Source organism: Paenibacillus sp. MABNR03, assembly GCF_050455445.1.
Lineage (GTDB): Bacteria > Bacillota > Bacilli > Paenibacillales > Paenibacillaceae > Paenibacillus > Paenibacillus xylanilyticus.
In genome coordinates this window covers 288,357-403,699 of sequence record NZ_JBCIYR010000001.1, presented here as the reverse complement: position 1 = coordinate 403,699, position 115,343 = coordinate 288,357, and the positions used below count along the sequence as shown (strand labels likewise).

Sequence of the window (115,343 nt, the reverse complement as noted above, 5' to 3'; positions counted from 1 at the left end):
TAAAGAGAAGGCCTTGTATTGGTAAGACGCTGATAGCGTCCGGCAAGCATGAAATGCCCGGCATGTCCCACTTCATGAGCAAGCGTAAACGCTCCGCGCATATTGTTTGCCCATGAAATGAGGATATACGAATGTGATCCATAAATGGATGAACAGAAAGCACCTGTTGATTTCCCGGCGTTATCCGCGTAATCCACCCAGCGGTCACTGAATGCCCGTTCCACAATCTCTCCGTATTCCGGTCCAAGTACAGCAAGAGCTTCACGAATGAGCGTGCAGGCTTCCTCATATGTAATCGCAGGACTGAATTCAGGGTCAAGTGGGGCTTTCAAATCGCAGAACATCAGCTTGTCCAGACCCAGCTCACGTTTCTTGAGAGCCGCAAGTCTGCGCATATGAGGTGCGAGTTCCTGCTGAATAATATCCAGGATATTGTTATACATCTCTTTGCTTACTTGCTGCGGGCTGAGCAGCATATCGGTAACATCGTTATAACCGCGAAGCCGGGACAAGACAACCTGTTTTTTCACTTCGGTTGCATAACCTTCGGCAAACGTGTTTTTGTAATCGTTCAATTTGGAACTGAAGGCTGCGTAGGCGGAACGGCGCAGCTTTGTATCGGAAGACATTTCGTAGTTATTTTCATAGAAAGACCAGGACAGTGGACGGTTATTGTCCTCTCCATCCAGTGCATCGTCGAACGTCATGTCTGCCAGTTTACCTCGGAGGTAGATCCGGTATGGTGAATCCAATACCTCTCCTAGAGATGCCAGCACTTTCTCCGTTTCTGGCGAGAGACGATGTGCTTTTTCCTGAAGCAGAAGATTCAAGCTCCGAGAATAGGGCTCCAGTCCGGGAAGTTCGGCAATATAACGTTCCACCGTACCCTCGGGAAGATCCGTAATCTCAGAATTGACAAAAGACAAGGAAGACGACAGAGACGATAGGATATCTCCCGCTTTGGCCGAATTCTCAATGTTCACCGGATTGGTGCTGTCTTCCGATTGTTTAAGTCGCGCATAGGATGCGGTCTTGGCGATTCGTTCCTGAAGTGCTTCACGAGCGTCGAGACATGCCAGTAACTGTTCAGCACTTTCGCCAAGACGCCCTTTGAACGTTTCAATATGGGCTGCTTCTTCAGGGAGTGACTTGAGTTCCTGTTCCCACTCTGCATCGGTTCCAAACAAGTCTGCCAGGTTCCAGGTCGTTTCCTGGCTCACTTCGTCGCGTGTATGTATTTTTTCCATCTGTATATGTCCTCCTCCTTGCGTTTCCAATATCTCTCATCGTATCATATTCCGACCGTTTATACCTGACATCTCCCAAATTGAGACTTTTGATTCAAGTTCAATGGTACATCAAAAAAACCGCCGGGTTATGGAAATGTTCCATGCCACCCTGCGGTTCCTTCGGCTCTGATTTATTCTGATTTCCAGATTACATTTTCTCCGTAATTTTTGCCCCAATCGTACATTGCGCGCAGCACTGGCATCAGACTATGCCCATGATCGGTCAAACTGTACTCTACCCGAGGCGGCACTTCCGCATAAACCTTTCGCTCGATCAGCCGGTCTTCCTCCAGCTCCCGAAGCTGGTTGGTCAACATTTTTTGGGTAATATGAGGGATTAATCGCTTCAATTCACTGAAACGCTTCGTTCCTTCCAGGCCCAGATGCCACAATATAATGAGTTTCCATTTGCCGCCAATAACAGCAAGGGTCAATTCTTTCTCACAGTTGATTTCCTTCAGATTAATCCGTTCCTTGACTTCGGCTGCCATGGCTCCGAGCCCCCTTAGCTTACATTCTTATATCAACATGTACGTTATTCGATATAGCTTACTCTCAATTCTACTACAGCATGGCCCGAATGCATAGAAGACGCAAACCTGATAACTGCATCCATTACAGAAAGGACCGGATTCACCTTTTTTATCAAAGGGATCCCGGTCCTATCTATATGTTCTTAAAGTATACAGCGATGTCTATTCCAGATTCGCATGAAGGCCAAACATGTCTGCTCCAGTCAAGCTTTTCATTTCCATTAAAGTGAGAACCAGAGCATCCATGCCAAGCAGCAATCCCTGTTCAAAAAGTGAACCCATCGGCTGAATGGTAACTGCTGATCCCGCCGCTGCCGTGTCCTCTTTCGCAGATGCAGGAAGGCGAACGATGATATTTGCCAGTTGACCGATTGTGGACTCCGGCTTGATCGTGATCAGACCTACAGGAGCACCGGCTTTACTGGCCTTTTGAGCCATCGCTGCCAGACTGCCTGTCTCTCCCGAGCCGGAGCATAATAAGAGGAAGTCCTTCGGACTGATGCCCGGTGTAACGGTCTCGCCAACGACATATACCCGGAGTCCCATCTGCATCAATCTCATGGCGAACGCCTTTCCCATTAAACCTGAACGGCCAGCACCTGCCACAAAAACCTGTTCGGCAGCCAGAATATGTTCTGCCATGGCCTGCATCTCCGAATCGTCAATCTGGCTTAGCGTACGTTCCAGCTCCTTCAGAATGTCAGCTGCGTATTGTCTGCTGCTCATCCATTTACCCTTGTTGAACGAGACGCTGCATTTCAGCCGCAACTTTGGCTTTGTCTGCCTGACCAGTGATTCCACCGCCTACAATAACCAGATCGGGTTGTGCTTTGATCACTTCAGGCAATGTTTCCAATTTGATACCACCCGCAACAGCGGTTTTGGCATTTTTCACAGCAGCTTTGATCGTTTGCAGATCTTCGAACGGACTTTGTCCTTCAGCTTGCAGGTCATAACCTGTGTGTACACAGATGTAATCTACGCCAAGCGAATCAACTTCACGAGCACGTTGTTCAAGGTTAGGCACGTTGATCATGTCCACAAGAACTTGTTTGTTTTGTTTCTTCGCTTCTGCTACTGCACCTTTGATCGTACTGTCATTGGTTGCCCCAAGCACAGTGATCAGATCCGCACCAGCTTCAGCTGCTTTCATGATTTCATAACCACCAGCGTCCATAATTTTGAGGTCTGCAAGAACTTGCAAATTAGGGAATGCTTCTTTCATCGCTTTTACCGCGTGCAAACCTTCATTAATAACGATTGGTGTACCAATCTCAACGATATCAATATATTGTTCCACTTCTTTAACGAGAGCGATACCTTCAGGGATGTTTACCAGGTCGAGTGCGAGCTGCAGTTTCATGATTTATTTCTCCTTTGTTGTTCAGATATGAGTATTCCTATAGAGGATTTCTAATTGTTTAGCCTGCACCAATCTGCCTGTTCAGATGCATGCATGTTTATCTTCGCTACTCATTCATTGTAGAGCCTGACTTTCCATCCAGGAAGTACGCACTTTGAAGTCAGGTAGTTACCTACACGATACTAATGATCCACTTTTGTTGTTATACGAATCCAAATAATGAAAAATTAATTTTGACTAACCTGCATTGAAAGATCAACGAATAAAATTCCATCCTCACATTATCAGAAAAACCCTGCCAGATGGCAGGGTCTTGTTTCATTTATTTAGGGTATGCTCAACTGAACATTGCGATTTAGAAGTAAACGGGTTTCACACATACCGGCTTGGATACACCAGTACTATGACCTGTGTATTTCAAACGTCCGCTCTCCTGATCCACCGTAAATGTAACCATGTTGTTGGTGTCGCGGTTGGCAGCGATAAGCAGTTTACCATTCGGTGTCAATGCAAAATGACGTGGATGCTCACCTTCGGCCGAGACATGCTCAACGAGTTTCAGGTGACCTGTTTCAGCGTCTGCTGCAAAAACAACGATGCTATCATGTCCACGGTTTGAACCGTAAACGAAACGACCGTCATTGGATACTGTAATTTCAGCCGTTGTATTTTCAGTGCCATCATAACCATCCGGCAATGTCGACACGGTGGATATTTCAGTCAACGTGCCTGCAGCTGCATCGTAACGGAAAGACGTAATGGAAGAATCCACTTCGTTGATAACATAAGCGAATTGACCATTCGGATGGAACGCCAGGTGACGCGGACCTGCTCCTGGATGGGTTTTCGTTTCGCTGTGCAGTACGAGCTCATTCTTGTCTGCATCAATGGAGTAGATGGCAATCTTGTCCGCACCCAGATCCTGTACCATCATGTATTTGCCATCCGGGCTGAAGAATGCGGAGTGAACATGAGGCTTGTCCTGACGCTCCGGATGAGCTCCTTTACCTTCATGTTTCTTCTCATCCAGAAGAGCTCCGACTTCACCGTTGTCTGTCAACGATTGCAGACCGACCAGTCCACCGTGGTAGCTGGAAAGGATCAGGTAACGTCCGGAAGGATCACGCTGGATATGACATGGTGGAGCCGAGATGGAATTGCTGCGATTCAGCATGGACAGTTTTCCAGTGGAAGGATCAATGTTCAGAGCAACCGCCTCGGACATTTTGTTTCCCTCTGGAGATACGGCTTCCCCAATTGCATACAGTTTGTTGCTATCGGCATTCACGTTGACAAACGTTGGGTTTTTCACGCCCGAGATGCCATCCAGCTTACTGAGGCTGCCTGTATCCTCATTCAATTCATATGCGTAAATGCCCTCATTTTCCGCTTCGGCATAAGAGCCGACCAATACGAGCAAGCGTTTCGATTCACTCATTACAGTTTCCTCCTCTATGTGTATGTAGTCTAGTTGCACCTCTTCTATAATAAATCTGCCATATCAAAATAGCAATCCGCCGTCTGTTTACGTGACCTGCATTAACCTGTTTGTTGTGCAATTATTCTGGGATATCATCCCAATATCCATTCACGACAGGGGACAACTTCTGCTATGATTAGAAAGGTTTTTCATCATGAAAGGACTGAATTCGGTTGCTTCAATCATTTTTGCTTACGTTATATCATGTTTTTCTGCCCATATCGCTGCCCGTCATTGGAGGCATACTGCTAAAGCGGTTCAGAAATTGGGATACTCGCTCACTCTCCACCTTCTCCCTTTATATTCTGAGCCCTGCCCTTATCTTTGATACACTGCTGCATGCCGAAATTACCTGGACGGACGTCACAGGCACCTTTTGGTTTTCCATCATTAATCTGATCGCCCTATGGGCGCTTGCCGAGCTGTTGAGCCGAATTTTCCACTTGGGCGCAAGCGAAAAAGCGGGACTTACCCTTGTCTCCACCTTTACCAACTGTGTGAATTACGGACTCCCGCTTGTATTGCTTGCCTTTGGACAACTTGGATTGGACAAGGCCTCGGTCTATGTGATCGGGCAGATGATTATTGTGAATACCGTAGGAATTTTCTTTGCGGCCCGATCGGAATTCACGGTCAAACATGCCATTCTGTCCGTTTTCCGCATGCCTTCCATCTATGCTGCAGCCATTGCCATTGTTCTGCGTTCAACTGGCATAAGTCTGCCTGATGCACTGGATGGAGGTATTGCCATGCTGGCTGCAGGTTACTCCCCCGTTGTTCTGGCCATTCTGGGTGCACAGATGCTAAGACCTCGCGGTTCCGCGGATCCTTGGCAGCCCAATGTGCGCCGTGCCTTCTGGACTGGACTTGTGGTTCGTCTCGCCGCTGCGCCGGTCCTATCTTACCTGATTCTGACCGCACTTCAGGTTGAAGGCATCCTATTCAGTGTTCTGCTGATCCTGGCATCCATGCCAACAGCAGTAAACGCCGTTATTTTGGCTGAACAATTCAATGCATCTCCGCAATTTGTGTCCCGCTGCATTCTATGGACCACCGCTGCTTCCATGATCATTCTGCCGGTTATGATTGTGATGTCTTCCTGATCAGTACGGATGTCGGTCCAGGGGACATCGCCGCCAGACGGCGTTTCTCCAGCCGGCGTTCATAACGGCGTTGAATTGCTCTTACATAGAAGAATTTGACCACAAAGTAAGAAATCACACCCAGGATCACGCCAAAGACAGACATGCCTGCCAGGATATCAAGCCCACCCAGCAAAAGTTCACTCAAGGCGGACCAGTTGCCACGAAACAGTTCCATGAATGCACTTTCGTGGACAGGTCCCTGTCCCATGCTGTGTGCTGGCAAAATCCATGATCCAATCTGCTTGGCTAGGGGCATCAGCAGGATCGGAAGAAACGTCAATTTCCCGATCACATTGCCCACAATGGCTGCCGGCAGCGAGCCGCCAGACAAACGGACAATGGGGTAAAACACGAGATAGATCAGCGATGCCGTGGAGATCACGATTAACTCCAGACCAAAACCGATCGCAAATCCGGTGGATACTTTGTGCGCCCCTCCGGGGGCACGTAACAATTTGAGAAAATTCAGCTTCATCGCACGTGTTAAACGCGCAAATCGGTTGGGTTTGCTTTTCTGTGAATTCATACCGAACTTCCCCTTATTTTAAACAAATGACGGCTTAAGCCGCCTCTTCTTCATATTAGACTGCGTTAATGTCAGCTGTTACAATGACAGGCTGAGTTTCAATCTTCACATTCCCTGCGACCGCTCTCGAGATCATACAGGATTCTTCAGCCTTATGTGCAAGTCGATCCGCCTTGGCGAATTCGGCTTCCGTTGCATCCGCCTGGAGCACAATACGAGGTCTATGCACAATTCGTTCGTACGTAAATATGTTATTGGTCACATCCACCGTTGCTTCCGACTCCAGTGTCAGTTCATTCGGTGTAATATCCGAACGTTCCAGCATGGCTGCCAGTGTGATCAGGTAACAGGTGGATGCGGCACCGAGCAGCATTTCATCAGGATTCGTGCCTGTACCTGGGCCGCCCATCTCCTGCGGTATGGATATAACCGATTTTAATCCTCCGGCATCGATTGTTCCCTCACTGTTACGTCCACCATTCCATACGGCTTTCAGATGAAAAGGATGTTTCATTTCACTCATTCCTTTCTATAACTACACTCGTTTACAAGGTATGGATTGTTCGCTCAGTTCGCTAACGAGTTCTTCGTTCAGCCCCAGATCAGTGATGACTTTGGCCACACTGCTGAGTTCTGCGACTCTTGTAAAAGCCTGTATATTGAACTTGCTCGAATCCGCGAGCAAAATAACTTCATCCGCAATGCTGATCATCTTCTGTTTCACCAAAGCTTGTGATTCGTTCGATTCACTAATGCCTCTGGTCAAGTGCACACCTTTGCAGGACAAAAATACCTTGTCCACATGGTAAGCATCGAGAGAACGTTCAGCGAGCGGGCCCACAAAAGACAAAGACTTGGAAGCAAGCTGTCCACCCGTAGCAATAACCCTGATCTGTTCCTTGCTGCTCAGCTCGGCCGCTACTTTGATGGAGTTGGTCAGTACAGTAAGCTGAATATTCGGCAGTCCTGCCGCCATATACCATGCTGTTGTGCTCGCATCCAGTGCGATCCGGTCGCCTGGCTCTACCAGCTTGATCGCCTCTTCAGCAATTCTGCGTTTCTCTTCAGCATGAGTTACCGCACGTTCGGGATAGGGGATTTCCGGCTGTCCCTCATCCTTGTATTTTACACTGACTGCGCCTCCGTGCGACCTTCTAAGCCTGCCGGCCTGCTCCAACTTGTCCAGATCACGGCGAATCGTCTCTTCCGTTACCCCGCAACGCTCACTAAGCTCGGTTACACGCATGCTTCCCTGCGCATCCACCCATTCCACAATTTTCTCATAACGTTCAGCCACGAGCATTATTCATTCACTCCAAACCGTTGATATCCCAAGATGAATCCTGTATATCCCATCATACCACAGTGCTACCTCAAGGAGAATTTTATCGGGACGGAGAATGTGCAAAAAGAGGGAGCTTATGCTCCCTCCATTCCATGCTTGAGAAGTATTATTTATCGTCTGCCAAAGGGAACCAGCCCGGCGTGTGGATAATCGCATTCCACAGCCCGTCAGGGATGACCAGACGCTCCTGATCCGCTTTGGTCAAAACGGTTTCGATATCCTCTTCGCGTCCGCTTTCGATTTTCTCCACCCAGTCCGGTTCGATAATCAGCTCACGTCCGATGGCAAGCAATGGCACACCGCTTTGAAGAGCTTCCGCTGCCTCGTCCGCCGTATGGATTGAACCTACACCGATCACTGGCAACTTGCCGCCTACACGGTCAAGGATGAATTCCATTCTGGAGCGATTGCCAGCCTCGCCGCGACGCGGCTTGGACCAGAACTCGTTAAGGGACACGTGCAAGTAATCCAGATTTTTTTCTTTCAGCGCGTCAATGAGGGCGTAGGTCTCTTCCATGGTCAACCCCGGTGTTTCCGGTTCTTCAGGAGAGAAACGGTACCCGACAATAAACGGAAGTTTGGTATGTTTTGCTACAACCTTCTGCACTTCATCCACAACGGCCAGCGGGAATGTCAGGCGTTTCTCAATGCTGCCACCCCAGCGGTCTTCACGGCGATTGGAATGCGGGGAGAAGAACTGCTGGATCAAGTACCCATTCGCACCATGGATCTCAACACCGTCGAATCCGGCTTCGATGGCGCGACGTGTCGCTTCACCGAAATCGTTGATGATGGACGTAATTTCTTCGTCAGACAGCTCTCTCGGTACAGGAGAACCTGGACGCTCACTGGCAACAGCGCTTGGTGCCACCACTTGACCAGCTGGTACAGCTTGTTCCGGAGTGAGACGTCCGGCATGGAAGATTTGAAGGACTGCTTTGGAACCTTGCTGCTTGATTGTTTCAGCCAGGCGTTTCAGGCCGGGAACGAAGCTATCGTCATAAGCGGCAAATTGCGCCGGAAATCCGATACCGTTTGGTGTAACATACGTTACTGCAGTCACGGACATACCTGCACCACCGGTGCGACGTGCGTAATATGCCAGTTCTGCATCCGATACGGTACCGTCAGGATTGGAGGACATATGGGTCATAGGAGCGAGTACGATCCGGTTCTTGAGACTGATGCCGCTCGGTAGTGAAACTTGTTCAAACATCGGGCTGTATTTTGGATTCATTCGTGGTTTCCTCCTGATTATAATATCTCTTTAAATAGATATATGAATACGTATTTCGATTACTGTAACCATTATAGTTACTATTACTCCATATTTCAACTTTTCATTTCAATCTGTTTTTAAACGATCTTATTCTTCATTTATTAAACACATTCACCCTCCACCAAGTTCAAAACAAAAAGGGCGAAGTGTCTCACTACACTCCACCCTATGGAAACCCATCTCCAGCATACGATTAGAAATTGCGCACATATGCGAGCTTCAGGTCCATCTCTTCCACACATTCATAACAATCATGTTCATCGTTGGCTACCATCGGTGTCACCGGATACAGATTCATATCGGTCGTGTTGTACGATTTCAGAAGAGGCAGTAACTGAGTCACTCTTGTATTGGCCGGATCCAGCCATGTGTTAATTTCTTCTTCCGACAGGATCGCCGGCATTTTGCTGCCGAATTCGCGAGTTACCATGTTTGCCCCTGTCATCAGCATCGTGCAGGTGCGCAGCGGCTGCTTGCGAGTGTCTTTCCATATTTCATATAATCCCGCAATGCCGAACAATCCACGGTCAGGCATCACGACGCGCACTGCATAACTTTTTTTGCCTTCCTGGCGCCAGTAGTACAATCCATTGCACGGAATAACGCAGCGTTTCGTTTCCACCAGCTTGTAGTAGGACGGATTCTCATGCACTGTCATAAGATTGGCGTTCACGGCATCGCGGCCCCAGAACGGGATAAACCCCCACCGAAACTCGTCCAGTACCCGCTCCCCATCTTGATGCAAAATAATAGGTGTATGCTGGGTTGGACTGATATTGTAACGGTTCTTATAGTAATACATCACGCGTTCAATCTTGAAATGATCCCTCACCTCATCCAAATCAGCTGCCAATGAAAAACGGTTGCACATGCTCAGGCACTTCCCTTCCCTGTGTGAATTTGAATGTATTGTTTGTTATTACAGGGAAATTATGCATAGAAACATTCAATTTAAAAATATGCAACCAGAACGTACCACCCGGCAGATGCAAGATAGCATGCTGAATCATGTACTTTATATAAATAGCAAAATCGTGCTAAATCATTGCAACATGATGTTATATTCTGCTGAAAATATCCATTATACAATGAGTTTGATACACATCACATTTATAAGATTATGATGATGTGCATGTTTAAGGCATATGACACATGTTCAGTATGCTATTTCACTGATAAAGGAGCTCATTCATATGAAATTAAGTCGTCCCGTTCAGATGGGCGTTGATTATTATCCCGAACATTGGGACCCTGCGTTATGGGAACAGGATGCCCGTTTGATGGCTGATAGTGGAGTACGAATTGTACGTGTGGGTGAATTCGCTTGGAGCCGCATGGAGCCTGCTGATGGTCAGTTTGACTGGGAATGGCTTGATCATGCCCTGGATACGCTCCACAGGAATGGATTAGAGATTATAATCGGAACACCTACCATGACACCGCCGCGCTGGCTCACCGAAAAATGTCCAGACATCCTGCCTGTACTTCCAAGTGGTCAACGATATCATGAAGGTGTCCGAGGACACCGCTGTTATAATAGTCCCAGTATGAGAACGTACAGCGCGCGTATTGTACAGAAACTGTCTGAACGTTATGCCAAACATCCTGGCGTCATTGGCTGGCAAACGGATAATGAATTCAGCTTCACCGATTGCCAGTGTGCTGCCTGTGAAGAAGCTTTTCGAGAATGGGTTCGCACGCGCTATTCCACGCTGGAACAGGTTAACCAGTTATGGGGCACTGTTGTGTGGAGTGGGGAGTACAGTGACTGGGAACAGATTACGCCACCTTATGGAGGTTCCACATTCCAGAACCCTTCTTATCTGCTGGACTATTCCCGTTTTCAGTCCGATTCCATCGTTGCATTTCAGCAGATTCAAGTGGAGATCATTCGCAGCAATTGTCCTGACCATGTGATCACCCATAATTTCCATAGCTACCCGCAAAAGGCAGATCAATATAAGATTGCAAAAGAACTGGACTTCGCTTCCTTCGATTATTATCCGAATCCATCACCAAACAAAACCGATACGTCACCTTACAGCGGCGCCCTGTCTCTGGATCTGACCCGTGGCATCAAACGTCGCAATTTCTGGATTATGGAACAGCTAAGCGGTCCACCGGGGTGCTGGTTTCCAATGTGGCGCACTCCGCGTCCAGGTTTTCTGCGGGCCCACTCATGGCAGACCATAGCTCGCGGAGCGGATGCGGTTGTGCATTTCCGCTGGCGGAGTGCAACGGTAGGGGCGGAACAATTTTGGCATGGCCTAATAGACCACAGCAACGTTCCAGGCCGTCGGTTTAAGGAATTCCAGCAGCTGTGCAATGAGGTGAACAGACTTGGCGAGCGCCTTCAAGGATCTACATTACGCAATGAAGTCGCTATCTTGCATTCGCATGAGCAGTTATACGCCCTGCATATTCAACCGCAGTCAGAGGGATTGGACTACTACGAAAACATAAAGGTTTGGCATCGTGCTTTGACCAAATCAGGAATCAGTTCGGATGTCATCCACTCTTCCGAAGCTCTCAATGGATACAAAATCATTATTGCCCCTCATCTGTACCTCCTGGACGAGGACACAGCAGAACGGCTGCAGGCTTTTGCAGCTGCAGGAGGAACCCTGATTCTAACACATCGTTCCGGTGTTAAGGATGATCATAATGTCTGTGTGATGGCTCCGCTTCCGGGTTTGTTGTCCGCTTGTTCCGGTGTTAGAGTGACCGAATATGATCCAGTGGGCGGCGACACCATTATGATTCGGGATGATCAGGGCAATTCATATGCCGCATCCCAGTGGGCAGATGTACTTGAACTGGACACTGCACAACCTGTCGCTGTGTATGCGGATCAATTTTATGCGGAAAGTGCAGCTGTTACGCGAAATCATTGGGGTGAGGGTGAAGTCTATTACATTGGCACCCAGCCGGAAGAGGCTTATCTGCGCAAGCTGGTGCGAACCATCGGGGACCAACTTCAACTTGCGGGAATTGAAGCTTTGCCTGACGGAGTACAGATTACCACCCGGACCGGTTCGAATGGATCATTTCGTTTTATTCTGAACTTGAGTCCTGAACCTGTCTCCATTCAGTTGAACGCCTCATATACAAGTGCGCTGGACGGGACAGCAAGAGGTCCACATTTGCAACTCGATGGCTACGATGTTGAGATTGTCGAGATCAAAGCGTAAGAAGCATCCCGTTTTCCGAAAAACGTGATCAAAAAAAGGCCCGCTGTGCATGTGAAAGGCACTCGGGCCTTTAATCGTGGGGTTACAACCACTAGCTCACATATCAATTCTCCCTTCATTTGGATGTGGTATTCAGCTCAATGATCCAGTCAGCCAGGTCCTGTGTCTGCTTGAGCAAAGCGATCGGATCACGGAACCAGGATTCTTCCTCCGTCCATATGTATACCTTATTGTTCTTGATCGCAGGCAATGAACCCCATACCGGGTCAGCCTGAAGCTCTTCCAGCTGTGCAGAGCTGGTCAAAACCATATAATCTCCGGCGTACTTGGATAGCAGTTCTATGGAGAATTCATGATACGCCCCCTGCATCAACTCGGAAGGGACAGTTTTTGGAGCTTGTAGTCCAAGCAGCTCGTAGAGGTTACGTCCTCCTCGTCCAGACTGTTCTCCAAAAATGAAGACCTGACGATCATATGCATGACCGAGAAGGTAGCATCGGCTGGAACTACGTCATGCACATCCTGTCTGATTTTCGCAATCTCTTCATCGAAATCAGACAGCCACTTTTTGGCTTCGGCTTCTTTGCCAAGCACGTTAGCGAAGTAATTCACCTCATCTTTTAGTGTTGGAAAGGTGATGGATGCGATCGAAACTGTCGGTGCAATCTTGCTGTATTTTTCATAAGCCGCCTTGTCCGGATTTAATGTAATAATAAGATCGGGTTCCAGTGCCATTAATTGTTCAATCGAATCGCCAATTGTTTCAACCCCGTCCAATTTTCCTTCCAGATAAGGACTATTCATCAGAAATTGCCCTCCACCAATCGGCCTCACACCTAGAGCAAGAACGGTTCCCAAATAATCCATTGCCGCTACTCGCTGCGGGTGCGTGGGAATCTCGACATCGCCAAATGCAGTTGTTACGATTTTTGTTTCTGCAGCAGCCGTTTGTTCAGGTTCAGCCACGGCATCGGATGACACTGCGTTCTGCCCTGCTGTTCCACATGCACTCATTGTGAAAACCAACACAAGCGAGATTAATGCTGCTTTTAGATTGTTAAACATTTTTAATTCCTCTTCTCCCGTATATTGATAATGATTATCATCATCAATTACAGGATACCTCCCAGACGGTCCCGTTACAATGGATTCCTTTGTTTCCTTTCCTGTACTTTTTGAAACTTTCTTCAATGAATTACGATGTTTCAAGCGAAATTGTCCTGGCGTTGTCCCCAGTTCTTTCTTAAATACCCTGTTGAAATAAAAGGGATCGGGATAACCCACATAAGCAGCAATTTCATTCAAAGTCGCTTCTGACGTAGTGAGCAGCAGACGAGCTTCATTCATTCGCATGCGAATCATATATTCTGTCGGTGTAACTCCCGTCTGTTCTTTGAATTTGCGTGAAAGATACTGTGGACTATAATTCAAAGACTCCGCCAGCGACTCTAGGGAAATGGGTTCCCGAAAATGGTTTGTAAGATATCGCAGGACATATTCGCTAAGTGAAGGCAATTGTTCTGTACCCTGCATCTGCACTCGCTGCCGTAACACCAGTTGTACCAGTTGAAAAAAGCGTGCTTTTACCTGGAGTTTATTCAGAGAACCCTGTTCGGTCCAGCAATGATGAATTTCGAGAACGAGCTCACGCAATTCAAGCGGATTGTCCGGCTCGGCTGCCCAGCTTTGCTCAAAAGGATTGCTATCTATCAGCATTATCCGATACTCTCGCAATACGTTTGCAGGTAACGTTGATTTGTAGAAAATCAGATACGCTTCCATGGCTCCGTTGCCACTGGCTTCAACCGTCAAACAGCAACCTTTCCCTCCATGCAATAAAAGAAACCTGCTCGTTGTCCAAACTTCCTGATCCAGCCACAGTTGTCCCCGACCCGTTACAAACACAAACGCACTGGTAGGTAAAACATAGTTCCTCAATTCCTCGCTATCCTGAATATTCATAAACCGAACATCCAAAACTCGTACCTGAACTTGATCCCATAACTGAATATGATCATGAATACTCATGTTGATTTCCTCTCCCGTTTATATGTGTTAGCCAATAAACAATCTAGTGAGCCCTCACAAATGATAATGATTATCAATTATAGCGAATCTGTCCGATTCTTAGAAGCACAAGTCTTTTAAACATGAAAAAATAAAAAAACCGCTGTCTCCCTACAAAGGGAGAATCAACGGTTTGAATATAAAATGACTCTCTTTTAACCTGATAATCGGAATTATAATTTGATAAAATCAGCCATCGAACGAACCTGAATTGCACCCGTTTCCGAAGCTGCGCCAGCATTCTGCAATCCTTCTCTGGATGTGAACTGGACCTTCACCGGAATGCCTGGAATGAGATCGAAGAAGTTATCCGAGAACACGCCTTCTGCCTCTGACGAAATCCATACCTGTTTAGCAAGAACATCGCTTTCGAGCACCAGATATACGCCATCATTCTCCTGGACCTCAGTCACCTGGATTGCAGCCTTCTTCAAGCCAATATCCTTCGACGGTGCAAAATAGTGCTCCTGCACGATGTCTGCATGCCCATCCTGCTTCAGATCCAATCGCAACAGCGTTGTTGCTGCATCATGACCTTGCAACCAGTCGGACGATTTCAAGGACAGAACCAGTTTACCGGAATTGGATTCCAGTGCGACTGCATGCTCTTCCTCTCGATATACCGTACCATCGAATCCGATCAGGCGTACCTGCAATCGGCCCTCAACGGGTTGCAACTGATCCGAGATCAGATAAATATCTGTCGCATCTTCCTTCGTACCATCTACAGAGATCAGCACATCACTAAAACTGCGTTTGGCGTAATATTGCAATGCCTTCCAGTTACCGAAGTAGTCCATGCCTGCCCAGGAAGCGACCGGCCAGCAATCATTCATCTGCCAGTAGAGCGTCCCCATACAGAACGGTTTGCGGCGGCGATGTGCCTCAATGGCTGTTTTCATGGCTTCTGCCTGAAGTACCTGACTCATGTACAGGAAGGATGGGAAATCCTTCGGTTCATGCATGTACATATCCATGTACTGCTTGATCAGGCGGTTACCTGCTCCATTCTTTTGGTGTGCCAGCATAACTTCGGATTCCAGTGCCAAATCTTCTTCCTCGGCGTACTTGCGAACGGATTTGTATTCAGGGAAAGACTGAAAGCCGTATTCACTCATGAACCGTCCAACGTGAACGTTGTAGTTTTCAAAAGGTTCGACGCTGTGCCACACGCCCCAGTAGTGAATATCCCCTTCTGCTGTCGATGGGTGAGCATGCTGCTTCTCATCACCTGTCAGCGATACCAGAGGCGAAGAAGGCCAGTAATCCACACCTGGCGCATAAGCTTCAACCACTTCCGGAAGCAGCTCGTGGAAAATGGCTTCATAATCTGCCCAGATCTTCTCGCGTTGTTCAGCGTTATAATCTTTTTTCCAGCCCCAACCGCCATCCTCGATGTAATGGGCCCATGCAGAATCGATTTCGTTGTTTCCGCACCACAGTACGATACTCGGATGATTGCGCAGTCGTTTAACATTATCAATGGCTTCATGTTTCACACTGTTCAGGAACGCTTCATCGCCCGGATACATGCTGCAGGCAAACATAAAGTCCTGCCATACCAGCAAGCCATACTCATCGCACAATTCATAGAATACGTCTTCTTCATAGATCCCGCCGCCCCATACACGCAGCATGTTCATGTTGGACTCGGCTGCGGAAACAATCTCATGCCGATAACGCTCAGCTGTAATTTCGGTGATAAAGCTGTCGTTCGGAATATGATTGGCGCCTTTCGCAAAGACAGCTACCCCGTTTAATTCGAAATAGAAGGAAGCTCCAGCTTCATCTTTGTCCCGAACCAGACGTATGGATCTAAGTCCTGTTTTTACCGTTGAATCAGCTACAACCTGCTCCCCTTGCAGAACTTCTGTTACGAAAGAGTACATGTGCGGATCACCAAGTCCCCGGCTCCACCACAGCTTCGGTGCGTCGATGGCAATGGGGATCTCTATCGTTTGTACACCTGATTGCAAGGCTGCAGTCTGCTCCCATGTCTGACCGTCCGTACCGATCCGAATCACCGTTTCAATCGGGCTCGCCGTCTCTACTTCTACGATCGCTGTCAGTGAAGCCACGGAAGCGGTTACTTCATTTTGCCGGATAAATACATCATTGATTTTCACTTCAGACCAGCCTTCCAGACGTGCTTCACGCCAGATGCCGCTTGTCACGAAGCGAGGACCCCAATCCCAACCATAGTGATATGGTGCTTTTCGGGCAAAAATACTTACTCTTTTGTCGCCAAGTCCACCAACGTCAGATTGATCATTGGATGCAGGCAGTGCATAGCCGAGCTTCTCCAGCTTAGGCAGATCTTCCTGAATCGGGGACCGAAAACGGATTCGCAGTACGTTATCATTGCTCTTCACAATCGACTTTACATCCACGCTCCACACTCTGAACATATTGTCAGCAGATAAAACATGCTGTTCATTCACATAAACATCTGCATACGTATCGAGACCTTCAAAAACTATCTGCAAATGTTCCTGGGACAGCAAATCCTCGTTCACATCAAATTCTGTACGGTATTCCCAATCCTTCTTATCAATCCACTGAACCTCTTTTTCGTTAGTTCCATAAAACGGGTCCGGAATCTTGTCCAGTTTCAGCAGATCCGTATGAACACAGCCGGGTACCTGAGCCGGCATCCATTCCTGATCCTCACAAGCCTTGAATGTCCAGTTCTGAAAAATCTGTGATTGTATTTTACTCATAACAGCCTCCGTTTATCGATGAAGTGATTTTGAAGTGAAACGACATTTGTTAGGTTTTGTTATTATAAAATTGAATAACTCACAAAACAAAATTAACATGATAAGCCTGTATCAGTCAATCTGTTTTGCAAAATAAAAAGCAAATAACAAAACAAAAAAAAGGACATGAGCTTCACTACACTCATGTCTCTTCCATTCCTCGATATATTATTCACCTTCAAGCTGCTCCCGCACAGCATTATATTCATCACGAACAACCAGTTCAGAGTAGATCAACTTGCGTTCATAAGGTTCATCTGGATGATCCATACGCCATAATAATTGATCTACCGCCCTTATGCCGAGGTTCTCCTTATTAATATGAACCGTGGCAAGAATGGGCTCGTCCATACTGGTGTTATCAAACCCGGTTACCGCACAGCGTTCAGGCACCGAAACGCCCCTGTTTTGCAATGCGCGCAGTACATTAACAGCTGTGTGATCATTGGCACAGACAATGACTTCAGGAATATCGGCTATCGGCATCTCAATAATGGCCTTCTGAATAAGCCGCAGATCCGGGCCCAACAATTCCGCTTGTTGTGTCCCCAGCAGCTGCATTTCTTCAAGTACCGACCGGTACCCCAGCCATCGCTCCCTGAAGCTCGCAGCATCAGGTAATTGGCCGGCAAACTGGAACCGTCTGTACCCCTTGCCTACGAGCATCAGCACCAGTTCTTTCATACACTTCATGTTGTCTGTAAAAACGGTATCCCCGTGAATGGCCGGGTCTTCGTGATCGACCATCACAAGCGGAATTTGAAGCCTGTAAATCTCAAGCAAAATGGGCGTTGAGATGGAGCCCACTGTTATAATTCCACTAATCGCTTCAGGATTGAGGACAGAGAACATCCGGTCCGAAGACGGCTCGGTCAACGTTAATATATCCATGCCCTGTTCATTAAGTCGTGCAGAAATGCCATCAAATACTGGCCCCCAATACAGCGAAGAGCGATTCTGGGACCGAATGTTGGGAAACAAAATCAAAATCGTGCCTGTATGTGATTGTTTATTGACACGTTCAGGCTGCGGCTCCACAGAATAACGTTTCGGTTCAGCCTTGAAATACCCAAGTTGTCCGGCCGTTCTCACAATCATATCCCGGGTTTGTTCACTCACTCCCGGTTTTCCCGTCAAAGCACGGGAGACTGCGAATTTCGACACGCCCGCAGCATCAGCGATTTGCTGCATGGTTACTTTTTTGCCCATACGACTCACCCGTTCTCCCTTAAATTACATCCAGTGTAGCATAAAAAACAGAAATCAACAAAACAAGTTGTCATTTTTGTTTTGTTTGTTAGCCCACTTTGATGGTTATTTACACATAATGTGCTATAAAAAAGAGTTTGGCCCCTCTTCAAGAAAGAGAGGTCCAAACTCTTTTGATTTCCGCTGATTTATACCCCGGTAGCCCCTTGTTCTCCAAGCTCTGTGGATAACGTTGCCCGCTTTCTGCGCCAAAACCTGACGTCCCATGATTTGATCTCCGTAATTAATACGCCTATCAACATCAACGCGGCTCCAGTGTATCCTTGCAGCGTTAGTGATTCGCCCTGGAAGCTGAATGCGAATGCAGCCGCGAACAAAGGTTCCAGAGAGAAAATAAGACTGGTCCGGGTTGGCGACGCATGCCGCTGAGCCAGCGTCTGCAGGATGTAGCCAAGGCCACTGCACAACACGCCCAGTCCAAGAATAGCGACCCAGGATTCAGGGCTATTCGGCATGCGAGGGCTTTCGAACAGGAATGTAGCTCCGATCCCCCAGAGGGCTGCCACACCAAGCTGGATGGTACCAAGCGTTAAGGGATCATGTTTGGGAATGTATTTTCCAGCGATTAGAATATAAATGGCATACGTTAGAGCCGCCAAAATACACAGTACATCCCCGGTATGCAGGCTTAGTTCATGCTGAAGCGTAAGCAGGCCAAGTCCAGCAACGGCCACAATAATGCTAATCATCAACCGGGTATCCGGCATACGTCTATGTAAGATTGTACTCAGAATTGGGACAAAGATTACAGCCAAACTAATCAGGAACCCTGCCTGCGAAGTTGTCGTCCGCTGTACTCCATAGGTGATCAACACAAAAGCTGCAAATAATGCCGTTCCCATAATCGTGCCCGCTCCGAGTGCCTTCAGGTCCATCCGGAACAGTCTGCGATGGAAAATGACCGCTGCCGCAATAAAAGCAATACTGAAGCGGAAAGCGACCAGATTGAGTTCCTGCAAGGATTCCAGACCCGACTTCATAAACAAATAGGAGGAGCCCCAAATAACCGTTGCGAGCAGCATCTGCAGATCTGCTCTTCTTGTAACATTCACTTGTTTTCCACTTGCTTTACCCACGCTACTTCAACCTTCATTCTATGTAATGTTCTCTGCTGAGTCCGTACAAACCAACTCGCCTTGGCAAGTATAAACGATCTCTTTGCATTATAAAAATGAATATTTATAATAGTTAATATGAAATAAATTCATGTATTTATCGTCGGAAGGAACGGATTGAAATATGTCATTAGTCAAGTATGAGATTTTGAACGCAGTCGTGGAATATGGGAGTCTCACCAAGGCAGCTGAAGCACTGAATATTACTCAGTCTGCTGTCAGTCACGCTATTGCCAGTCTGGAGACGGATTGTGGATTCTCATTGTTGAATCGAGGTCGCTCAGGCGTACATGTTACCGCTGAGGGGGAGCGAATTCTGGGCTACACCCGAGAAATTTTGCGCTGGAACGAACTTATGAATCAGGAAATATCCTTAATTCGGGGAGCTGAGGTGGGAACAGTACGAATAGGAACCTTTGCCAGTGTCTCGACCCAATGGCTGCCTGGGATACTGAAGCAGTTTCGCCTGCGCCATCCTGGAATTGAGATCAAACTGTGGGAAGGCGACTACGCTGAAATTGAAGCCTGGCTGGCAGGAGGAGCCATTGATCTCGGTTTTTTATCCCTTGGCGATGCTTCGCCTTTTGAAAATATCCCTTTGCAAAAAGACAGGATGATGTGCATCCTGCCCCAAGATCATCCGCTTGCAGAAGAGACGTCTGTAACGTTTGAAGTCCTGCTGGAACAGCCTTTTATTCTTCCCCGTTGGGGCGGTGATAATGAAATTGAACGTTTGATTCGCCAGCATGCTGCCAAGCTGAATGTGGTTTATGAGGTTGCTGAGGATCAGGCCATTATGGCCATGGTCCGGAACGGACTCGGTATTAGCCTCCTGCCGGAGATGGTTCTACAAGGCCATACAGCTGAGCTTGCTCTTGTTCCGCTCCATGGAGATCCTTATCGCACCATAGGCCTGGCCTGTCCTTCCCTTGCCAATCTGTCTCCAGCCACCCGCCGGTTTATTGAAGCCGTTCAGGAATGGCTGGCTCCTACCCGTTAGTCTGCGAAAAGATGTTTTAAATAACGCTCAGGATTATTCAACAAAGTCTCGCGTAATTTGTACATGTGACGTATCTTCAACCTTTACTTTGCTTATATGTTCTTCTGTAAAATGATAGATGGTCTCACCCGGATATGCCATTAGAATAGGGAAGTGAACCTCCCCCAAACTTTAACTGCCGTTACTTACAAATTGTACAACGCCAATGCATATCATGAGTATAAAAAGGACTGCCAACACAACACCAAAGCCAATCAGAAACCGAGCTGCAGGTGAGCGTCGATCGCCCTGCAGACTGCCTGCCAACAGATCCAGCTTCTGTTCAAGCCGTTCAACCCTTTCCTTCACCTGTTCCAGTTCATTATTGGAGTTCATGATATCATCCTCTCATCCTAATTTGAGGCACCCGTCTCAAAACGATATGTCTAGTTCCACACCCGATCCAATTGATCCGAATAAAAGCGGATCGCCCTGCTGTATTCGTTGATTCCCTCATCACCTGATGTATCTGCCAGCTGTACGAGCAACCGTTTCATGGCTTCCGCATGCTCTCCCAAATTGTAGAGTACCATTGCATAGAACACTTCCAATTCCCGATGCTCCGGAAATTCTTTAATCCCCTTTTCTAACCATATCTTTGCCTGCTCATACTGCCCCAGAGTCCGGTACGTGCTGCCGAGTCCAAGTATGGCACCCGCTCTGTCTTCCCCAGTCAATCCTTGACGGAGAGCTGCCTCGTAGTATGGCACTGCTTCCCTTTCCAATCCAAGTGAATCGTGTGTCCAGGCCAGCTGGTACGAGACAAGCGCATTATCCGGCTCGTTCTCAGCCATTTCCTGCAATAACACAATAGCTTCCTGCATTTTCCCTTCTTGTCTCAGGAGGATCGCCTGCTCCAGATGACTCATTAATCTGCACCCTCTTCCGGTATCTTTTCCATTAATAGAAAACATCTGTTAAGTATAGCAAAAAAACACCTCAGGTCCTATACGGGTGACATTCAGCTTGTCCACACGCCGTTCCATAAGATGTTTGTTTTGATATGCCATAATGACGATTTAATGTTTGCTTGCACGGTCAGCACAAGACCGTATTATGCCCAGGTCGTATTTGCAACCATTAGGATAAATATAAGCATTAGATAATTAACCGAGATCAAAAAGTTGACTTTGGCCCATTTCTCGTCATCCGTTGCTTTGAGTCCACTGAGCGTATGGATGAACCAAATCAGCCCACCAGTCAGCGACACCAGTAAAAAGACAAGTCCAACATAGTCATAGTAGTACAACAGCCAAACAGCAGGGAGCAGTAAGAAAACATAAGGCACCATCTGATACTTGGTCCGTTTAATCCCTTTTACCACAGGCAAAAGCGGAAAACCGGCTGCACGATATTCCTCTACCCGGCGGATGCCAAGTGACCAGAAGTGAGGTGGCTGCCATAAAAATAACAGCGCGAACAGCAACCATGCACCCATATCGATCTGATTCGTGACCGCACAGTAACCGATGACGGGCGGCATCGCACCTGCTATTCCTCCGAGAGAGGTACTCCACGTGGAACTGCGCTTCAGCCACATCGTGTAAATGACGATATAAGCAAACCACCCGAGAAGTGAAAGCCAGCCTGAGAGGGGATTCACCCAAACGTATAACACGATAAACCCGGCAACCCCCAGAATGATACCATACCAGAGAACAAAGCCAGGACGAAGATGGTTAATGTACTCAATCCGTTTTTTGGTCCGTTCCATCTTCTGATCCAATTCACGATCCCAGTAATTGTTGATGACACAAGCGGATGCAATGACCAGAGTTGACCCGATAATGACCAGCAGCAGGGATAACCACGAGATATCCCATTTTGAAGCAACCCAGAATCCTACTGCAACCGCAAACACATTAAGCCGCAGAAGTCTAGGCTTCGTTAATGCAATCATGTCTTTAAGCATGAGGAGCCTCCTGAACTATGTAAAAACACCATTCCAATAATGATACATGTACCTACAATGAATTACAATCTTCTTTCACATTTTGTCATAATCAAAAAGCATTCCCCACCGTTCTGACGAACAGGAAGAATGCTTGAGAATCTATGTTTAAGGTATATATTGCTGCACGATTTTTGTGATTTTTCCGTCTTGCACAGTAAGGTGATAAGGAAAAACCGACAGATCCAAAATGGCTTTGTTCTCATATAACGATTCAAATTTGCTGAGAGCAATCCGCTCATTCCATTGGATGGTTGTACCTTGTACCGTTCCATCTCGATCATATAGCTGCATCAGCACTTCGGCATCTGCGCTAACTTCAACCTTTTCCTGCTCCTTGCTATCATTGATAATATAGTAACCATCCGGAGCACCATCTATACCTGAATCAGGGTTACGCTGCTCGAATACTTTATCCGCTTCTTCTCCCTGATACCATCCGATCTTGTCCAAAACCAAATACAGTTTGCCATTCTCCTGCTGCAGCTCATCCACGTAGGCTGTATACATTTCTGAATTGACTGCCTGAGTTTCTTTGGCTGAAACTTGTGAGGAACTGCTACTTTCCTCGGCATTCGCCGGTGTAAGCAAATATGTAGTAAGCACAATGATACCCAACAATAGCGTAACGGTACCCAGCATCTTTAATTTCCATTGTTTCGCCGCGTTCTTCATAGGCAGCATCTCTCCTTATATGAACGTTACTATTCCTTAACCGGAAGGGTTTTGCTTTAAACGTTCATTTGAATATTCGTTTCAACTTTTACTATATACATCATATCTCTTTACATTCCATTAAAAGTATCAGCCAGATGAAAAATAGTTACAATTCACGTTACTAATATCTCAGAAAATGCCACCATCAAAAAGGGAACCTCAAATGCAGTGCATTTAAGGTCCCCTACAGATTTAATCTCAATGCGTGTGTTGGGCAAGACGTACCAGCATATGGGCCAGCATGTGTCGTTCTTCTTCCTTCCCCACATTCCAAAGCTCCTGCAGCAACTTCTCTTCACGGTTGCGAGGCTCTTCTTTGGCAGCCAGATAATCAGCTACCTTCTCGGCAATCTTGGCCATTTGTTCCTCACCTAGGCCAATGGATTCACCCATAGCAATACGTTTTCCGAGATATTCCTTGAAGGCATCAAAATTTTGCAAAATTTGTTCCCGCTCTTCCGGTGCGATTTTGTCTATGGCGTTCTCTACCTTCTCCGTTGCTACTTGACCATCCTTATGGATCACATGATTGTTTTCATTCATTATAAATTCCTCCTTTAGCGTTATGATTTGACTCTTCATCTATAATATAAACTTCTCGCCGAAGATTAATCAGTCCATTTCTATCCTTCACCTATGATCCTTGACCGGCAGTTGAATGGACCTCCACACAGCCAAGCTTCCCCACACATACAGCACGGCGCTCAAATAAAATAAAACATCAATCGTCAACCAGTCGATCAGCAGCCCCCCGATGATGACAGCGAAACCCGAAGCAGCAGACGTCCAGAAATGATAATTGCCAATCGCCTTGCCTCGCTTCCCTGGTTCAGTGAAATCTGCAAGCAGTACCCGTTCACTCATCCGCTGCATCGCATTGCACAACCCCATAATCATCTGCAGCAGCAATACCCATATGTATGTAGTAATCCAAGGGAAAGCAATCATCGTTCCGGCCATACCCAGTGAGCTCAAAATAAGCCACTGCCGTGCATAGCTGTCCATCCTGGGGGCCAGCCACTGTGAAGCTGCTGCAGAACTGATTGTAAAAACGGCAAAGGCAAGACCATATTTGGAGAAACTGTTACCGAGATTTTTGAGAAACAACAAATAATAGGGATAAATCATGCCTGAAGCTAAGGTGACCATGCTTTGTGAGCGGACCAACCATTTCATATTCATTTACCGTCCCCCCCGTATTGCTCCATAAAGTAATTCATAAATACATGTTCGGGATCATAATGCTCTTTTGCTGCAAAAAATTCGTTCTTACGAGCGTAAGCTTGCTCAAACTGTTCTGCCGTGGCATATCCCTCATAGGGCAAATAATAGGTACCGTTCAAGCGGATAACCGTATCTATAATCCTTTGCAAACTCGCCTTGAATTTCTTTTGTTCTTCGTCCGACAGTGAAGCATGGAACAGACATACCAGTCCGAACATGTCCTGTGTCGCATATGAAAGTACAGCTTCTTCATCTTTTTTCACATAACGCACCGTAATATTTAACAGATCCAGCTTCTCTTGTGAGACGATCTCTTCCATCTCCTCAACAAATGCAGGAAACGCATCAACAGGGATAAAATATTCCTGCAGCAAATCATTGGCACCCGGCTGGTGGTATTCCATAAATGCGGATGGAGACGCCATGGCATTATTCCGGCTAATTCTCGTACCAGCCTGAGAATCGAAATATCGCTGCTGCAGCTCCCAAAACCACTCTCTACCCCACCCCGTTCCGCGATTAAGGTTAAACAAGATCTTGGCAGGCAGCACGCCCTGCTCACGTAAAGCCAGATCATTATAATCCTGGAGAGAGGCGTCCGAATCGATGGCATAATTCAGCGCATACATGTCGCTAAAATATCCTTTTCCAGGTTGAAGTGAAAGACGAGCTAGGTGCATCCGTACATTGGGATTGCGAAGCACATCCTTTTGAAAATACGTTGGATAATCCTTCGCTTCCATTCGTTCTACTTCAAGTCGGTACAATTCATCTTCCGTTAACGAAAGCGTAACATCCAGAATCAGGCCAAAGAGACCATATCCACCTAAAACCAAAGGAAAAAGTTCTGAATTGGACGTACGACTCACTTCCCGAATCTGTCCATCTGCGGTCAAAAGACGAAAAGATTCCACACTCTGAATCAGCGATCCGTTGCGAAGCTCCCTCCCGTGGGCATTTACACTAATAGATCCCCCGACGGTAAAAATATTTTGAGACTGTATATTTTTGAGGGACAGCCCATAAGGGTTTATTGCACGTTGCACGTCAGCCCAGGTAGCCCCTGCCTGAACAGTTATCTTTTTTGCTTCCGGTTGGACATCCAGTATTTGGTTATAGGAAGTCATATCAATTACGATACCATCTCGGTAATAGGTATGGCCGCCCTGACTGTGACGTTGTCCCGCAATGGACACGGTCAAATGATGGTCTTTGGCATCCTTCAGCAGTTCCTCGAGTTGCTGTTCCTGATGTCCCTGCACGACTCGTTCCACTTTTACCGGGTGTAGACGGCTGTAGTCTGTAATTAGATATGGATTCTGATCTTCCCCTCCCGTTCTCCAATAGGTCCAGATACACAAGACGAGGAGCAGCAGGAGTACACTTGTTTTTTTGACCACCCAGCTTCCCCCTTTAGTTCAGCGTTTCAAAATGGTTTCAGCGGTTAATCGTTTACATATACATTACAACGTTTGGAGATGTTAAGGAACACTATAAATAGGAATGAATAAGGAGGCATTACTGATGAGTGATCCCAAAAACCAAAAGGCAAATAAGGAACTGGAGCCTGGTGTCAATACCGTGCTGCATCCGGACTCCAACAATCCTGGCCCTACAGATATGATTGAAGATGCCGTTGGAGAAATCATTGACAACATCACAGGACATTCCAAAAACAAAACGGCTACAAACAGTGAGAATAAACCCAACAAGTAATATTCAATCGACTTGCAAACAGTTCAAAAAGTCCTCCAGCCCCATACTGGGTCGGAGGACTTTCTGTATATCTATACGAAGGCGATCTGCTGGATCTACGTTTGTGTCTTAAAGCTGCTCCACTTCATTCTTCTTCTTCATCTTTTGCAAAGCCTTATGAATCCAGATGGCTGCGATTGAACCTTCACCCATGGCAACTGTTGCCTGCTCCGCATGGAGTCCCAAATCCCCCGCAATCCACACATTTGGGGCTGCCTGCAAACTGCGATGGTCGGCTTCCACATGTTTATTATCCGCAATGACGGCTCCAAGCTGCTCTGCGAGTTCGAAATGTACCCGATTTCCGCCAAAGGCTATGAATCCACGCTCCGACTCATAGATCTGTCCGTCTTCGGTCAGAACCCCTGTAATATGGCCATCCGCTGTTTGCTGAACTTCTTGTACCGCAGCTTCCAGATAACGCACACCGGCCTCCTTCATGCTCCGATGAAGCTCAGCCGAGATTGGTCTCTGTTCATGGTTGATGTACAAAAGATTTTTTGTACGCTCAATCAGGATCATCGCCATGTTGGCACCTGCTTCGCCTGACCCCAGCAGTATGGTACGACGATCCTGAATCTCATATCCATCACAGTCCGGGCAAACATAAACCGTTCTGCCCAACGTTGGCCTCAAGCCCGGAATTGCAGGAAAACGATCGCTAAGCCCAGTTGCCAGCAATACAGTCCGTGCCATATATTGAGCGCCAGAAGAACCAGTTAAACGAATTTGTTCTCCAAGCCGTTCTGCTTTAACAATACGGTCCTTTTCAAATAAAACTCCGGTTTTTTCGGCCTGCAATCTGCCGTTGGAACGCAATTCTTCACCTGATACGCCACCCGGAAATCCCAGAATATTATGATAGGTTCGGCACAGGGTTGACCTGCCTTCTCCAGCATCCACCACCAGCACCTGATGCGAACTGTAACGTCCCAGCTGAATGGCAGCCTGAAGTCCTGCGAGCCCGCCTCCTACGATAATGCAATCAAACTCTCGCATGTTCCTTCTCCTCCAGTCCATTCTTTTTGTCTCTGTCAGATCGGTTCCGATCCTTCTATACATTAAACCGCTCAATCAGACTCAAACGTCCTATATCTAGCTTGTACAAAAAATAAATAACCCAAACCGTCCGTCAGATTCACGGCCCGGTTTGGGTCTCTTATATCATTAAATTGATTAAAATAGGTATGATTCAAAACGGGAGGCATTGGAGATGGCATTCCATACATCTGCTGTTTCCCCGCCCATGTACCAATAAGCCAAACCTGCGATCTTCCTGTCTGTACTCATCCTCACTTTGGCAGTTAAGGAGCGGCTGTCCTCTGCCCAAATATATCTTGGCATTCCGTTACTCAAATACCCAATTACATATTGCCTCAGACTTGCATTCCATTGCCTCACGGAGCCCGCAGCTCGTGCCCGTGTTCCCTGTTCTGCCAGTGTGATATCCCAAGAGTCCGTTGCCGGACTAGCCGATGACCAGTCCCTTGTGTAGAGCGGAAGTGCCAAAATGACTTTGGCACGAACCACGTCAGAGAGCATTGTATCCAGAGCATTTTCTACCCAAGGAAGTGAAGCGACCGAACCGGCTATAGGGTCTCCGTTCCAATGTTCTTCATACCCCATCAGAACCATGTAATCGGACACTGCGCCAAGTTTGGCGTAATCGAAGGCTTCCGTCCAATCTGTGCCCAGATCAGGAGATACATCAACTGAAACAACCGTGCCAAGTGAATGGAGAGATGCAGTCAGTGAAGTTACAAATGCGGTCATGCCTTCTCGGTCTGCTGACTGCACGTTCTCAAAATCCACATTAATGCCATCCAATTTGTATTTCTTCACATATGCAGTAACCTGAGCTACGACGGAGGCTCTGTTGGCTGAACTCGATAACATCTGATGCGTCATCGCAGGATCGGAACGATTTCCCAGCAGTGGCCATACCTCTCGGTCGGTAGCTGATGCCCATGATAAGAGGGTGGCGTCCGTATGGTCCGTCACCTGCATGCTGCTGTTCAGAAAAAACCACCGGGGCACAAGTGTATTTACCTCAGATTGTTCAACCTGCTTTTTGAACTCGGCAGTGGTAGAGTCATATTGCCATCCCAGCTGTATTCCCAACGAATCAGGATTCTCAAGCTGCTCCGACCACTCTTTCTTTTGCAAAATGGCATCAAGCATCACCGCAGCTTCCTCGCGGGTTACCTGATCCTGTGGTCGGAACAAGCCATCACTTCCGCGCATCAGTCCAAGCTGATATACCTTCTGCACATAGGGCCGAGCCCATACAGAAATATCAGAAGCGTCATTATAAGTTGTAGACAGCAGCCCTGTGGATACGGAAGATTGTTTCAGCATTCTCACCAGCAGAGCAGCCGCCTCTTCCCTGGTAATCGATGCGTTCGGTTGAAATGTTCCCTGTCCTTTCCCCTCAAGAATGGAAAGATTGGTCATGGCGGCAATATTGCCATAATACCAGGCTGTTGTGCTGGTATCGTTATAGGGGCTAATATTATTTTTAACAGGCTTTAAGCCTAGCAATCTAACTGCAAAAGTTGCAAATTCGGCGCGTGTCACTGCTTTTTTCGGTTCAAACCTGGTCTCAGACGTTCCTGCAGCAATTCCTTTGTTCACCAGATGCGTTATCGCATCTTTTGCATAGCTGGAGTTAATGTCCTGGAATGGCTGTTTCACCACAGCTGCCTCCACCGGAACTGAATATCCTGCCACCAATCCAAGTGTTAATAAAGCCGCTAATAAGGTGATTCCCACCTTTAGACCAGCATGTTTCTTTATTCTATTGTTCACATCAAAAGGCCTCGCTTCATTGGAGTACGATCTACATCATCGTATCAAATTGAAGCGAGGCCGTATGTGCTTAAATGTTGGAAATCTGTTCGATGCTTTATCCTTATTTGTGTACTTTTACGCGCTCTTCAATGGACTGGAATTCTTTCTCGCCCGGCGTAGCCGTAGGTTTACCGAATGGCATCTGAGCGATCAATCTCCAGTGTTCCGGAATATTCCATTCTTGCTTCACTTTCTCGTCGATCAGCGGGTTGTAGTGCTGCAGGGAAGCTCCAAGACCTTCCTGTTCCAATGCAGTCCAGATCACGAGCTGCAGCATGCCGTTGGATTGATTGGCCCAGATTGGGAAGTTATCTGCGTAACTCGCAAAATTTTGTTGAAGCTGTGCGATGACATTGTTGTCTTCGAAGAACAGTACTGTACCATAACCGCTCCGGAATCCTGCCATTTTCTCAGCTGTGGATTTGAAAGCTTCTGCATCCCCAACCACTTCACGCAAAATTTCTTCTGTATGATTCCACAGTTTATCATGTTGTTCACCAAGCAAAACAACTGCCCGAGATGTTTGTGAGTTGAAAGAAGTTGGCGTATATTTTACGGCTTCCTCAACGATTTCCTGAATTTTAGCATCCGAAATTGTGGATTCCTTGCTGATTCCATAATAGGATCTTCTGTTTTTCAACGCTTCAAAAAACGATGTAGACATTATGATTCGCCTCCCAAATTGGTTTTATATCGTAACTCCTTCTTGCTAACATAGTAACTATAATATAGTAACATACATTAGTCAACAAACTATTTTATTTTCACCGAATATACATTTATTCTGAATCGGACTCCCGAAAATCGGCACGGTACTTCTCTTCGGTAGAAGAATTGCTCTTGGTCTGATCTTTATTCTTCTCTTCTTGCTGTTCCATATTCAGATCTTCCAAGGGAATGGGATCGACTGTCTGCTCTTCTTCAAACTGGTCAAGCAAACTTTCCTTCTCCGTCGGAAATTGCTCCGGATTATCGCGAGGATGTTCCTTATTCGATTCTTTATTATGACCCGAGATTTGATTTTTCATTCTTAAACGCCTCCTCTGGTTTCATTACCCTTTCTTTACCTTTTCTGCATGTCTTCTAAACACAGCAAAAAGACCAACCCGAATATTCGGGCTGGTCTTCACACTCTCTTATTAGGAAATGACATTCTCAAAACTAAGCTTGGCTTCAAAAATAATACTTTGCTCCTCTGCTCCAGATCGTCCGCGGATCCAGATGACCCCATCCACCGCTTTCGTACGTTCAACAACCAATTCTTCCTGCATCCGCATCTCCCGGTGATACGATATCTGCATGCGGGTTAGACGGTTATTAAGTTCTTCCGATGAGAGTGCATCACAACAAACGTCGGCGTATCTGGCATTATTCATATGCCCGTTACTGTCCGTGCTGCTATACCGAACCATTAGTCGATATTCTTCCTTTGTTTCCAGTGTTGGAGGAAAAGCCACTTTTTCCGGTGGTGCTCCCAACGATAAATCGGGATGCGACTTCACTTCCAAAGGTAGTGCCGAAGGTCTGAGGATCTTTCGTTTCTCCAGATCGACCAAGGCCCAGGAGGTCCGTGCCTCAGCTATTGGATTCCCTTTTGCATCGGTGAGAACATAGTCCCGGAGCCACATGACTCCTTTGTTTCCTTTATGCCAGGTTTGCAGACTCACGTCCTCTTCCAACCGAGCTTGGCGCAATATCGTCAAATCGGTTGTAATCAGCATCCAGCCCATTCCCTGATCCAGCATTTCCGATACGGTAATGCCCATACTGGCCAGATCACGGTCTGCTGCAAGCTGCATATGTTCGAGCAATGCCGAGGGTCGGTATAGAGACTTATAGTCTGCTTCGGATGATCCGATTCGGTAATTAAACGTATAGGGTAGTTCAGTTTCCATCAATTATACCTCCCTTGAGTCTGTGCCGATTGGAGATCGTTGTACGGGATTTTCAGTGCCGGGAATATTTACTGTGTTTGGTGCAAACGACTGCGATAAAGATCAGGTGCACAGCCCACGTTTTGTTTGAACATCCGACTGAAATGTGATAATCGCTTGAAGCCCGACAACCGACTTGCCTCGGTAACCGTGATTTCAGGTTGGAACTGAAATAGCAGTTTGGCCTGATTGATACGGCGGTCGTACAGATATTTAAATATGGTACTGCCTGTCATCTCTTTAAACAACCCGGCCAAATAAGGCTTGGACAAATGAAGCTCACTTGCCAGATCATCCAGTCCAATATCCTGCATATAGTGGGTATCCACATAACCCATGATGTGCTGCACATGCCTCTCCTTTTCCGAAGAAGGACGATGCTCCACCACAATGCCTCGGCAGATGCCGGCCACAAAATATAACAGATCACACAAACGAACGATCAGCCGTTCCTGTCTGAACTCGCCTGAATTCGCCGAAAGCTGATCCAAGTTCAGCAGCAGAGCTTCAAATTCCGAACGGGTGTCTCCCTTTAGATTGATTCGGCAGTTTCTCAACTCATCGAACGGCATAAGCAATTCACTGATTCGATCCGGATGAAGGCTTCTGCGGATGAGTGATGGATCAAAGTGCAGTGTCGTTCGTTCATACAATGCGTCAGGTATCGGATGTGCACGATGAAGGGTCATCCCATGCATGAGAATCAAATCACCCGGCTCGAGACTATAAACACGGTCTCCTATAATATAGGTACACTCACCTTCATGAAAATAATATACCTCGTAATGTGGATGAGAATGAAATCCGTCAGACAATCCGTTATTGTAAATACGTGTGGAACGATAACTGTATTCCAGCGGTGCATTAAAGTGCATGATGCGTGTCATATTTCGGCACCTCCTTTGGGAGAGGTTTTTCTTATTTAGAATAGAAGCCATGAACGTTACCGTACTTTACGGTGATGTCATGGCCCCTGCGAATGCTATGATTTACAAAAGTTGTTCGATGCTCGCCTCGACTGCATCCATCGAATCCACTGGTTCGAAGCGTTTGACCACTTGCCCTTCGGCATTAATCAGAAACTTCGTAAAATTCCACTTAATCGCATCCCCGTGCAACCATTCCGGAGCTTTATCCGCAACCATCAGTTTCAGCAGTTTGGCTTGCACATCCGATTCGTCAAACCCGGCAAATGGTCCTGATTTTTTCAGGTAGTCATACAGCGGGTGTGCCGTGTCGCCATTCACATCCATTTTGGAGAACATGGGGAATTTCACACCATAATTAATCTGGCAGAAGGAGGCTGCTTCTTCACTGCTCCCCGGCTCCTGCTCAGCAAATTGGTTACAAGGAAATCCGATCACCTGAAGACCCTGATCCTTATACTTATCGTACAGCTTCTGGATATCATCGAACTGGTGCGTATATTTGCATTTGCTTGCCGTATTCACAATCAGCACAGGCTTTCCTTCATATTGATAGAGCGGAAATCGTTCTCCGCTAGTTTTGGTAACCGTGAAGTCATAAATCGTTGCCATAAGTTTGGTGCACCTCGTTGTTATGTAGTATGTAGAAATAGAATGTTACGTGTTCTCTATTATATACGAAATAGAATCTGCTGTAATGAAAAACTAACGCAATGGATATACCAACTGGATTGGCTCTGTGTTCAGCCCCTCTTTGAACAAATAATTATGATCTGCCCCCACGACACAAAGAATTCTCTTCCCGGGATTGGAGTGACATGTATTTTTGACTCGCTGAATCATAATTTGATTACGAACGACCCAGCGGAAATTTTGAGCATCTGGGTTGACCTGGTTTAACCATTCGTACTTTCGTTTGGTCATTTCATCAAATTCAACCGAATTAAACGGTATGTTTCCCGCGTCATATGTATTCATTTGTTTCAAAAACCATTCATCATCTGTCTTCTCTAGTTCTTCACGCTGTACTTCGGAATATCCGATGAAGGGATCAAAGTTATTCCATACATCCAATTCAAACCAATCTATGGGCACGAATTCAATGTTGTATTCCTCGCATAATGGAAATATGAGCTCCCAGTATTCGCTTGCTGGCTCTCCCCAATACCCTTTATCTTCTTTATCCTGAATGTATTTCTTCCAGCTTAATGGATGTACTTCCCCACAGATGATATCCGGGTTAAATTCGGTAATTAGCGCTTCATACAGGGCTAGCGAACAATGATATTGTTCTCTCAATTCCGGATTATGAATGGTTCCCAAAAGACCAACGACAGTCATTTCCTTTACCCTCCCCAATAAAATAAGCTGCCCGTAAAGGCAGCCGTTTTTTTAGTTCACCAGGATTATGCAAAATGCTCAGTTATAAGACTTTTCCCTACCGGATTGAATGAATTTCTTCAAATCTCCCAGATAGTATAACAAAGAATTTTAACAGGAACAATGACGCAAAACGAGAACTCGTTCCCCTTGTCATAAGAAAAGAAGTTAAAATTGCCCGGTAGCCAACATACGTTCTCTGGTTATAAGAATAAGAGATAACACAACTTCTTGTGCTGCTCCGTAATCATTGTTTGATAAAGCATGCAAGGTATCCCGATTGATTCCGATTGCACTGTAATGTTTGATATGTGGTGTCTGCTTGAAGCGGACGATGGAATGCATATAAAGTTTATCCCGGAAAGAGTCGAATGTACTTAGCATCACCCCATTGTTCAAGGATTCAACGATCTCTCGCATGAAGAGAAATTGATGCTCGGTGTATAAGGGATAGTCATTCTTTTTCTCTGCTGTTCGCTGAACTTCAACATGAGCTGCAAGCGACTCAAGGTTCAGGTGGATCTCCCGGTTCGGGTTTTTCATCATTTCAAAGCAATAGAAGAGCATGGACTGAAGTTGTTCAATCAAATCAAGAAATTCCTTTCCGCGAACCTCCTTGACCAACACACCACGATTTTTGAGTGAGGTCACATAACCTTCTGATTCGAGGCGGGCGATCGCATGACGGATCGGTGTACGGCTCATTTGATACTCCTCAGCCAATTCGTTCTCTGAAAGCAGAGTTTCTGGCATCAGTTCTCCGCAAACCATTCGCTCACGCAGCATCATGTATGCTGTATCGACAAGCGATATTTTGTTCATATGATAATCCCTTTCTCCCATTGATAAGGTCTTTAATTGGACTTCTAACGTTCTCTACATATCACCCTATATTACCAGTCTTAGAAGAAGTTACGCAACCAAGCCGAGGGAAAGAAAGAGTCCAACACTGTATCCCAGCGTCCGGACTCCCTTTTCTAAATCAGATATTTGTTTTGAAGTGCTGTACGTTGCTCTTCGTTAATGCCAAGCCCCTCTGTAAGGTACAACTCGAATGATCCATAGTTTTCGTCGATTGCTTCAAGTGCAGCCTGTATAAAGGCAGCTTTCATCATTTCCGGAATCGCTCCCTGTATATCCGGCATTTGGTCCATGTATGCTTTGTAATCTTTATTGCTGCCTGAGAGGAAACGCTGCATGAGTCCGTCTACCGCGAGATTCGTCAGCTCGTAATCCTCAACGACCACATCCCGTGGCACGCCCAAGGTGAGCAGGATCAATGCACATACAACTCCGGTCCGATCTTTACCTGCGGCGCAGTGGAATAGTGAAGTGTCCCGGTCTTCTTTTAATAGTTCATGCAGAATGAGTGCACATTTGTCGGTATTTAAGATCATGGCTTTGTAGCCTGCATGCAGATCATGTCCAATCTTTTGCATCTCCTCCGGATTTGCTTCCGCCATAAATGGGATATTTGTGTTGATCGCTTTACCGATGGCAGGGCTTGGACGGCTGGCTACTTCAAACTCGCTGCGCAAATCACAAATCCAGTCAATGCCGAGGGCATCGGCCGTTAGCAGGTCCTGCTCACTGAGCTCATGGAGATCAGCCGATCGCAGCAGCATCCCCCAGCGGGTCGTCCGGCCATCTTCTGTGAGGTAACCGCCCATATCCCGGAAATTGATTACGCCATCTGTGTAAATCATACGATCGTTAATGGTAGATACCGAACCATCCTTAAATTTCACGTGATAAAAGTTGCGGCCAGGAGACAGCGTTCTCGTAAACGCTGACCCTATAGGATCGATTCGTACCTCCAGCAGCGTGCTGCTGATTTCATCGAATTCTGGCAGGATGGAATGATAGATGGCCTCTGCTTCTATGTCCTCTGTCATATTCCAGGCAAGCGTAATCCCGTTATTTTCACTGTATTTCGCCTGTACTAGTGGTCCTTGCTTCAAAAGTGGCTTAGATGTTGACATGATAACTCCTCCTCAAAATGGTCCTACTTCTGTATGGATGTTCGATTATTTAGTTCTGACGTGTTTTTAGCTTCATTTTGTATCGGTTTGCCACAAACTCAACGCTGAATACCATGATGAAAACGACCAATCCGACAAACAAAGCGGCTGCAAAGTTGTATGATTTCATTGCATGGGTCAATTCAAATCCAATACCCCCCGCGCCAACCGCGCCAAGAATGGTAGATTCAGCGATACCGCCTTCCAGCTGCAGCACGCACCAGGCAATAAAGGCTGTTTTTACTGTTGGCAAAATGCCCTGCATGACAATCTGCAGCCAGCTGGCACCGGTAGACCGCATCGCTTCAAGTACACCTTTGTCGATCTCTTCAAGCGACTGCGCGAATACTTTGACGAGCATGCCTGCCGCAGAAACGGCAATCGCGAGCACACCAGGGAGCGGCCCAAGTCCGACGGACACGATGAAGATGAGGGCCCATACAATGGTAGGAATCGCACGAAGCAAGGAAGCAGCACTTTGGATGATCCAGGCGACAAATGGATGAGGTGTCAAATTACTTGCTGCCAGAAAGGAAAGAAAGAACGCCACCACAATACCCAGTACCGATCCGAGAATAGCAACTTGCAGCGACTCAACGGCAGCCAGCAGAACATGCTGCCAGTCCGAGAAATCAGGAGGAAACATGGCCCCCATGTAGCCGCCAAGCTTGGTAAAGCCTTGCATAATCTTGGCATAGTCAAACTGAAGCTGAACGAGACTGAACACAAACAGCACGGCAATAAGCGGCAGACCGACAATCAGCAGCTTGCTCTTTTTCGGTTTAGGTGGCTCTGGCATGGAAGTATACAACGTCAAGGACGGTTTCGCTTCGTTCACCGGCATACTCATATGATTCGCTCCCTTACGCGATTGGTAATCGTTTCTACAATGAGAACGATAACGAGCACAAGCAGAACGGCCATGCTGGCTTCCTGATACTGAAACAGCTTCAATTTCGATTGCAAAATAAATCCGAGGCCTCCGCCTCCAACCATCCCCACAATCGTGGAGGCGCGTACGTTAATTTCAAAGTTGTACAAGCTCCAGCCGATAAACCCGGGTAAGAATTGTGGAAAAACGGCTTGGGACAACACTTGCAGATAACTCCCGCCAGCAGCACGCACGGCTTCTACCTGCCCCATGTCAATCTCTTCTAATACCTCGGCAAAGGAACGTGTAAGCATACCGATCGAAATCAAGATCAGCGACATCGTACCGACTACAGCCCCCAGTCCGAACGCTGCAACCAGGAGAATGGTCCAGATGATAACGGGAATGTTCCGAAACAGTGAAGTCGCAGCCCGGACAAATACTTGCAGGTAAGGATGCGGACTTGTGGTGGCCGCGGCCAGAAAGGATAGCAGCCCGGCTATCACTGACCCGATTACCATTGCTACCACACTCATATAAAGCGTCTGTAAGGCAGGTTCAATAAGTTGAGAAAGCGTTGAAAAATCAGGCGGAAGGAAGTCAACAAAGATAAACCGGAAGCTTTCGCCTACCCCAGTGAACAAAGCTCCAAATGAAAATTCCGCCCCGATCGAAGACCAGATGATGAGAGCAACCAGCACGATAAAGAACAATATCGTCTGCGCCCGTTTCATTTTTCGGGCAGACTGCAACTGTGCCGCATTCATGTCAGGCCGTCTCCTTCACTTTGGGATTAACCTGGTTGTAGATTAGCCGGATCATGTCGTCCGTAAGCTCTTCAGGTGTTCCGTCAAATACCTTGGATCCTTTATGGATGCCGATGATACGGGTCGCATATTTCTTCGCGATATCTACCTGATGCAGATTGCACAGGCAGGCAATGCCTTCCTCTTTACAGATCGTATACAAATAATGCATGATCGTCTCCGAGGAAGCAGGGTCCAGACTCGCGATGGGTTCATCCGCCAAAATCAAATCCGGCTTTTGGGAGAGCGCTCGCGCAATACCTACCCTCTGCTGCTGGCCTCCGCTGAGTTCATCTGCCCGCTTGTACATTTGCTCATGCAAACCAACACGATGCAGCATTCCCTTTGCAGCTTCCGTATCTTCCTTGGAGTAGAGGCCCAGGGCTCCCTTAAATGCATTCATGTAACCTAACCGGCCGTGAAGCACGTTGTGAAGTACAGACACGCGGGTGACCAGATTATATCCCTGAAAGATCATTCCCATATGGCGGCGCAATTCGCGGAGCTTTTTGCCTTTGATGCCCATGGTTTCGCTGCCTTTAAACCGAATCTTTCCGTTTGTAGGCTCGATCATGCGGTTCAGGCTGCGCAGCAGGGTGCTCTTCCCCGCGCCACTCGGTCCAATGACAACAACAAACTCTCCCGGATTGATCTGCAAATCCAAGTTATCCAGCGCCTTGGTCCCATCCGGATATACCTTGGATAATCCTTCCACTTGCAATAGTGTCATATTAAAATCCTCCTCATCTTTGTTGCTTAACCTTATTTGCTCAGCAGCTCCTCAGGAGACATGTCCAGATCCTTGGCGACTTGACGAATAGGATCGAAGTCACTGTCACTGCCTTCTACAAAACGGGCTGCACCGACACTTTCCAGAAACTTGGGATTTTTCGTATCGTACTCCAGCATCAGTTCACGCAGTTGTGTGACCAGTTCCTCTGGCAAGTCTTGACGATAGAGCAATGGGGCTCCGCCAACGATAGGATCCGATTCGGCAATAACACGGAAATCTTCCTCTTTTACAAGTCCTGATTCTGCCATCATCGGCACCATGAGGCTTGACGTTCCGATCGCATCCGCATTGCCGTTTGCCAGCGCAAGCAGCGATTTGTCATGTCCACCGGAGAACGCTACGCTGCCGAAAAAGGAATCCAGTTCCTCATTTGTAAGGCCAAGCTCTTTCATCAATGTGGCACGCGGATACAGGTTTCCTGATGTGGATGCCGGATCGGCAAACAAAAAGTCTTTTCCTTTCAGATCTTCTACACTTTGATAAGGAGAGTCATTACGGACAAGGATTACGGTATTCGATTGCTGATCACTTTCAGAACGGACAAGCAGTTTTGCATCTGCTCGTTCGGTAGCGATGATGTATCCAAAGGGACCGATAAGTCCAATTTCAATTTTGCCTGCACGCAGGGCCTCGATAACCATGTTATAATCTTCGGCTACAAAAATTTCAGCAGGGATGCCAGTTGCTTCTGTAATGTCTGCTGCAAGCTGTTCCTGAGAACGGTTCATCTCGCCCTCTTCACTTGGCATAATACCGATTCGGATTACTTCCGGCATTCCGCCTTCACTGGAGCTAGAACTTGCAGAGGCTCCGCATCCGGATAGGATGACAAGCATAATTACAAGCGAAAAGATCAAGCTTTGATAACTTTTGCGTCTACTATTTTTCACAATGTATACCCTCCTGAAATTTGGTCGAGTCCATACCAGACTCTCTGGTACACAAGTAGGATACAAGTTGAATGTAAGAAGAATGATTTGGAAGATCACCAATTTTGTAAAACATTTAAGGGAATTAGTAACCATAAACATGTATAAATATACCAAAATGTAGGTTGTATTATATTTTTTTGGGAGGATAACACTTGTTCAAGTACTGAGGAAAATCACTGAGCTTCTTTCTTATGGGGGAGAGTTTTATAGCCGTAGCCTATGCCAATTTTCAAAAAAGGAAGCAGAAAATGTACTTTAAAAGATTTATAGTATTCATTTTCTGCTTGTTCAAATGGATTAAGGTTTACCATAACGTTGGCTTTTGGTTTGTAGGTTTGATGCTGAGGAAAGTTGATTTTTCGCATTATCATGAAGTTTATATTTTGTTTTTGAATACCTTTTATCTTTTTACAATTCCATAATAGACTAAATCTTCGTAGTGACTCTCTTTCTTCACATGGTCCCTTAAAATACCTTCCTGTATCATGCCTATTTTTCGAAGAACTTGTCCAGATGCCGGATTCGAGGATGCTGCTGAATCCAGGACAAGGCACAATCCACCGAGTATGGATAAGGCAGGGTAAGTGTGCTTTTATAAATATTGTAGTTGTTGCACAGCTCAGTGACGGTGGCAGCATCGGACTCATCAAACAATCTCAGGCATAGCCTTTCCGTAGTCAACGTTTGTTGAATGTCATCATACTGCATGGTATTCCCGCCCTTTTCGATAATTTCGTTCCGTTTGATCTTTATGATAATCAAGACAGGAGTACTTCAATTTTTTTATTATCCGTTAAGATCATAAGTTTCTGATCATAAGTTTCTGATCATAGTGTTGTAACCTTTTTTCAAAATCCACTCGATTTCTCTCGAAATCCCGTGTCCACGCATACATCATTTTTAACATTTGCCAGTCTGATTTGTAATGACTCTTTTCCAGCCCCAAATTTTGTTTGATAAATCGCAGAAAAATTCGGATTTTCCGTTTTCGCAAAGGTATATCCAGGAAGATGATCGTATCTGCCATATCCCATAAGCATCGGTAAGATTCTCGATCTGTCCCTTCAAATATCCATGGGCCCGAACGGTCAATGTCCTTAATCACCGCAACTTGTTCATCTGGTGTGCGTTTATTTCTTCCATGAGGTGTGTCGTGATGAACTATAGTATCCAGCTCATACCACGGTATGTTTAATTTTTGAGATAATTCCCTGGCCAATGTCGTTTTGCCGCTTGCCACAATACCAAGGATTAAGATCTTTTTCAATGATATCTCTCCTAAAAACTACGCTCTCTGAACCGTTCCGAATGAAATCTTCATACCGGGTGCATAAGATAACCAGGATTCACGGTTAAATTTCTTGGAGAACATGAGTTCAGCTTCATACTGCTCTCTTGCTTCTTCTGGCTGTAATTCTCTCGTTAATAAGCTGTCCATTATCTCTTCTTGATCACCTGGCTCCTGACCGATCCCTTCTTCTCTCAGTGAATCATATAAAGCGTTCTTGCTTTCCATATCCATGTTTTGATCAAAAAAGTTAACTTTATCACTCATTCGGCATTCCACATTGGTTAATCCCAATTGGCTCATGAGGATAGGCAGCCGCATGCCAATGTTTCCATCCTTCCCCGTACGTCTGTAGTCGTTCTCAAATAATTTTTGCAGAACTCCTAACTTAATCAATTCACTTTGTTCCGTACCTTCCAAATGACAGTTCGCCATATTACCAATCCAATGAGGTTCAAAACAGATCACTTTTCCTTGATCCTTAACACTTTCCATCATTTTCTGCAGGATGGTCACCGAGTTATCCATATGTAATAAAAAAGCATGACTCACGGCAATGTCATACTTCTGTTCTATATACGTATTTTCAATATCACATGATATAAATTCAGTCTGAAAGGGAAGATTAGCGAAAGTCTCCATTGCTTCTTTTATCAATTCATCTCCCTTGTCCAATCCCGTATAGCTCGAACCTGGAGGCAGCAACGGAAGGAGTTTAAGACCGAGATAACCGAACCCACAACCATAGTCAAGAACGCTTACAGGTTTGGTGATTTTCCATACACTCTTTACAAGAAATTGAAGATAATCATCATTATAATACAGCCCGCGCGTATTCCTCAGATATTCGATTTTGTTGTCCCAGTAGTATTCAGACATGATCTCATAACTCCTTAGGTTTGTTAATTTTTAAGATTAGCCCGGATAATTAGGAAGTCTTATCATGAATCGATCACTGTTTCTATTAAATTGGTACTGTTCGTATAATTCATGTGCATCTAACGTCCCGAGTAGCCCCATTAAATCTCTGAAACGATCCGATTACGTAATTACTTCAATTAGTTTCTTGCCAAGTCCCTGCCCCCTGTACTCCTCATGAATAAAAACATCACAAAGCCAATACATCGTCGCATCATCTGTAACAACCCTCGCAAATCCAACTTGAATGTCTGCTTGATAACTCCCATAACACGTTGAAGAGACGATAGACTTCTCAATGGTTTCATCAGATCTTTTATTCGCCCAATAGCTCCTAGCAAGAAAGCCCTTTATCGTAGGGATATCCAGCATTTCTTTGTTATCACTAATCAGATATTCTCCATATACAAAATCCATTGACCCAGCCCCTTCATGATACCGGTTTAGTTTCTTACGTTACTTTTTTTCCTAAAAATAAAGCAACTCTGTGATCTTTACTAATAGATCCACCCGATTTATCAATGGATTGTTTAATCCTGTTTAATAAAATATCCTTTTGTACTTCAGGAAGTTGTCTGTGCTTTGAATTCGTATTAAGCAATGATATATAATCTCTGCTTGAATATGTAAGGATTCGACTGTACTCCTTAACAATTATATCTGTAAAGATGCCCGTCTCTTCCGTAATTAGTCTTCTTTCATTTATGGTTTCTTCAGGTGTTTGAAACTTGGAATCGTCTAAGTGTGGTGCAAGCTCTCTGTAATGAGATCGAATTTCATTGTGGACTTCGTTGAACATCGGAACGTGTATGGTCCAAAAAAAGGCAATCGAGCCCGAATCCTCTAGAAGATCCCAAACCTTGCGATACCCAAACTTAGGTTCAATAAAATGAAATGCTGTACCTGAAACTGCCAACTTAAATGGAGCACCTTCACCATTCCACTCTTCAAAAGAGGTATTTATCACCTCAATTGAATCATAGGATTTGAATTTTTCTGAAGTGAACTGAGCTAATCTATCGCCATATTCAATACATGTAATATTTTTATAATTTCGATCAACTAAACCACCCGTTGCTTGACCAGTTCCACAACCGATCTCAAGAATTTTATCTTCTTTGACAACATTTGAATAATCAAATATATCGTTATACATTTCTTCCGGGTAGGTAGGTCTATATTTTTCATATTCGTTTGCAATTAAATTAAACGTCTCTTTGTTCTCCAATTGAAATCCCTCCCATTTCACCTCAATAAATTAGCTCACAATCGTGGTGTTCCCAAATATCGAATAAGTTACCGTCCATATCTTCAAATACAAAGAACTTTCCATACTTTCCTTCATCACTGATATTCCCGACTGTGACATCTTCTGATTTCAAATAGTTATGTAAGGATCGTATGTCATTCGTGAAAAATGTGATCACCCATCTTTTGGTGTTGCGAACTTCGAACACGGCTCTTGTATGATTCTCGCTTTGAATCAGATCTAAGATGGGCCTGTTATCCCTAAACAGACTTAGATAACCTTCTCTTTGATTTCTAATATTGAATCCAAAATGTGTAACAAACCAGACTGCGGATTTTTCTAAATCTGCAACTGGAATCACATTGTAGGCAATGCCTAGAATTTTTCCAACTTCCATTAAAGAAGCCTCCGATCCGTTTTAACTTTCTAGATCAATCCCTTTTAATTTAAAATATATTTTTCAACTGAAAGTGCTGCTTACCTTTTATTTTTTGATTTTTATAATATTCTAATGAAATAGCTATCTCATGATATATAACACAGCTTTCGATCTTGTCTTTCTTCAGTACTTTTCAAGTTCATGTAAGTGAAGTGTGATATTTCCTCCCGGTCTCAAATCTTTTATTTTACATCCCATTCTTCTCTCAATATTCCCATGCGAATCGAGTCATAGTATTGATCATTGTATAGGCGGCATTTTCGAAGTCTTCCTTCCACCTGCATGCCTAATTTCTCTCCAACCTTCATCATTCTTTCATTTCCTGACCATGTCGTTAATCCTATTCGGACAAGTGGAATCTTGTTGAACAAATATTCGATCCACAACTTTAATGCTGCTGTTCCATATCCACCATTCCAATAGGGGGGCTTGTATATTACAATCCCAATCTCCAGCCAATTGGACGGTTTATGTTCCCAATAATAATTCACTGTTCCAATCATTTCGTCATTCACTTCAATGATCATTCTGCTAGGTGGCTCATCGTCTCCTCTCATGTGTTTGCTCATATGTTCTTCAAATAAAGTAAAACTCACATGCTCTAATGGAAAGTATGGAGCGTCCCACTTCTTCCATTCCGGTTGTTTTTCACCGTATATCAACTCATATAATACAGGTAAATCTCTATCCTCTATTTCTCTGATTTGAACCTTATTATTTAGTACATTTGTTTCACTAATGATCATACAGCGTTAACTCCTCTTCTCAGTTCTGAAATATCTATGCAACAATTCAGGTCATTTCCCTACCTTTGCTTTCTGCTGATACTCCCCGGAAATCCGGAAACCAGCAGTATAAATCCTACAAAAAATAAGAAGTATACGAGCAATCCCGGACCGTTGTCATTCAGGGAAACCATTTCTCTTGCGTTCCCACCTGAAGCATATCCCGCTTCCACAATGGCTGCGGATATTCTTACTGAAATTCTCTCCATGGTTGCAATACATACACTTCCCAGCATCAAAGCTGAACCCAAAATCTTATTCGCATTATTCATGGGCATTCTCCTATTCCGAAAATTCATTTAAGAAGGGATGCATCTTGGCATTCATAAGTAAAATTTCATTGGACTCATTAAGAACGATCACACTAGCAGAACCGATAAACTTCATTTAAATCCCCCCTATAGCGGTTTATTAACGAATCTTCTATCTTAAAAATAAACACCCAATCTATGTAAATTCATTTCCACATATTAATTTTAACAGCACATCAACTTCATCCATAATAACCCATATAATGCCATTTGCGAAGAGATTCAACGGAAAAAGGCAACCCGCTCACAGGTCGCCTCTCCCTCAACATCCTACATGTCTAACACTCTATCATTTTATTTAAAATACCGCTTTACTTCGCGCCGCTGCTCCAGACCACTCTTTCGCTCATGGCTTTATGCTGTGCAATCAGACAAAGTTCGGCCGCCTTGAAGGCATGCTCCTGTGTCATTGCTTTTTCCGTCCGCTCCAGACAATCACGAATGAGGTCCCCGAAAAACGGATAACCAACCTTTCCTTTTACGCTGTAACGGTATTCGCCTTCATGGTTGACCAGATAGACCTGATCTCCTACAGGCTCTCTCGCCACATCAATATATTTCCGCAATTCAATGTATCCATCGGTTCCCAAAATTACAGTACGCCCATCTCCCCATGTCCCTAGACCATCCGGTGTGAACCAATCCACCCGGAAGTAGCCGGAGGCACCATTGTTGCCAATGAGGGATGCTTCGCCAAAGTCCTCGAGTTCAGGAAACTGTGGATGATGGAAGTTATGTACCCGACTGAACGCCACCTCCGCATCCGTGCACGAAGCAAACGTGAGAAACTGTTCGATCTGATGACTTCCGATATCGCAGAGAATGCCGCCATATTTTTCATGCTGGAAAAACCATTCTGGTCGTCCTGGTGCATTCAAACGATGCGGTCCTGTGCCCATGACCTGTACAACCTTACCAATGGCTCCCTGCTCAATCAACTGACCGGCATAGATCGCACTTTCCACATGCAGACGCTCACTATAATAGACCATGTATTTCTTCCCGGTCCGTTTAACCTCTTCCCTGGCACGTGTTAATTGATCCAGTGTGGTAAATGGGGCTTTGTCCGTAAAATAATCCTTTCCCGAGGCCAAAACTCTCATGCCAAGCGGCGCGCGTTCCGACGTAATGGCTGCTCCGGCCACCAGCTGCACCTGATCATCTGCCAGCACCTGTGCTTCTGAAGCTGCGGCCTGTGCCTGAGGAAACTGTTTGCGGAACGCCTCTACCTTGGCGGGATCCGGATCATATACCCATTTGAGGGTTGCTCCTGCCTCCACCAATCCCCCAACCATGCCATAGATGTGCCCATGATCCAGCGCTACAGCAGCAATGGTGAACTCACCAGGACCGCATACCACCTCTTTTTTAACACTCTTGGGTGCGTAAAACATGCCATCTTTAGCCACCTTATCTCCACCTTCCTTTTTCTATCGTAAATTGGTGAAACATGCCTACTTAAATGTTTGTGTCAGATCCGCAGGCCGGCTGCTGGTGTAATCCTTGTCTTTCTTCGTGTTTGAAGCGGCAATCCGTTCCTGTAAATGTTCATAAAACAGCTCTTCATCAATGGGAAGATCCACCCAGTTGTCCGTCCAGGTCGAGAGCAGCATCGCATTGGACAACGTTAAGCCATGTATGCCTTCTTCTCCTGGTGCGATGAGCGTGGCACCGGTTCGAATCGCATCAATCCAGTTACGAATGAGCCCCGGATGCCCGGATTCTGTCCCTGTAATGGGAACTTCACACTTCCAGCATTCCGGCTGTCCAAAACCTCCGGTAAACCTCTGATTGAACTCAGGCTCGGATTCCCGAAGCCGCCAGAACGTCAACTTACCATCTTCAATGACAATTTTGCCGCGATCTCCGTTGACCTCGAAACGGTTGGTGCCCGGAGCTTCACCCGTTGTGGTTACAAATACGCCTGTTGCCCCGTTTTCGTATTCCACATAAGCTGTGACATCGTCTTCCACTTCGATATTCCGGTACTTGCCAAACGAACAGAACGCACGCATCCGCACAGGCATCATACCGATGGTCCACTGCCACAGGTCCAGTTGGTGAGGGTCCTGGTTAATCAGCACACCGCCTCCTTCACCTGCCCAGGTCGCCCGCCAGCCGCCTGAATCGTAATAGCTTTGGGATCGGTACCAATTCGTAATAATCCAGTTTGTGCGGCGTACTTCGCCGAGTTCACCCGAAGCAATGAGATCTTTCAATTTGATATACAGAGGATTGGTCCGCTGATTGTACATCATGGAAAATACTTTGCCGCTGGCTGCAGCAGCTTCATTCATCTTGCGCACCTGTTTGGTATATACGCCGGCAGGTTTCTCAATCATGACATGCAGACCGTGCTGAAAAGCCTGAATGGCCTGTTCCGGATGGTCATAATGCGGAGTTGCAATAATGACCGCATCAATTGTTCCGGATGCCATCATCTGCTCGGCATCCTGCCAATAGATGACTGAAGCAGGAAGGTTGCCGGCTACCCAGCTCTCCATTTCCTTTCTGACATCACATACGGCGATTAGCTCTGCTCCCGGTACTTCTCCGGCAACAAGGGTTCTGGCATGTGCAGCGCCCATGTTACCAATCCCGATTACGGCAACTCGAATCAAACTCATACCCGTACCTCCTCTTCCAGACGACGCTCTATTTCGCCAAACACATCCGCAAAGTGCTGTAACATCGCTTTCGAATCATACTCTCCACTAAAGTCTTCTATACCGTAATATCCGTCATAGCCCACTGATTTCAGATCACGGAATACTTGCATCCAATCCACGATGCCTTCTGTCAGCGGTGACCAATGACATCTCCACTTCGCTGATACCGAATTTCCCGTATTCCCTCCGTTCTGCTCCTCCTTGGACCAAGCTGCATTCTTCACATGTACATGGGCAAGGTAAGGACCCAATAGCTCCAGCCCCATACGATAATTTTCATATCCTTCATGTACCATGTTGCCCGGATCATACAACACACCTACGTGCTGGGCATCCAGCGACTGCACCAGACGGTAGGCCAGTGAAGCAGTCGGTGCAATTGTGAGATGATGCGTCTCTACAACGGCTTTGACGTTGTACTGTTTGGCCATATCCTGAACTTCGGTCAAATATTTCACAGCTTGGCTGTACAGCTCCGGATAACTCGTTTTGCGGTCATAGCCGGGCACGCCTACACGCATCATGGAAGCGCCCAAATCAGCCGCTGCCATGAACGCCTGCTCTGTCGATTGAAGATCTCCGCAGTTCAAATACGGTACCAATGCAATGGAACGTCTTCCATGGTTCGCAGCCGCTTCACGAAAAACAGGGACCTGTTCTTCCCAGTTTGCCGGATCGATAGAACTGCGATTATGCCTCCAGAAGGATGGCTCTTCCGACAGGGCGTCTTCTGGGTTTCCACGGAATCTCCACTCCACTCCTTCAATTCCTGCCGATGCTGCCGCAGCAGCCAGTTCTTCTGCCGTCAGGTCCGGTGTTGCCACGGTGAATACAGACAGTTTCAATCGAATCATCTCCTTATGTAAACGTATTCAAATCTAATGGATAAACGAATTGTACCACTCCTGTGAATGCACAAATAGGGTTCAACTCCAACACCTGAATAAGAGATAAACGTGGGGCTATATTCCCCATTCAGGGATAAATGTTTATGCCAGCTCAGTAAGATGTCATGGTGCCTTTTTTCGTAAACAGCATAAACAAAAAAACACCCCTGATCAGATTATCATTCTGATTAGGGATGCTATATAGAAGTACCACCGTTTTTATTTTCGATCGAAAAATACATGCTCAGCATGCAATTTCCCAAGGTGGGTCGTCATGATTCCAAACGAATATTGCGGCTGACGTCGCCGATCTGTGGGCGATCCCGGATTGAATACCAACACATCATTGACGGTATGCATCAACGGAATGTGCGAGTGACCGAATATAATCGCGTCTACCTGCTGGCCGGCAAATGTGTGAATGGCATTCTGTTCGGTCGATTTCGATCCCTGGTGACCATGCACCAGCCCCAGACGTAATCCGTCTGCCTCCACGATGCGGGAGAACCCGAGTTTTTTTCCGACCTCCGGCGGATCCGTATTACCTGCTACTCCTGCAACTGGTGCATACTCGCTCAGCAGCTTGTACACACTCCAATCCGACCAGTCACCTGCATGCAGAATAAGGTCGGCTTCCGGCAGTACTTGAAGCAGAGGTTCTGGCAGCTGCTTTGCTCTTTTGGGCAAATGGGTATCCGATATCACGATTATTTTCATATCAATACACACCTTCCTGTTTTAAACCATTACATTACTCAGCAGATGAAGGCACAACCTCGATCTGTGAGCAGGAACGCTCCATATCTTCGAGTGTAATGGATGCAAAAAATTGTTCCACTTTCGCCTCAGCTACCTGGTACAGATTCGTTAGAAGACTGTCTATGCGAAGACCGACGTCACAATTGGGGTTGCAATTGCCATGAATCGGAAATAGCGGTCCTTCATCCTTGGCAGCCTGATAGATCATGGCTAAAGTAATTTCACTAGCCGGCTTCGCCAGATAGAAACCTCTGGTTCCCGGAGACGAGTCGACGAGACCTGCCTTTTTTAGCCCACCCAGAATACGTCTGACAACGACAGGGTTGGTATTAACGCTTCCTGCAATCATTGCAGAAGTGATTCGTTCAGGCGCGCTGGAGGACAACAACAACAAACAATGCACACTGACCGAAAAATGAGTACTCATGATTAACCACCTTTATTTTATATAATCCTGGTGCCTCGATCTATTCAGGAAAAAGTCCCTGTTCGGGACGTGCCTTGATTTTCAGCTGCCGCACACTGTATTCCAGCTGCTTCACAATATCATCGAGTTGTTTGCGATCGATTTTTGTGGGGTCATCCACCGGCTTAGCCGTCGACTTGAGATCCCGAATGGTGAGCTGCTGCTCTTGCCATTTGTCCATTAGATCCGCAATATTGGCATAGAAGCGTTCGTAATCCTTGATGACCAAGTCAAGATATGCATCGACCTCATCAGGGTCATACCCGCGAAGTTTATAATTGAATTGTTTCTCATGAATTGATAAGGCATCGAGCTGTACGCCCAGTTGTTTAAACAATTGTCTCTGTTTATCCAATCTTCGTTTCATATGTTCATCCATCTTGACAACCTCCATTATAAGAAAAACGTCTATCGACGTATGTTAAAAGCAGCCGGGACCGCCTCCAAAACGGAGCGGTTCTATACGACATCGCGAGGAAATCGCGGCATTTTCTCCCTCTATTTTTTATAACACATTATCGGCCAGATATAAAATCGAACGCTACTCAATTCACCAAAATGATTGTTTCCCGCCAAAATCGGGTAAGGACTGACTACACACCCCAATGCGGGAAAGGAGCATGTCGTTATGAGTACATTAACCAAAGATCAACTTCAGGAGCTCAAGAGCGCCCTTTTGGAGCAACGTGATAATCTGCAGCGCCATTTTGAATCCAACATGGAAGACGGAGCTCCTGCCGAGTCCCTCAAAGACTCCACTGGTGAGCTGTCATCTTATGATAATCATCCGGCTGATGCGGGCACGGAGACGTTCGAACGCAGCCGTGACCTGGCTGTCGACGATACTTTAACAGACGAGTTTAACCAGGTGAACGACGCCTTGGAGCGAATGAAACAAGGAACCTACGGGACATGTGTTACTTGTGGAGAGGATATCCCGTTTGAGAGACTTCAGGCTATTCCCTACACGGCATACTGTATCGATGATACACCTAACCGGGACCTCAGCAACGATCGCCCTGTTGAAGAAGAGGTCATGACGATGCCGCCAAGCGGTGCCGGTGAAGTCAGACAGCGGAACGCAGGAAAGTTCGATCATGCTGAAGCCTGGGAAGCCGTCGAAGATTATGGGACATCCAACTCGCCAGCTACCGCAGCCAAACGCGAAGTTAGAGATTATGATGAAAACATGTAGATTAGTACGCTGTTCGTTACCTTTCTCCCAATAGGAAAGTCATGATCACCACTACAGCGTGATACCAACACTCAATCCACATCAAAAAGCCGCCTTCAGGCGGCCTTTTCTTTTTGCTGCACGTGTCTGCCTCGTTCCAATTGCCTTAGCATAGTCACCTGTAAAGAAACACTATTCTTTCTGCTGCTGTGGTGGAGTTTTATTTTTCTTGGGTTTAGATGTTTCATCCACATGTTGGGACAATGTCGAGAACAGTTGAAAAACCTCCTGATCTCCCTTCTGTTCATTCCGTTTCGTATATGGCTCACACATTTTCGTAATATCCCTATACAGCTGTTCGACTTCCTCACGGCTCGCGTATAACGTCATGTCCGAGATTTGTCCAAACATGTTGTCACTACGCTCTGCCTGTTTCATAAACATCTGCCGGCTCTGCTCATACATTTCATTCAATAGTTTAAGTGTCTCTGAACGGAATACATGCTTCAGTGGAGAGTGGTCCTCTTCTTCATGACGAAGATGAATTTCCCCCTGAAAGGGTTCGTAATATTTGGCAATGATTCCATTGATCTCTCGGGTGGATACGAGTGTAAGCAAACCGATCTTCTCGAGTTTTTTCACGTGATAATGTACTTTCGCGGGTACTTCACCAAGTTTGTCGGCTATCTCTTTCACAGTAGAAGGTCTACCCTGTTTATTAAACATATTCAGAATCTGGATCCGATACGGGTCGGAGTAGATCTTGATCTCTTCGATCGTTGACAATACTTTCTGCTGCATACCTGTATCCTCATTTCCGGGGTACCTGTTGCCCTTATATATGCATATTATACCGTTCAGTCCCGCCCCCGGTCAAAACAGGTCTTAAAAGGATAAAAGGATTTGATTAGATACTGCGCCGGAATGTTTTGCTCAGAAGAAGGAATATTGCAGACATTGCTAGCAATATGCCACAGCCAATAAATAACAACGGTGTAGACACCCATTCTGCAGCCGCACCTGAAACCAGACTTCCAAGCGGTATAGCGCTAACACACAGCATGCTTTGCAGGGCAGAAACCCGGCCAAGCATGCCAGAAGGTGTAACCTCCATCATATAGGAGGCGAGTGGTGTTGTGGCAAGTGGTATACCTAGCCCCATCATCAAACAAAAAATCGCTGCCAGTGTTAACTGGTTCGTTGACATATACGCAGGAAGCGCGGTCATTGCATAACTAAGTCCCAGCAGGATAATTCCACTAATAATCAATACACTTTTAGGGTAGCTGCTGCCTCTGTGAGTCATCCACAGCCCACTCAGCACCATGCCCCCCACCATCAACCCGCTGAGCAGACTTAATCCGCCTGCACCGGCATGCAGAATGTCGATCACGTATGGTGTACGGAGAACGTTGAAGGGCATCAGACAGAAATTAACGAAGGCGAATAGAATCGAGGTAATAAGCAGCAAGGCATGTTTGCGTATAAAGCAAAAGGCTTCAATCATGTCTGTAAGCAAGCCTTGGGGAGCACTGAGGGAAGAATCCTTCTCCGGTGACACGTCCTCCGTCTTCGGTGATGAAGGATATACAACGCGACTCATGAGCACAGCACTCCATGCAAACAGACCCGCATCAATCAAAATCGTCCATGTAATTCCAACAGTTGCAATGAGTGCACCTGCTACAGCAAGCCCGCCAAGTTCTGCCAACCGGGTTGCCGAAGATGACATGGCATTGCCGGAAAGAAGCAACGATTGAGGCAGCAGTCTCGGCACACTGGACATTTCGGCTGGTGACGAGAAGCATTCAAGCAATGAATTCAGAATGGTAACAACGAACAAATGCCATACTTGCAGTTCTCCCATACCAAACAGCAGTGCCGTAATTCCAACGAGCAGTCCCCGACCTGAATTCGTCAGCACGATGACCTTCTTCGGCGACATTCGATCCACGATCGCACCGGCAAAAAGACCCAACAGAATATTCGGCAAGAAGTTGACCGCGAGCAGCGTCCCCATTAGCAGTTTCGAACCTGTCAGCATATACACCATCCAGCTATAGGCAATCGAATCAATGGAATCACCAAACCTGGCTACCATCTTCCCGAGCATAAACTGCATATAAGGTTTGACCTGTATTAACTCACCAATTCCTTGCTTGCTTACTGCTGTACCCTCGCTCATTAGGAGTCCGCCCTTCAACGTTAAAATATTTTTCATGTTAATATTATTTTAACGTAAGAATTTACGAAATCAATCCCTTCGTGAAAATTTTTTTAACGAATTGCCCATATGACTAAAAACGACAAAAAGACCCCATCGAGATGGATGGAGTCGGATCTTAATACATATTTAAATTAAGGATACCCGCTGACGAGTCCGTGCGGATTGCAAGCAGGCATCAATGACACGCATGTTTGCTATCGTATTTTCCGGAGTAAATGGCAGTGGTGTTCCTTCCAGCACCGCTGCTGCAAAGGTTTCCGCCTGCAAAACATAAGAATTGGATACCGATACACGTTCTTCCCGGCTGACCGAATCCGTATGAATAATGATCTGTGGTGGAATGTCACTATTCTCCCAGCCAAACACTTTCGGCAATTCAATTCGTCCGTCGGTACCGAGAATTTCCATCTCGGCTCTTCCGGAAGCCCACATGCCGCAGTCAAATGTTAACGCCACAGAACCGGGAAATTCCACAAGGCCTGATGCCATCATATCTACCCCGTCATGTTCTTCGGAGAACAAAGCATGAACTGTAACTGCTTCGGGCTCTTGTCCCAGATACATACGCGCTGCTGAAATGGGATATACCCCAAGGTCGAACAACGACCCGCCGCCCATGTCCCGTTTAAACCTGACATTGTCCTTATCATCCGCAGTGTTGCAAGTAAAATTGCCATGGATCGCGCGAACAGCACCAATCTCTCCACTCGCAATGATCTCCTGAACACGTCGATGCTTGGGATGATAACGATACATGATGGCTTCTGCGAAAAGAACGCCGTACTCCTTGCATGCCTGAATCATTTCGGCAGACTCGTCCGCATTCAATGCGGCAGGCTTCTCACATAATACATGCTTTCCAGCCTGAGCAGCTTTGATCGTCCATTCCTTGTGCATGTGGTTCGGCAACGGAATATATACAGCCTCGATATCGGGATCAGCAATGAGCTCTTCATAACTGCCATAGCTTCTGGCAATGTCCAACTCTTCGGCGAGAGCTTCGGCTTTTTCCTTGCTGCGACTGGCAATTGCGAGCACTTCTCCCCGTTCGGATTGCTGGATTGCCGGAATTACCGCATTTCTTGCAATTGTGGATGTACCAAGTACTCCCCACTGTAGCTGCCTATTCATGCTCATCTTCCTTTCGTCCCGTAATTGTCCTCTTCTGCCTTGTGCAGCATGCCGAGACATCGGTCAAGATCCGCCTTGACCTGCTTTTTGTACAATTCGGCTTTCTCCGCTCCATCATCCGTAAAGTGATATAAAACGATCTCCTGAAAGTCCACTTTGGGATCGTTGCCCTTCAGTTTCTTCGTCCGATAAAAAACACCCTGCTGTACCAATTCATGCAAAGCCCGATATACCTCGCTCTGAGGCGGCACATAACCGTAAGCTTTGAACTCCTCCTTCATCGCCTCCAGCATTTCGTAACCATATCCTCTGTGCTGTTCAACCATTGTGATAAGATACAGCTTGATAAACGCCCGCTGGGCAATCATAAAAGCCACGTGTGTTCCCCCCATCCTCTACTGCTCTACTTCGTATTATAAAACTTGTGTTCGGTTTCTGCCATCATTCTCCGTTTTTCCTGAGTAAACAGCAGGCGAGAATGATAGAGGAACGGCGAAGCAGAAATGATCGACAGAACGAATTGCGGGGTTTATTATTATGAATTTTTCATATGTTGATTTTTTAAAATAATAACCAAAGCGAAGGGTCACATCGGCAATTAAGATTTTTAAAACGTAATGCCCTAGTGAAACAAGTGTAATAACTGGTCAAGTGGCGATTCTATTTAGAATTTTTCATACGTTGTAACTTTCACTTCTTGAGGTTGCCTTTCGGTACAGAACCTACGATCCATTTTCCCCAGCTCACACGAGAGATGCACCATGTAAGTCCGCAGGATAAAGTCAAAGCAAGCAGCCAGGTCAGGATCATTCGTATTGTCGGATTGAATCCCCAGGCAACGTACAACTGTTCATCCGGAATATAACTGTAACGCAGCATGAGCATATGCATCAGGTAACCACCATAAGAAACACTGCCAATCCATCCAAGCCATCCCACTGCCATATGGTTGTGCAATTTGCCTGCCAACTGATACATGACCATAATGGACGCAATCAGAAAGATTGCCATATCTGGTCTGATCAGGCTGACGGTATAAAACGTGATCTGTATTCCTTCCGGCTTTTGAAATTCCAGCATTAATAAATATGTAAACCGAAGACCCAGGGTTATAAACACCATCCAGTATACCCAGCGCAATCGATGAACCCACAGATTCCATTTCCCGACCGATAATCCGGCAGCAGCTCCAAGTACAAAGTAGAAAAAGAAATACAGGAAATTGCGGTCCGCATAGGTTGTAAATGCATCTGTCAGAACCGGAATGTTCAAACGCTCCATAAACCGCGCTATATTTCCCAGTTGATCCGCTAGCACGAGGTATACTGCTCCAGCAATCAGGACAGCCACCAGGCGTCCTCGGGATTCATAACGGTTGTATACATGTCGTATGGCTCTTAAAAACAACGGGAACAGCAAGTAAAATTGAATCAGCATAATGATGTACCAAAAATGAGAGGTCGTTTTGCCGGTAATTAACTTCAAACCTAGCTCGGGAAGATCCTGCCAGCCAAAACCGCCCCACCCTTGGGGAGTAAGTGTGAAATAAACAAGCGACCATACTACATACGGGGCGATAACATCCGTTAATCTTTTCTGCATAAACCGGCCGTAATTCAGCTGCTCTCCCGTGTTATAGAACAAAACCATGCCCGTTATGAAAATAAACAAGGGGACCGCAAATTTGGAAACCATCAACAAAATAGCGAGTAATACTCCATCTTCCAGGCCCGCCTCAGGAACCAAAGAAAAATGGGCGATGGAATGCTGGAGTACAACGGCCGCAAAGGCAATCCCTCTCAGACTTTCAATTTCAACAATTCGTTCTTTCCGTGGCATAACGTCCAGCCGCCTTTCTTGGTTTTCCCGTGAAAAATAAGTACAATTAAAATTAGGATATTAGAAGAACGGAGGGATTCAAATCGTTGCTTCAGATCTAGAAACCACCACGATCGACTCCAAATATGTACAGCAGCATCTGGCGAATGAACGAACGTTTCTGGCCTGGGTACGCACGGGAATAGCCCTGGTCGGTGTCGGATTCCTTGCTGCCGGGTTGGGCTTCAATTCTTCTTCTTATGATCAGATTGCACACATTGCCGCGATTATAACAGGTGTTACCTCTCTGGTCAGCGGCGTTACCATTATCCTGTGTTCTGCGGCTTCGTATCACCGTAAACGCAGGCAAATTAATCAGCAAACGTTTCAAGCATCCACCCGATTGATTCGATTCCTGACTTTTATGCTGTTGGTCATTGGCCTGGCACTTGCTGTTCTGTTGTATGTATTATTATTCCCCGCCTAATTATTACACACCTGTCAATCATGTAATCCCAAGAAGGCATTACAGGGCAAAAGCCGGCTTCCCCTAGGGAAACCGGCTGATGACCGCCTGACGGCTCGTACATTAAGCCAAGCAACTACAACCCATACTTCTTCCTGTCCGTTGGGTTATGACTCCAGCGTGAAGTATACTGAAAATCAGGTTTACAAAAATGTGTTGTTGCCCATCCGTGTCGCTTTGTTCTGCGTATCCAGTCTTCGTTCTTCCAGATCGAGATCCGAACGCTCTGCAGGCACATCCGTACCATGGGCAGTATATCTGTCCCGATTCAGATAGCTGGTACTGCTAAATACATCATATACGTCAGAATCCCGATCTGTGGAATCAACCAGCAGGAGGATTTTGCCGTTTTGCACATATTCCTCATACTGTCTGGCGTCCTCTTCCGGAATCCCTAAACCTACAAGTCCACCAACAAGTCCGCCAGCACCTGCGCCAACGGCGGCTCCCGTAAATGCTGCTGCAATTGGACCGGCTGCCAAAATGGGTCCGATCCCCGGAATCGCCAATGCTCCGATACCTGCCAGTAATCCGGCAACACCACCAAGTACTCCGCCTGTGGCTGCACCTGCTGCCACACCTTCTGGCGCCTTGGTTCCTGTTTCTTCACGAATAGCCTTCAGTTCATCCCGATCCTGCGTAACTACCGAAATTTCGTCTGAAGTGAATCCTTGCGCCTTCAAGCCCTCTATGGCCTGCGATGCCTCACGTTCTGTATCAAAAACACCTACGATTTTCTTCTGCATAGTGAATCCCTCCTCAGTGATTTGGGTGGTTCGCTTCGCTATGTTATTACCCGCACCGTTTTCTTTTAAACGTTTCCATCGCAACATAAAGGATATAAATTTTATATTTTCAGCTTCATTTCATGAATATGACATCGTTTCATAGAGTTATTATCCTCATATGGAACGTCTAGTGAAATGCAAGAATAGAAAACCTTTACAACATACAACAAGGGGAAATTCGTTAACTTCTAAGGGCGCGGCTTCGTCCGATTGGTTGCCATTGCCTCCAACGGGTTGTCCGGCCAGTAATGCTTCGGATACCGGCCCTTCAGATCCTTTTTCACCTCGAAATAGGTCTCCCGCCAGAAGTTCGCCAAATCCCGGGTTACCTGGACAGGCCGCTGTGCAGGCGATAATAGATGCAGCGTTAGCGGTACACGGCCTCCTCCAATTCGCGGCGTCTCCTGCTGCCCAAACATCTCCTGCAGACGTACCGCCAGGGTGGGGTCTTCAGGACGACTATAATCCACGGGGATGCGTGATCCACTGGGCACCTGAATATGGGTTGGAGCTTCCCGGTCCAATTGCTGCCGCTGTTCCCAGCTCAAACCTCCCAACAGTACATCCTGCATGGATAATTTTTTGAGATCGGCAGCAGAACGCATCCCAGGCAAAAAGGGTCTAAGTAGCTCTTCAAGCTCTTCTGACACATGATCAGCTGCAAGATCTGGCCAGTCCGGCAAGTGGCGGTGCAGAAAACGCAGCCTGTCAGCAAGCTGCCTCGATGATTTGGTCCATGGCAGACAGTCCTGTCCTTCTGTACGGATCCCTGTAATCAATGCTTCCAGCACCTGATCTTCGGGCGGCTGAGAGATACTGCTTTCCTTCACCAGGATGGCTCCAATCCGCAGCCTCCGGTGGGCACGGACGCTTCTAGTGCTGCGATCCCATGCAATCTGTACCTCTTCCTGCAGCAGATGTGCACCGTAATCCAGCAGAAGCTGCTCCTGCACCGGCGCAGCCAGCAGGATGCGTGCATCCACGCCCTGGTCGTCCGCCTCGGCAGCGACCAGGTAGGTTGAACGGCTCAGCGATTCTGTCGCTGCGAGCCGTACTCCGCGGCCGCTGCTCAGCAGGTAGCGGCCATCCTCCCGGCGCTGCCCGATCCGGTCCGGATAGGCGAAGGACAGCAGCAATCCGCAGCTGTCCTCGTCCGGTCGTACCGGATCGGCCGCCGGGCCGAGCGCCGCGCGCAGCTGGCGGCTCTCCTGGCACATGCGCCGCACGGCAGCGACGTCTGCGACAGCCGCTGCCGCTTGCGGCATATCGCTGCTGTCCGCAGTCAGCAGCGCTTCCACGCGCGGGCACAGATCCGTGCCCGCGCCTGCACTGCCACTGCTGCGGAGGCCAGCAGGCTCCTGCAGCAGTGCCGCCAGCATGCTGGCGTAGCTGGCCAGCCCAAGCTCCGCCGCGCGGAGCAGCATGCTGGCCAGTCGCGGATGCACGCCAAGCGCGTTCATCCGCCGCCCGAAGGGCGTGATGCGGCCTGTGTCATCCAGGCCGCCCAGCTGGCGCAGCAGCGCCTGTGCCTGGCCGTAGGCTGCGGCAGGCGGAGTGTCCAGCCACTGCAGCTCTGCTGGGGACTGGACACCCCAGGCGGCAAGCTCCAGCGCCAGCGGTGCGAGGTCCGCAGAAGCAATCTCCGGCCTCGCTGCCTCCGGCAGGCCATCGTGTACTTCTTCACTCCACAGCCTGTAACACACCCCGGGAGCAATTCGCCCTGCACGGCCCCGCCGCTGGTCAGCTGACGCCTTGGACACTGGCTGGGTAACAAGCCGGCTCATGCCGGTACGCGGCGAGAACACCGAAGCACGGCTCAGCCCGGAATCTACAACGACTCTGACACCCGGCAGCGTAAGACTCGACTCCGCAATGGATGTGGACAATACCACCTTGCGGCTCCCCGCCGAAGCCGGGCGCACAGCCTCATCCTGCCGTTCAACCGGCATACTGCCGTACAGGGAATGCACCTGCACATGTGATGGAAGGTTAAGCTTCGATAGCTCCCGTTCTGTCCGATGAATCTCTCTGGCTCCTGGAAGAAAGACCAGTACATCCCCTTCCCGCTCAGCCATCGCTTTAACAACCGTATGAGCCGTGAACTCTTCGAGAACTGCAGAAGCAGGTTTATGTACATACCGGGTTTCCACCGGAAACGTGCGTCCGGGACAGCGAACCCCGCGAGTCTCTTCACCAAGCAATGCACAGATCGGCTCGGGATCCAGCGTTGCCGACATGATCAGCAGCTTCAGATCCGGACGCAGCATTGCCCGTGATTCCAAGGCAAGCGCCAGTCCCAGGTCGCCGTGCAGATGCCGTTCATGAAATTCATCAAATATAATCATCGCTGTATCTTCAAGCCCCTGATCCTGCTGAAGCATGCGTGTCAATACACCTTCTGTCACAACCTCAATTCGCGTTGCCTGACTTACACGGGTATCCATGCGAACCCGATATCCTACTGTCTGTCCAGCTTTTTCACCCAGCGCTGCAGCCATACGCGCTGCCGCCGAGCGTGCAGCAAGTCTGCGAGGCTCCAACATGACAATCTTTCGTCCGTTTAGCCACGGTTCCTCCAGCAGGGATAGAGGAACTACGGTGGTTTTACCTGCCCCCGGCTCTGCAATAAGTACACAAGTATTCTCTTCCCGGAACAGCTGTCGCAGCTCAGGTATAATCTGATGTATCGGTAACTCCATATTCATATCATCGCTCCTAATTCCTAAGGCACCATGCAAAATATCGAAAGTGAATGTTAGCATTATAACAAAAAAAGCCGTTCCAAAGGAACGACCACACAAGATAAAGCATATTAACGTAACAGCGACTCTGCACCGTCAATGACAATCTCTGCTCCCGTAATGTGTTTGGATTCAGACGATGCCAGAAAAGCAACGAGATTGGCTACTTGCTCGGGCTGTCCAGGACCATCTGCGAGCGGCTGCTCTCCTTCCGGAAACTCCATTGGAATGACAATTTGGTGCAGCTCATCCGTTTTGACTGTGCTCTGATCAATATTGGTTGCAATCGCACCCGGGCATATGACATTGACCCGAATTTTAAATCTGGCCAGTTCCAGCGCAGCCATCTTCGAGAATGCAACTTGTCCTGCCTTCGAAGTACTGTAAGCAGACATTCCAAAGCTGGTAAAGCGTTGATTACCATTAATGGAACTTGTAATGATGATGCTTCCCCCGCCACGTTTTTTCAGATGAGGCAGTGCGTACTTGATCGTAAAAAATGTGCCATCCAGATTGGTCGTAATAATCCGCTGCCAATCCTCCACCTGGATTTCCTCAATCGGAGCCGATACACCGTTAATCCCAGCATTGGCAAATACAATGTCCAAACTGCCGAATAACTCAACCGTTTCGAGCACTGCTTTTTCCACTCGTGCCGGATCGGAAATATCCACATCAAATGCACGTGCAGCTCCTGGATGTACCGCATTGATCTCAGCTTCCGTCTGTGAGATCCGATCATTCACCAGATCAAACAGCGCAACATGAGCGCCTTCGTTTGCCAATTTGACAGCTGTTGCCTTGCCAATACCTGAACCAGCTCCGGTGATGATGGCCACTTTGTTTGCAAACCGAGACTTGTCGTTATGTTGTGTCATGCTCCATTCCACTCCTTTTTCAGCAATTATGTAAGAATGTACATCCAAGACCTGTGGTTCAGCATGATGAACATGCTAACTAAGTAGATTCTTCACAAGATTACCCAAAAAGAGTGCCTTTTAAATCAACAATGACAAGTTTTTTCTCAGTTGCTCCTCATCCCACTTGGAAGCTGTAACAGTGGTATAACCCCCATGCGTTGACAGTTCACCATTCCAGCTCAATGAAAGCGGCATCATCTTCAAGCCCTCCGGTGTGTGTCGCATCCAGCAGCACCTGGATGTGTTCATCCGGAATGTAAGCCTGTATGGCATCCAGATCATTCAGCCCATCCGTATACAGCTGCAGTCGAATTCGTTCATTGGATAGCTTCGCCTCATAAATATGGGGTTTGCCGCCAACAGGTCCTTCCCGTGTTGACCAACGTTCATTCGTGCGGCAGTGTATCTGAAATGCTCCGGATTGTTCTTGACCATTGCGCCAGAGACGAATACGGGAATCTCCTTGCCAAGCCACCCACATCCGGCTTTTTCCTGAACCACGGGACAGCTCAATCCGCCCACACACATACATTGCCTGACTGCCTCTGTTTCGTTTCTCCATTAACACTTCACGCAAAAGCAGGGGGGAACTCTCCAATGGCTGAATTTTCTCCAGCTGCTCAGATGCCGGTGTGGTCAGTTCGTGAAGAAGCTGCTCCACGGCCTCTGCCGTTGGATTAGGGGTCATTCCAAGCCATTCGAGGAGCGCATTGCCCAGAAAACGCGCGGCAAAATCACCAAGGTAGCTCATACCCACACCATCACACATGACGAAAGTACACACATTTCCGTCCATGCGAACTGCGGCAAAATCCTGTCCTGAATCCCCTTGATTAACTGACTCTGCAGCTCTTCCATATCCATAGCGACACTGAAAAGCGCCCTGATAGCGAGTAAGCGGCTGTTCCCCGGTCTGTGCACTGACATACCGGAAAATCCCGCGATGCTGCTTCCCCTGGCTTCCTTTCTCACCAGCAGGCAATGCTGCCAAACGCATCGTTCTCAAATGATCCCCTCCTATCTCACAGGCGTAGCAGCAGACATCTGAAACCCAATGGATACCAGTTCTGCACAAGTACCAGGCAGCATCATCAGCGCACCTGGTGCAAGTAAATAGTCCGCTTCGACAAGCATTTCACGGTAACTTTCTGGCAGAACTGAAGACATATTGCGCAGTTTCTCCCCATGTTCGTCCTGAAGAACGGTTTCCGGGGAAATCCCCTTCCATCTTCTCGGTTCAGGGATGGGCCCTTCCAATAGATGATCGGATATAAAAATATTTTCAACAAGTACATTGCCATCCGGCACACTCATGCCCATGATCCGTTTGGCAATCGGTTCCGGGTCTTCACCCGTAGCTACACCATCTGTCATATGACAGACGAGTGGCGCAGGGCAATCCTGCATATTCGGTATTTCGGCCTGTAAAATCTTCTCTGCCTGCAGAAAAGCCTTCGCCGAATCCGAGAACCGTTTAGGCGTCAGGTCTGGTAGAGACCCGACCGCTGCAATTTCATCAATCCCTTTAATTCCGTTCAACAAATCATATACGTCATCACTATACGCCAGAATGGCGATCCGGTAGCGGGGCGTCAATCGGTTTCCCTTCGTCGAACGAAATACCATCTGGCGAATCGCCAGGGCAAGTGCGTCATAGACGACATCAATCCGTCTGCGGTTTTCCAAAACCATATTCATGGAGGCGCTGATATCAATTAGATAGATGATCAGTGCGGGTGTGCGCTGGGATGCTTGTATTGTATAGTTCATCTGGACCTGAGTCACCTCCGTATTTCACGTTATTTACAAGTTGGGCAGATTATAGCTCGTATTGCTCAAAAATTTGTTGATTGCGCTCATTCGTGCCGCTACCTTGCCTACACCTTTGAAATATGCGGCATCGCTGTTATACAAATTTTTGAAATCACGGGCATAAGACTCTGCGTTTTCAATCTTTTTACCTTTTTGCGCATTATACGCTTTATTATAATGGGCAATCAGGGTGACCACGTTCTGAGCACGCTTTTTCTTGAGTGCAGCCTTACGAGCTGCTTCCTCGGCTGCTCTCTGTGCTTCCTGTTTACGCTGGGCTTCAGCCGCTGCTTTACGCTCGGCTTCCTGCTTGGCTACTTGGGCATCATGCTCTTTCTTCCAGACCAGATAAGCTTCATACTTCGCCTGCTTGTCGTACTTTTCCTGCAGGGCCTTCTTGGCTGCTTCTTGCTTCTGCTCTTCCTGCTTAGCCAGATAAGCTTCGTATTTTGCCTGTTTATCGTATTTCGCCTGAAGTGCTTTTCGTTCCTCTTCCTTTTTCTGCGCTTCAGCCAGTTTTTGCTTTTCCTCGGCTTCAAGCTTCGCCGCTTCTGCTTCCTGTTTTTTCTTATCTTCTTCCTGCTGCTTCAGCGCAGCTGCCTTCGCCGCCTCTGCTTCTTCAGCAGCCTTGATCTCTGCCAGTCTCGCTGCTTCTTGTTCTTCCTGCTGCTTAACCTCGGCCTGATCGGCTAAAATTTTAACCGTTGGCACGGTACCTGCCAACAGCACCACAAGGACAGCAGAAGAGATCATGAACTTTTTGGATCTGTAAAAAGGAATTCGGACAGGCTGAGACGTGTCTTCCTTGGGATTCAGTTTCGCGTCCAGCCCCTTGATTGCAGCTTCAACCTCCATCTGCATCGCACTGTTGTTTGGAATGAAGTGATACAGCGAACGGTATACTTCCAGCGCAGCTGCAGGCTTACCTTCATCCTCAAGTGCTCTGGCCTGCAGAAATAGCCTGTTTACAACTGCTTCCTGTCCAGGTGGTACTTCTGTTACGGACGGAATTTGCCCATTAGCTTCCTTTACATCTGTATCTGTCGTGCCGATATCGGTTACATTTGCCTCTGTCCGGCTTGTATCTACTACAACCGCCGCAGCTGCTTCCTGGTCCTCCGTTTCTTTCACAGCAGCCGCATCTGCCTGACCAGCATCTGCTGAAGCCAGTGCTACAAACCATTCCCCGAAGGTAGGGCAGCTGCTCAAATCGTGGCTCTCCCAGGCACGGATAAACAGATCTGATATTTTGGAACCCCAACGCTTCTGAAGTGAATCACGCATAGCAAAATAACGTTCACTCACCGTTTGCATTTCGTGCTGGTCAAAATAACTCTCTCCCCATGCTTTCTCCACAATGACAGGGTCGGACCAGCTTAACATCTCGGCAATAATAACTGCGCCAGCAAAACGATCGGCATATGAACTCCACAAACCGCTGTGTACTGCCCGGTGGGCTGCATAACCGGGTGAACCAGCAAGCAGAGCATCTGGACGATCCATTTTGGAACCGTACATCTGCTCTACATCGACGAGTTCAACTGCGGATAAGCCTCCCAGGTTTTCCACTTCGGAAAAAAACGGAATCATCACATTGGGTGCGGACAAATCACAATGAGCAAGTCCTCGCTGCTCCATGGCCGAACCAGTCCCTGCTAGTGCTCTCGCCAACTTCAGACTTTCTTCCGCTGTCAGCTTTTTCTGATCGCTGATTACATCAAACCAGGTCAGACCGTGCACCCACGGCATCAAAACCGCGTACAACAAATCGGGATGTTCTCCAATGAGCGCTCCGTTTCTTTCCGGAGTGAGCACATCACGCTTGCATACCTGCAAACCTGGCAGTTCACTATAAGGTTCCATATGCTCAGACTGATAGACCATAGCCGGGATACGGAATTTTGGAAAAAATACTTTTAGTGCTTTGGCCCCACTTATTGATCCATTACGGGGTATTAATTGATAGACGATCCCTTGCCTTCCGGCTTGGGCATATGCCAGACCAGGTGCAGCTGGATGCTGCCCTATGGTATAGGCAATGTCATTGATCACTACTTCATCCCCGGGATTCGGTTGAAAAGACATTCTCATCCCTCTCTCTGTCATTCTGTCATAGTGCAGCAAAAACCGGGAGTCGTAAAACGCCCGGTTTTTGCTGTAGTTATACCTCTTCAGCTTGCTGCCTGCGTATGATTCAGAGCCCAGTCAGAGATGACTTCGGCCTGATCTATGTAAAGCAGTTTAGCGAGCTTGGTCAGCTGTACGGAATTTGTTGGCAATAGCCGTCAGTTCCGCGCTGATGCTGTTCAGCGTTTGTACGAAAGATTGCATTTGTTTGCTTGCTTCCTGGAATTCCTGGAAGAAGCGTTGTTTCGTCATACCTTCCCATTGTCCTTCCATGCTTGTGATGGACTGAGTCAATGTAGATACGATTTGCTGACTTTGCTCACCGCTTTGTTTAAATTGGTTAGAAACCTGATCAAGTTGTTCTGGGGTAACTAAAATGCGTCCTGCCATGTGTAATTTCCTCCTTGGTTTGTGCAATTAAATGTTTGCTTGTTCAAATTGTACTATACCAGGATCGATCGAACAAAAGCCGAAGGACCTAATCCTATTTACCCCATTTTTGGGGATTGAAACTTCCCCTAACAGACTATTTACATAAATAATTCACTTTCTGCTGTCCTTATTTTAGACCTCTGCACCCCGTCTAATCAGGAAACCACAGGTTCGGTTCCTCTTCTCCCCCGAAAGGAAGGATCTGTGAATCTCCACGCTACTGGTTCAGGCTGCATAGCCTGAACCAGGGTAGCGGGGGAACCGTCGGGTGGCGCAGCATCCTGCACCCGGTATACTGCCGCCACCGCGGAAAGGGGATCGGATACTACAGCAGCAGCTGCGGAATGTGCAGGCAAGATTTTCCCTGCACCATTGTTTTCAAGAACGTTAAGCATGTTGACCGCATTGCCATAGGCTGTGTTCACATGACTCAGCACTGTACGATACTCCATATCTGCCTGCTGGAATAACAAGGCTTTGCGTCCCAGTTGCACGCTTAAGTCCATAAAACGACGCACCGCATCTTCGCCGAGTCGCTTGCTGTGACTCCATTCACTCATCACCGCAGCGCGAGATTCAATATCCCACTCCAGCGAATGAATCGCCTGTTCCAACACTGTCATCTTTTGCTGTATTTGCTCCGCCGCATACTGAATCTGCCTGCTCAGTGCCCGAAGCACATCCGGTTCCACACGAATGCGCATTTACCATCACCTTTCCTCTTCCCCTGCAGGCTGTTTAAGCCAGTCCAGCAGCATCTCGTGAAACTGTTCTCTCGTCGTCAGGGCCGCAACAAGCCAATCATCTGAAGCGGCTGTGCTCATGCGGAACAACCAGTTGGATACAGAACTTGCTGCAAAAGCTGCAGATTGTGATTTCCAACCTTCTCCGTTCCATACAAGCAATCGCAGTTCCCCGTCTGATTCTTTGTTCATCAGACAGCGTGCAAGCGCAAGCGACCCTTCCGGATCGTTCGTCTCCTGCGCCAGCTCATCAGCCACTGCGGATTCTTCCTTGTCGCTAAGCTCATTCATAACATCATAAAATTTTTTCTTGGAGCACATCAGTGCCGGCTTCTCCGCAGGAGAATGGCCGCTCCACTTCATACGTTGAATCAGGAAATCAATCGCCTCACGAACGTTCCCGAGATCGGATAACCGGAAGGAATCCGGTTCATCAGCAACACGGGATACTTCAACGACCCGCTCGTCTGTGCAATGTATATAACTTTCATACGAAGTGCCGCTGCACGTGTAGCGGATCCAGCAAGCCCTGTCGGATAATCCCGCAATGGCTACCCTGGAGAAAACGGTCGGTGTCATGATCAGCTCATTGCTGTCCTGATCCTGAATCAAATATCCCTTGTCGAGCAGAGAAGTTTTGACGCGCTCCCACTCCACAGCAATGTCTTCTGCCATGTAACCGCGGAATGGGTCTTCAACGCCAAGCAATCGGTCTGAACCGAGAATACCGGCCAGGAAAAAAAGTTCTTTTATTTGCAAAGTGACTACCTTTTGCTTGGAATCATGAACCGTCAACATTATGAGCCACCTCCCCTCAAACTACAACATGCCATCGGTCACGAATTTCAGAAATCCAATCAGTCATTTTCCAGCTGTCATCACATGGAACTGCACCTTTAACCCTGGAATATTTACGTTTTACATAATAACCTTGACCTGGTGGCAGTACCTTCAGCCCAGCTGAACTGCCTCCAGATTCGGTATAAGGTATACGGAAGAACGAGAGATCATTAGGGTCTAAAGTCCCGAATAACAATCCGCTCTGGGAAGCCTTGACATCACTTACCCAGTCTGAGCCGAAGGTAGGGAAATCGGCAGGAACGCCCGATAGAATCACATGCACTCCCCGATCCCGACCTTGACGGACAATCGCACCCAATTGGTCTTTCACATTAAAATCAATCAATTGTTTCGACAAGGTATCCGCATCATCGATGACAAGCACGATTTCCGGTCCACCCTTCAACTCGCCTCTTTTTAGAACTTCATCGTACAACTGTTGGATGACAGGTGCAAGCTGTTCTTCACGAGACACATGTCCACGGACATGGGGCAAACTGCTGATTTCCCCCAGTCCTCCAGTACCATATCGCATATCTACTGTATATATTTGCACGTCTTCCGGAGAAGCATGATAGGCCAGTGATAACATCCATGTCAGCAAAAATGTCGTTTTACCGCCTTCCATGGGGCTTGTGACCATAAAATGAGGACCTTCACGCAGGTTGAGCAGGAAAGGCTCCAAATCATCTGTCAGCAGACCGACAGGTACGTTTACAGTAGAAACTTCTCCTGCATGATTAAACGAACCTGAACTTATAAGTAAATCCTTGAGCTTCACTTCTTCAGGAAGCGGAGCGATTTGCGGAGCTTCTTCACCAGTCCAGCTACCCCGAATCTCTGCGATCATACCGCGGAGAGCGGACGATCGCTTCCCTTCATCCGCACCGGATGATGGTAATGCCGCCTGGAACATCAGAGGTGGCACCTGTCCTTTTACGAGACCTCTACCCGGCGGAAGCTGGCTTGGTGCTTTTGAAGGCCGGCCCACTGCATAATAATAATCACTTGGATCGGATAATTCAAAGGATACCGCGTTTGGTATGTTGCTTCTGAACTTCTCGAACACATCCGTTACCCGATTGGCAGTAAGGATGAAGGTAATTCCGAGACTTCCGCCTTCACGCAGAATCGTTTCAAGCAGTTCATTCTCTTCCGGATAAGCATTACGGAATGATAGATATCCATCAATTACAACCACAATTTGAGGTACGGCCGCATGTGCTGTACGACGATAAGCCGAAATTGTTTTAACCCCGGCTTCCGAGATCATATCCTTACGCTGTGCTGAGAGTTTCAGAATATAACGGAATAATCGCTTGATCCGGTCTTCCTCTTCGGCCATCAGCACACCGCCGATCTGCGGCAGACCTGCAAAATCTTTCATCATCCGGCCCATATCAATAATGTATCCATGCCATGGATCTGTACGACGGGAACGTGCGAGCGACATCAGCAAAGTCTGGACTAAGGTCGTTTTGCCCAAACCTGGCATGCCGTACACTATCAAATGCCCCTGATCTACCGGAAGCGCAAGGGGCATCTGACGCTGGTTGGGCAGATCGTCAAGCAGACCAACTACCGGCTTCAAGCCACTAGCTCCGCCGTCAAGCAGCAGTTCCCTATACTCTTCTTCCTGCCAATCCGCAAGACTTTCCCATTCCAGTGTCTCCGGAAGAGGCGGCAGCCAAGGACCCGGCAACCGTTTGATTCCTGCGTCAGCTGCAGACTGTGCCACATAGTCGATAAAGACCTGAAGCTGCTTGGGGACATCTTCCCCTTTGAGTACTGCTCTGCGTTCGCCCGTCAATAGCGGTTCTCTCTTGCCGTTAAGACGCACTTCCATAACAGGCAGTACAGTGGTCGTATCCTCCTGCTGATTGTATGGCGCCCCACTCCAGGCAAACTGCATTTCCTCGAACACTTCATCACTGCCGACCTGAAAATATCCACGACCCGGCTTGGTGATCCAAGCCGCATTAGGGATTTTGATCATGTCGCGGCTATCCCCTTCGCTCTGTACACGAAGACAGATGCGGAAGCGGGAGTTACTCCATATCTTATCGTCCACTACACCTGCCGGCTTCTGAGTTGCCAGGATAAGATGGACACCCAATGTTCGGCCAATAGCTGCGATACTAATTAATTCATCCATGAATTCCGGTTGGTCCCGTTTCAATTGAGCAAACTCATCGATGATAATGACTAAATGTGGCAGTGGCTGTTCATGTCTTGAACGCAAAATTTTGTAATATTCATCAATGTGCTGGAGGTTGCCAGCATCATTCAATATTTTTTGCCTTCTAACCAGTTCGGCACGAAGTGAGATGTTGGCACGTTCAATCAGGTTGCCATCCAGGTTGGTAATCGTACCAACCACGTGAGGCAAGCCTACGAACGTGTTGGACATTCCGCCGCCCTTATAGTCAATCAACATAAAGGCCAGGTCATGGGGATGAAACTCTGCAGCCAGCGAAGCCACGATTGACTGAATGACCTCACTTTTACCTGAACCCGTCGTTCCTGCGATCAATCCGTGCGGGCCGTGACCCTGACGTTCAATTTTATCATGCAGATTGATGGCTATTTTCTTGCCACCTGCGCGCACGCCCATCGGTACAGGAAGCGTATCGGGGTATCTTGTTTGTCCCCAGCGGGTGATTACATCCAAATCTTCAACGCGTGAAGTGCCCAGCATATCGAACAACGGAAGGATTTGCGGAATGTCCGAAGCGGAAGATCGCTTCAGCCGAATTGGAGACATGTAGCGCGAGAGTGCCTCGGCTGTCTCTTTTGATATCACGTCCGGTGTGTACGTCTGCTGTACAACGTCAGCATCTTCCGTTTTTTTGATGTACACGCCCTTGCCTTTGGATGCCTCCATGATCAATTGACAATGCATCGGAAGGGATTCCTTGCGGTTCGCCAAAATAATGGTGCACACATCAATCTCCTGTGCAGATTCGAGCAATAATGGAAGAAGAGGCTCTTCTTCAATAAGCTGCGTGTCCGAGAGAACAACCACATAACATGGAGTCTGCACACTTTTTTTGTATCGATCTTCTTTGTTGTTCCGACGACGGTTTAGCACGGAAAACAAGCTGTCCGCCAATTGATGCGCACCGCTGTGCCTGTCGGCCATATAGCGTTGTCCCTGATCTTCATCCCAGATATGGGGTAACCAGCGCAGCCAGTCCCATTCCTTTGCTTCTTTCTCTTCATAAAAGGCAGCAATCTTCAATTCATCAGGCGAATGTCGCACCGTAAGTTGTGAAATGATGACGCGTAGGGAAGCAAGCACTTCTTCCCGATTCCCTACCAATCCCATCACTTTCGATTGGAACAGCGGGAGCGTGATGGAAGCATCGGGGACCGTCTCAAATTCTGCTGCAAGTTCATGAGCTGCCTCGATTAATTCATCTTTTTCATAACCATCCACTCGTGGAACCTGCAGTTTAATTCGAAACGGAATTTCTCCCGTACCAATCCGTACCTGCAAGAAATCGTCATCTTCCGGTGAACGTTCCCAAAGGGAGCTGTTGCGATTCTTCACCACTTGCAGACAAACATTGGGATCTCCATGAATCTCGTACAGGCTCTTAACCTGCTCTGCCTGAGCTTCCTTAAGCTCTTCACGGTGCTTATCCAGTTGGGCTCGGTACATGGCCTTACGTTCTTCAATTTTTTTGCGATACGTCTTTTTGTTACTCAGATACACAAAGAACGGAATGGTGTATGACGTAAGCATCATCATGACAGTCATCATCTGAAACATCATATAATTGGGGTTGCCCATTTTGCCCGTCATATTGATATATACGTAGAATCCGATACTGACCATCGTCATCATGATCGGTATAATAATAGAAATCATTGAAAACGTAGGTTTGCTCGGTTCTGTTGGAGGTCTGAGAATTTCCAGCTTTTCTTCCTTAAGAACCGGTGTCATTCTTGGAGAACGTTGATATAACACATTCACGAAGAGAAGACCTCCTTATAATGGGTTCGATAATGAGTGTATACGTCAAGAAGCCTCATTCGTTGCTGTCCTGCTGAAATAATGAGCGTCTTCCGTACACTGGCGCTTCTTCTGTAGTGGTGGAGAATGCCCGCTGAACCCGTACACAGCTGCCTTGCCGCAGGCCCGTTTCCATCAGTTGCTGGGAGTTCTGCGGAGAGAACCACAAACCTTCGGGGAATTTCGCTTCAAGGATGTATTGAATGCCATCACCAGGAGCCTGCCCGAATATCCGCACCCCCAGCAATGTCTTCAGATGTTCAATCGTACACTCATCCGGGACTTCAATATCGAACCATTCGCCTTCCTCCCGGCCGGAATACACGGTAAGAATCATCATAATCCCTCCCATGGTCTCATATGTAAATTGTCCTAATGTCAAATTAAATCAAAAAAATGCGGATGAATCCTTTTCCAACCCTATTTTCTTACATTAACACCCTGTTTGCAATGTACAACCTGTATTTTTGTTACATATGACCCACATAAATATTAAAATATCGTCCATTGGACTCAGAACTTTTGAGGCATTGTTCTCGTTATTTGTTGCTTGGATGCGAAAACCTGCGACTTTCTTCCATAAAAATGGGAGATAACATTCGGTATTCGGGACTTCTTATTGCTTCGCCCACAATCAAATTGTGAACACTTTTCAAACATTGGCTACCTTTATGTTTTCATAAGCTGATTTTAAGGTAATTTTAAGCATTGGAATTTATTATAACCAGTATGAAATAACTCTCGTGAGGTGATTTCTAGTGAGAACACTAATAACATTTCAAAACAAATCAATCCCTGTATATTTCAATCAAGAAAACAAACAACCTATGCAAAAGACATTAAGATTGCTTAGCAGTGCCCTTGAGCATAAAATCAGTAATGGTAAACGCGCTTTGCAAAAGTGTCTGCACTCTTTGATTAGTATTGAGATTGTCGGTTGTGAAGCGATTCTGCACAGCCGCAGTGAAAATGACTCTCTGGCCTTGTCGCTGTATTAAAGAAGAGTCGGTATGAAATTGCATATGCAACACAAGGAAAAAGGAAGCTGTCATTTAGACAAGCTTCCTTTTTTGATGCGAAGAAGTGCTGCTCTATCTATGTTAATGTAATCTGCTAACGGCATAAGCGGTTTCATGCTCCTCTGCGATCTCGGCTCTGCGAATACGTATAACAAACAGCCGGACCAAATTGGCACGTGTATGCTCTTCCTGACAGGTATTCAGCTTCCTCAAAATAAAACGGTCAATGGACATGGAATTCAAGCCCCTTTACCTTTAGATTTACGGATCGGTACTCCCGTGTATCCATAAATAACCAGAATAAGAATGCACCAAACAGCTTTCTCTAGAGATTTACAGACATCTTCAATTCTCTATGTAAAAACGTGCAAAAGCCCGCCCCATTAAGCTTTGAGCGGACTTTCGCATTCGATGTCGATCCTTCTCGAAGGATCTGGTTACTTGATCGCCGGGTATTCCCGATATTGATGCTGAAGACTGAACCAAAGGGTGCGTGAAAATTTCTCGATGGCCCAATCGCCACCGAACACCTCCTAACCAAATTAATTGTTTTCCTTCTATAAGAAATGTAGTACATCATTGACCTGAATAAATATTGATTGCGCAAACGTGTCACACTGACTCTTCTCAATCCAAAGGACGTAGTGCCTGTCTGCCAAACAAATTTAAATCTTCCCAGCCATATGCTATCTCGATCAGATGTTGACCTCCGATTTGAATGGACTGCGTATGAACAGGAGTTCCGCCCATCTTCTCATAAAAACGGCATGCTGAGTTTCGCTCCAATGCCCAAATAAGCAAACGCCTCATGTTCAGGGAGTGAAGATAATGTACAACATGCGCAGCCAGTTGCTTACCAATACCCGTTTGTTGAACCTCTTTCAGCAAATAGATGGCATATAGCTCTGCATCATACGGCAGCTTGCCCTCACGCTCCCTTCCTCCACAGGCAAATCCGACAATTTTCCCATTGGGCTGTTCAGCCACCACCAGAATCTGATTTTTTTCGTCAGAGCGTATGGTCTGCTCCCATTGGGATAATCTCGATTCAGTAGTCAAATGATCCAAAAAATCATCTGGTACAATATTTCGATACGTTGTCTTCCAACTCTCTGTATGTACATGGGCAATCGCTTCTGCATCCCCTTCACGGGCTTGTCTGATCTGCATCGACTATCACTCACCTTCTCTGGCTTATTGAAGTGACTTTACATTATTATATGCATGAAGATATTGAATTCCAAATACATCCATTAAGTCCAGTTCCGGGATGGTAACAATCCGGCCTTAGGACCGGATCGTTACTCTTGTGCCTACAGATATCTTCGAAGAGAGATCCAGCACATCCGAATTGTACATGCGGATACATCCATGCGATACAGACTTACCAATCGACGAAGGTTCATTCGTCCCATGGATACCATAATGGGGCTTGGATAATCCCATCCAAAGTACACCAAAGGGTCCACCTGGATTCGATTGTTTGTTGACAATGGTAAATTCCCCACTCGGAGTCTCTGTGAGCATTTTCCCGATTGCCACAGGGTAACCCTTAACGACCTGATTGCCATCCAAAAGATATAACATGTGGTCGGTCAGATCCACGATAATTCTGTAATCTGGCATAATGGCATCCCTCCTGACCTATTCTATGCTGAAGTCACGGGGATGCCCGCCTGATTTCAGGCTTCTTCCCAATCTATTACGCTGCGGGAATGTTTGGGTTTACGCGAGCTCACCGGTTTGCTTGTGGCTGTTCGCCGTTTGGATGCAACCGCTTCCTTCCGCTGTTGAAATTGTAATTCCTTCTGCATTTTCAGGTAATTGTTTAACCTTTTTTCATCCAGTGATCCATTCTGAATCGCTTCTTTAACTGCACATCCGGCCTCCCGTGTATGACTGCAGTCAACGAATCTGCATTCTGCAGCGAGCTGTTCAATTTCATTAAACGCCTGGGAAAGTCCGTCATTACCTTCGTCCCACAGATTTAGCTCACGCATGCCCGGAGTGTCAATCAGTACAGCACCCTGTGGTAAAACAAACATCTCCCGATGTGTTGTTGTATGTCTGCCCCGGCTGTCGTCCTCCCGTACGGATTGCGTAAGCTGCACATTTTCCCCCATCATCCAGTTCACCATGGTGGACTTGCCACTGCCAGAAGAACCCGTCAAGGCTACGGTGATCCCTGGCTGCAGATATGTTTCAAGTAATGCTTTACCCTGGTCCTCTATTGCCGACAGCGCCAGCACCTCGATCCCCGGAGCAATTCCTTCTACCATTGCGATTTTTTCCTCCACATCGGTGCATAGATCGCTTTTGCTTAAAATGATGACGGGTCTAACTCCTCCATTCCAGGCCATCATGATATACCTTTCCAACCGTCTGAGATTAAAATCATGATTAAGAGCTGCGACAACCAGCAGCGTGTCAACGTTTGCCGCAATCAGTTGCTCTTTCGTTATTGGCCCGGCAGCCTGTCTGGATACCCGGCTCTGCCTTGGTATAATACCGTGAATTATAGCCTCTTCACCGGACTGCCCCGTAATGGCGACCCAATCTCCCACTGCAGGAAGTGTCCCTGTCTCCAGGTTGTCATGACGCATCCGTCCCGATACCCTTCCCCAGCATTCACCTTCAGTTGTAATCAGACGCTGCAATTGTCCGTGGTCTGCAATGATTCGAGCCGGCTTTCTCATTTGTTCGTCCAACCCTGATTGCTGCCACAATTCCTGCCATTTCGCGGACCAGCCGTACTTCTCCATGTGATTATGCAAATTCATATTCCTCCCAAAATGTGTTGTTTATTTCTCATGACCATCATTCTTCAATCTGAACACTCCGGTTTAGATCAGACACAAATAAACCACGAGCCATTAAACGCCCGCGGCAATTAGAAGTTAACAGAACCAAGAGCTCCCTGGCATCTCCTACCAGCAGATTGTTGAATATAACAATCTGCCACAGGCAATGCAGGAACATCCCCTTTTTCGGCAACCAAAAAGCCACGGGTGCGTCACCCGTGGCTTCATCTGCACATGTTTTTTAATCTACGCTATGGACCTACCTGTCCAATACCCGTAAAATTACATGCTTTGATCCGTTCCGGAGACGCTGTCCATATTCAAATTAACGTATACTGCCGTTACCTTTGTCATATAACATCGCCTCCCTTGTAGATTTATCCAACATGTTACACAGTGTACTCTGCCGTTGTCAAGCCCAATTTTTATTTCTGCCTAATGTAGTTTATCTTACTTGCTTCAATTTTACTTACTGGCATCGTTTATTTTACCTGATCCCAGCGGGTCCACATTTCCTTCGGATTAAGTTCATAGATTCCATCTTCTCGGTACATAAATTGATGCATGATAAATTCCCGTCGAATTGTGGCAAAATCCTCATGGTACGTGCGTATAAAATCATTGATTTCTTTCTCCGTATACTTGCGTCCGAATTCAAGCTGCTCAACCAAATAACCAAGTACAATCAGCTTTTTCTTGTATTGGGCCGGGATTTGACGCAATCGTCCATCTTTGGAGAAAAAGTTTCGCATTACGGAGGCTTTTAGCGTTTCATTCACATCGCTCATATCGGCTACCTCCTCCCTTTTGAAAATAAAATCAACGGAAGCTTGCGCATGTTCACGAATAAAAGATGGGTTGAGAGAGAAAAACACCGTATTTTTTTCTCTCCGCTCCTTGATCAACGCCGCTTCTCTCAGCTTCGATGCATGATGCGTAACTGTTGGTTGTGACAGATTAAGCCGCTCGGCAAGTGCCTGTCCGTGCAGTTCACCCTGAGACAGTAATAGCAGCATCCGGAGCCGGGTAGGATCAGCCAGAGCTTTGTGATAAGCCACAATTTTCTCCAGTTGCATAAACATCACCTCTTTATTTAGATAATCATCTAATTTGATGTTAATCTTTTCCCACTATAAAGTCAAACTCGATAGTCCGCTATTTTTCTTCAGCCAATCCCCCGCGTAAACTGGCATTACATGACTATTTACGGTAGGATAATATTGCTTGAATGAAGGAGGAATATGAACATGGAAGATGTAATTATCATCGGCGGAGGACCTTGTGGTTTGTCTGCTGCCATTGAATGTGAACGGCTGGGTCTCTCAGCTGTAATTGTAGAGAAGTACAATATTGTACAATCCATTTATCTGTATCCAACCCATATGCAGTTTTTCAGTACAGCCGAGCTGCTTGAGATCGGAAACGTGCCGTTCAGTACACCGAACGACAAACCTTTTCGTTATGAGGCACTCGCCTATTATCGCAAGGTAGCCGAACACTTCGGCCTGCGTGTTCATAATTATGAGGAAGCCCGAGAGATCAAACGCAGTGAAGATGACACCTTTGAAGTACATACAGTCAATCGCCGCGGGCAAAGCATTGTCCATAAGGGACGGAATGTGGTTGTGGCAACAGGTTACTTTGACCACCCGAATTATCTTGGTATTCCTGGAGAAGACAAAGATAAAGTCACTCATTATTTCCGGGAAGCTCATCCTTACACCCGCACACGTGTCGCAATTATCGGGGGCAGCAATTCTGCCGTGGATGCAGCTATGGAACTGGTCCGTGTCGGAGCCCACATTGATATGGTGTACCGCGGTGCGGGTCTGTCGGAGCATATTAAGCCATGGGTACGTCCGCTGTTTGAAAGCATGGTACAGAAAGGCCGCATTACATTGCATCTCGGCGCACGTGTCAATGAAATTTTGGACGATTCCGTTCGCCTGCTTCATGCAGATGGATCAACTAGCGAGCTCGATAACGATTTTGTTCTGGCACTGACCGGGTTCCGTCCTGACCGAAAACTGCTTGCTTCCGTGGGCGTGGAAATGTCTGATGATCTGGATAAACCGGTGTACAATGTGCAAACCATGGAAAGCAGCGTACCAGGTGTATATGTCGGCGGGGTAATCGCTTCAGGACGCAATGCCAATGAAGTATTCATTGAGTCTGGACGCTGGCATGGCAGATACATCGCGGAGCACATCGTAAGTCGGCAGCGCGGGCAGGCTGAGGGGAATTGAAATCGATGGATATGACCTCCATGCTGTTGCTCCTGTTCGCAGCACTCGGTATTATCAGCAGCAATACACCTGTGACCGTAGCCATGGTATTTTTACTGCTGCTGCGGGTGTTGAATTTGAATCAGGCTTTTCCCTGGCTTGAAAAATACGGACTTACGCTTGGCATTATCATTTTGACCATTGGCGTCATGGCACCACTAGCCAGCGGTAAGATGAGTCTGCAGACGATTGGGGAGTCCTTCCTCCACTGGAAATCGCTGCTCGCAATTGGTGTGGGTTTACTGGTGGCTTACTTGGGTGGACGGGGTGCTACACTCATGAGCACGCAACCAACTGTAGTTGCAGGACTACTGATTGGAACCGTACTTGGGGTAGCCCTGTTTAAAGGTGTCCCCGTAGGCCCACTGATTGCAGCGGGCATTCTATCACTGCTGCTCGGCAAATCCTGAGCGAAGTTAGGACTTGACATCCTTCTGCTGACTGGCTGTATTTCCCACCGTTGTATGATATACTACTATTCATGCAATTCATGCATCCATGTCCACAGCAGAGAAATCAATTTCATTTGTATTCGTTTGCATTATAAAATTGATTCACCTCGCAATTATTAATGGCCGCAGGAGGATTCAGTTACCTATGTCACGTCAGTTTATTACAGAAGCCGTGATGGTGGCTATTTACGGTCAATTGCTCGCGCCGCCCGCGCCTGTTGAATATATTGTTCCTTATACCACCGTCTTGGAGTTATATGAATTTCAGATTAGCCCAGACCCTTTGATGGATAACCCTGCTGATGATCAGCATGTAAAAACAAAGATTAACGAGATGATTTCATATTTTGAAGAACCGCTGAACAAGAAGAAAATCGAACGGGCCTTATCTGTTCCGTGGGCAAAAAGCCCGTCCATTTTGTTTGGTGATCAGGTTTCCATCGCCATTATCAATGCAGTGGATACAGCTCAGTATGGTGAGTATTTCGATCCCATTGAGACAGAACTGCTGCTCACTTCACAGCGCCTGAGTATCCCAATCCTTACGGATCAGGTTGAGCTGATCGCTCGGATTATAGAATCATCCGCCCCTGTGCAAGTATTTGATATTGACGATTTTGATTTTGCGATGGATGAAGAGCCACTCGATCAGGTTTAGTTAATCCAGGCTCGTACAACACCCCATGGGACAAAATAAAAGAAGCCTTTCCAGTAGGGAAAGGCTTCTTTTATTTGCTTTTATTCCATTTTTCAGCGTTCAAGCAACAATCGGCTGAGGCCATTCAGAAGAGGCAGCGAAGATGGATCAAAAAACTTCAACCCAGCCTCACTGTTCACACGGGATTCCACCAGACGATCCTGAATGATTAGTGCCCGAAACAGGGCGATGACATAATAATCCTCATCTCCGCTGGAATGCAGTTGTCTCAGATCCGGACCCGAATGCAGCGTTTCAAGTATCATGCTGCTTGCCGTCCATCCTGTTTCTTCCCACAGTTCCCGATGAGCCGCATCTTCAATGGCCTCGCCAGGACGCATCCGTCCAACGGGGATACGCCAATGCCCCTGCTCGGCGTGCTGGATTAACAACAATTCACCTTGTTCGTTCTCGGCCCTGACAGCAGCCTTCACCACAATATGAGAGCGATTTGCAATATACTGGGCCAGATCTCGGGCTGGCGGATTCAATACTTATCCCTCCTGTTCGAAGCCGGCAGAAGCCAGCGATACAATCGATACTTAGCCGCATTTCATTCCAGCTCTATCAGCTCGTTACAGATGCTCCCCTGAATTTATTGATTAGACCTCAGTATAACGATATTCGATATCTTGTCCTTCTTCCACAACATCAACATGCAGCTTGTGGCCTTTCAGATACCAGTAATCGTGATCTTCCATAAAAAAGTGAATGCCAGATACTTCTGTTTGCTCTGCCGGATGGCGCGGTTCCTCCACGGCGATCCCGAGTGAAAATCCGGGATGGAGGCCTCCGCCGGAGCTATAACGGGCAAAAAATCGGATGCTGTCTCCTTCATTCAAGTTCAGTTCTTCCTTATACCAGCGAGCGGCACGGTCAGATACATGTATGGTACTCATTTGATGTCAGCTCCTTCTCTATATATATGTTACATCATATCGCTTGATTGGCTTGAGTTCAAACATTACACCAAAGAAATAAACAAAAATAGCCGATAGTGCAATTGTGAAAAAAGTTTGACAGATCGCAAAAGGCGGTGTTAAGATGCAAACATACGAGATCCACATTCAATTTATTTCCAAAACAGAAAGGGTGATTACGGTGTTTAACAGTCATATGGATGGTCTAATCAGCTCACAATTAAATACCGGAGCACCCTCGAAATCGTTATTCCGTTTCTAAGTCAGCATCACAGTAATCTTGAATCAGATTAGCTGTTATGCACACTTATGATACTTATGTTCAGCGGTGGCTCTGCTCTCGGAGCCATGCGCTGTATGATTGATATCCAAGACATACCGCCTGCGTGCGGTATGTCTTTTTTTGTGGGTACAAATCGGCAAACATGAGCAGATAACGTATTTCACAGACACTCGAAAGGAAGGGATACCACTTGTTCTCTGTACTCAAAAACCTGGCCTGGTTCTTCCGGCTGGAACGCAAACGATACCTGATTGGTGTCATTTTGCTCATTCTCGTGGGTGTAGCCGAACTGCTGCCCCCTCGTCTTCTCGGCAATGCCATTGACGAGATTGTGCGCGGTTCCATCACTGGTGCCTCACTCACACGTTACATTTTACTCATTCTAGGAACAGTCGTTATTATCTATCTGACCACGTACATATGGATGCACAAACTGTTTGGTGGTGCAAATCTGGTTGAACGCTTGCTGCGTTCGCGATTTATGGATCACCTGCTGCGGATGACCCCGCCTTTCTTTGAGAAAAACAGAACGGGAGATCTGATGGCTCGCGCCACCAATGATCTTCGTTCCATTGCCACAACAGCAGGTTTCGGCATGCTGACACTGACTGACTCTACTGCCTTCCTGGCAACGGTATTGTTCGCGATGGGTTTTCTGGTGAGCTGGAAACTGACCCTTGCCGCAATCCTGCCTTTGCCGTTTATCGCCATTGCCATGATGATCTACGGGAAAGCCGTGCATCAACGGTATACTTTGGCACAGGATGCCTTCGGGGACATGAATGATCAGGTGCTTGAATCCATCGCAGGTATTCGCGTGGTGCGCGCCTATGTTCAGGAACGTCTGGACCAGAAGCGGTTCGCTGATGTCACTGAAGACGTTTATCGCAAAAATCTCGCTGTTGCCAGGATGGATGCACTATTCGAACCAACGATTCGGCTATGTGTCGGTCTCAGTTACGTCATCGCACTTGCCTACGGCATCTATCTTGTGTTTCACAATGAAATCACCCTTGGAGATCTCGTATCGTTCAACATGTATCTGGGGATGATGATCTGGCCCATGTTCGCCATTGGTGAGCTGATTAACCTGATGCAGCGTGGCAGCGCCTCCCTGGACCGGGTTAACGAAACCTTGTCTGTAGAACCTGCTGTCCAAGATGTGGATCAGCCTGCTCATATTACAAATCCTGAAATTATCTCGATGCAGGATGTGACGTTCCGTTATCCAAGTTCGACGGTCGATAATCTTAGCCATGTCAGCTTCTCCCTTCGCCCGGGCCAAACACTCGGTATCGTTGGGCGTACGGGAAGTGGTAAGTCAACCCTTCTTAAACAGCTGCTTCATGAATACCCTGCCGGCTCCGGTACATTAAGTATATCCGGGCATCCGATTCAGGAGATCGCCAAGGATGACTTGCACAGCTGGATCGGATACGTTCCACAGGAGCAGGTGCTGTTCTCCAAGTCGGTTCGCCAGAACATTCAGTTTGGCAAGCCGGGGGCAAGTGATGAAGTCATTATGGAAGCCATTCGTACGGCAGCCTTTGATGGAGATCTGGGTACTTTATCCGATGGGTTGGATACTCTTGTTGGTGAAAAAGGGATTGCCCTGTCCGGCGGACAAAAACAGCGGGTATCTCTGGCGCGTGCATTTATTGCCGATCCTGACATTCTGATCCTGGATGATGCCCTATCCGCAGTCGATGCAAGAACAGAAGCCAAAATCATTGAAAATATACGCAACAAACGCTCGGGCAAAACAACGCTGATCTCGACACACCGCCTGTCCGCCATTGAACACGCAGACCGGATCATCGTACTGGAGCACGGGAAAATTACGGAAGAAGGAACCCACCAGGAACTGCTTGCCATGAATGGCTGGTACCGTGAACAATATGAACGGCAACAGGTGGAGTCCAATCTGTCCACGTAGGAGGTCAACGTTTTGAAGTCGAATACAGGCAAAAGGCTGCTTCAATATGCCCTGAAAGCCAAAGGAACTTTTATTGCAGCATTAATTATGCTAACGATAGGTGTTGCGGCTGAGCTCGCCGGTCCATTTATTGCGAAATCGATGATCGACAATCATCTGCTCGCCATTGAGCAGCCCTTTTATGAAACGGAAGCTTCTTCCGAAGCGGCAGCCTACAACGGCAAGAACTACAAACGCGAAGGCCGGTTTGAAGCCGGTGAAGTGAAGGGTGCCGAAGTCAGAGTGCTGCAAGCCGGCAAAAGTTTTTATTTTGTCAATGAGCCGGTAAGTGCACCTGATGGAGATCGTTCTTATGCCAATGGCACACTTACCGTTACACGCGCTGGCGAAGTGACTGGCCAATATGCGGCAGAGCCGCTTTCCGCTGGTGAACTCTTTGCCTTTTACAAACCTGAGATGCCAAGCATCTATCAATTGATTGTCTATTACATGATCTTTCTCGTGATCTCGGTCATTATGGAGTTTGGTAAAACCTACTGGCTGCAATCCTCTGCGAACAAGGTTATTCAAAAGCTGCGTAATGATGTGTATGCACATATCCAGCGACTGCCGGTACATTTTTTTGATAATCTGCCCGCAGGTAAAGTCGTTTCCCGGGTCACGAACGATACAGAAGCCGTTAAGGATCTGTTCGTTGCCGTACTTTCTAACTTTTTCTCGGGAATCATTACGATTACGGGGGTATATGTCGCCCTCTTCCTGCTGGATTTCCGTCTCGGACTGATCTCGTTGTTCGTTGTACCGATGCTTATTCTGTGGATTGTACTCTATCGCAAATTCGCTACACGCTACAATACAATCATCCGTTCACGACTGAGTGAGATCAACGCGATTATCAATGAATCCATTCAAGGGATGTCCATCATCCGGGTATTCCGTCATCAGAAGCAGACCAAGCAGGAATTTGAAGATCTGAATGACGATTATATGAAACACCAGAACAAAATGCTGAATCTGAACGCCTTCACTTCACACAACCTGGTCAACGTATTGCGGAATATCGCTTTTGCAGTTGTCCTGTGGTACTTCGGTTCCAGTGTGCTGGATGGCACCAGTATCATCTCACTGGGTGTTCTCTACGCATTCGTCGATGTTCTGGGGCGTTTGTTCCAGCCGATCACCGGCATGGTGAACCAACTGGCAAACCTGGATTCCTCCCTCGTTTCGGCTGGACGTGTGTTTGAGCTGATGGATGAACAGGGCGAAGCCGTAACCGATGGCTCGATGCCAAGGTACAAGGGCAATGTCGTATTTGACGATGTATCGTTTGCATATAAAAAGGATTATGTGCTGAACAATATCTCGTTCAAAGCATCCCAGGGTCAAACGGTCGCCTTGGTCGGTCATACCGGTTCCGGTAAAAGCTCGATTATCAACCTGTTGTTCAGGTTCTATGATCCGCAAAAAGGTAAGATCACCATTGACGGTCAGGACGTCAAAGATTTGCCAAAACAGTGGATCCGGCAGCATATGGGTATCGTACTGCAAGATCCATATCTCTTCACTGGCACGATTGCCTCTAACGTCAGTCTTGGAGATAAACGCATCACACGTGCTCAGATTGAACAATCACTGCGTGATGTGGGAGCAGAACGGATCCTGGCGCATCTGCCCCAAGGATTTGCTGAACCCGTTATTGAAAAAGGAAGTACGTTATCTGCCGGACAACGTCAATTGATCTCTTTTGCCCGTGCACTCGCGTTCGATCCGGCCATTCTTATTCTCGACGAGGCTACCGCCAATATCGATACCGAAACAGAAGCACTGATTCAAAATGCACTGGAAGTCCTCAAAAAAGGCCGGACTACCTTCATCATTGCTCACCGTCTCTCGACGATTCGCTCAGCTGATCAGATTCTGGTCCTGCACCGCGGACGAATTGTGGAACAGGGCGCGCATGATGAACTGATGGAACTTCAAGGACGATACTATCAAATGTATCAACTGCAGCAAGGGGCACAAGCTGGTGGCGAAGTAAACGAGAACAACAGCTCAGGCACAGCCATCCGAACATCCGCTACCTTAGCTGGAGGTAATCTATAACGCTTCATGCTTTTGTTAATTGAATCAAGGATTAGGATTCATTTTCTATACGACCTATGTCTGGACCTCTCCGGTCCTGCGGCATGGGTCTTTTTTTTATGTATTCTGCCAAAAGACAGCATTTCACTCCTCTGGCGAGCTAATCACCCTTTCAATTACCTCTTATTGACATCAAAATTGTTTCGAGTTATTATACATACCAACGGTCGGTATTATAAATCAAGGAGGTTGTTATGGCCAGAAACAAATACCCTGAACAGACGGTTCAACAGATTCTATCCGTTGCTGCACAGCTGTTTACGGACAAAGGATATGAAAAGACGAGTATTCAGGACATTCTTGAAGCTCTGGGCATGTCCAAAGGCGCCATATATCACCATTTCAAATCCAAAGAGGAAATCTTGAACGCCGTCATGGAACAACAGTTTGAATACTCTGCCCGCATGCTGGATCAATTGGTTATTCACACGACTGCAGCTACAGCAAGAGAAAAATTAATTCAAATCCTGGAGCATGTACTCTCTGATCCTCAGGCACACTCACTGGATCGCGTTCTGCAGACTCAGATTAAAAATCCACTCTTCATTGTTAGAGGCATTCAACAGGCGGTGCAAATGGATGCACCCGTTATTGCAGCAATGATGAAAGAAGGTGTTGCAGATGGTTCGATCAGTACAGCTGATCCCGAGGCAGCGGCTGAAGTATTTATGATGCTGGTTAACATCTGGATCAATCCTGCCATCTTTGGCCGTAGTATTGCAGCCACCAAACAACGCCTTATCTTTTTGCAAACACTGATGAAAACACTCGGGGCTGATATCGTAAACGATGAACTAATCGAGCAGATTCTGAAGCATCATGAGAAGATTGGTGCTTTTGTATCAGTGGAAAGTAACGTGGAAGGAAGTGAGGGGGCGTACGATTGAAGCCTGTTGAACATATCATTTGTAAAAAAATACAGCTGGAGGCACCTGTTCATTTCCTCACTCTGGATTGGATGCATGGCGACGTGCATATTGCGCCTGGTGCGGATCCATTTATTCGCGTTATTCAACGAGCGAGCGCCCGTTTTCCACTTTCTCGTTGTTTTGACGCTCAGGTTGGCAGCGACACTCTTAGCCTAATCGATGGATGCAAGCACGCCTTCCCGCTGGGTTTAAACTTCAAGCGTACATCGCTAAGCATCCTTCTCCCCCCCAATGTAATGAAACGTATAACCCTCAAGAGTATTGGAACACGGATTGTGATCGACAACATGGATACACAATATTTGGATTGCCATTGTACATCAAGCAAGCTGAACGTATCCGGTCATGCCGAACACTTCAGTTTGAGGACAGTCGGCAGCCGGATCGCATGTATGAATCTGAATACCAACCAACTGAAACTCCATGCCACCTCTTCTCCCACTCAACTCCATGGACAACTTGCACATGTTCAATCCCGTACAACAGGCAGCACACTTTCCATTCAGTCCTCTACGATGCTGCAATCGCTGGACCATGTCTCCACCAGCGGCCATATGGACCTTCGGATTCCTGACTATAATGGGTTTACATTAAATTTCAACCAGACCGGAGGACGCCTCAAAAGCGACTTTTCGCTTCAGAAAAACGGGGAGCAACATGTATATCTTGACGGTACTCACCCATTTCAAGTCCAGGTTAGAGGCGGATCATTGAGATTAGGGAAATATTCGACACTTTTCTAATAAAGAGGGAGGGCATCCACATGAGTATCGGCTGGATTGTGGGCAGCAGCTTGGCAACTGCAGTGTTATTGACAGGGATCATCTATCTGTTCGTAGGCTATCGAAAAAACACGAAAGTACGCTGGCCTTGGTGGTTGATCGGATTTGGCGTGGCCGCACTGGTTAGCGCAGCCATCAATTATCCCGGGACATGATTGCTGGCGGCTGTGCAAAGAAAAAAGACAATCCACATGCAGCCTCAAGGCTGCTGCGGATTGTCCATCCATCCCTTTACCGTGTAACCCATATATAAGACCGTTTCCCGCGCCAGAAATGGAAATTGACTTCGCCAAGTCTGATATGCTGACGTTTGTGTTGGAGACGGAACAGCATCCATGCCCAGACCGCTTGCCAGCTTCATCGCCCGCTTCATATGCAGCGGGTCACTTACAATGGTATAGGTGTGATATCCTGCCTTTTTCCCAATCTTAATCGAATTAACCAGATTCTCCTCCGTAATTCTCGATTGTGTTTCTATAAGGATATCTGCCGGATCTACGCCGTGTTCCACGGCATAATCTCTTCCTACTTCAGCTTCCGTGCGCTCTCCTGTACGGCCAGAACCACCGGTGAAAATAAGGTTATGTATCGTGCCCTGACGATATAACCAAACGGCATGTTCGATCCGCTCCCGAAAAACGGGGGAGGGATCATCCCCATCCACAGCAGCACCAAGGATAATCGCCGCATCACTCCGTCTGGAAGATTGCTCAGTTGTGTAAGCCGATATCAGCCAGGCCGTAATGATAGCCCAAACGATGCCCAGCAGCATCAGTGATGTAATGGAAATGACAAACCAGCGCCACTTGCCTCTTCGTTTCAGATTTCGTTCGGGGACCTTGCTTTCAATCACGCTGATTCTCCTCTTCCATGCTTCGAGCATGCATGCTCTCTGAATGCATATGCTCAAGCCGCCGCAGCGCCGCAGCCGACTCAGCATTCAATCCAAGCTGTGCAATCCAGGCCCCCGTGTACTGCTGAAGACTGATCTCCAGCTCCTGCGCGCGGTCCTTAAAATCCTCCAGTTCCTTAATCATGCGTGATCGCCCCTCGGGGCTAAAGGTCTCATGAATTCGCTCTTTGAAATAGTGGTGCACAATGCTATTGCGCTGCTTCCATAATTCATTCAACTGACGGGTCTCCTCGTCAGAAAACGTAAAGTGATGACGAACTTCATGTATAAGCTGTCCAAGTGAACTGCTCATTTTCCGTTCGTACAGATCTTCCAGGTCTTCATCGGATACAGCCTTGCCTTGAGACATTTTCATTAAAAGAATCAGATTAACCAACTGCTGCTCAAGAGCCTGTCCATAATAAACAGCCAATCCGTAGTATGCAAACAATTCCCTGGAGTGTTCGCTATCCAGCATGTCACCATTCTGCATGTCTGTGTTTTGCAAAAGCGAGCGCCCCTTTCATTCCCGTACCAATTCTCGTCTCATGTTCCTCTATCGTAACGAAAGAGAGGGCCACATTCAAGTTATAACAAAATATGGCGTCTAACTTCGCAAATCCCTTCTTCCAGACAACCAAACATGAATGATTAACAGGACGAAAGCATACATGACAGCCCAAATGATTGTTAGGTAAATAGATCCCTGCTTCGCTTCTTCAAATATCATCATTTCACGTACGAGGTAAAAGGCTGGCGGTAGTACTTTGCCCAACCATTGCAGCCATTCCGGCAAATGATCCGTCAATGCACCTTGCACAAATGAAAGCAGCAATACTGTGATCAATCCAGGCATACTGCGACTAAACTGATGAACATATGATTTTTGTAAGAAAACACATAAGCTCAAACCCAGCAATGACAATGCCAGATGTCCAGACCAGGCCATCATCCACTCCCCAACGGTCGGCTGCCTCTCGAACATGCCAAAAATCACAGGATACAGAACCGTGATAATCACAAGTGCACACTGCATAATCCACGCACACCATATCTGTCCAAGAATAACTTTTCGTTTATTTCCTGCATGCAGAACAAGTAATTGCAATTGCCCCGCCGGCTCTGCATTCATCACGGTCAGACCCATCCAGGCTGCCCCAAAAAAGAGAAGCATGGCCGTTACACTATAACTGTCCGCAACCGGGTTGGGTTTATATGAATAAATCAGGAGCATGGCTATGACATACATGATGAAGGGTGCAAAATACTTCTGCGAACGGATATAATGCCTGAGCAAATACCGGGTTAAAACAATCATGGAGATCCACCCCCCGCCAGTTCCGACTGAGAATGAGGTCGGGTAGATGGGGCGACTCTTTCACCCGGAAGTTCAGATGGATAATGACCTTCCAACAATCGTTCCATATGTATTTGGCTCTCTTCTTGCAGAACAGACACGATCGAGCCCCCAGCCCCAAGAATCATACCGATAATGTGGTCCGATCTGCTGCGTTTCACTTTCCAATCCCAGAGCTCTTCACTGCCATTATTTCTCTCACGATGACGATAGATATCCAGAACGCCCTTCTGCTCGGCAAGCTTTGAATAGGTATCCGAGAGTTCCGTATCCGATCCTGTCATTAAACTATGAATCCGTATAGCCGGCTCCCCGAGTTCTTTCAGATCTGATCGGCTCCACTGACGCAGTACACGCCCCTTCTGCAGCACGTACACCTGATCAGCCATACGTTCAATAAACAAAGGTTCATGACAAGCCGTCACAATCGAAGTTCCTTCCTGCCTCCACTGCTGCAGCAAAGATACGACAGCTTGCTGGGCAGGAATGTCCAAGCCAGATAACGGCTCATCCAGCAGTATTAGTCCACCAGGTCCCGGTAACATCGCTTGAATCAAATTCACCTTTTGAAGTGTGCCTTTGGACAGCAGCGGTAATTTCTGATTCATCGCAGTCCCAAGGAAAAACAGCTCACTCAGCTCATGAATTCGTTGACGCAGCAGCGTAGGGCGCACGCCGCGTATACGCCCCATTTCCCACAAGTACTCGGCGGATGTGAAGGGTAAGCGAGGCAGTCCGTCGAGCGCATACATTTTCTCTCCTTTTACGGTTTGACATACCGAACCTCCATCGGGCAATAGAAACCCCGCCAATATGCGCAGTAGTGTGCTTTTACCTGAACCATTTCTGCCCACCAACACGACACATTCCCCAACCCCCACATCCAGACTGATCTCTCTCAGAACCAGCTCGCCTCCGAGGTGTTTGCTCACCTGTCGAAGAGAAACACCTGCCCTTAACTTTTCCACGTTATTCTTGGGCTTACCCGGTTGCCTAAGAAGTCCATGCTTTCCCCATTTCACAGGGACCTCACATCCTTTCAGGAGCCTGTACGCCAAGCAAATACAGACTTTGCTTAATTCGTTCAGCCGTACGTTCGGTCAGGGTTACCCGGAAAGGCCGCTCTTCAGCCGGAGCATCAGCGATCCGTTCAGCGTGATAGAAGCGGTTAAATGCCTGCGCCACATCAATGACATACTTGGCAATCACCGACGGCTCATTGCGTTGAATGGCTTTTTCAAGGTATTCCGGATAATCGGTCAACAATTTAAGCAGTGCCCATGAAGCATCACCAACGTTTGTGCCATGACTCACACCATCATTGCTCTCTGCGTCTTTCAATCGATTCGTATTGCCATCATCCATACCCTTAATCGCATCTTTTGCCTTGCCAAGCACGCTGTTAATCCGTGCATAGGTGTACTGCACATAAGGCCCTGTCTCCCCTTCGAAGCTGACCGCGTTTTCCAGCGAAAAATCCACATCGTTCAGACGATTATTGCGTAAATCGCCAAAGACAATCGCCCCAACGCCCACGGCTTCCGCTACGTCCTGCGCGTTGTCCAGATTGGGATTTTTCTCTTCAATAATCTGTAATGCCCGAGCAACGGCCTCATCCAGTACCTCCTGCAAAAAGACCACTTTACCGCGGCGGGTGGACATCTTCCTACCCTCGAAACGCATCAAACCAAACGGAATATGCTCACAGTCCGCAGACCATTCATGCCCCATCCGGGACAATACGGCAAATACCTGTTTGAAATGCAGCTTTTGCTCACCTCCAACCACATATAACAGCTTATCGGCTTGCATGACATCATGACGATAAACGGCCGTTGCCAGGTCCCGTGTCGGATAGATGGTTGTTCCGTCTTTTTTGATAATCAGGCAAGGAGGCATATCCTCCTCTTCCAAACGCACGACTAGTGCTCCATCACTCTCTTCCAGCAACCCCTTGGTTCTGAGCTCTTCCACCACGGCGCCCATCTTATCGTTGTAAAAACTCTCACCGAGGGTATGATCAAACTGCACATGCAGGCGTTCATACATCCGGTCGAATTCCTTCATGCTCACTTCAACAAAGAAAGCCCACAACCGTTTAGCTTCTTCATCCCCCTGCTCCAGCCTGCGGAACCATTCGCGTGCTTCGGTCTCCAGCGTGGGATCATTCTCCGCTTCATCATGGAAACGTACATACAGTTCAAGAGAAGTGCGTATGGGTTCCGCCTGCAGCGCTTCATCGTTTCCCCAACGTTTGTAGGCTGCGATTTGTTTGCCAAACTGGGTTCCCCAGTCGCCAAGATGATTCACACGAACCGGGTTATATCCTGCTTCGTTATATAATCGATATAGTGCAGCGCCAATGACCGTTGAACGCAGATGTCCAATTCCGAACGGTTTGGCAATGTTGGGTGATGACATGTCAATCACTACACGCGCACCCTTACCGATCTGGAGCTTTCCAAACGAGGGATGGCCCAGCATTTCCAGTAACTCCGAAGACAACTTCTCCCGGTTAAAGTGTATGTTCACATACGGACCTGCCGCGACAGCATCTAGTCCTGCTGCCTTCAGTCCCTCGGCAAGCTCAATTGCAATCGCTGCGGGTGCTTTCTTCAGTGATTTAGCCAATACAAAACAAGGAAAGGCTGCATCCCCCAGTTCGGGTTGTGGTGGTGTTTCCAGGAGCTTAAGTACCTCTGCTTCCTCAAGCCCCGTAAGTGGAGCAATATGTCCTGCCGCCAGTTTCATTAACATGGTGAACACTCCTTGTCATGACATAATTTTTTTGATGCATATAAAAAAGCCCCCGTCTCTATAAAAGAGACGAGAGCTGATCTTCACAGTTCCCGCGGTACCACTCTAAGTGAACAACTTCATGACTGCATATATCATATGCTGCCAAAAGCTGCTCCGCTCGGTGCGAGTAACGGTCGCAAGCCGGATTACCCTCATTGCAGATGCCTTGTCTCCTTCTAAAAGGGGCATCTCTTCGGATAACCATCTCACGGGTGCGGTTCACACAGGTCATGTCATACCGGCTTCCACCTGCTCCGGCTCGCTGCTATGCATGATTCTGGTTACTCTCCCGATCACGGATATTCATCGTTTCAATTCATTTCCATCATTATACATATCGTTCCTTGCTTTGGCAACCTGGATCTTTTTGTGTTTCTCTTCTCTAATGGAAAAATCCCCTCCCGTACGGCAACGTTTCCGCACATCCGTCAATCAGATGTACTTTACGTTGGTTCAAGAGGGGATTAAGCCATTCATTCTCTGAGTTAATTGGCTTCTATTTAATTCATGCATTCTATGATTAAGCTACTGCTGCCATCAAACGGCAAGCTTCTGCACATTTACGGCAGGCTTCCGCACAGGCTTGACAGTGATCATGTTCATGTTTTCCGCATTCGGCAGCACATGCTTCACAAGCTTTTACACACAATTCGCAGATTTCGGCGATAAAATCACTACCACGTGTCATCGCTTGAGCAGCGAATCCACAAATTTCTGCACATTCCCGATCCAGTCGAATACAGTCACGCAGCATGGCCAAGTCATACTCTTTCAGACTGGATATGTAACATACGTTGCAAGCATTCATGCACTCCAGGCAATCATCAATACATTGTTGATATTGTTGTTGTGTCATTTAAAGTTACCTCCCAGGCAAAGTTTGCTATGCTTCTTAATACCCAGTCTGGAGGAACCTTGAATCAATTACGCTTGATTTATCGCTTCCATTTCCATCAATTGCTTACGAATGACAGCTTGGTCAAAATGCTCGCCTATAAACACAGCCACATTGGGCACGTCCCCCTGAGGGGTGATTTTCATATAATCCGATTCCCGATAAGCATACTGAAACCAGAAACGGCTCGCCGTATCACTAAAGGAAAGAATGCCCTTCGCCCGGTATACATCCCGGGGCAGTCCGGCTACAAAACGCTCAAAAGCTTCACTGTTCACTGGCTGGCTAAAATAATGCGTATAGACCATGACATGCTCATGTGAAGCATGGGGAGCGTGAGGTTCATGGTGTTGTCCGTGATCATGGCTGCATCCATGTTCTGTATAAGCATCGGTATGGACGTGCTCCGCTGAAATCTCCCGTTTATCCGATTCAGCAGCAGCCTGATAAGCGTGTACTCCAGCTCCGCTTTGAAGCAGCAGGTCCATGTCAACCTCACATCGCACAGCTTGGATCACAGGGGCAAAGCCATTCCATTTTGTCAGCAGCTGCCGCAAATCACTTATTTCCTGCTCGTTGACTCTGTCTGTTTTGTTCAAAATCAAGATTGAGGCACAACGAATTTGCTCCTGCATCAACTTAAACGTCTGCCCCTTCTGTTCCTGATACAGGCCTGACAGATGTGCCGCGTCTACAACAGTAATCAGGCTTTTCAGTTCAAGACGCATATATAACGACGTTTCCGTTACCGCATCCAGAATTTCCATCGGGTTGGCCGCTCCCGTAGCTTCAATGATAATGACGTCCGGTGACTCCTCCCGAACCAGATCAGCAAGCTGAATGCCCAGGTCACCTCTTACGGTACAGCAGATGCAGCCGCCCAGCATTTCGGTCATCGGTACTTCGGCATCCACAACCTGACCATCCAGGTTGACCTCACCGAGCTCATTCATGACCACTGCTGGCCGCAAGCCTGCTTGCTGCCAATGTTCAATCAACTGCACCAGCAGTGTCGTTTTGCCACTTCCCAGAAAGCCTGACAATATATATACAGGTATGGATTGTTCTTTTTCACTTGTTATGCTCATTGCTAAACACCTCTCTGGCTGACCATTGTATGGGTCGTTCTATATCTAGCGAGTGTACACTATCCTGCATTCTTTACGCAATATCGATCTATTCTTCCACAGTACATTGCCTGAAGCTGCTGAATGGTCTATGCTATGGAGAAATGTGGATAGAGGAGGGAGTTTCATGACCACTTCAGTGGAACAGCATCGTCAGGAAGCGCCGGACAAGGTCTCCTGCATGATTGTCACCGTATCGGATACCCGCACCAAGGATACGGATACCAGCGGACAACTTATGCATCAACTGCTGACTGAAGCAGGATATCAAATTGTAGAATATATCATTACACCGGATGAAACCGAGCGCATCCGTACCATTCTGCAGGATGCAGCTGTTCGAGATGATATTGAAGCCGTACTGCTCAGCGGTGGAACCGGGATCGCTCCCAGAGATACAACGTATGAGGCTGTATCCTCTCTGCTCGACAAAGAACTGCCCGGCTTCGGTGAAATTTTCCGTTTTCTCAGCTATACGGAGGATATCGGTTCAGCTGCCATTTTAAGCAGGGCCGTGGCCGGAACGATTGGACGCACTGCGATCTTCTCCATGCCAGGTTCCAGAGGCGCGGTCAAGCTGGCCATGGAAAAGATTATTTTGCCAGAGCTGCGCCATGTTATGCGTGAAATATACAAACCCGTCTGAATGATCAGACGGGTTTGTCGTTTTCTACGGATTTATTTAATCCCATTAAATGAAATTGTTTTACTCCATTTTGACTTTACCCCTCAATTCAACTGGTTCAGGACATGATGGAATACTTCAGATACCTGTCCTTCATAGATGTCCTTCTCCCCGCCTGAGGCGGTATACACAAGTGATACATATCCTTTGCTTCGAATCGCCGTTTTGCCAAGTACATTTTCAATGACAGCCTGGTCGCCAGAATTACCATACATTTCTTTCATCCGTGCGGCCCGGGTGTCCACATCACTGAAAATGTGAACCTTCACAATATGCCGGCCACTTCCATTCAACAGATACATATAGGAGATCCCGCCTTCACCGTCATCAGCAGACATATTGTTCATCAATTTGATGTCTCTTGCGGCAAAAGCTTTATCTAACTCCCGAATCAACGGACCGTTTAACCCGTGTCCCTGACTCTGGGCTCTCATGTTCCCTTCTTTCGTTGCTTGCCCGCTGTACACTTTCCGTTCCTGCTGGGCCGCCTCGGTAGAACAGGCAACAAGTAATCCGATACACAACACGATCATGCAACCTGCAAATAAGGACCCCGCGCGCCGACCACTTTTCACTTGCGTCCCTTTTCTTCCAACACGCATGCTCTTCCTTCCTTTCCCCGCCACTTCGTGGATCGTGGCAATCTTAGGTAGAGTTAGCATGTCTAGGAGAAAAGGATCTTATTCGGCCGGTACGTCTCCCATTGTATTAACGACGGTACGACCGACCGCACCACCCTGTAGAATGTTTTCCAATGTGTGAGGCAGCTGTGCCCAAGAGATCTCCTGAATACCCAGCTCCAGCGCACGATCCGGCTTCCATTCCCCGCCAAGCAAGTTCCACAAGCGTTCCCGCCGCTCCATTGGGCAGTACACCGAATCGATACCAATCAACTGTACGCCACGTATGATAAACGGAAACACTGTTGATTCAAACTTGGATCCAGCTGTTAATCCGGATACGGCAGCTGCGCCTCCATATTGAATCTGTTTCAGACGCTCCGCCATGGCTGGACCAGCTGTAGGGTCTACAACTCCTGCCCACAACTGTTTACCCATAGCCCCCTTGGCGGGTGCATCTGCTTCTTCCCGTGAAATAACCTGTGAGGCACCCAGATCTGTAAGCAGCTTCTCCTGCTCTTCCTTCTTACCCGTGCTGGCCGTCACTTCAAAACCGAGCTTAGCCAAAATGGCCACGGCCATGCTTCCAACCCCACCTGTTGCTCCCGTAACCAAAACTTTGCCCATTTCCGGTGTTACTCCAGCCCGAAGCAAAGCGTCCACCGAGAGTGCTGCCGTAAAGCCGGCCGTACCGATTGCCATCGCCTCTTTCTCACTGAGACCTGGTGGCAGAGGCACAAGCCATTCACTGCGCAGGCGAGCGTATCGGCTGTAGCCTCCAAAATGAGACACACCTGGCTCAAAGCCTGTGCTAATAACACGATCTCCTGGTGCGAATCGTCCACTTACGGATTCTTCGACCGTACCTGCAAGGTCGATCCCGGGTACCATGGGATACTCACGAACCACACCGCCTTTTTCAATGGTCGCGAGTCCGTCTTTATAATTGACACTGGAATACTGTACTTGTACAGTAACATCTCCATTAGGCAGATCTTCTTTTTTCAGCTGCTCTACAGCTGCCTTAACCCCGCCCTGTTCATCGTTTCGTACCACGTACGCCGGAAAAGTAGTCTCCATGTATATCCTCTCCTTATGTTTAGTGATTATCTGATCTCAAATGGTACTTCTTCTATCCACAATCAGGTACAAGAGTGGCCCAATCAGAGGGATCAGACCAATGAAGGCCCAAATACGCGATCTGCGGCTGAATACGGAATCCCTGAATAATGCAATCACCGAGAGCAGCGTCAGCAGGACAAAATCGTCATCATATGGATAAAGGAAGATTTGTCTGAATGCTTCCATATATACAGCAGAATTACCTTGAGTAAATCCATAGAAAGCTGTACCCACGTTCAGCAATAAAAGTATACCATGAGTCAGTTTGTGTCCTGCAATCCGATGAATTCCAGACCTACGGTGATTGCCAAAGTGGACAATTTTATATCCCGAACTACTCCTTCTTGGTGATGGTAACGCGTAATAAGGCAGCAGTGCAAAAGCTCCCAGGCCAAAAGACAGCAGCACAAACGGCAAACAGGCACTCGGCTATCACGTTCGTTTGCGGGTGTTTTTAACAAGAGACAGGTGAGACCTCCTCCATTGTTTCATCCCCCGAGGCTGCATGCTTGAAACAAAAACAGCCGATTAGAAAACTCCTGCTACGGATAGCCCTATTTAATTTTCACTACATCCACCACGTGGGCGTGCAGATTCTCCATTTCAGAAAGATGCTGAATTTTGACGTCTTATGCGGTTTCCCGAGAAATAATTATGCCCTTGTTCAGGTGAAAGTCAGTCTTCAACGCTTAGTATACTGCGCTTCATGACCTGTCTGTCCATGAGATTTGACACATCCGCTGAAACCCAATGGACTGCACCTGGATGATACCAAACAAATGAGCCGGGACAAAACCAAAAAAGCATAACCCGGTAATACATACCGATTATGCCCTCTTGGTTTATCATTCCTCCGTGGATTGTACGTGCTCAGCAATCAGCTTCTGCTTCATATTCCATGCAGCCGGGCTGATATTGACACGGTAAATCTCCGGATTGAGTTTACGCAGATACTCTGGCCAGAAGAGGTCCATCTGTTCCCGGTGATAACTGCGGATCTCATCCAGGGTAGGCAGTTCATACACCTTGAACCCATTTACAAAGATCGGCTCCAGCATATTTACCGCTTCGTAGCGGGTAACCGTCTTCTTGAGATACGGGTGTAGCGGGTTGAACAGCTTGAGCGGACCGCCCTGAAGCGGCTGCTCTTCTCCTGGATAGCAGATATAGTCTGCAATCGCTTTGCCATGTTTCGGATCAATGATCCGGAAAACTTCTTTTTTACCTGGAGTGGAGACTTTTTCGGGATTGGCCGAAATTTTGATCGTTGGCAGCATGGCACCATCCACTTCACGCTCCACCAGTTTGTATACCCCACCTAGAGAAGGCTGGTCGGATGCCGTGATCAGCTGTGTACCCACACCCCATGTATCGATGCGAGCACCCTGAGCTTTCAGGTTGAAGATCGTGTTCTCATCCAGATCATTGGACGCAACAATTTTAACGTAATCGAGTCCTGCTTCATCCAGCATTTGACGTGCCTGAATGGACAAGTAGGCGAGGTCCCCGCTATCCAGACGGATGGCGTTCATTTTTTTGCCTTGGCTTTCAAGCATCTTGGCCGTCTTGATCGCATGTGGTACTCCACTGTTCAATGTATCAAACGTATCCACGAGCAAAGTCACCTGATCAGGCAGAACCTTCGCATAGACGTCAAACGCCTCCTGCTCACTCATGAAGCTCTGTACCCAGGAATGTGCATGCGTCCCCGCTGTTGGGATGCCAAAACGCTCTCCTGCGAGCATGTTGGACGTTGCATGGAATCCCGCGACATACGATGCCCGAGCACCCCATATGGCCGCATCCGCTTCCTGAGCCCGTCGTGTTCCGAATTCAAGCAGCGTATCCTGGCTGGCCACCTGTTTGATCCGTGAAGCTTTTGTTGCAATCAATGTCTGATAATTCATGAAGTTAAGTATCGCCGTCTCCACCAGTTGCGTCTCCATAATGGAGCCCTCTACCCGAATGAGCGGTTCGTCAGGGAAAACAAGTGCTCCTTCTTTCATGGAATGAATCGTCCCCTGAAATGAAAACTGGAGCAACTCTTCCAGAAAAACAGGATCATAATTTTCCTCTTGTTTGGATAAATATTTGATGTCTTCCAGCGTGAATCGAAGCTGGCTGATGTAATTCACAATCCGTTCCAATCCGGCAAATACGGCATAGCCGTTACCAAAAGGAAGCTTGCGGAAATAGGCCTCAAACACCGCTTTCCGTTTGTGAGTTCCATTCACCCAGTGCGCATACATCATATTGATCTGATATTTATCCGTATGTAAAGCCAGGCTAGTCGTCTGCATTTGTCTCATCCTCTCTGACTTCCGCTCGTGACACAGGTATTCCTGTGCATACGGGTCAACATGTGGAGACTCCTCATAATGAATCTGCATATTGCGGAATATATGAGTTCTCCGGATTATTCGTATTTACCATATTTATCGACAACATCACTGAATCCCAGGCTAAGCCTGCGCAAGAACGGTCTCACTTGCCTTGATTACCTGAGCTCCCAGGCTGGATCGAAAATGTCCAAGTGCCCACTCATGTCCCTGCTGGTTAAAGCTGGCAACGGCATCTTCGTATACCGTGATGTGAAAACCTTTGTTGTAAGCATCCACTGCCGTATGCAATACACAAATATCCGTACATACCCCGATCAGTGCGATGTCTGTAATTCCACGCTCGCGCAATCTGAGTTCCAGGTCTGTTCCACAGAATGCGCTGTATCTTGTTTTGTCCATCCACCGTATGTCCTCATGCCGCTCTTCCATCACCTGAGCCAAACGACCATATAGCTGCCTTCCTTCGGTGCCTCTAATGTTATGTGGCGGGAAAAGAGCAGTTTCCGGATGATACGGATCACTCTCTTCATGCAAATCAACCGCCATGATGACCTCATGGTTGTTATTGCAATAGGCTTCCGTTATCGCGGCAACGGTTTCCTCTATCTCAACCGCTGGCTGGCCTACAGGCAAGGATCCGGTCACAAAATCACGGGTGAAATCAATCACAATCAGTGCTTTCATCGTCCACACTCCCTTTTGAGAATAGGTTGATCCAGATACACTCCAATAATGATAAACTTCCGAAATTAAGTATAGATCGACAGACGAGGTACAAGTTCCGTAAACCGATAGAGCTGTGCCGGACGTTGCGAATACTGATTGGAACTTAGCAGGTTCCCCTCTTCATCCCGTACCTCTTCAACAATCCCTTTGCGGCTGCGGGTGGAAGTGATTTTCCGAATAAAATTAGGTTCTTCAAAATCAGGCACGACACTTTGAATCACCTGGTATAATTCGCTTAGTGTAAAATCGCGGGGCAGAAACTGCCGCGCAATTGTCGTTTCCAGCATTTGCTGCTGAATGCGGCGGTAGGCATCCTCAATAATTGTCCTGTGATCAAAGGCAAGCTCCAACTCCTGCAATGCTTCCTGAATGGTAAACAGCCCCACATCTTCAGCATCATCCGCCGCTTGGCGGTGTTCGAGCATCCATTCTTCTACGAGCGCAAAAAACGCATGAGAGATAATCCATCCCCTCGGGTCACGCCCAGGTTGGCTATATACATTCAGGTACTCCAGATGCCCGCCGTCGACACCGGTCTCCTCCATCAGCTCTCGCTTCGCAGCATCATAGATGGACTCATTTTCCTGACAAAATCCACCGGGCAAAGCCCAGCGTCCCGCAAAAGGCCACCCTTTGCGCTTAATCAGCATCACTTTGAGTTCGCGAATGGGAAGTGTCTTGGTTACCGTCTTGCGTTCCCTCTTGGTTAAGGTAAACATCACAATATCCGCAGGAACGCCATCGGGAGTACGATATTTTTTGGAACTGTAGGCACGAGCTGCCTGTTCATCGTTCTCATCATTAACGTGTTCGTAGTTTTCGCTCATGGGCACCACCGACTACTTTCATTTTGATAATCTCATTATGACATAATAATATCGTTTGTCAACCTTTGGATTGCGTGCTTTACGTTTTTGGCCGTGCTACACGGAACGTGGCTGTTGCCATACATCCCAGTGTGCCTGATGCATCACGGATCTCCGATTGGGCTGTAATACTCCGTCCTGCTTGGTGCAGCACCGTAGCTGTGACCATTAGTTCACCCTGTTTCATCGGAGCGAGAAAATGTACATTTAGATTGGTCGTGACACAGCTGTCCACTTCCATCGCTGCTGTAGCCACCATTCCCATCGCTTGATCCATCAGGGAAGTGAGCACACCGCCGTGGATAATCCCCATGGAATTGGTATGATGTTCGCCAGCCGTCAATGCAATTTGCACTTCCTTTTCATCACCTTTTATATAACGACAACCCAGGAAACCCCAGAACCGTCCATTTCCCTCTTCAACCATTTTATCCAGAATACCCATTATCCATTTCCCCTTTGTTGCACATAAAAGTTGTCTGACCAGTTGTTGTTCATATTCTAACCTACCTGTTGCTGACTCTGCGGAGTACCGTTTCACTCACCAAGATGACAGTTTCTATTAAGCCTGTGCTTGCAAGCCTGGTCTTATTCCTTTGTGCGTATTTGTCAGCACTGTGCCCGCGCAAAATAACCCCACTGCGTGGAGCTTCCTTCGAAGTGTATTTCAAAGTCGATTGCGTGAGCTCCTTGTTCTATAAGTCAAAAAAGGCGCGGACTGCGTCCACACCCTTTTGTCCATTAACCGCAGCTGGTCGGAGGTGAATCCGTGCCTGCCTCCACATTCACTTTCTCTGAAACGGTATCCCGAATAACGGAGATGACCAGTTGAAGCAGGTAGTTGATGTCGCTTTGACTTTGCTGGAATTCTGTTACCAGTGGGATGCTGTCCAGTTCGTCCTGCAAATCTTCAATCTCCTGTTCAATTTTGCTGACCATCTCTGCGTTTTTGAAGCTCTCGAAGGCTACGATCTCCTTCTGTTTTTTCTTGATGGTTGCAATCAATTGCTGGATACGCTCATGATCGCGAATTTTGGACTCAGCCTGTTGGAACTGTTTTACTTCCTCGCTTGTGCCGAGCATATCAGCCAACTCTTTGGCTTTTCCCATAATGTCGTCGCGTATGACCAGATTGCGCGTATCGTAGGTAGGCATTCCATAATGGTTGTACTGCACTTCTTCCTGCGCCACTGAAATCGCTCCATTTCTATGAGATGATATAAGATGAATTATCTATTTTCGCACCAGCCGCTCCGATTACAGTGCCATCTTTCAATCGCTGTTATCCCCGGATTTTCTAATTATGTTTCATAGGGTAAAATCCGGTTATAAAGGCGAACGCTACGCTTTTCCAGATTGGCACTGCACTCTCCGCTAAGTGCAAAACGCATACTCCATCTTATTAGGTTGTGTTTGTGTATTACTGATTGGCAGCTACCGGCTCGGTGAGCAGGTTGCCACGGATATAGAAAGTCATCGGATCGGTAATTTCCACGTTCACAAATGTACCAATCAATTCTTTGGGTCCTTCAAAATGCACCAGTTTATTACTGCGTGTACGTCCTGCCAGGACGTTGGAATTCCGCTTGCTCTCACCCTCGACGAGCACTTCAACGATCTTGCCACGCTGCTGCTCATTGCTTCTGTGGCTGTATTCGTTAATGGTTTCGTTCAAGCGTTTCAAACGTTCCTTCTTCACTTCCATTGGAACATTGTCCTCCATGACAGCTGCCGGCGTACCTTCACGCGGGGAGTAGATAAATGTGTAGGCAAAGTCATAGCCTACTTCACGAACCAGGGACAATGTATCTTCAAACTGTTCATCGGTCTCACCTGGAAAACCAACGATAATGTCTGTTGTCAGTACAACATCCGGGATGGCTGTTTTAATTTTCTCTGCCAGCTTGAGATAGTGTTCACGACTGTATTTACGGCTCATGCGTTTCAGCACTTCCGTGCTGCCTGACTGTACCGGCAGGTGGATATGCTCCACCAAGTTTCCACCCTTGGCCAATACTTCGATCAAACGATCATCGAAATCTCGTGGATGACTGGTTGTAAACCGCACTCGCGGAATGTCAATTTTGCGGATATCGTCCATCAGGTCACCAAAGCTGTATTGGAGATCCGTGAAATCCTTGCCATAAGCATTAACATTCTGTCCAAGCAATGTGATCTCCTTGAATCCCTGCCTTGCCAATTCCCGAACCTCGGCAATAACATCTTCCGGCCTGCGGCTGCGTTCTTTGCCCCGCGTAAACGGTACGATGCAATATGTACAGAACTTGTCACAGCCATACATAATATTCACCCAGCCGCGCATGCCCTCACGTTTCTTCGGCAGGTTCTCGATAATGTCGCCTTCTTTGGACCATACCTCAACAACCATTTCCTTGCTGAAGAGTGCTTCCTGAATCAAATGAGGCAGCCGGTGAACGTTATGGGTACCAAAAATCATGTCCACGAAACCATGCTTCTGCATGATCCGGTTCACGACGCCCTCTTCCTGCGACATGCATCCGCACACTCCGAGGAGCAGTCCTGGACGTTCCGTCTTCAGTGTTTTGAGGTGACCCAGCTCACCAAATACTTTATCTTCCGCATTTTCCCGGATGGCACATGTGTTCAGCAAAATGATGTCTGCCTCTTTGCGGTCCTCCGTTGCCTGATAACCCATGGATTCAAGCAGTCCCTTAATGGTTTCGGAGTCATGCTCGTTCATCTGACAGCCATACGTGTACACGATATAGTGTTTGCCTTTACCGATCGTTTTCAGTTCATCGGGTACTGCATTCTCATAGAGCACCTGAACGTCTTCCTTGCCCCGTTGTTTCTCCTGACGATGATTCGGCTCTGACTTGATATTGATCTCACGGCCCCGAATTCGAATCTTTTTGCTGAATTCATCTTGCGAAATTACTTTGGCATCGGAGAAATCAAAATATTGGGAGTAATCCTTTTTTGAGTCTTTAGCCATTTCCTTCGGTCACTCCTTACAGCCTCTATTAATAAAAAAGTTTCAAGTTCTACAAACGACACTCTGCATATCGCAGTTGTTTATTCGGTCAATATGAGTGAGTGGCAACAGCTTTGGAAAAGGTCACTATCTCATATTTGAAAATCCGTTATCTCACTTTGGTTGGTATCGATTCCGTGGAATATACACCAAAAGAGCATTACATCAAATTATAACATGAACTGGGCCGTAATTCCACTTTCAAAGCTGCCAGTTCATTTGACATTGAACAGTATGAATCCCACTACAAAACAACCCAAAATACACAAAAACCCGAGCACAACCCTGGGCTGTGTCTAAACAGCTCTCATGGATGTACTCAGGTTTGTTAAGTCAATCCAACCGAAGGATTTCGGCTGAATGTTGTTTCACTCGATTAGTCGATGATTTCAGCAGTGTCGCCGTTACGAGCGCCAGCTGCATTGGCTTCATCCGTATCGATATGCATGTCCAATGCGAAGGAGTCGGATACACGAGCCAGTACATTTTCAAGTACAAGACCACGATCTCCACCCAGGCGAACTTTCAGCATTTGTTTGTCCTCGATACCCCATTTCGCAGCATCGGAAGTGTGGAAGTGGATATGACGTGCAGCAACGATAACGCCTTTGTCAATCGTAACTTCACCTGCAGGTCCTTTGATTGTAATGCCAGGTGTACCTTCAATGCTTCCGGACTCGCGCACAGGTGCCTTAACGCCAATGGCAAAAGAGTCTGTCATCGAGATTTCCAGTTGTGTTTCAGGACGTACAGGTCCGAGGATACGCACTTTATCAAACTGTCCTTTGGAACCAATTACCGCTACAGTTTCGTTCGCAGCATATTGACCAGGTTGGGACAGAGGTTTAAACTCAGTCAATTCATAGCCTTTGCCAAACAAAATTTCAACGTGCTCTTGAGATACATGAATGTGACGGGCAGATACGCCCACTGGTACTGTTTTAGTCATCGTGAATTTCACTCCTTGTTTATCTATGGCCTGCGATCGGCCTCTTAACAATCCAATGGTATTATACCCCTTTTTGACGCAAAATGAAAACGTACTGGTGAAAATTCATGAAATACACTTAATTTCCAAGGAGCCGTATCCTTATTCTGTAAAATAACTTTATAGAACTCTACTGCTCCAGCTAAGGAACATGGTATTTATTTCAGGTTGCCCTCAGGCAGATTTTTCCTGAGATAATTCATAGCATTATTCCACATCCAGCCGCGTACTAGCTTTTCGTCGTAGTGCTTGAGAAGAGTTTCAATCAGCTTCGGATACTGACCTGGGTGCTCAAGACCTTGAATATACGTTGGTATTCCATCAAAATCAGAGCCCATCATCAGATGATGCTCCCCGCCCAGAGAACAGACCTGTTCAATATGAGGCAGCAAATGTTCGATCCTCACTTCGCCTTCCTGCTTCACAAACCAAGGAACAAACGTCAGCCCGATGCGCCCATCCCTTGCAATGATTGCACGAATCTGATCGTCCTTCAGATTGCGCACATTTGGACATACCGAATAACTGTTGGAATGAGAAGCAATAAAAGGTCGCTCACTCAGCTCTGCAAGTTCCCAGAACCCCTTCTCCGTCAAATGTGACACATCCAGCAGCATCCCGATCCGATTGCACAGGTGAACCAGTTCCCTGCCCCTCTCCGTCAGTCCGGCTCCACGCTTCTCCAACACGCCGTCCGCTGCCCAATTGGCATAGTTCCAGGTAAGCCCCACAACCCGTACACCCATCTGGTAACAAAGCTCAAGATAAAACAGGTTGCCTTCGAGCCCATCCACTCCCTCCAGTGTTAGCAGACCCCAAGGATTAGCCGTTTGACCTATTTGAGCTACCTGCTCCCGCCATAACAACGTATGAGTACCGCTAGGCCGTCCACTGCTTCTCTCCACACGTTTGCGATAAACCTCCAGCTGACCAACGATATGTTCAAACTTGCCCTTACCAAGCACTTCGGGCAGATAGATGGCAAATGCCTGCAATCCTACATTGCCTTCCTTGATCCGCTGCAGATTCACATCCAGTGCTGAGTCATCCTCAAATGAAAGAGCAGGCTGCATCAACATTTTGCTCAATGCATCACAGTGATAATCGGCTACACGCCACTCGGCCATGGTTAACCCTCCCTATGTAATTCTTTGGAACTTGTTCTTCCTAATGCAGAATGCAAAAAAACCTGTCTACTCCGTAAACAGGTTCAATGCATAAGTACATGTATTATCTGGGCTCCACAATCAGCTTAATGGCCGTTCGGTCCTCACCGTCTATCACAATGTCTGTAAAAGCTGGAATACAAATCAAGTCAACTCCGCTTGGTGCTACAAATCCCCGGGCTATCGCTACCGCTTTAATGGCTTGGTTCAGTGCTCCCGCTCCAATGGCCTGCAGTTCAGCATTTCCACGTTCACGAAGAACTCCTGCAAGTGCGCCGGCTACGGAATTGGGATTGGACTTTGCTGAAACTTTTAATACTTCCATGGTAAGTACCTCCCTGGGAATGTTGAATGTTTGTTTCCACTTACTAGATGTTATTCGCGGGAGGTAAAAAAATTCCTTCTTTTTAGACGGGTTTCCTTGCAAAATGGGGCAATCCCCCTATTCCATGCGCCACTCGTCTTCCATCAGGCGGATTTTTTCAATTTTTGTAGCGGCCCCTGTGGACTCATCAATCTCTACAAACACGCCATGGAAATGCCATTTGCCATCATCCACTACAAATCGTACCGGCAGCTGGGTGTAGAATTTCCGCAGTACCGCTTCGCGCTCCATGCCAAGGATGCCGTCACGCGGTCCGACCATGCCCGCATCCGTTAAGTATGCTGTCCCACCAGGCAAAATCCGGTCATCATTACTTTGTACATGCGTATGTGTTCCTACTACCAGCGAGGCACGTCCATCCAGATGCCAGCCCATCGCAATCTTCTCGGAAGTTGCCTCGGCATGCATATCCACAAGGATGCATTTGTGATTCTGACGCAGCTCATCAACAATCTCATCCGCCACGCGGAATGGGCAATCGAGTGCAGGCAAAAACGTACGACCTTGCAGGTTTACGATGGCCAGCTCTTTACCTTCACCTTTAACCACCGTGTATCCTCTGCCTGGAGTTCCTGGTGGAAAGTTCGCAGGTCTGATCATGCGCGGTTCATCATCTATAAAATCAAAAATGTCCTTATTATCCCAAGTATGGTTACCAAGAGTAATCCCGTGCACCCCCCAGTTGAAGAATTCATTGGCAATAGCCCCCGTGATTCCACGGCCCGCTGCTGCATTCTCGCCATTTACAATAACCACATGTGGCTTATATTTCGTTTTCAGATATGGCAAATTTTCTTTCAAAGCCTTACGCCCTACGTTGCCTACAATATCACCGATAAACAGTACTTTCATTGCATTGCCTCCTTAATTCCCCGCAAGCTTGCTTTATTTAGCCAGCACTTAAGCATTTGCAGGGTCCCTATCCCGTCAGATCTTTTTTTTAAAATCGCCCGTTACCGGGCTATCAACAGGAAAAGTGGCCCCAATACAGCGGCCACTTTTCCGTAAAGCTCTATTTTGCGTATTCAACCGCCCGGGTTTCCCGGATGACGGTGACTTTGATATGACCTGGATAATCGAGTTCATTCTCAATCATCTTCGTAATGTCACGTGCGAGACGGAATGCTTCGGCATCATCAATTTTCTCAGGCTGTACCATAACGCGAACTTCGCGTCCGGCCTGAATGGCATACGATTTCTCGACACCTTCGAACGATTCCGAAATTTCTTCCAGTTTCTCCAGTCGTTTGATATACGTTTCCAGTGTTTCGCGGCGTGCACCCGGTCTTGCTGCAGACAGCGCATCTGCTGCGCCAACCAGCATGGCAATGACCGAAGTTGCTTCGCAATCCCCGTGATGGGACGCGATACTGTTGATTACTACCGGATGTTCTTTATATTTCTTCGCCAGCTCCACGCCGATTTCAACGTGTGATCCTTCCACTTCGTGATCCAGCGCTTTACCGATGTCATGCAATAGGCCTGCACGTCTTGCAAGTGTAACGTCTTCTCCGAGTTCGCCAGCCATCAATCCAGCCAGATAAGCGACTTCCATCGAATGTTTCAAGACGTTCTGGCCGTAGCTTGTACGGAACTTCAACCGGCCCAAAATTTTGATCAGGTCCGGATGCAGACCATGCACGCCCACTTCAAAGGTAGCTTGCTCACCGTATTCACGGATGCGCTCATCCACTTCTTTGCGGGATTTCTCCACCATCTCTTCAATGCGTGCCGGGTGAATGCGTCCGTCAGCCACCAGTTTTTCCAGGGCAGTACGGGCAATCTCACGACGGATCGGGTCAAAGCCCGACAGAATAACCGCTTCTGGCGTATCATCGATAATAAGGTCAATCCCGGTTAGGGTTTCAAGCGCACGGATGTTACGTCCTTCACGACCGATAATCCGGCCTTTCATTTCTTCATTAGGCAAGGTTACAACAGATACCGTTGTCTCTGCCACATGATCCGCTGCACAGCGTTGAATAGCAAGTGTAATAATTTCGCGGGATTTCTTGTCCGCCTCTTCCTTCGCCTGCTGTTCAATGTCCTTGATCATTTGAGCCGTCTCGTGACGAACTTCCTGTTCTACGTTGGACAGTATGATACTGCGTGCATCTTCCATGGTGAGGTTGGATATACGCTCCAGTTCCGTCACCTGATTTTTGTAAATCATTTCGATCTGCTGCTGTGTCTCATCAATTCGCTTCTCTTTGTTAGCCACTTGCTCTTCTTTACGTTCGAGTGATTCCATCTTTTTATCCAGCGACTCTTCTTTTTGCAACAATCGTCTTTCTTGTCGTTGAATTTCATTCCGACGTTCACGAGTGTCTTTTTCAGCTTCGGCCCGAATGCGATGAATCTCATCCTTCGCTTCCAGCACCGTCTCTTTCTTCTGTGCTTCTGCCTCTTTCTTCGCGTTCTCAACGATCTGTACGGCAGCTTGTTCCGCACTGGAGATTTTAGCCTCTGCAAGAGATTTGCGAATAAAATATCCTACTCCGAACCCAATGAATAGCGCGGCAACAACGAGAACGATCGTGATTGCAATCATACTGTTCACCTCCTCGTTGGTTCCTCCAAGGCATTCCTTGGGTCAATTTGCTGTTTTCAAGTCATACATATGTTTGGGAATAACGATACCTACGGCGATCCCCCGCCGATTTTCATTTCAAGTGTACATGTTACCACGTACTATTCGCCATCTTCAGCGAACCCATAATCATGAAGGTTAAATCCTAAGAAACCGAAACCGCTTTTTTGGAAGGAAAAAGGGTTGTCCATTTCTTACAGACTCATGTCCATTTTAGTATTTGACGAAAGAAATTGTCAAGAGAATGCAACACACTGTGTACTCTCTGTTAATCCCATGACAACAACTCGTCGTCTTCAGGATCTTCTGCTTCATCTTCTTCAATTAAACAATTTACGACTTTGCGTACCATATCCATAGGAAACCCGCGCCGCATCAGGAAAGGAAGCGTTTTGCGTTTCTTCTCCGAAATGTCTCCTTTGACCTGATTCCATTTCTTTCGTCCAGCGGTCAAAGCTGTTTCAAACTCCGCATCCGTACTTACACCTTCAAGTGCTTCAACGATGAGTTCATTGGCAATGCCCTTTTGACGCAGCTCTTGCCTTATCCACAGTTTTCCCTTCCTCTGTCCTGTCATACGCTGTCTTGTCCATTCCTTCGCAAACCCTTCATCGTCTACGAGCTTCTCCTGCTCAAGCCGATCCAGCACCTCTTCAATCAACGGTGCAGCGAATTCCTTTTGACGCAGCCGCTGGCTTAATTCATACCTTGTACGCTGTTTGTGCTCCAGATAGCGCAGAGCCTGCACATAGGTTTGCTGGCGCTCATCCGCTATTATAATTTCCTCCAGGTCCTTCTTTACAAACGTGTTGCCACGGGTCATTCGATATTTGATCATTACATCTTCAAGTACAGTAATTGAGTACAAACCAAACGTGATTCGGTAACGAGCTTGCCTGCTCTTTGTTCGTTCTACCCGTGTAATGGTAAGTTCTTCGTTGTCCGGGAATTGGGAGATTCCCTCCAGCTCTGCTTTATCATACAAATCATCATCATCGTGTTGATCCATTCAGGTCTCCCCTTCCACATTGTTCGTTATCTGTTTATGCAGAAACTAACCAAATACAAAAAGCCGGGAACCAAGCCCGGCCACATCACTCTCAATAGGCGTGCTAACAGCCCCTGTCCTTCTGGACAGAGGCCTTTAAACAGCGCACGAATATACGCCTTACCCCTTGCAAGATCGAGCCAAGCTCAATCCAGACAAGTTCGGGAGGCTCCAGAAGACAAAACGTATTCCGGGGCCACCCTGCCAGGAAGGATTACTCGTTGATTTCAAACAATTCTTGTTCTTCTGCTTCTTCTTTTTGTTGATCTTCGCTCGTTGGAGCTGGAACAACCGTCGTCAGATTGCTTGCTTCACGGATTTTTTGCTCAATAACTTGTGCAATCTCTTTATGCTCTTTCATGAACTGCTTCGCATTTTCACGACCTTGGCCCAGACGTTCACCCTCGTAAGAATACCAAGCACCACTTTTATTAACGATATCCAGTTCTGTACCAATATCAATGATACTACCTTCTCTGGAAATCCCTTCACCGTACATGATATCTACTTCAGCCTGTTTGAATGGCGGCGCAACTTTGTTTTTCACAACTTTTACGCGAGTACGGTTACCAATAATGTCATTGCCTGATTTAATACTCTCAATACGACGAACATCCAGACGAACGGTAGAGTAGAATTTCAAGGCACGTCCACCAGGTGTTGTCTCTGGGTTACCAAACATTACCCCAACTTTTTCACGAAGTTGGTTGATGAAGATGGCAATCGTTTTGGATTTGCTGATTGCCCCGGAAAGTTTACGCAGTGCCTGGGACATCAGACGTGCTTGCAAACCAACGTGGGAATCCCCCATCTCGCCTTCAATCTCAGCTTTTGGTACCAATGCTGCTACAGAGTCAACAACGATAATATCAACAGCGCCACTGCGCACAAGTGCTTCAGCAATTTCCAGCGCCTGCTCACCCGTATCAGGCTGGGACAAAAGCAATTCATCGATGTTAACGCCCAGTTTACTTGCATACTGGGGATCCAGTGCGTGCTCGGCATCGATAAATGCAGCTTGTCCACCGACTCTTTGCACTTCAGCAATCGCATGCAATGCCACAGTTGTTTTACCTGAAGATTCAGGTCCATATATTTCAACAATCCGGCCTTTTGGCAAGCCGCCTGTTCCTAGTGCTATATCCAGAGCTAAAGATCCGCTGGGTATGATTTCCACTTGCATGTGAGTTGACTCACCCAGTTTCATGATAGATCCTTTACCAAATTGCTTCTCTATTTGACGGAGCGCCATATCAAGCGCGGCACGACGGTCTGACAATATGCTCACACCCTTTACTGTTTATAAGATAATGATACCTTGTTTTAACACGTTTGCCAAGCTTTTTTTCGAACATACATTCGTTTTTTTTGTGAAGGCCGAGGCGCCTCTTCCTGGGCGAAACTTGCAATGAAACAGAAAAAAGAACCGCAAATAAGGCTGAAATGCCTGATTCTACGGTTCTTCCGTCTGTTTAGATTATACTTCATACTGCCTGCAAAAGCAATTCAGTGTCCAACTAGTCCACAGCAATGAGCTTGCGCCATAAACGGTACAAAATGGCTTTGGTCGAACGGATGCGGACCGTCTCCCGATTTCCGTTGATACGCAGTTCGTGGATCTCCGTCTCTTTTCCCCGCTCAGCCAGAGCGATAAAAACGAGTCCTGGGGGCTTGCGTTCCGAATAACCAGGACCTGCTACACCTGTAACCGACAGACCAAAATCGGAATCACCGATCATGCGTACCTGCTCAGCCAAAACTTTGGCCACTTCAGGACTCACAGCCCCGGGAGCCTCCTCACCTTCCAGATAATCATGAGGAACATTCAGCAGCTTTTCCTTTATTTCGTTGGAATAACATACAATTCCGCCTTTGAGCATGGACGCACTGCCAGGAACCGATGTCAGACTTTGCATGACAAGCCCTCCTGTACAGCTCTCAGCCGCGCTAAGGGTCAGACCCATATCAGCCATCATCGTCACGATTGTGTACTCTATAGGCACATCCTCGTTCGCGTAGAGGTGTTCTGGCAACCGCTCCCTGATTAGTACCTCCATTGCATCCAGTTTCTGCTTGGCCTCATTTTCACTCGGCGCCTTGGTGGAAACCCGTACTGTCACTTCTCCCTCACTAGCATAGGGAGCGATCGTCGGGTCAGTTTGACTATCGATCAGATCAAGCAGACGGTCTTCCAAGGCCGACTCGCCGATCCCTGCGAACTTCAACATTCTCGAATAGATGGGCATTTCATTCGTAAGCACGTGCTGGAACAGCCAAGGTTTGACCTCCTGCTCAAACATGGGGATCAACTCTTTCGGCGGCCCAGGCATGACAATATAATGTTTGCCATTGTCCGTAATGGCGTTCCCTGCTGCAAGACCCGTTTCATTAGCAAGCGGGGTTCCCCCCTCAACCACGATGGCCTGGCGCCGATTGTTCTCAGTCATCTCCACATTGCGATCCCTGAAGAAACTTTCGATCTTATCCATCGCCATCCGATCAGTATGCAGATTGCGCCCCAAAACTGCTGCTATCGCGTCCTTGGTCAAATCATCCTGTGTAGGTCCGATGCCGCCAGAGAACAAAATGACATCCGCACGTCCCTGGGCAATTCGAATGGCTTCACTGAGACGGTTCAGATTGTCCCCCACTACAGTTTGAAAATAAACATCAATACCGATAGCTGCCAGTTCGCGGGATAGATATCTGGCATTTGTATTCACGATCTGCCCCAGCAGCAACTCTGTTCCGACTGCGATAATTTCTGCCTTCATTCAGCATCCTCCTGTGCACAATGTGAGTGATCAAAGGGCAATAGGATGTTTTCCTATTGCCCTTTGCGCAAGCTGTTCTTCATAAATTACCCGTTTGACCTCAAACGGTTACGCTTTTGATAAATTAAGCAAATTTTTGTTTTTGATAAAATAGTCAACACCTGACCAGATCGTAATAAGAGCTGCCGCCCAAACAGCAATAACATCAACTTGAATTCCCGTGTAGGAGAATGGGAAGTTATTAAGCAGCAGCAATACAATGGCGATGATTTGCACCACCGTTTTCAGCTTGCCCCAGCTGCTGGCCGCAACAACCGATCCATCCAGCAAAGCAATTTGGCGAAGCCCCGTAACCGCAAACTCCCGACTGATAATAACAACAGCGATCCATGAGTCCAGCTTGCCCATCTCAACAAGTGAAATGAGCACTGCAGTCACAAGCAGCTTGTCTGCCAGCGGATCAAGCAATTTGCCCAAATTGGTGACCATATTGTTTTTCCGTGCCAGATATCCATCAATTCCATCCGTACTGGCTGCAATGACAAATATAATGGCAGCGACCAGCTGATTGTATGGAAGCGATAAACTTCCAATCTGCAAAGGCTCCGGATAAAATGGAAAGTCCACGAGCAGAAACACCATCAAAAAAGGGATTAAGCAAATTCGTGCAAGCGTAATCCGGTTGGGTAAATTCACAAGACGCCCTCCCTCTTATCCTCCAATACTCCAAACAATCATCTTAATCCCGTATCCATCATCCGGAAGGTGAACATTTACAGTTTCACTGCGTACACCACTGCTCTCATATGTAAAAACGCAAAAAATAAAGTCAACCGTTCAAACGCAAAAACCGTTTTAAACGTTCCGGCGACTTCCAGAAGATGTACTGCTTTTCACAAAGTCAGCAAAACGATGATGACTGGGCTTTTATGCTTGTTTGCTAGCAATGCACACTTAGTATAATATACGGCAATTGCAGTGTCAAAACACGTTTTCCCACCACAAAGCGCGCATAACAAATTTATTTGAAATTGGTATATTGCAAATCAAGAGGCAAATTGGCACCATTCAAAAGCTGCATTACGGCCTGCAAATCATTTTTACTCTTACCAGTTACCCGGAGCTGATCTCCTTGAATCTGACTCTTCACCTTCATTTTGGAGTCCCGGATCAGAATATTGATCTTTTTGGCGATATCCTGGTCAATCCCTTGTTTAAAATTTAAACGCTGACGGACTGTCCCCGATGAAGCTGGCTCCACTTTGCCATAGTCAATGTTTTTGAGCGGCAGGTTCCGCTTCGCCATTTTGGATTGTAGTACATCAATAACAGCCTTAAGTTTGGTCTCATCATCGGATACGATCGTCAACGCATCCTTGTCCAATTTCAAACTGCTTTTGCTTCCCTTAAAATCGTAACGTGTGCCGATTTCCTTCTCCGTTTGTGTAACGGCATTCGTTAATTCCTGCAAGTCCATTTTGGACACGATATCGAACGAATTTTCTGAACTCAAACTGGTCACCCTTTCAATTAATCATTTGTTCTGTGTAACATTATAGAGGATTCGCCACGGAAAAGTCTAATTTTAAAGGGCTGATGGAACGAAAAAAGCATTTTTGGCCACCACTTTCGCAGTAGCCAAAAATGCTTTTACGCACAGCAATCTAATATCGGCTGCGGTTGGGCTGTCTGAACATGTCAAGCACACCCAAAAGGACATGCGCAAGTCCAAAACCCAGAATTCCATAACCCCAAGCGCTTGGAGTCAAATAATACCCCAGGAGGCTGACAATGATACCCAAACCTGTGACGATCCAGCTTACTGTCATAGCCTTCCCACCTCGCTTTACCGAAAGTTAACTGCAAGTGAAAACAACCTTATTGTCCCCAGCAGTTAAAGCCCTTATTCGCTGCCTGTGCCAGAGCCTTCGTTTCCTGCTCCTGATCCTTCAGCAGAGCCTCCGTTCGTTTCGGTAGATGTGCTTGTACTTTCATCTCCCAATTGAAGACGAATCCGGTTTGTAGCCTTCCCATCCGTTACCACTTGCCCGCCAACCTCAATGGTCGTGGCCGCAGCATATCCGGATTTAATGTACAATCCAGTACTATCCAGATCAAAAGACATACTGTCTCCATCGGCTGTCATACCAAATTGCAGTTTTTCCCCGCTTGAATTTTCACCTTTATACACTTCAAGCCAGCTCTGGCCCGAAGCATTAATGGTAACCTTAACCGGTTTCCCTGCACTTCCATTTACTTTGAAATTAGTAATATTACCGGATTTACCATCTTCGGCAACCACTACAGCTCCGGCATTATCCGTATTTTCTTCATCTTCGGTACCATCTGGTGTTTGTTCATCCGTTTGACCTTCAGGATCCGTCTGATCCGTGACATCGGTACCACCACCATTGCCGCCTGCTTCCCCGTCGCCTTGCCCAGTTTCTTCCCCACCCGCTTCATTCGTCGGTGGAGTCGATGCCTGACCATTGTCCGTTGTCTCATCAGGTTGATCATTTGGTTGCTGCTGACTGTCTGTAATTTTGGTTTGGTCCACGCCTTGAGTATCTGCATCATCTTTGTTCATGACCACATACACGTACAGCAGGGCAACAATCAGAATCGGAAATGTCCACATTAACGCTACGGACATCCAGCGATTACTCCGCTCCACCGGACGACTCGAACGCTTTTGGATCACGGGCTCCATGGTTGCTTCCGTTTCCTCTGCCGGTACATCTTTTTTGTGCCCCTCCAGCAGCTCATCAGGGTTCAGTCCCACCGTTTCCGCATAGGTTTTAATGAAAGCTCGCACATAAAAACTGCCAGGCAGCACCTTATAGTCCCCAGCCTCTATTGCTTCCAGATACCTCTTGCGAATTTTAGTCATTTCCTGTACATCATCGAGACTCATCCCTTTTTGCAGCCGGGCCTCTCTTAACTGCTGACCCAGTTCAGACATGCCATCTCCTCCTTATTTTTTCTCTTTAGTTGTTTCTATCTATTCCATGATCCCGTACGGAGCCTTACAGTTCATCGGTGTAGCTGGCCGTAAACGTATCATAAATAATTTCTTCGTTTGGATTGTTCCGAAGTTCAATAATAATATCAAAATCATTATAGTCATATTCCGATTCCTGCACAAAAATATCAGGATGCTCAATGACTTTGGTGCTCGGCATCGTCATAATATCCTGCAATAAGTTATAATGCCGTTCACTTGAACGAATTGTACTTACAATACCATCAATGATAAATACATTGTTTGGGTTCATTTCGTCCTCGGAGAGCTGACTCCTTATCGTTTGACGAAGCAAGGTCGACGAAACAAACGTCCATCGTTTCATCGCACAGACACTGCCCGCGATAATCGATTCCGTTTTGCCGACCCGCGGCATTCCCCTTAAGCCAATCACCTGATTGCCTTCCCTTTTAAATACTTCACCCAAAAAGTCTACCAATAACCCAAGTTCATCCCTTGTGAAACGAAAAGTTTTGCGGTCGTCCGAATCGCGGTCAATATAACGGCCATGACGCACGGCCAAAATATCCACCAGTTTGGGTTGACGCAAAGCCGACACGGTGATGCTGTTCACCTTTGCAAGCATTTCACCGAGCAAACGGATCTTTTCATCGTCATCGGATTCGAGCAGCATGCCCCGGGTTTTGCCTTCCACACCGTTAATGGTCAATATATTCACTTCAAGCATCCCCAGCATGGAGGCAATATCCCCCAGCAAACCAGGTCTGTTCTTATGTATTTTATATTCCATGTACCATTGTTTAGATTCCATTTAAACACCCCGTAATGCATTATTCCACATTATTCGACAGCAGCAGAACGTGTCCACAGGACAACGAACTGAGACATCTTCTAAAAATGGGTCACGTTAATGATATATAAAATGAAAATGAATTACAAGAACAGGTCTGTAATCATTAGAGAAAAGCCCCCTTGCGGGAGCTTTCCATCAGTGCAGCTTATGCGTTTTGTTTGGCCAGTTTGACCATCAGGCGCGCAATCGTACGACGCTCTTCAGCATCGCCGACATCCCATATTTCTTTTAATGCCCGGTTGGAATGGTTCGCTGGGTCCACTTTCTCATCCAGAAAGTCACCAATCTCATACGCAAGTTTGTTGATGGTTTCTTCATTCATCCCCATCTTCTCTGCTTGCAGTACGCGATCACCCAAGAACTTCTTCCATGTGTCAAAGCTGCTGAGCACCGTTTTTTCTGTTGACATGATAAATCCTCCTTAGCGACGCATGAGATTTAAAATCAACAGTTGTAATATGTGCCTGCCGGGCAATTAATATACAGGATAAATTCTCCAGATAACAACGACCGGTCAAACTGCCTCTTTTTTTACGTAAGCCAGCCTCCATTGGGGCTAATGATCTGCCCATTGATATAACCGGACTCTGGCAGTGCAAGAAAATAGACCAGAGAGGAAATTTCATCAGGCTGAGCAAGTCTCCCAGCAGGAATTTCCTCTTCCAGCATTTTCATTTCATCCTGATCCAGATGATTCAGCATCGAAGTCTGTACCGCCCCGGGAGCTACAGCATTTACAGTAACTCCGGATGGGGCCAGTTCTTTGGCAAGAGCCTTCGTAAACGCATTTACGCCACCTTTAGTGGTGGAATACAGCACCTCACAAGATGCACCCGATAGCCCCCAGATGGAAGATACGTTAATGATTCTACCGTATCTTTGCGAGATCATGTGTGGCATCATGGTCTGAGTACACAAGAACGTGCCTTTCAGGTTAATCGCCATTACTTCATCCCAGATTTCCTCTGTCACGTCGGATAAGAGCCCATAATGCGAAATGCCTGCGTTATTCACCAGAATGTCAGGCATTAAGCCATGTGACTCCAGTTTTTCACGCATGCGTTCGATTTGTTCCCGGCTGCGAAGATCGGCAGATACGGTCATCACTTTGCCACCGCCCTTTTCCATGCATCTTCTGGCGGCTTCGTTGGCGGCTTCATGCGATTTCATATAGTGAATAACCACATTCATACCGACCGTTGCAAAACGCTCTGCAATGGCTGCTCCTATACCTCCGCTCGCTCCAGTAACAAGTACTGTCATATCTCCAATCGGCTTCATTTGTCCTGTTCCCCTCTCCATGTTTACGGACTCACGACAAGCGATACAGCCAGTTGATCCCAGCGAATATGCTCTTCCAGTCTACGGTTTACTTCTTCCAGCGTGATTGATTCATATATGGGAATCATATTAAAGAAATCACCGCCGCGAAATTGCTCACGAGTAAATTCATGCGCAATATTTTCCGGTGAGTTAAGCATGCGCAGATAACCACCTATTTTCTTTTTGCGTGCACGCTCAAAATCCGAAGCTTCAAATCCTTTCTTAACCATGGCATCGACCTCTTCACGTATGCGGGCAAGCAGCAGATCCGGGTCTTTTGTATCACCGCCGACGACGGAGAACGCATACTGCGACGAACTGATGTATTCATGTCCGAAGCTATCCGAGATGAGATCTTCATCATACAACTTTTGAAACAACGTCGTACTTGAACCAAACAAGAGATCCAGCATTAATTTGGTCGTCATGTCACGTCGCAGCAGGTCTTCTCCCGAGAATCCAACATCCGTTTCCTTAAAACCAAAAAGACATTTTGGCAAAGAAACCGCCAATCGGGCTTCTCTTCTCGCTTCCACCACATGTGCCGGCTCCGGTTCAAATATCCGTTTGATCTCGCCTTGAGGTTCATAATTTTTCTCAGCCTGGTTCGAACGAACCATGTCCATCACTTCCTGCGGATCTACTCCACCTACAACAAACAAAAGCATGTTGCTTGGATGATAAAACGCATTGTAACAGGTGTACAATGTCTCTTTTGTAATCGTGCTGATGGATTCCACCGTTCCTGCAATATCAATGTGCACTGGGTGCTTTTGATACATCGCTTCGATTAATCCAAAATAAACACGCCAGTCCGGATTGTCGGCGTACATATTAATTTCCTGACCAATAATGCCTTTTTCCTTGTCCACATTCTGATCAGTGAAATAAGGATTTTGCACAAAGTTGACT

120 protein-coding genes and 2 pseudogenes (2 of these 122 cut by a window edge) are annotated in these 115,343 nt (G+C 47.2%); 17 read left to right on the top strand and 105 right to left on the bottom strand.

Features of this window, described 5'->3' with window-relative positions:
- The 5 genes from pepF to AAIH57_RS01795 all read right to left on the bottom strand — a co-directional run.
- Positions 1–1,247, bottom strand: partial view of an oligoendopeptidase F gene (gene pepF / locus AAIH57_RS01815; protein ID WP_430020336.1) — the 5' portion only. The gene continues 556 nt to the left of window position 1, outside the view; the window shows 1,247 of its 1,803 coding nt (coding positions 1–1,247); its start codon is at positions 1,245–1,247; its stop codon lies off the left edge, out of view.
- A gap of 173 nt (positions 1,248–1,420) precedes the next feature.
- Positions 1,421–1,780 carry a winged helix-turn-helix transcriptional regulator gene (locus AAIH57_RS01810; protein ID WP_095287596.1) on the bottom strand — a complete coding sequence of 120 codons (360 nt, stop codon included), beginning with the start codon at positions 1,778–1,780 and terminating at the stop codon, positions 1,421–1,423.
- Between the two features lie 204 nt (positions 1,781–1,984).
- Entirely contained in the window at positions 1,985–2,548 is a 564-nt protein-coding gene (gene hxlB / locus AAIH57_RS01805; protein ID WP_175396209.1) for a 6-phospho-3-hexuloisomerase, read from the bottom strand.
- Positions 2,549–2,552: 4 nt separating this feature from the next.
- Positions 2,553–3,185, bottom strand: coding sequence for a 3-hexulose-6-phosphate synthase (gene hxlA, locus AAIH57_RS01800; RefSeq protein WP_090993813.1), 633 nt, complete (start codon positions 3,183–3,185; stop codon positions 2,553–2,555).
- 355 nt (positions 3,186–3,540) lie between these two features.
- Positions 3,541–4,623, bottom strand: a complete 1,083-nt coding sequence (locus AAIH57_RS01795; RefSeq protein WP_175396208.1) for a lactonase family protein — start codon at positions 4,621–4,623, stop codon at positions 3,541–3,543.
- A gap of 215 nt (positions 4,624–4,838) precedes the next feature.
- Between AAIH57_RS01795 and AAIH57_RS01790 the strand changes: the two genes are divergently transcribed.
- Positions 4,839–5,768, top strand: a complete 930-nt coding sequence (locus AAIH57_RS01790; RefSeq protein ID WP_430020335.1) for an AEC family transporter — start codon at positions 4,839–4,841, stop codon at positions 5,766–5,768.
- Here the strand turns inward: AAIH57_RS01790 and AAIH57_RS01785 are convergent.
- The 5 genes from AAIH57_RS01785 to AAIH57_RS01765 all read right to left on the bottom strand — a co-directional run bounded on the left by AAIH57_RS01785 (position 5,746) and on the right by AAIH57_RS01765 (position 9,831).
- Positions 5,746–6,336, bottom strand: coding sequence for a DUF2062 domain-containing protein (locus AAIH57_RS01785; protein WP_175396206.1), 591 nt, complete (start codon positions 6,334–6,336; stop codon positions 5,746–5,748). The two genes, AAIH57_RS01790 and AAIH57_RS01785, sit on opposite strands and share 23 nt — an antisense overlap.
- 55 nt (positions 6,337–6,391) lie before the next feature.
- Positions 6,392–6,850, bottom strand: a complete 459-nt coding sequence (locus tag AAIH57_RS01780) for an OsmC family protein (RefSeq protein WP_175396205.1) — start codon at positions 6,848–6,850, stop codon at positions 6,392–6,394.
- Between the two features lie 21 nt (positions 6,851–6,871).
- The gene (locus tag AAIH57_RS01775) at positions 6,872–7,639 is read right to left on the bottom strand and encodes a DeoR/GlpR family DNA-binding transcription regulator (RefSeq protein ID WP_430020334.1); all 768 of its coding nucleotides are present in this window, start codon (positions 7,637–7,639) and stop codon (positions 6,872–6,874) included.
- A gap of 148 nt (positions 7,640–7,787) precedes the next feature.
- On the bottom strand, positions 7,788–8,918 hold the full coding sequence (locus AAIH57_RS01770) for an NADH-dependent flavin oxidoreductase (RefSeq protein WP_430020333.1): 1,131 nt from the start codon (positions 8,916–8,918) through the stop codon (positions 7,788–7,790).
- A gap of 235 nt (positions 8,919–9,153) precedes the next feature.
- Positions 9,154–9,831 carry an SOS response-associated peptidase gene (locus tag AAIH57_RS01765; protein ID WP_175396202.1) on the bottom strand — a complete coding sequence of 226 codons (678 nt, stop codon included), beginning with the start codon at positions 9,829–9,831 and terminating at the stop codon, positions 9,154–9,156.
- A gap of 322 nt (positions 9,832–10,153) precedes the next feature.
- Between AAIH57_RS01765 and AAIH57_RS01760 the strand changes: the two genes are divergently transcribed.
- A complete protein-coding gene (locus AAIH57_RS01760) occupies positions 10,154–12,151 on the top strand; it encodes a beta-galactosidase (protein ID WP_430020332.1) in 1,998 nt (665 codons plus the stop codon).
- Positions 12,152–12,266: 115 nt separating this feature from the next.
- Here the strand turns inward: AAIH57_RS01760 and AAIH57_RS01755 are convergent, their stop codons facing one another.
- The 5 genes from AAIH57_RS01755 to AAIH57_RS01735 all read right to left on the bottom strand — a co-directional run bounded on the left by AAIH57_RS01755 (position 12,267) and on the right by AAIH57_RS01735 (position 19,322).
- The gene (locus AAIH57_RS01755) at positions 12,267–12,608 is read right to left on the bottom strand and encodes an ABC transporter substrate-binding protein (protein ID WP_430021307.1); all 342 of its coding nucleotides are present in this window, start codon (positions 12,606–12,608) and stop codon (positions 12,267–12,269) included.
- Positions 12,521–14,179: an AraC family transcriptional regulator gene (locus AAIH57_RS01750; RefSeq protein WP_430020331.1), complete on the bottom strand. Its 1,659-nt coding sequence runs from the start codon at positions 14,177–14,179 to the stop codon at positions 12,521–12,523. Before AAIH57_RS01750 ends, AAIH57_RS01755 begins: the two co-directional genes overlap by 88 nt.
- 212 nt (positions 14,180–14,391) lie before the next feature.
- Positions 14,392–16,938, bottom strand: coding sequence for a beta-mannosidase (locus AAIH57_RS01745; protein ID WP_430020330.1), 2,547 nt, complete (start codon positions 16,936–16,938; stop codon positions 14,392–14,394).
- Between the two features lie 207 nt (positions 16,939–17,145).
- Complete coding sequence (locus tag AAIH57_RS01740) at positions 17,146–18,186, bottom strand: LacI family DNA-binding transcriptional regulator (RefSeq protein ID WP_175396198.1); 1,041 nt, start codon at positions 18,184–18,186, stop codon at positions 17,146–17,148.
- Between the two features lie 188 nt (positions 18,187–18,374).
- Positions 18,375–19,322, bottom strand: coding sequence for a DMT family transporter (locus AAIH57_RS01735; protein ID WP_430020329.1), 948 nt, complete (start codon positions 19,320–19,322; stop codon positions 18,375–18,377).
- A 163-nt stretch (positions 19,323–19,485) separates the two neighbouring features.
- Here AAIH57_RS01735 and AAIH57_RS01730 point away from each other — a divergent pair, with 163 nt between their 5' ends.
- Positions 19,486–20,361 carry a LysR family transcriptional regulator gene (locus AAIH57_RS01730; RefSeq protein ID WP_430020328.1) on the top strand — a complete coding sequence of 292 codons (876 nt, stop codon included), beginning with the start codon at positions 19,486–19,488 and terminating at the stop codon, positions 20,359–20,361.
- A 171-nt stretch (positions 20,362–20,532) separates the two neighbouring features.
- Here AAIH57_RS01730 and AAIH57_RS01725 read toward each other — a convergent pair whose 3' ends face one another.
- The 7 genes from AAIH57_RS01725 to AAIH57_RS01695 all read right to left on the bottom strand — a co-directional run bounded on the left by AAIH57_RS01725 (position 20,533) and on the right by AAIH57_RS01695 (position 25,692).
- On the bottom strand, positions 20,533–20,736 hold the full coding sequence (locus tag AAIH57_RS01725) for an OadG family protein (protein WP_430020327.1): 204 nt from the start codon (positions 20,734–20,736) through the stop codon (positions 20,533–20,535).
- Positions 20,737–20,786: 50 nt separating this feature from the next.
- Positions 20,787–21,269, bottom strand: coding sequence for a tetratricopeptide repeat protein (locus tag AAIH57_RS01720; RefSeq protein ID WP_430020326.1), 483 nt, complete (start codon positions 21,267–21,269; stop codon positions 20,787–20,789).
- Positions 21,270–21,454: 185 nt separating this feature from the next.
- Positions 21,455–22,312 carry a heme o synthase gene (gene cyoE / locus AAIH57_RS01715; RefSeq protein WP_430020325.1) on the bottom strand — a complete coding sequence of 286 codons (858 nt, stop codon included), beginning with the start codon at positions 22,310–22,312 and terminating at the stop codon, positions 21,455–21,457.
- Between the two features lie 147 nt (positions 22,313–22,459).
- Positions 22,460–23,026 carry a hypothetical protein gene (locus AAIH57_RS01710; RefSeq protein WP_175396193.1) on the bottom strand — a complete coding sequence of 189 codons (567 nt, stop codon included), beginning with the start codon at positions 23,024–23,026 and terminating at the stop codon, positions 22,460–22,462.
- 240 nt (positions 23,027–23,266) lie between these two features.
- Positions 23,267–23,611 (bottom strand): DUF3243 domain-containing protein, encoded by a 345-nt coding sequence (locus AAIH57_RS01705; RefSeq protein ID WP_175396192.1) that lies wholly within the window; start codon positions 23,609–23,611, stop codon positions 23,267–23,269.
- Positions 23,612–23,698: 87 nt separating this feature from the next.
- Positions 23,699–24,250 carry an MFS transporter gene (locus AAIH57_RS01700; RefSeq protein WP_430020324.1) on the bottom strand — a complete coding sequence of 184 codons (552 nt, stop codon included), beginning with the start codon at positions 24,248–24,250 and terminating at the stop codon, positions 23,699–23,701.
- Positions 24,247–25,692, bottom strand: a complete 1,446-nt coding sequence (locus AAIH57_RS01695) for an FAD-binding oxidoreductase (protein ID WP_430020323.1) — start codon at positions 25,690–25,692, stop codon at positions 24,247–24,249. The genes AAIH57_RS01700 and AAIH57_RS01695 overlap by 4 nt, the downstream gene beginning before the upstream one ends.
- Before the next feature lie 124 nt (positions 25,693–25,816).
- On the opposite strand from AAIH57_RS01695, the gene AAIH57_RS01690 reads away from it, so the two are divergent.
- A complete protein-coding gene (locus tag AAIH57_RS01690) occupies positions 25,817–26,008 on the top strand; it encodes a hypothetical protein (protein WP_175396189.1) in 192 nt (63 codons plus the stop codon).
- A gap of 108 nt (positions 26,009–26,116) precedes the next feature.
- On the opposite strand, the gene AAIH57_RS01685 is transcribed toward AAIH57_RS01690, so the two are convergent.
- The 28 genes and pseudogenes from AAIH57_RS01685 to AAIH57_RS01550 form a co-directional block, all read right to left on the bottom strand.
- On the bottom strand, positions 26,117–27,046 hold the full coding sequence (locus AAIH57_RS01685) for an NAD(P)/FAD-dependent oxidoreductase (RefSeq protein ID WP_430020322.1): 930 nt from the start codon (positions 27,044–27,046) through the stop codon (positions 26,117–26,119).
- Positions 27,047–27,223: 177 nt separating this feature from the next.
- Positions 27,224–28,855: an S-layer homology domain-containing protein gene (locus AAIH57_RS01680; protein ID WP_430020321.1), complete on the bottom strand. Its 1,632-nt coding sequence runs from the start codon at positions 28,853–28,855 to the stop codon at positions 27,224–27,226.
- A 103-nt stretch (positions 28,856–28,958) separates the two neighbouring features.
- Positions 28,959–29,561, bottom strand: coding sequence for a nitroreductase family protein (locus tag AAIH57_RS01675; protein WP_175396187.1), 603 nt, complete (start codon positions 29,559–29,561; stop codon positions 28,959–28,961).
- 115 nt (positions 29,562–29,676) lie between these two features.
- Positions 29,677–29,925, bottom strand: a complete 249-nt coding sequence (locus AAIH57_RS01670; RefSeq protein WP_175396186.1) for a hypothetical protein — start codon at positions 29,923–29,925, stop codon at positions 29,677–29,679.
- A gap of 111 nt (positions 29,926–30,036) precedes the next feature.
- Positions 30,037–30,792, bottom strand: a complete 756-nt coding sequence (locus tag AAIH57_RS01665) for an acyl-[acyl-carrier-protein] thioesterase (RefSeq protein WP_430020320.1) — start codon at positions 30,790–30,792, stop codon at positions 30,037–30,039.
- Between the two features lie 68 nt (positions 30,793–30,860).
- Positions 30,861–31,718: an AraC family transcriptional regulator gene (locus tag AAIH57_RS01660; RefSeq protein ID WP_175396184.1), complete on the bottom strand. Its 858-nt coding sequence runs from the start codon at positions 31,716–31,718 to the stop codon at positions 30,861–30,863.
- Positions 31,719–31,820: 102 nt separating this feature from the next.
- Positions 31,821–32,369, bottom strand: coding sequence for a glutathione peroxidase (locus tag AAIH57_RS01655; protein WP_430020319.1), 549 nt, complete (start codon positions 32,367–32,369; stop codon positions 31,821–31,823).
- 93 nt (positions 32,370–32,462) lie between these two features.
- Positions 32,463–33,098, bottom strand: coding sequence for a hypothetical protein (locus tag AAIH57_RS01650; RefSeq protein WP_430020318.1), 636 nt, complete (start codon positions 33,096–33,098; stop codon positions 32,463–32,465).
- A gap of 207 nt (positions 33,099–33,305) precedes the next feature.
- Positions 33,306–33,959, bottom strand: coding sequence for a GntR family transcriptional regulator (locus AAIH57_RS01645; protein ID WP_175396181.1), 654 nt, complete (start codon positions 33,957–33,959; stop codon positions 33,306–33,308).
- Positions 33,960–34,114: 155 nt separating this feature from the next.
- Positions 34,115–35,119 carry a tyrosine-protein phosphatase gene (locus tag AAIH57_RS01640; RefSeq protein ID WP_430020317.1) on the bottom strand — a complete coding sequence of 335 codons (1,005 nt, stop codon included), beginning with the start codon at positions 35,117–35,119 and terminating at the stop codon, positions 34,115–34,117.
- A gap of 49 nt (positions 35,120–35,168) precedes the next feature.
- The gene (gene phnE, locus AAIH57_RS01635) at positions 35,169–36,008 is read right to left on the bottom strand and encodes a phosphonate ABC transporter, permease protein PhnE (RefSeq protein ID WP_430020316.1); all 840 of its coding nucleotides are present in this window, start codon (positions 36,006–36,008) and stop codon (positions 35,169–35,171) included.
- Positions 36,005–36,796 carry a phosphonate ABC transporter, permease protein PhnE gene (gene phnE, locus AAIH57_RS01630; protein ID WP_175396179.1) on the bottom strand — a complete coding sequence of 264 codons (792 nt, stop codon included), beginning with the start codon at positions 36,794–36,796 and terminating at the stop codon, positions 36,005–36,007. Before phnE (AAIH57_RS01630) ends, phnE (AAIH57_RS01635) begins: the two co-directional genes overlap by 4 nt.
- Before the next feature lies 1 nt (position 36,797).
- Positions 36,798–37,565 carry a phosphonate ABC transporter ATP-binding protein gene (gene phnC / locus AAIH57_RS01625; protein WP_430020315.1) on the bottom strand — a complete coding sequence of 256 codons (768 nt, stop codon included), beginning with the start codon at positions 37,563–37,565 and terminating at the stop codon, positions 36,798–36,800.
- A 32-nt stretch (positions 37,566–37,597) separates the two neighbouring features.
- Positions 37,598–38,518 carry a phosphate/phosphite/phosphonate ABC transporter substrate-binding protein gene (locus tag AAIH57_RS01620; protein WP_430020314.1) on the bottom strand — a complete coding sequence of 307 codons (921 nt, stop codon included), beginning with the start codon at positions 38,516–38,518 and terminating at the stop codon, positions 37,598–37,600.
- A gap of 442 nt (positions 38,519–38,960) precedes the next feature.
- Positions 38,961–39,268: pseudogene (locus tag AAIH57_RS01615) on the bottom strand (GNAT family N-acetyltransferase).
- Positions 39,269–39,359: 91 nt separating this feature from the next.
- Positions 39,360–39,827 (bottom strand): AAA family ATPase, encoded by a 468-nt coding sequence (locus AAIH57_RS01610; protein WP_430020313.1) that lies wholly within the window; start codon positions 39,825–39,827, stop codon positions 39,360–39,362.
- Between the two features lie 18 nt (positions 39,828–39,845).
- Positions 39,846–40,727: a methyltransferase domain-containing protein gene (locus AAIH57_RS01605; RefSeq protein WP_430020312.1), complete on the bottom strand. Its 882-nt coding sequence runs from the start codon at positions 40,725–40,727 to the stop codon at positions 39,846–39,848.
- Between the two features lie 162 nt (positions 40,728–40,889).
- Positions 40,890–41,183 carry a GNAT family N-acetyltransferase gene (locus AAIH57_RS01600; RefSeq protein WP_430020311.1) on the bottom strand — a complete coding sequence of 98 codons (294 nt, stop codon included), beginning with the start codon at positions 41,181–41,183 and terminating at the stop codon, positions 40,890–40,892.
- 34 nt (positions 41,184–41,217) lie between these two features.
- Positions 41,218–41,994, bottom strand: coding sequence for a class I SAM-dependent methyltransferase (locus AAIH57_RS01595; protein ID WP_430020310.1), 777 nt, complete (start codon positions 41,992–41,994; stop codon positions 41,218–41,220).
- A gap of 22 nt (positions 41,995–42,016) precedes the next feature.
- Positions 42,017–42,412, bottom strand: a complete 396-nt coding sequence (locus tag AAIH57_RS01590; RefSeq protein ID WP_430020309.1) for a VOC family protein — start codon at positions 42,410–42,412, stop codon at positions 42,017–42,019.
- A 224-nt stretch (positions 42,413–42,636) separates the two neighbouring features.
- Positions 42,637–43,194: a GNAT family N-acetyltransferase gene (locus tag AAIH57_RS01585; protein WP_430021305.1), complete on the bottom strand. Its 558-nt coding sequence runs from the start codon at positions 43,192–43,194 to the stop codon at positions 42,637–42,639.
- Positions 43,195–43,259: 65 nt separating this feature from the next.
- The gene (locus AAIH57_RS01580; protein WP_430020308.1) at positions 43,260–43,511 is read right to left on the bottom strand and encodes a hypothetical protein; all 252 of its coding nucleotides are present in this window, start codon (positions 43,509–43,511) and stop codon (positions 43,260–43,262) included.
- A gap of 350 nt (positions 43,512–43,861) precedes the next feature.
- Positions 43,862–44,944, bottom strand: a complete 1,083-nt coding sequence (locus AAIH57_RS01575; protein ID WP_413035210.1) for a Gfo/Idh/MocA family protein — start codon at positions 44,942–44,944, stop codon at positions 43,862–43,864.
- A gap of 60 nt (positions 44,945–45,004) precedes the next feature.
- A complete protein-coding gene (locus tag AAIH57_RS01570) occupies positions 45,005–46,177 on the bottom strand; it encodes a Gfo/Idh/MocA family protein (protein ID WP_430020307.1) in 1,173 nt (390 codons plus the stop codon).
- Complete coding sequence (locus tag AAIH57_RS01565; RefSeq protein WP_175396170.1) at positions 46,174–47,064, bottom strand: sugar phosphate isomerase/epimerase family protein; 891 nt, start codon at positions 47,062–47,064, stop codon at positions 46,174–46,176. The genes AAIH57_RS01570 and AAIH57_RS01565 overlap by 4 nt, the downstream gene beginning before the upstream one ends.
- A gap of 261 nt (positions 47,065–47,325) precedes the next feature.
- Complete coding sequence (locus AAIH57_RS01560) at positions 47,326–47,823, bottom strand: metallophosphoesterase family protein (RefSeq protein ID WP_430020306.1); 498 nt, start codon at positions 47,821–47,823, stop codon at positions 47,326–47,328.
- Positions 47,824–47,857: 34 nt separating this feature from the next.
- Positions 47,858–48,292 carry an Rrf2 family transcriptional regulator gene (locus AAIH57_RS01555; RefSeq protein ID WP_175396168.1) on the bottom strand — a complete coding sequence of 145 codons (435 nt, stop codon included), beginning with the start codon at positions 48,290–48,292 and terminating at the stop codon, positions 47,858–47,860.
- 40 nt (positions 48,293–48,332) lie between these two features.
- A complete protein-coding gene (locus AAIH57_RS01550; RefSeq protein ID WP_175396167.1) occupies positions 48,333–48,710 on the bottom strand; it encodes a DivIVA domain-containing protein in 378 nt (125 codons plus the stop codon).
- 249 nt (positions 48,711–48,959) lie between these two features.
- On the opposite strand from AAIH57_RS01550, the gene AAIH57_RS01545 reads away from it, so the two are divergent.
- Complete coding sequence (locus AAIH57_RS01545; RefSeq protein WP_175396166.1) at positions 48,960–49,526, top strand: TraR/DksA C4-type zinc finger protein; 567 nt, start codon at positions 48,960–48,962, stop codon at positions 49,524–49,526.
- Between the two features lie 171 nt (positions 49,527–49,697).
- Here the strand turns inward: AAIH57_RS01545 and AAIH57_RS01540 are convergent, their stop codons facing one another.
- The 5 genes from AAIH57_RS01540 to AAIH57_RS01520 all read right to left on the bottom strand — a co-directional run bounded on the left by AAIH57_RS01540 (position 49,698) and on the right by AAIH57_RS01520 (position 54,702).
- The gene (locus AAIH57_RS01540; protein WP_430020305.1) at positions 49,698–50,306 is read right to left on the bottom strand and encodes an ArsR/SmtB family transcription factor; all 609 of its coding nucleotides are present in this window, start codon (positions 50,304–50,306) and stop codon (positions 49,698–49,700) included.
- A gap of 106 nt (positions 50,307–50,412) precedes the next feature.
- Positions 50,413–51,690, bottom strand: coding sequence for an MFS transporter (locus tag AAIH57_RS01535; RefSeq protein WP_430020304.1), 1,278 nt, complete (start codon positions 51,688–51,690; stop codon positions 50,413–50,415).
- A 168-nt stretch (positions 51,691–51,858) separates the two neighbouring features.
- Complete coding sequence (locus AAIH57_RS01530; RefSeq protein WP_430020303.1) at positions 51,859–52,863, bottom strand: Gfo/Idh/MocA family protein; 1,005 nt, start codon at positions 52,861–52,863, stop codon at positions 51,859–51,861.
- Positions 52,864–52,865: 2 nt separating this feature from the next.
- A complete protein-coding gene (locus AAIH57_RS01525; protein WP_175395963.1) occupies positions 52,866–53,240 on the bottom strand; it encodes a helix-turn-helix transcriptional regulator in 375 nt (124 codons plus the stop codon).
- Positions 53,241–53,553: 313 nt separating this feature from the next.
- Positions 53,554–54,702, bottom strand: a complete 1,149-nt coding sequence (locus AAIH57_RS01520) for an acyltransferase (RefSeq protein ID WP_430020302.1) — start codon at positions 54,700–54,702, stop codon at positions 53,554–53,556.
- Between the two features lie 76 nt (positions 54,703–54,778).
- On the opposite strand from AAIH57_RS01520, the gene AAIH57_RS01515 reads away from it, so the two are divergent.
- Positions 54,779–55,168 carry a YidH family protein gene (locus tag AAIH57_RS01515; protein ID WP_430021302.1) on the top strand — a complete coding sequence of 130 codons (390 nt, stop codon included), beginning with the start codon at positions 54,779–54,781 and terminating at the stop codon, positions 55,166–55,168.
- A gap of 182 nt (positions 55,169–55,350) precedes the next feature.
- Here the strand turns inward: AAIH57_RS01515 and AAIH57_RS01510 are convergent, their stop codons facing one another.
- The 11 genes from AAIH57_RS01510 to AAIH57_RS01460 all read right to left on the bottom strand — a co-directional run bounded on the left by AAIH57_RS01510 (position 55,351) and on the right by AAIH57_RS01460 (position 69,965).
- On the bottom strand, positions 55,351–55,953 hold the full coding sequence (locus AAIH57_RS01510) for a general stress protein (protein ID WP_430020301.1): 603 nt from the start codon (positions 55,951–55,953) through the stop codon (positions 55,351–55,353).
- Between the two features lie 230 nt (positions 55,954–56,183).
- A complete protein-coding gene (gene hrpB, locus AAIH57_RS01505; protein ID WP_175395966.1) occupies positions 56,184–58,700 on the bottom strand; it encodes an ATP-dependent helicase HrpB in 2,517 nt (838 codons plus the stop codon).
- A gap of 107 nt (positions 58,701–58,807) precedes the next feature.
- Positions 58,808–59,614 (bottom strand): SDR family oxidoreductase, encoded by an 807-nt coding sequence (locus tag AAIH57_RS01500; RefSeq protein ID WP_175395967.1) that lies wholly within the window; start codon positions 59,612–59,614, stop codon positions 58,808–58,810.
- Positions 59,615–59,822: 208 nt separating this feature from the next.
- Complete coding sequence (locus AAIH57_RS01495) at positions 59,823–60,653, bottom strand: hypothetical protein (protein ID WP_246310885.1); 831 nt, start codon at positions 60,651–60,653, stop codon at positions 59,823–59,825.
- 20 nt (positions 60,654–60,673) lie between these two features.
- Complete coding sequence (locus AAIH57_RS01490) at positions 60,674–61,426, bottom strand: vWA domain-containing protein (protein WP_175395969.1); 753 nt, start codon at positions 61,424–61,426, stop codon at positions 60,674–60,676.
- 33 nt (positions 61,427–61,459) lie between these two features.
- On the bottom strand, positions 61,460–63,553 hold the full coding sequence (locus tag AAIH57_RS01485) for a hypothetical protein (protein WP_430020300.1): 2,094 nt from the start codon (positions 63,551–63,553) through the stop codon (positions 61,460–61,462).
- 156 nt (positions 63,554–63,709) lie between these two features.
- Complete coding sequence (locus AAIH57_RS01480) at positions 63,710–63,985, bottom strand: WXG100 family type VII secretion target (protein WP_017689071.1); 276 nt, start codon at positions 63,983–63,985, stop codon at positions 63,710–63,712.
- 197 nt (positions 63,986–64,182) lie between these two features.
- Positions 64,183–64,731 carry a WXG100 family type VII secretion target gene (locus AAIH57_RS01475; protein WP_175395971.1) on the bottom strand — a complete coding sequence of 183 codons (549 nt, stop codon included), beginning with the start codon at positions 64,729–64,731 and terminating at the stop codon, positions 64,183–64,185.
- A 6-nt stretch (positions 64,732–64,737) separates the two neighbouring features.
- Positions 64,738–65,568 carry a hypothetical protein gene (locus AAIH57_RS01470; RefSeq protein ID WP_175395972.1) on the bottom strand — a complete coding sequence of 277 codons (831 nt, stop codon included), beginning with the start codon at positions 65,566–65,568 and terminating at the stop codon, positions 64,738–64,740.
- Positions 65,569–65,584: 16 nt separating this feature from the next.
- Complete coding sequence (essC, locus tag AAIH57_RS01465; RefSeq protein WP_430020299.1) at positions 65,585–69,589, bottom strand: type VII secretion protein EssC; 4,005 nt, start codon at positions 69,587–69,589, stop codon at positions 65,585–65,587.
- A 55-nt stretch (positions 69,590–69,644) separates the two neighbouring features.
- Positions 69,645–69,965: a hypothetical protein gene (locus AAIH57_RS01460; protein ID WP_062326145.1), complete on the bottom strand. Its 321-nt coding sequence runs from the start codon at positions 69,963–69,965 to the stop codon at positions 69,645–69,647.
- A 421-nt stretch (positions 69,966–70,386) separates the two neighbouring features.
- On the opposite strand from AAIH57_RS01460, the gene AAIH57_RS01455 reads away from it, so the two are divergent.
- Complete coding sequence (locus AAIH57_RS01455; protein ID WP_095287663.1) at positions 70,387–70,626, top strand: hypothetical protein; 240 nt, start codon at positions 70,387–70,389, stop codon at positions 70,624–70,626.
- A 102-nt stretch (positions 70,627–70,728) separates the two neighbouring features.
- Here the strand turns inward: AAIH57_RS01455 and AAIH57_RS01450 are convergent, their stop codons facing one another.
- The 5 genes from AAIH57_RS01450 to AAIH57_RS01430 form a co-directional block, all read right to left on the bottom strand.
- Positions 70,729–70,881, bottom strand: coding sequence for a hypothetical protein (locus AAIH57_RS01450; RefSeq protein WP_175395974.1), 153 nt, complete (start codon positions 70,879–70,881; stop codon positions 70,729–70,731).
- Positions 70,882–71,274: 393 nt separating this feature from the next.
- A complete protein-coding gene (locus AAIH57_RS01445) occupies positions 71,275–71,817 on the bottom strand; it encodes an N-acetyltransferase family protein (protein ID WP_430020298.1) in 543 nt (180 codons plus the stop codon).
- A gap of 117 nt (positions 71,818–71,934) precedes the next feature.
- Positions 71,935–72,273: a L,D-transpeptidase gene (locus AAIH57_RS01440; protein WP_430020297.1), complete on the bottom strand. Its 339-nt coding sequence runs from the start codon at positions 72,271–72,273 to the stop codon at positions 71,935–71,937.
- 56 nt (positions 72,274–72,329) lie between these two features.
- Positions 72,330–73,427 (bottom strand): ribosome small subunit-dependent GTPase A, encoded by a 1,098-nt coding sequence (gene rsgA / locus AAIH57_RS01435; RefSeq protein ID WP_430020296.1) that lies wholly within the window; start codon positions 73,425–73,427, stop codon positions 72,330–72,332.
- A gap of 503 nt (positions 73,428–73,930) precedes the next feature.
- Entirely contained in the window at positions 73,931–74,524 is a 594-nt protein-coding gene (locus AAIH57_RS01430; RefSeq protein WP_175395978.1) for a metalloregulator ArsR/SmtB family transcription factor, read from the bottom strand.
- A gap of 171 nt (positions 74,525–74,695) precedes the next feature.
- On the opposite strand from AAIH57_RS01430, the gene AAIH57_RS01425 reads away from it, so the two are divergent.
- The 3 genes from AAIH57_RS01425 to AAIH57_RS01415 all read left to right on the top strand — a co-directional run bounded on the left by AAIH57_RS01425 (position 74,696) and on the right by AAIH57_RS01415 (position 76,843).
- Entirely contained in the window at positions 74,696–75,694 is a 999-nt protein-coding gene (locus AAIH57_RS01425) for a YpdA family putative bacillithiol disulfide reductase (RefSeq protein WP_430020295.1), read from the top strand.
- Between the two features lie 5 nt (positions 75,695–75,699).
- Positions 75,700–76,143: a DUF441 domain-containing protein gene (locus AAIH57_RS01420; protein ID WP_430020294.1), complete on the top strand. Its 444-nt coding sequence runs from the start codon at positions 75,700–75,702 to the stop codon at positions 76,141–76,143.
- A 187-nt stretch (positions 76,144–76,330) separates the two neighbouring features.
- Complete coding sequence (locus AAIH57_RS01415) at positions 76,331–76,843, top strand: ADP-heptose synthase (RefSeq protein ID WP_175395981.1); 513 nt, start codon at positions 76,331–76,333, stop codon at positions 76,841–76,843.
- 92 nt (positions 76,844–76,935) lie between these two features.
- Here the strand turns inward: AAIH57_RS01415 and AAIH57_RS01410 are convergent, their stop codons facing one another.
- Positions 76,936–77,373: an NUDIX domain-containing protein gene (locus tag AAIH57_RS01410; protein WP_430020293.1), complete on the bottom strand. Its 438-nt coding sequence runs from the start codon at positions 77,371–77,373 to the stop codon at positions 76,936–76,938.
- Positions 77,374–77,484: 111 nt separating this feature from the next.
- Positions 77,485–77,781, bottom strand: coding sequence for a HesB/YadR/YfhF family protein (locus AAIH57_RS01405; protein ID WP_175395983.1), 297 nt, complete (start codon positions 77,779–77,781; stop codon positions 77,485–77,487).
- A 494-nt stretch (positions 77,782–78,275) separates the two neighbouring features.
- On the opposite strand from AAIH57_RS01405, the gene AAIH57_RS01400 reads away from it, so the two are divergent.
- The 5 genes from AAIH57_RS01400 to AAIH57_RS01380 all read left to right on the top strand — a co-directional run bounded on the left by AAIH57_RS01400 (position 78,276) and on the right by AAIH57_RS01380 (position 84,029).
- Complete coding sequence (locus AAIH57_RS01400; RefSeq protein WP_175395984.1) at positions 78,276–80,021, top strand: ABC transporter ATP-binding protein; 1,746 nt, start codon at positions 78,276–78,278, stop codon at positions 80,019–80,021.
- Between the two features lie 12 nt (positions 80,022–80,033).
- Positions 80,034–82,124 (top strand): ABC transporter ATP-binding protein, encoded by a 2,091-nt coding sequence (locus tag AAIH57_RS01395; RefSeq protein WP_430020292.1) that lies wholly within the window; start codon positions 80,034–80,036, stop codon positions 82,122–82,124.
- Positions 82,125–82,357: 233 nt separating this feature from the next.
- On the top strand, positions 82,358–83,050 hold the full coding sequence (locus tag AAIH57_RS01390; RefSeq protein WP_430020291.1) for a TetR/AcrR family transcriptional regulator: 693 nt from the start codon (positions 82,358–82,360) through the stop codon (positions 83,048–83,050).
- Positions 83,047–83,835, top strand: coding sequence for a DUF4097 family beta strand repeat-containing protein (locus tag AAIH57_RS01385; RefSeq protein ID WP_430020290.1), 789 nt, complete (start codon positions 83,047–83,049; stop codon positions 83,833–83,835). Before AAIH57_RS01390 ends, AAIH57_RS01385 begins: the two co-directional genes overlap by 4 nt.
- A 20-nt stretch (positions 83,836–83,855) precedes the next feature.
- Positions 83,856–84,029 carry a hypothetical protein gene (locus AAIH57_RS01380; RefSeq protein ID WP_413033895.1) on the top strand — a complete coding sequence of 58 codons (174 nt, stop codon included), beginning with the start codon at positions 83,856–83,858 and terminating at the stop codon, positions 84,027–84,029.
- A 44-nt stretch (positions 84,030–84,073) separates the two neighbouring features.
- Here AAIH57_RS01380 and AAIH57_RS01375 read toward each other — a convergent pair whose 3' ends face one another.
- The 5 genes and pseudogenes from AAIH57_RS01375 to argS form a co-directional block, all read right to left on the bottom strand.
- Entirely contained in the window at positions 84,074–84,727 is a 654-nt protein-coding gene (locus AAIH57_RS01375) for a YdcF family protein (RefSeq protein ID WP_430020289.1), read from the bottom strand.
- The gene (locus AAIH57_RS01370) at positions 84,720–85,274 is read right to left on the bottom strand and encodes a hypothetical protein (RefSeq protein ID WP_246310881.1); all 555 of its coding nucleotides are present in this window, start codon (positions 85,272–85,274) and stop codon (positions 84,720–84,722) included. The genes AAIH57_RS01375 and AAIH57_RS01370 overlap by 8 nt, the downstream gene beginning before the upstream one ends.
- A 99-nt stretch (positions 85,275–85,373) precedes the next feature.
- A complete protein-coding gene (locus AAIH57_RS01365; RefSeq protein WP_430020288.1) occupies positions 85,374–86,084 on the bottom strand; it encodes a hypothetical protein in 711 nt (236 codons plus the stop codon).
- Positions 86,081–87,013: pseudogene (locus tag AAIH57_RS01360) on the bottom strand (ATP-binding cassette domain-containing protein); the annotation flags it as partial. The pseudogene AAIH57_RS01360 and the gene AAIH57_RS01365, both read right to left, overlap by 4 nt.
- A gap of 139 nt (positions 87,014–87,152) precedes the next feature.
- Positions 87,153–88,880, bottom strand: a complete 1,728-nt coding sequence (gene argS, locus AAIH57_RS01355; protein ID WP_430020287.1) for an arginine--tRNA ligase — start codon at positions 88,878–88,880, stop codon at positions 87,153–87,155.
- Between the two features lie 121 nt (positions 88,881–89,001).
- On the opposite strand from argS, the gene AAIH57_RS01350 reads away from it, so the two are divergent.
- Positions 89,002–89,406 (top strand): hypothetical protein, encoded by a 405-nt coding sequence (locus AAIH57_RS01350; protein WP_430020286.1) that lies wholly within the window; start codon positions 89,002–89,004, stop codon positions 89,404–89,406.
- A 36-nt stretch (positions 89,407–89,442) separates the two neighbouring features.
- On the opposite strand, the gene AAIH57_RS01345 is transcribed toward AAIH57_RS01350, so the two are convergent.
- Both AAIH57_RS01345 and AAIH57_RS01340 read right to left on the bottom strand, forming a co-directional pair.
- Complete coding sequence (locus tag AAIH57_RS01345; RefSeq protein WP_430020285.1) at positions 89,443–89,778, bottom strand: four-helix bundle copper-binding protein; 336 nt, start codon at positions 89,776–89,778, stop codon at positions 89,443–89,445.
- A 68-nt stretch (positions 89,779–89,846) separates the two neighbouring features.
- Positions 89,847–90,905 (bottom strand): CobW family GTP-binding protein, encoded by a 1,059-nt coding sequence (locus AAIH57_RS01340; protein WP_430020284.1) that lies wholly within the window; start codon positions 90,903–90,905, stop codon positions 89,847–89,849.
- A gap of 166 nt (positions 90,906–91,071) precedes the next feature.
- Between AAIH57_RS01340 and AAIH57_RS01335 the strand changes: the two genes are divergently transcribed.
- A complete protein-coding gene (locus AAIH57_RS01335) occupies positions 91,072–91,590 on the top strand; it encodes a MogA/MoaB family molybdenum cofactor biosynthesis protein (protein ID WP_175395996.1) in 519 nt (172 codons plus the stop codon).
- Positions 91,591–91,673: 83 nt separating this feature from the next.
- Here AAIH57_RS01335 and AAIH57_RS01330 read toward each other — a convergent pair whose 3' ends face one another.
- From AAIH57_RS01330 to yfmH, 25 genes are all read right to left on the bottom strand, one after another.
- Positions 91,674–92,231, bottom strand: coding sequence for a hypothetical protein (locus AAIH57_RS01330; RefSeq protein WP_430020283.1), 558 nt, complete (start codon positions 92,229–92,231; stop codon positions 91,674–91,676).
- Positions 92,232–92,309: 78 nt separating this feature from the next.
- Positions 92,310–93,329: an acryloyl-CoA reductase gene (locus AAIH57_RS01325; protein ID WP_430020282.1), complete on the bottom strand. Its 1,020-nt coding sequence runs from the start codon at positions 93,327–93,329 to the stop codon at positions 92,310–92,312.
- A 36-nt stretch (positions 93,330–93,365) separates the two neighbouring features.
- Complete coding sequence (locus AAIH57_RS01320) at positions 93,366–93,788, bottom strand: hypothetical protein (protein ID WP_430020281.1); 423 nt, start codon at positions 93,786–93,788, stop codon at positions 93,366–93,368.
- Positions 93,789–94,216: 428 nt separating this feature from the next.
- A complete protein-coding gene (locus tag AAIH57_RS01315) occupies positions 94,217–95,671 on the bottom strand; it encodes a nicotinate phosphoribosyltransferase (protein WP_430020280.1) in 1,455 nt (484 codons plus the stop codon).
- Positions 95,672–95,833: 162 nt separating this feature from the next.
- Positions 95,834–96,397 carry a cysteine hydrolase family protein gene (locus AAIH57_RS01310; RefSeq protein WP_430020279.1) on the bottom strand — a complete coding sequence of 188 codons (564 nt, stop codon included), beginning with the start codon at positions 96,395–96,397 and terminating at the stop codon, positions 95,834–95,836.
- Between the two features lie 65 nt (positions 96,398–96,462).
- Positions 96,463–97,266, bottom strand: coding sequence for an NUDIX hydrolase (locus AAIH57_RS01305; RefSeq protein WP_175396002.1), 804 nt, complete (start codon positions 97,264–97,266; stop codon positions 96,463–96,465).
- Between the two features lie 79 nt (positions 97,267–97,345).
- Entirely contained in the window at positions 97,346–97,750 is a 405-nt protein-coding gene (locus tag AAIH57_RS01300; RefSeq protein ID WP_175396003.1) for a PaaI family thioesterase, read from the bottom strand.
- Between the two features lie 296 nt (positions 97,751–98,046).
- Entirely contained in the window at positions 98,047–98,460 is a 414-nt protein-coding gene (locus AAIH57_RS01295) for a RicAFT regulatory complex protein RicA family protein (protein WP_217506423.1), read from the bottom strand.
- Between the two features lie 265 nt (positions 98,461–98,725).
- Positions 98,726–100,282, bottom strand: a complete 1,557-nt coding sequence (miaB, locus tag AAIH57_RS01290) for a tRNA (N6-isopentenyl adenosine(37)-C2)-methylthiotransferase MiaB (RefSeq protein ID WP_175396005.1) — start codon at positions 100,280–100,282, stop codon at positions 98,726–98,728.
- A gap of 415 nt (positions 100,283–100,697) precedes the next feature.
- The gene (gene pduL, locus AAIH57_RS01285; protein ID WP_175396006.1) at positions 100,698–101,270 is read right to left on the bottom strand and encodes a phosphate propanoyltransferase; all 573 of its coding nucleotides are present in this window, start codon (positions 101,268–101,270) and stop codon (positions 100,698–100,700) included.
- A 197-nt stretch (positions 101,271–101,467) separates the two neighbouring features.
- Positions 101,468–102,436 (bottom strand): dipeptidase, encoded by a 969-nt coding sequence (locus AAIH57_RS01280; protein ID WP_430020278.1) that lies wholly within the window; start codon positions 102,434–102,436, stop codon positions 101,468–101,470.
- A 103-nt stretch (positions 102,437–102,539) separates the two neighbouring features.
- Positions 102,540–102,800, bottom strand: coding sequence for a stage V sporulation protein S (locus AAIH57_RS01275; protein ID WP_019005392.1), 261 nt, complete (start codon positions 102,798–102,800; stop codon positions 102,540–102,542).
- Positions 102,801–102,917: 117 nt separating this feature from the next.
- Positions 102,918–103,712 carry a TIGR00282 family metallophosphoesterase gene (locus AAIH57_RS01270; protein ID WP_175396008.1) on the bottom strand — a complete coding sequence of 265 codons (795 nt, stop codon included), beginning with the start codon at positions 103,710–103,712 and terminating at the stop codon, positions 102,918–102,920.
- Between the two features lie 160 nt (positions 103,713–103,872).
- Positions 103,873–105,411: a ribonuclease Y gene (rny, locus tag AAIH57_RS01265; RefSeq protein ID WP_175396009.1), complete on the bottom strand. Its 1,539-nt coding sequence runs from the start codon at positions 105,409–105,411 to the stop codon at positions 103,873–103,875.
- 307 nt (positions 105,412–105,718) lie between these two features.
- Positions 105,719–106,459 (bottom strand): regulatory protein RecX, encoded by a 741-nt coding sequence (locus AAIH57_RS01260; RefSeq protein WP_430020277.1) that lies wholly within the window; start codon positions 106,457–106,459, stop codon positions 105,719–105,721.
- Positions 106,460–106,712: 253 nt separating this feature from the next.
- On the bottom strand, positions 106,713–107,777 hold the full coding sequence (gene recA, locus AAIH57_RS01255; RefSeq protein WP_095358574.1) for a recombinase RecA: 1,065 nt from the start codon (positions 107,775–107,777) through the stop codon (positions 106,713–106,715).
- Between the two features lie 238 nt (positions 107,778–108,015).
- Positions 108,016–109,272 carry a competence/damage-inducible protein A gene (locus AAIH57_RS01250; protein WP_430020276.1) on the bottom strand — a complete coding sequence of 419 codons (1,257 nt, stop codon included), beginning with the start codon at positions 109,270–109,272 and terminating at the stop codon, positions 108,016–108,018.
- A 108-nt stretch (positions 109,273–109,380) separates the two neighbouring features.
- Complete coding sequence (gene pgsA / locus AAIH57_RS01245) at positions 109,381–109,968, bottom strand: CDP-diacylglycerol--glycerol-3-phosphate 3-phosphatidyltransferase (RefSeq protein WP_175396012.1); 588 nt, start codon at positions 109,966–109,968, stop codon at positions 109,381–109,383.
- Between the two features lie 325 nt (positions 109,969–110,293).
- Entirely contained in the window at positions 110,294–110,785 is a 492-nt protein-coding gene (locus AAIH57_RS01240) for a YajQ family cyclic di-GMP-binding protein (RefSeq protein ID WP_175396013.1), read from the bottom strand.
- Positions 110,786–110,936: 151 nt separating this feature from the next.
- Entirely contained in the window at positions 110,937–111,101 is a 165-nt protein-coding gene (locus AAIH57_RS01235) for a hypothetical protein (RefSeq protein WP_167350848.1), read from the bottom strand.
- Between the two features lie 74 nt (positions 111,102–111,175).
- On the bottom strand, positions 111,176–112,234 hold the full coding sequence (locus AAIH57_RS01230; RefSeq protein ID WP_175396014.1) for a helix-turn-helix domain-containing protein: 1,059 nt from the start codon (positions 112,232–112,234) through the stop codon (positions 111,176–111,178).
- Positions 112,235–112,298: 64 nt separating this feature from the next.
- Positions 112,299–113,066 carry a DUF3388 domain-containing protein gene (locus tag AAIH57_RS01225; protein ID WP_095287700.1) on the bottom strand — a complete coding sequence of 256 codons (768 nt, stop codon included), beginning with the start codon at positions 113,064–113,066 and terminating at the stop codon, positions 112,299–112,301.
- 187 nt (positions 113,067–113,253) lie between these two features.
- The gene (locus AAIH57_RS01220) at positions 113,254–113,517 is read right to left on the bottom strand and encodes a DUF3243 domain-containing protein (RefSeq protein ID WP_175396015.1); all 264 of its coding nucleotides are present in this window, start codon (positions 113,515–113,517) and stop codon (positions 113,254–113,256) included.
- A gap of 122 nt (positions 113,518–113,639) precedes the next feature.
- Positions 113,640–114,389 (bottom strand): elongation factor P 5-aminopentanone reductase, encoded by a 750-nt coding sequence (gene ymfI, locus AAIH57_RS01215; protein ID WP_376768957.1) that lies wholly within the window; start codon positions 114,387–114,389, stop codon positions 113,640–113,642.
- Positions 114,390–114,412: 23 nt separating this feature from the next.
- Positions 114,413–115,343: the 3' portion of an EF-P 5-aminopentanol modification-associated protein YfmH gene (gene yfmH / locus AAIH57_RS01210; protein ID WP_430020275.1), read on the bottom strand. The gene runs 350 nt beyond the window's last position; 931 of the gene's 1,281 nt are visible here — the last part of the coding sequence; the start codon falls outside the window, past its right edge — the gene reads right to left on this strand; its stop codon occupies positions 114,413–114,415.

Excerpts from the sequence above, each read along its gene's own strand:
- AAIH57_RS01810 (WP_095287596.1), bottom strand. The coding sequence starts at position 1,780 with ATGGCAGCCGAAGTCAAGGAACGGATTAATCTGAAGGAAATCAACTGT.
- hxlB (WP_175396209.1), bottom strand. The coding sequence starts at position 2,548 with ATGAGCAGCAGACAATACGCAGCTGACATTCTGAAGGAGCTGGAACGT.
- hxlA (WP_090993813.1), bottom strand. The coding sequence starts at position 3,185 with ATGAAACTGCAGCTCGCACTCGACCTGGTAAACATCCCTGAAGGTATC.
- AAIH57_RS01795 (WP_175396208.1), bottom strand. The coding sequence starts at position 4,623 with ATGAGTGAATCGAAACGCTTGCTCGTATTGGTCGGCTCTTATGCCGAA.
- AAIH57_RS01785 (WP_175396206.1), bottom strand. The coding sequence starts at position 6,336 with ATGAATTCACAGAAAAGCAAACCCAACCGATTTGCGCGTTTAACACGT.
- AAIH57_RS01780 (WP_175396205.1), bottom strand. The coding sequence starts at position 6,850 with ATGAAACATCCTTTTCATCTGAAAGCCGTATGGAATGGTGGACGTAAC.
- AAIH57_RS01775 (WP_430020334.1), bottom strand. The coding sequence starts at position 7,639 with ATGCTCGTGGCTGAACGTTATGAGAAAATTGTGGAATGGGTGGATGCG.
- AAIH57_RS01770 (WP_430020333.1), bottom strand. The coding sequence starts at position 8,918 with ATGAATCCAAAATACAGCCCGATGTTTGAACAAGTTTCACTACCGAGC.
- AAIH57_RS01765 (WP_175396202.1), bottom strand. The coding sequence starts at position 9,831 with ATGTGCAACCGTTTTTCATTGGCAGCTGATTTGGATGAGGTGAGGGAT.
- AAIH57_RS01760 (WP_430020332.1), top strand. The coding sequence starts at position 10,154 with ATGAAATTAAGTCGTCCCGTTCAGATGGGCGTTGATTATTATCCCGAA.
- AAIH57_RS01750 (WP_430020331.1), bottom strand. The coding sequence starts at position 14,179 with ATGAGTATTCATGATCATATTCAGTTATGGGATCAAGTTCAGGTACGA.
- AAIH57_RS01745 (WP_430020330.1), bottom strand. The coding sequence starts at position 16,938 with ATGAGTAAAATACAATCACAGATTTTTCAGAACTGGACATTCAAGGCT.
- AAIH57_RS01740 (WP_175396198.1), bottom strand. The coding sequence starts at position 18,186 with ATGGGCAAAAAAGTAACCATGCAGCAAATCGCTGATGCTGCGGGCGTG.
- AAIH57_RS01730 (WP_430020328.1), top strand. The coding sequence starts at position 19,486 with ATGTCATTAGTCAAGTATGAGATTTTGAACGCAGTCGTGGAATATGGG.
- AAIH57_RS01725 (WP_430020327.1), bottom strand. The coding sequence starts at position 20,736 with ATGAACTCCAATAATGAACTGGAACAGGTGAAGGAAAGGGTTGAACGG.
- AAIH57_RS01720 (WP_430020326.1), bottom strand. The coding sequence starts at position 21,269 with ATGAGTCATCTGGAGCAGGCGATCCTCCTGAGACAAGAAGGGAAAATG.
- cyoE (WP_430020325.1), bottom strand. The coding sequence starts at position 22,312 with ATGCTTAAAGACATGATTGCATTAACGAAGCCTAGACTTCTGCGGCTT.
- AAIH57_RS01710 (WP_175396193.1), bottom strand. The coding sequence starts at position 23,026 with ATGAAGAACGCGGCGAAACAATGGAAATTAAAGATGCTGGGTACCGTT.
- AAIH57_RS01705 (WP_175396192.1), bottom strand. The coding sequence starts at position 23,611 with ATGAATGAAAACAATCATGTGATCCATAAGGATGGTCAAGTAGCAACG.
- AAIH57_RS01700 (WP_430020324.1), bottom strand. The coding sequence starts at position 24,250 with ATGAATATGAAATGGTTGGTCCGCTCACAAAGCATGGTCACCTTAGCT.
- AAIH57_RS01690 (WP_175396189.1), top strand. The coding sequence starts at position 25,817 with ATGAGTGATCCCAAAAACCAAAAGGCAAATAAGGAACTGGAGCCTGGT.
- AAIH57_RS01685 (WP_430020322.1), bottom strand. The coding sequence starts at position 27,046 with ATGCGAGAGTTTGATTGCATTATCGTAGGAGGCGGGCTCGCAGGACTT.
- AAIH57_RS01675 (WP_175396187.1), bottom strand. The coding sequence starts at position 29,561 with ATGTCTACATCGTTTTTTGAAGCGTTGAAAAACAGAAGATCCTATTAT.
- AAIH57_RS01670 (WP_175396186.1), bottom strand. The coding sequence starts at position 29,925 with ATGAAAAATCAAATCTCGGGTCATAATAAAGAATCGAATAAGGAACAT.
- AAIH57_RS01665 (WP_430020320.1), bottom strand. The coding sequence starts at position 30,792 with ATGGAAACTGAACTACCCTATACGTTTAATTACCGAATCGGATCATCC.
- AAIH57_RS01660 (WP_175396184.1), bottom strand. The coding sequence starts at position 31,718 with ATGACACGCATCATGCACTTTAATGCACCGCTGGAATACAGTTATCGT.
- AAIH57_RS01655 (WP_430020319.1), bottom strand. The coding sequence starts at position 32,369 with ATGGCAACGATTTATGACTTCACGGTTACCAAAACTAGCGGAGAACGA.
- AAIH57_RS01650 (WP_430020318.1), bottom strand. The coding sequence starts at position 33,098 with ATGACTGTCGTTGGTCTTTTGGGAACCATTCATAATCCGGAATTGAGA.
- AAIH57_RS01645 (WP_175396181.1), bottom strand. The coding sequence starts at position 33,959 with ATGAACAAAATATCGCTTGTCGATACAGCATACATGATGCTGCGTGAG.
- AAIH57_RS01640 (WP_430020317.1), bottom strand. The coding sequence starts at position 35,119 with ATGTCAACATCTAAGCCACTTTTGAAGCAAGGACCACTAGTACAGGCG.
- phnE (WP_430020316.1), bottom strand. The coding sequence starts at position 36,008 with ATGAGTATGCCGGTGAACGAAGCGAAACCGTCCTTGACGTTGTATACT.
- phnE (WP_175396179.1), bottom strand. The coding sequence starts at position 36,796 with ATGAATGCGGCACAGTTGCAGTCTGCCCGAAAAATGAAACGGGCGCAG.
- phnC (WP_430020315.1), bottom strand. The coding sequence starts at position 37,565 with ATGACACTATTGCAAGTGGAAGGATTATCCAAGGTATATCCGGATGGG.
- AAIH57_RS01605 (WP_430020312.1), bottom strand. The coding sequence starts at position 40,727 with ATGTCTGAATACTACTGGGACAACAAAATCGAATATCTGAGGAATACG.
- AAIH57_RS01600 (WP_430020311.1), bottom strand. The coding sequence starts at position 41,183 with ATGGATTTTGTATATGGAGAATATCTGATTAGTGATAACAAAGAAATG.
- AAIH57_RS01590 (WP_430020309.1), bottom strand. The coding sequence starts at position 42,412 with ATGGAAGTTGGAAAAATTCTAGGCATTGCCTACAATGTGATTCCAGTT.
- AAIH57_RS01580 (WP_430020308.1), bottom strand. The coding sequence starts at position 43,511 with ATGAATAATGCGAATAAGATTTTGGGTTCAGCTTTGATGCTGGGAAGT.
- AAIH57_RS01575 (WP_413035210.1), bottom strand. The coding sequence starts at position 44,944 with ATGTTTTACGCACCCAAGAGTGTTAAAAAAGAGGTGGTATGCGGTCCT.
- AAIH57_RS01570 (WP_430020307.1), bottom strand. The coding sequence starts at position 46,177 with ATGAGTTTGATTCGAGTTGCCGTAATCGGGATTGGTAACATGGGCGCT.
- AAIH57_RS01560 (WP_430020306.1), bottom strand. The coding sequence starts at position 47,823 with ATGAAAATAATCGTGATATCGGATACCCATTTGCCCAAAAGAGCAAAG.
- AAIH57_RS01555 (WP_175396168.1), bottom strand. The coding sequence starts at position 48,292 with ATGAGTACTCATTTTTCGGTCAGTGTGCATTGTTTGTTGTTGTTGTCC.
- AAIH57_RS01550 (WP_175396167.1), bottom strand. The coding sequence starts at position 48,710 with ATGGATGAACATATGAAACGAAGATTGGATAAACAGAGACAATTGTTT.
- AAIH57_RS01545 (WP_175396166.1), top strand. The coding sequence starts at position 48,960 with ATGAGTACATTAACCAAAGATCAACTTCAGGAGCTCAAGAGCGCCCTT.
- AAIH57_RS01540 (WP_430020305.1), bottom strand. The coding sequence starts at position 50,306 with ATGCAGCAGAAAGTATTGTCAACGATCGAAGAGATCAAGATCTACTCC.
- AAIH57_RS01535 (WP_430020304.1), bottom strand. The coding sequence starts at position 51,690 with ATGAGCGAGGGTACAGCAGTAAGCAAGCAAGGAATTGGTGAGTTAATA.
- AAIH57_RS01530 (WP_430020303.1), bottom strand. The coding sequence starts at position 52,863 with ATGAATAGGCAGCTACAGTGGGGAGTACTTGGTACATCCACAATTGCA.
- AAIH57_RS01520 (WP_430020302.1), bottom strand. The coding sequence starts at position 54,702 with ATGCCACGGAAAGAACGAATTGTTGAAATTGAAAGTCTGAGAGGGATT.
- AAIH57_RS01510 (WP_430020301.1), bottom strand. The coding sequence starts at position 55,953 with ATGCAGAAGAAAATCGTAGGTGTTTTTGATACAGAACGTGAGGCATCG.
- hrpB (WP_175395966.1), bottom strand. The coding sequence starts at position 58,700 with ATGAATATGGAGTTACCGATACATCAGATTATACCTGAGCTGCGACAG.
- AAIH57_RS01500 (WP_175395967.1), bottom strand. The coding sequence starts at position 59,614 with ATGACACAACATAACGACAAGTCTCGGTTTGCAAACAAAGTGGCCATC.
- AAIH57_RS01495 (WP_246310885.1), bottom strand. The coding sequence starts at position 60,653 with ATGCGTTTGGCAGCATTGCCTGCTGGTGAGAAAGGAAGCCAGGGGAAG.
- AAIH57_RS01490 (WP_175395969.1), bottom strand. The coding sequence starts at position 61,426 with ATGAACTATACAATACAAGCATCCCAGCGCACACCCGCACTGATCATC.
- AAIH57_RS01485 (WP_430020300.1), bottom strand. The coding sequence starts at position 63,553 with ATGTCTTTTCAACCGAATCCCGGGGATGAAGTAGTGATCAATGACATT.
- AAIH57_RS01480 (WP_017689071.1), bottom strand. The coding sequence starts at position 63,985 with ATGGCAGGACGCATTTTAGTTACCCCAGAACAACTTGATCAGGTTTCT.
- AAIH57_RS01475 (WP_175395971.1), bottom strand. The coding sequence starts at position 64,731 with ATGCGCATTCGTGTGGAACCGGATGTGCTTCGGGCACTGAGCAGGCAG.
- AAIH57_RS01470 (WP_175395972.1), bottom strand. The coding sequence starts at position 65,568 with ATGTTGACGGTTCATGATTCCAAGCAAAAGGTAGTCACTTTGCAAATA.
- AAIH57_RS01460 (WP_062326145.1), bottom strand. The coding sequence starts at position 69,965 with ATGATTCTTACCGTGTATTCCGGCCGGGAGGAAGGCGAATGGTTCGAT.
- AAIH57_RS01450 (WP_175395974.1), bottom strand. The coding sequence starts at position 70,881 with ATGTCCATTGACCGTTTTATTTTGAGGAAGCTGAATACCTGTCAGGAA.
- AAIH57_RS01445 (WP_430020298.1), bottom strand. The coding sequence starts at position 71,817 with ATGCAGATCAGACAAGCCCGTGAAGGGGATGCAGAAGCGATTGCCCAT.
- AAIH57_RS01440 (WP_430020297.1), bottom strand. The coding sequence starts at position 72,273 with ATGCCAGATTACAGAATTATCGTGGATCTGACCGACCACATGTTATAT.
- rsgA (WP_430020296.1), bottom strand. The coding sequence starts at position 73,427 with ATGAATTTGCATAATCACATGGAGAAGTACGGCTGGTCCGCGAAATGG.
- AAIH57_RS01430 (WP_175395978.1), bottom strand. The coding sequence starts at position 74,524 with ATGCAACTGGAGAAAATTGTGGCTTATCACAAAGCTCTGGCTGATCCT.
- AAIH57_RS01425 (WP_430020295.1), top strand. The coding sequence starts at position 74,696 with ATGGAAGATGTAATTATCATCGGCGGAGGACCTTGTGGTTTGTCTGCT.
- AAIH57_RS01420 (WP_430020294.1), top strand. The coding sequence starts at position 75,700 with ATGGATATGACCTCCATGCTGTTGCTCCTGTTCGCAGCACTCGGTATT.
- AAIH57_RS01415 (WP_175395981.1), top strand. The coding sequence starts at position 76,331 with ATGTCACGTCAGTTTATTACAGAAGCCGTGATGGTGGCTATTTACGGT.
- AAIH57_RS01405 (WP_175395983.1), bottom strand. The coding sequence starts at position 77,781 with ATGAGTACCATACATGTATCTGACCGTGCCGCTCGCTGGTATAAGGAA.
- AAIH57_RS01390 (WP_430020291.1), top strand. The coding sequence starts at position 82,358 with ATGGCCAGAAACAAATACCCTGAACAGACGGTTCAACAGATTCTATCC.
- AAIH57_RS01380 (WP_413033895.1), top strand. The coding sequence starts at position 83,856 with ATGAGTATCGGCTGGATTGTGGGCAGCAGCTTGGCAACTGCAGTGTTA.
- AAIH57_RS01365 (WP_430020288.1), bottom strand. The coding sequence starts at position 86,084 with ATGATTGTTTTAACCCGGTATTTGCTCAGGCATTATATCCGTTCGCAG.
- argS (WP_430020287.1), bottom strand. The coding sequence starts at position 88,880 with ATGTTAATGAAACTGGCGGCAGGACATATTGCTCCACTTACGGGGCTT.
- AAIH57_RS01350 (WP_430020286.1), top strand. The coding sequence starts at position 89,002 with ATGACTGCATATATCATATGCTGCCAAAAGCTGCTCCGCTCGGTGCGA.
- AAIH57_RS01345 (WP_430020285.1), bottom strand. The coding sequence starts at position 89,778 with ATGACACAACAACAATATCAACAATGTATTGATGATTGCCTGGAGTGC.
- AAIH57_RS01340 (WP_430020284.1), bottom strand. The coding sequence starts at position 90,905 with ATGAGCATAACAAGTGAAAAAGAACAATCCATACCTGTATATATATTG.
- AAIH57_RS01335 (WP_175395996.1), top strand. The coding sequence starts at position 91,072 with ATGACCACTTCAGTGGAACAGCATCGTCAGGAAGCGCCGGACAAGGTC.
- AAIH57_RS01330 (WP_430020283.1), bottom strand. The coding sequence starts at position 92,231 with ATGCGTGTTGGAAGAAAAGGGACGCAAGTGAAAAGTGGTCGGCGCGCG.
- AAIH57_RS01325 (WP_430020282.1), bottom strand. The coding sequence starts at position 93,329 with ATGGAGACTACTTTTCCGGCGTACGTGGTACGAAACGATGAACAGGGC.
- AAIH57_RS01315 (WP_430020280.1), bottom strand. The coding sequence starts at position 95,671 with ATGCAGACGACTAGCCTGGCTTTACATACGGATAAATATCAGATCAAT.
- AAIH57_RS01310 (WP_430020279.1), bottom strand. The coding sequence starts at position 96,397 with ATGAAAGCACTGATTGTGATTGATTTCACCCGTGATTTTGTGACCGGA.
- AAIH57_RS01305 (WP_175396002.1), bottom strand. The coding sequence starts at position 97,266 with ATGAGCGAAAACTACGAACACGTTAATGATGAGAACGATGAACAGGCA.
- AAIH57_RS01300 (WP_175396003.1), bottom strand. The coding sequence starts at position 97,750 with ATGGGTATTCTGGATAAAATGGTTGAAGAGGGAAATGGACGGTTCTGG.
- AAIH57_RS01295 (WP_217506423.1), bottom strand. The coding sequence starts at position 98,460 with ATGCCTACCTACGATACGCGCAATCTGGTCATACGCGACGACATTATG.
- miaB (WP_175396005.1), bottom strand. The coding sequence starts at position 100,282 with ATGGCTAAAGACTCAAAAAAGGATTACTCCCAATATTTTGATTTCTCC.
- pduL (WP_175396006.1), bottom strand. The coding sequence starts at position 101,270 with ATGACTAAAACAGTACCAGTGGGCGTATCTGCCCGTCACATTCATGTA.
- AAIH57_RS01280 (WP_430020278.1), bottom strand. The coding sequence starts at position 102,436 with ATGGCCGAGTGGCGTGTAGCCGATTATCACTGTGATGCATTGAGCAAA.
- AAIH57_RS01275 (WP_019005392.1), bottom strand. The coding sequence starts at position 102,800 with ATGGAAGTATTAAAAGTTTCAGCAAAGTCCAATCCCAATTCCGTAGCC.
- AAIH57_RS01270 (WP_175396008.1), bottom strand. The coding sequence starts at position 103,712 with ATGAAAGTACTGTTTATCGGTGATATTGTAGGCAACGTAGGGCGTAAG.
- rny (WP_175396009.1), bottom strand. The coding sequence starts at position 105,411 with ATGATTGCAATCACGATCGTTCTCGTTGTTGCCGCGCTATTCATTGGG.
- AAIH57_RS01260 (WP_430020277.1), bottom strand. The coding sequence starts at position 106,459 with ATGGATCAACACGATGATGATGATTTGTATGATAAAGCAGAGCTGGAG.
- AAIH57_RS01250 (WP_430020276.1), bottom strand. The coding sequence starts at position 109,272 with ATGAAGGCAGAAATTATCGCAGTCGGAACAGAGTTGCTGCTGGGGCAG.
- AAIH57_RS01235 (WP_167350848.1), bottom strand. The coding sequence starts at position 111,101 with ATGACAGTAAGCTGGATCGTCACAGGTTTGGGTATCATTGTCAGCCTC.
- AAIH57_RS01230 (WP_175396014.1), bottom strand. The coding sequence starts at position 112,234 with ATGTCTGAACTGGGTCAGCAGTTAAGAGAGGCCCGGCTGCAAAAAGGG.
- AAIH57_RS01225 (WP_095287700.1), bottom strand. The coding sequence starts at position 113,066 with ATGGAATCTAAACAATGGTACATGGAATATAAAATACATAAGAACAGA.
- AAIH57_RS01220 (WP_175396015.1), bottom strand. The coding sequence starts at position 113,517 with ATGTCAACAGAAAAAACGGTGCTCAGCAGCTTTGACACATGGAAGAAG.
- ymfI (WP_376768957.1), bottom strand. The coding sequence starts at position 114,389 with ATGAAGCCGATTGGAGATATGACAGTACTTGTTACTGGAGCGAGCGGA.